The organism is Caulobacter sp. BE264, from assembly GCF_031457805.1.
Taxonomy (GTDB): domain Bacteria; phylum Pseudomonadota; class Alphaproteobacteria; order Caulobacterales; family Caulobacteraceae; genus Caulobacter.
On record NZ_JAVDXI010000008.1, the window covers coordinates 1 to 113,739 of the forward strand.

At 68.2% G+C, this 113,739-nt stretch carries 97 protein-coding genes, 1 tRNA gene and 6 pseudogenes (1 of these 104 only partly in view); 65 read left to right on the plus strand and 39 right to left on the minus strand.

Annotated elements, in window-relative coordinates; all coding sequences use genetic code 11:
- The first annotated feature begins 432 nt into the window (after positions 1–432).
- The 4 genes from J2X45_RS17440 (at position 433) to J2X45_RS17455 (ending at position 4,182) form a co-directional block, all read left to right on the plus strand.
- Entirely contained in the window at positions 433–1,509 is a 1,077-nt protein-coding gene (locus J2X45_RS17440; RefSeq protein ID WP_310217339.1) for an efflux RND transporter periplasmic adaptor subunit, read from the plus strand.
- A 4-nt stretch (positions 1,510–1,513) separates the two neighbouring features.
- Positions 1,514–2,719 carry an ABC transporter permease gene (locus J2X45_RS17445; RefSeq protein ID WP_310217341.1) on the plus strand — a complete coding sequence of 402 codons (1,206 nt, stop codon included), beginning with the start codon at positions 1,514–1,516 and terminating at the stop codon, positions 2,717–2,719.
- On the plus strand, positions 2,716–3,420 hold the full coding sequence (locus J2X45_RS17450; protein ID WP_310217343.1) for an ABC transporter ATP-binding protein: 705 nt from the start codon (positions 2,716–2,718) through the stop codon (positions 3,418–3,420). Before J2X45_RS17445 ends, J2X45_RS17450 begins: the two co-directional genes overlap by 4 nt.
- A 333-nt stretch (positions 3,421–3,753) precedes the next feature.
- Positions 3,754–4,182: a MucR family transcriptional regulator gene (locus J2X45_RS17455; RefSeq protein WP_310217346.1), complete on the plus strand. Its 429-nt coding sequence runs from the start codon at positions 3,754–3,756 to the stop codon at positions 4,180–4,182.
- Positions 4,183–4,309: 127 nt separating this feature from the next.
- Here the strand turns inward: J2X45_RS17455 and J2X45_RS17460 are convergent, their stop codons facing one another.
- From J2X45_RS17460 to J2X45_RS17470, 3 genes are all read right to left on the minus strand, one after another.
- Entirely contained in the window at positions 4,310–6,121 is a 1,812-nt protein-coding gene (locus J2X45_RS17460) for an ATP-binding protein (RefSeq protein WP_310217348.1), read from the minus strand.
- 73 nt (positions 6,122–6,194) lie between these two features.
- Positions 6,195–6,746, minus strand: a complete 552-nt coding sequence (locus J2X45_RS17465; protein ID WP_310217351.1) for an N-acetyltransferase family protein — start codon at positions 6,744–6,746, stop codon at positions 6,195–6,197.
- Positions 6,743–8,935 carry a S9 family peptidase gene (locus J2X45_RS17470; RefSeq protein ID WP_310217355.1) on the minus strand — a complete coding sequence of 731 codons (2,193 nt, stop codon included), beginning with the start codon at positions 8,933–8,935 and terminating at the stop codon, positions 6,743–6,745. The genes J2X45_RS17465 and J2X45_RS17470 overlap by 4 nt, the downstream gene beginning before the upstream one ends.
- A 20-nt stretch (positions 8,936–8,955) precedes the next feature.
- Here J2X45_RS17470 and J2X45_RS17475 point away from each other — a divergent pair.
- A pseudogene (locus J2X45_RS17475) lies at positions 8,956–9,912 on the plus strand (trypsin-like serine peptidase).
- Between the two features lie 49 nt (positions 9,913–9,961).
- Positions 9,962–10,173 (plus strand): annotated as a pseudogene (locus J2X45_RS17480) (CsbD family protein); the annotation flags it as partial.
- Positions 10,174–10,219: 46 nt separating this feature from the next.
- Here J2X45_RS17480 and J2X45_RS17485 read toward each other — a convergent pair.
- The gene (locus J2X45_RS17485) at positions 10,220–11,668 is read right to left on the minus strand and encodes an aminotransferase class V-fold PLP-dependent enzyme (protein ID WP_310217359.1); all 1,449 of its coding nucleotides are present in this window, start codon (positions 11,666–11,668) and stop codon (positions 10,220–10,222) included.
- Between the two features lie 89 nt (positions 11,669–11,757).
- Between J2X45_RS17485 and J2X45_RS17490 the strand changes: the two genes are divergently transcribed.
- A complete protein-coding gene (locus J2X45_RS17490) occupies positions 11,758–13,659 on the plus strand; it encodes a CocE/NonD family hydrolase (protein ID WP_310217361.1) in 1,902 nt (633 codons plus the stop codon).
- A 3-nt stretch (positions 13,660–13,662) separates the two neighbouring features.
- Here the strand turns inward: J2X45_RS17490 and J2X45_RS17495 are convergent, their stop codons facing one another.
- The 6 genes from J2X45_RS17495 to J2X45_RS17520 form a co-directional block, all read right to left on the minus strand.
- Positions 13,663–14,133: an OsmC family protein gene (locus tag J2X45_RS17495; RefSeq protein WP_310217363.1), complete on the minus strand. Its 471-nt coding sequence runs from the start codon at positions 14,131–14,133 to the stop codon at positions 13,663–13,665.
- Positions 14,134–14,451 (minus strand): DUF1272 domain-containing protein, encoded by a 318-nt coding sequence (locus tag J2X45_RS17500; protein ID WP_310217365.1) that lies wholly within the window; start codon positions 14,449–14,451, stop codon positions 14,134–14,136. It lies immediately after the preceding gene.
- 89 nt (positions 14,452–14,540) lie between these two features.
- Entirely contained in the window at positions 14,541–14,990 is a 450-nt protein-coding gene (locus J2X45_RS17505) for a MaoC family dehydratase (protein WP_310217368.1), read from the minus strand.
- Positions 14,991–15,054: 64 nt separating this feature from the next.
- Complete coding sequence (locus J2X45_RS17510) at positions 15,055–16,068, minus strand: GSU2403 family nucleotidyltransferase fold protein (RefSeq protein ID WP_310217371.1); 1,014 nt, start codon at positions 16,066–16,068, stop codon at positions 15,055–15,057.
- A gap of 71 nt (positions 16,069–16,139) precedes the next feature.
- Positions 16,140–17,678, minus strand: coding sequence for an acyl-CoA synthetase (locus J2X45_RS17515; protein WP_310217374.1), 1,539 nt, complete (start codon positions 17,676–17,678; stop codon positions 16,140–16,142).
- Positions 17,679–17,804: 126 nt separating this feature from the next.
- Complete coding sequence (locus J2X45_RS17520; RefSeq protein ID WP_310217375.1) at positions 17,805–19,472, minus strand: choline dehydrogenase; 1,668 nt, start codon at positions 19,470–19,472, stop codon at positions 17,805–17,807.
- 165 nt (positions 19,473–19,637) lie between these two features.
- Here J2X45_RS17520 and J2X45_RS17525 point away from each other — a divergent pair, with 165 nt between their 5' ends.
- The 5 genes from J2X45_RS17525 (at position 19,638) to mopJ (ending at position 24,776) form a co-directional block, all read left to right on the plus strand.
- Entirely contained in the window at positions 19,638–20,972 is a 1,335-nt protein-coding gene (locus J2X45_RS17525) for a cytochrome P450 (RefSeq protein WP_310217378.1), read from the plus strand.
- Positions 20,973–21,203: 231 nt separating this feature from the next.
- Positions 21,204–22,088: a crotonase/enoyl-CoA hydratase family protein gene (locus tag J2X45_RS17530; protein ID WP_310217380.1), complete on the plus strand. Its 885-nt coding sequence runs from the start codon at positions 21,204–21,206 to the stop codon at positions 22,086–22,088.
- A gap of 122 nt (positions 22,089–22,210) precedes the next feature.
- Positions 22,211–23,434, plus strand: coding sequence for a DUF2336 domain-containing protein (locus J2X45_RS17535; RefSeq protein ID WP_310217382.1), 1,224 nt, complete (start codon positions 22,211–22,213; stop codon positions 23,432–23,434).
- A gap of 227 nt (positions 23,435–23,661) precedes the next feature.
- Complete coding sequence (locus tag J2X45_RS17540; protein ID WP_310217386.1) at positions 23,662–24,081, plus strand: MucR family transcriptional regulator; 420 nt, start codon at positions 23,662–23,664, stop codon at positions 24,079–24,081.
- Between the two features lie 197 nt (positions 24,082–24,278).
- Positions 24,279–24,776 carry a motility/cell cycle regulatory protein MopJ gene (gene mopJ / locus J2X45_RS17545; RefSeq protein ID WP_310217729.1) on the plus strand — a complete coding sequence of 166 codons (498 nt, stop codon included), beginning with the start codon at positions 24,279–24,281 and terminating at the stop codon, positions 24,774–24,776.
- 269 nt (positions 24,777–25,045) lie between these two features.
- Here mopJ and J2X45_RS17550 read toward each other — a convergent pair whose 3' ends face one another.
- The 3 genes from J2X45_RS17550 to J2X45_RS17560 are packed head-to-tail and all read right to left on the minus strand — an operon-like array spanning position 25,046 to position 27,092.
- A complete protein-coding gene (locus J2X45_RS17550; protein ID WP_310217389.1) occupies positions 25,046–25,957 on the minus strand; it encodes a ribokinase in 912 nt (303 codons plus the stop codon).
- Between the two features lie 20 nt (positions 25,958–25,977).
- Complete coding sequence (gene fliP / locus J2X45_RS17555) at positions 25,978–26,778, minus strand: flagellar type III secretion system pore protein FliP (protein ID WP_310217391.1); 801 nt, start codon at positions 26,776–26,778, stop codon at positions 25,978–25,980.
- Positions 26,778–27,092: a flagellar biosynthetic protein FliO gene (locus J2X45_RS17560; protein ID WP_310217394.1), complete on the minus strand. Its 315-nt coding sequence runs from the start codon at positions 27,090–27,092 to the stop codon at positions 26,778–26,780. Before J2X45_RS17560 ends, fliP begins: the two co-directional genes overlap by 1 nt.
- A gap of 114 nt (positions 27,093–27,206) precedes the next feature.
- On the opposite strand from J2X45_RS17560, the gene flgB reads away from it, so the two are divergent.
- The 4 genes from flgB (at position 27,207) to J2X45_RS17580 (ending at position 30,282) form a co-directional block, all read left to right on the plus strand.
- On the plus strand, positions 27,207–27,650 hold the full coding sequence (flgB, locus tag J2X45_RS17565; RefSeq protein ID WP_310217397.1) for a flagellar basal body rod protein FlgB: 444 nt from the start codon (positions 27,207–27,209) through the stop codon (positions 27,648–27,650).
- A gap of 12 nt (positions 27,651–27,662) precedes the next feature.
- Positions 27,663–28,082: a flagellar basal body rod protein FlgC gene (gene flgC / locus J2X45_RS17570; protein ID WP_310217401.1), complete on the plus strand. Its 420-nt coding sequence runs from the start codon at positions 27,663–27,665 to the stop codon at positions 28,080–28,082.
- A 10-nt stretch (positions 28,083–28,092) separates the two neighbouring features.
- Positions 28,093–28,404 (plus strand): flagellar hook-basal body complex protein FliE, encoded by a 312-nt coding sequence (gene fliE / locus J2X45_RS17575; protein WP_010918839.1) that lies wholly within the window; start codon positions 28,093–28,095, stop codon positions 28,402–28,404.
- A 75-nt stretch (positions 28,405–28,479) separates the two neighbouring features.
- Complete coding sequence (locus tag J2X45_RS17580; RefSeq protein WP_310217404.1) at positions 28,480–30,282, plus strand: caspase family protein; 1,803 nt, start codon at positions 28,480–28,482, stop codon at positions 30,280–30,282.
- Between the two features lie 97 nt (positions 30,283–30,379).
- On the opposite strand, the gene J2X45_RS17585 is transcribed toward J2X45_RS17580, so the two are convergent.
- The 5 genes from J2X45_RS17585 to hutI form a co-directional block, all read right to left on the minus strand.
- A complete protein-coding gene (locus J2X45_RS17585; protein ID WP_310217406.1) occupies positions 30,380–30,547 on the minus strand; it encodes a hypothetical protein in 168 nt (55 codons plus the stop codon).
- 136 nt (positions 30,548–30,683) lie between these two features.
- Positions 30,684–32,348 (minus strand): urocanate hydratase, encoded by a 1,665-nt coding sequence (hutU, locus tag J2X45_RS17590; protein WP_310217409.1) that lies wholly within the window; start codon positions 32,346–32,348, stop codon positions 30,684–30,686.
- The gene (gene hutG / locus J2X45_RS17595) at positions 32,345–33,160 is read right to left on the minus strand and encodes an N-formylglutamate deformylase (RefSeq protein WP_310217412.1); all 816 of its coding nucleotides are present in this window, start codon (positions 33,158–33,160) and stop codon (positions 32,345–32,347) included. Before hutG ends, hutU begins: the two co-directional genes overlap by 4 nt.
- A 133-nt stretch (positions 33,161–33,293) precedes the next feature.
- Positions 33,294–34,832 (minus strand): histidine ammonia-lyase, encoded by a 1,539-nt coding sequence (hutH, locus tag J2X45_RS17600; RefSeq protein ID WP_310217413.1) that lies wholly within the window; start codon positions 34,830–34,832, stop codon positions 33,294–33,296.
- Entirely contained in the window at positions 34,817–36,022 is a 1,206-nt protein-coding gene (gene hutI, locus J2X45_RS17605; RefSeq protein WP_310217416.1) for an imidazolonepropionase, read from the minus strand. Before hutI ends, hutH begins: the two co-directional genes overlap by 16 nt.
- An 85-nt stretch (positions 36,023–36,107) precedes the next feature.
- On the opposite strand from hutI, the gene J2X45_RS17610 reads away from it, so the two are divergent.
- The 4 genes from J2X45_RS17610 (at position 36,108) to J2X45_RS17625 (ending at position 39,986) form a co-directional block, all read left to right on the plus strand.
- Positions 36,108–37,487, plus strand: coding sequence for a formimidoylglutamate deiminase (locus J2X45_RS17610; RefSeq protein WP_310217418.1), 1,380 nt, complete (start codon positions 36,108–36,110; stop codon positions 37,485–37,487).
- Complete coding sequence (gene hutC, locus J2X45_RS17615; protein WP_310217420.1) at positions 37,484–38,191, plus strand: histidine utilization repressor; 708 nt, start codon at positions 37,484–37,486, stop codon at positions 38,189–38,191. Before J2X45_RS17610 ends, hutC begins: the two co-directional genes overlap by 4 nt.
- Before the next feature lie 44 nt (positions 38,192–38,235).
- Complete coding sequence (locus J2X45_RS17620) at positions 38,236–38,766, plus strand: DUF1993 domain-containing protein (RefSeq protein WP_310217423.1); 531 nt, start codon at positions 38,236–38,238, stop codon at positions 38,764–38,766.
- 119 nt (positions 38,767–38,885) lie between these two features.
- Positions 38,886–39,986: a hypothetical protein gene (locus J2X45_RS17625; RefSeq protein ID WP_310217426.1), complete on the plus strand. Its 1,101-nt coding sequence runs from the start codon at positions 38,886–38,888 to the stop codon at positions 39,984–39,986.
- A gap of 94 nt (positions 39,987–40,080) precedes the next feature.
- Here J2X45_RS17625 and J2X45_RS17630 read toward each other — a convergent pair whose 3' ends face one another.
- The 3 genes from J2X45_RS17630 to ybaK form a co-directional block, all read right to left on the minus strand.
- A complete protein-coding gene (locus J2X45_RS17630; RefSeq protein ID WP_310217429.1) occupies positions 40,081–40,494 on the minus strand; it encodes a GFA family protein in 414 nt (137 codons plus the stop codon).
- Between the two features lie 890 nt (positions 40,495–41,384).
- Positions 41,385–41,461: transfer RNA gene (locus J2X45_RS17635), tRNA-Met, on the minus strand.
- Positions 41,462–41,516: 55 nt separating this feature from the next.
- Positions 41,517–41,993, minus strand: a complete 477-nt coding sequence (gene ybaK, locus J2X45_RS17640) for a Cys-tRNA(Pro) deacylase (RefSeq protein WP_310217432.1) — start codon at positions 41,991–41,993, stop codon at positions 41,517–41,519.
- Between the two features lie 48 nt (positions 41,994–42,041).
- Between ybaK and J2X45_RS17645 the strand changes: the two genes are divergently transcribed.
- The 4 genes and pseudogenes from J2X45_RS17645 to J2X45_RS20375 all read left to right on the plus strand — a co-directional run.
- A complete protein-coding gene (locus J2X45_RS17645) occupies positions 42,042–43,736 on the plus strand; it encodes a copper resistance system multicopper oxidase (RefSeq protein WP_310217434.1) in 1,695 nt (564 codons plus the stop codon).
- Positions 43,733–44,815 carry a copper resistance protein B gene (locus tag J2X45_RS17650; RefSeq protein ID WP_310217438.1) on the plus strand — a complete coding sequence of 361 codons (1,083 nt, stop codon included), beginning with the start codon at positions 43,733–43,735 and terminating at the stop codon, positions 44,813–44,815. Before J2X45_RS17645 ends, J2X45_RS17650 begins: the two co-directional genes overlap by 4 nt.
- 97 nt (positions 44,816–44,912) lie before the next feature.
- Positions 44,913–46,505 carry a fatty acid--CoA ligase gene (locus tag J2X45_RS17655; protein WP_310217442.1) on the plus strand — a complete coding sequence of 531 codons (1,593 nt, stop codon included), beginning with the start codon at positions 44,913–44,915 and terminating at the stop codon, positions 46,503–46,505.
- Positions 46,506–46,510: 5 nt separating this feature from the next.
- Positions 46,511–46,644, plus strand: a pseudogene (locus tag J2X45_RS20375) (hypothetical protein); the annotation flags it as partial.
- Here J2X45_RS20375 and J2X45_RS17665 read toward each other — a convergent pair.
- From J2X45_RS17665 to J2X45_RS17675, 3 genes are all read right to left on the minus strand, one after another.
- Positions 46,631–47,554 (minus strand): Gfo/Idh/MocA family oxidoreductase, encoded by a 924-nt coding sequence (locus J2X45_RS17665; RefSeq protein ID WP_310217445.1) that lies wholly within the window; start codon positions 47,552–47,554, stop codon positions 46,631–46,633. The pseudogene J2X45_RS20375 and the gene J2X45_RS17665 sit on opposite strands and share 14 nt — an antisense overlap.
- Positions 47,555–47,727: 173 nt before the next feature.
- Entirely contained in the window at positions 47,728–50,004 is a 2,277-nt protein-coding gene (locus tag J2X45_RS17670; RefSeq protein ID WP_310217447.1) for a beta-glucosidase, read from the minus strand.
- Positions 50,005–50,063: 59 nt separating this feature from the next.
- Positions 50,064–51,107, minus strand: coding sequence for a LacI family DNA-binding transcriptional regulator (locus J2X45_RS17675; protein WP_310217449.1), 1,044 nt, complete (start codon positions 51,105–51,107; stop codon positions 50,064–50,066).
- 648 nt (positions 51,108–51,755) lie between these two features.
- On the opposite strand from J2X45_RS17675, the gene J2X45_RS17680 reads away from it, so the two are divergent.
- From J2X45_RS17680 to J2X45_RS17695, 4 genes are all read left to right on the plus strand, one after another.
- Complete coding sequence (locus J2X45_RS17680) at positions 51,756–54,869, plus strand: TonB-dependent receptor (protein ID WP_310217450.1); 3,114 nt, start codon at positions 51,756–51,758, stop codon at positions 54,867–54,869.
- Positions 54,870–55,118: 249 nt separating this feature from the next.
- Entirely contained in the window at positions 55,119–56,651 is a 1,533-nt protein-coding gene (locus J2X45_RS17685; RefSeq protein WP_310217453.1) for a tryptophan 7-halogenase, read from the plus strand.
- 9 nt (positions 56,652–56,660) lie between these two features.
- The gene (locus tag J2X45_RS17690) at positions 56,661–58,211 is read left to right on the plus strand and encodes a tryptophan 7-halogenase (protein WP_310217456.1); all 1,551 of its coding nucleotides are present in this window, start codon (positions 56,661–56,663) and stop codon (positions 58,209–58,211) included.
- Positions 58,212–58,372: 161 nt separating this feature from the next.
- Positions 58,373–60,073 carry a hypothetical protein gene (locus tag J2X45_RS17695; protein ID WP_310217459.1) on the plus strand — a complete coding sequence of 567 codons (1,701 nt, stop codon included), beginning with the start codon at positions 58,373–58,375 and terminating at the stop codon, positions 60,071–60,073.
- Between the two features lie 147 nt (positions 60,074–60,220).
- Here the strand turns inward: J2X45_RS17695 and J2X45_RS17700 are convergent, their stop codons facing one another.
- The gene (locus tag J2X45_RS17700; protein ID WP_310217463.1) at positions 60,221–60,838 is read right to left on the minus strand and encodes a peptidylprolyl isomerase; all 618 of its coding nucleotides are present in this window, start codon (positions 60,836–60,838) and stop codon (positions 60,221–60,223) included.
- Between the two features lie 199 nt (positions 60,839–61,037).
- On the opposite strand from J2X45_RS17700, the gene J2X45_RS17705 reads away from it, so the two are divergent.
- The 3 genes from J2X45_RS17705 (at position 61,038) to J2X45_RS17715 (ending at position 64,344) form a co-directional block, all read left to right on the plus strand.
- Positions 61,038–62,690, plus strand: coding sequence for an MFS transporter (locus tag J2X45_RS17705; RefSeq protein WP_310217465.1), 1,653 nt, complete (start codon positions 61,038–61,040; stop codon positions 62,688–62,690).
- Positions 62,691–62,776: 86 nt separating this feature from the next.
- Positions 62,777–63,370, plus strand: coding sequence for an RNA polymerase sigma factor (locus J2X45_RS17710; RefSeq protein ID WP_310217467.1), 594 nt, complete (start codon positions 62,777–62,779; stop codon positions 63,368–63,370).
- Positions 63,334–64,344, plus strand: coding sequence for a FecR domain-containing protein (locus tag J2X45_RS17715; RefSeq protein ID WP_310217469.1), 1,011 nt, complete (start codon positions 63,334–63,336; stop codon positions 64,342–64,344). Before J2X45_RS17710 ends, J2X45_RS17715 begins: the two co-directional genes overlap by 37 nt.
- A gap of 98 nt (positions 64,345–64,442) precedes the next feature.
- Here the strand turns inward: J2X45_RS17715 and J2X45_RS17720 are convergent, their stop codons facing one another.
- The 4 genes from J2X45_RS17720 to J2X45_RS17735 form a co-directional block, all read right to left on the minus strand.
- Positions 64,443–65,954, minus strand: coding sequence for a tryptophan 7-halogenase (locus J2X45_RS17720; protein ID WP_310217472.1), 1,512 nt, complete (start codon positions 65,952–65,954; stop codon positions 64,443–64,445).
- The gene (locus J2X45_RS17725; RefSeq protein WP_310217476.1) at positions 65,951–67,480 is read right to left on the minus strand and encodes a tryptophan 7-halogenase; all 1,530 of its coding nucleotides are present in this window, start codon (positions 67,478–67,480) and stop codon (positions 65,951–65,953) included. Before J2X45_RS17725 ends, J2X45_RS17720 begins: the two co-directional genes overlap by 4 nt.
- Before the next feature lie 144 nt (positions 67,481–67,624).
- On the minus strand, positions 67,625–68,749 hold the full coding sequence (locus tag J2X45_RS17730) for a tryptophan 7-halogenase (protein ID WP_310217479.1): 1,125 nt from the start codon (positions 68,747–68,749) through the stop codon (positions 67,625–67,627).
- Positions 68,746–70,254: a tryptophan 7-halogenase gene (locus J2X45_RS17735; RefSeq protein WP_310217481.1), complete on the minus strand. Its 1,509-nt coding sequence runs from the start codon at positions 70,252–70,254 to the stop codon at positions 68,746–68,748. The genes J2X45_RS17730 and J2X45_RS17735 overlap by 4 nt, the downstream gene beginning before the upstream one ends.
- A 468-nt stretch (positions 70,255–70,722) precedes the next feature.
- Between J2X45_RS17735 and J2X45_RS17740 the strand changes: the two genes are divergently transcribed.
- The 3 genes from J2X45_RS17740 to J2X45_RS17750 all read left to right on the plus strand — a co-directional run bounded on the left by J2X45_RS17740 (position 70,723) and on the right by J2X45_RS17750 (position 77,078).
- Positions 70,723–73,947, plus strand: coding sequence for a TonB-dependent receptor (locus tag J2X45_RS17740; protein ID WP_310217482.1), 3,225 nt, complete (start codon positions 70,723–70,725; stop codon positions 73,945–73,947).
- A 145-nt stretch (positions 73,948–74,092) separates the two neighbouring features.
- Positions 74,093–75,250, plus strand: a complete 1,158-nt coding sequence (locus tag J2X45_RS17745) for an endo-1,4-beta-xylanase (protein WP_310217484.1) — start codon at positions 74,093–74,095, stop codon at positions 75,248–75,250.
- A 142-nt stretch (positions 75,251–75,392) separates the two neighbouring features.
- Entirely contained in the window at positions 75,393–77,078 is a 1,686-nt protein-coding gene (locus J2X45_RS17750) for a glycoside hydrolase family 43 protein (RefSeq protein ID WP_310217485.1), read from the plus strand.
- A gap of 7 nt (positions 77,079–77,085) precedes the next feature.
- Here the strand turns inward: J2X45_RS17750 and J2X45_RS17755 are convergent, their stop codons facing one another.
- Together J2X45_RS17755 and J2X45_RS17760 are read right to left on the minus strand one after the other, a co-directional pair.
- On the minus strand, positions 77,086–77,262 hold the full coding sequence (locus tag J2X45_RS17755) for a hypothetical protein (RefSeq protein WP_404980109.1): 177 nt from the start codon (positions 77,260–77,262) through the stop codon (positions 77,086–77,088).
- Positions 77,259–78,839: a DUF5597 domain-containing protein gene (locus J2X45_RS17760; protein WP_404980110.1), complete on the minus strand. Its 1,581-nt coding sequence runs from the start codon at positions 78,837–78,839 to the stop codon at positions 77,259–77,261. The genes J2X45_RS17755 and J2X45_RS17760 overlap by 4 nt, the downstream gene beginning before the upstream one ends.
- Positions 78,840–79,132: 293 nt before the next feature.
- Here J2X45_RS17760 and J2X45_RS17765 point away from each other — a divergent pair, with 293 nt between their 5' ends.
- Together J2X45_RS17765 and J2X45_RS17770 are read left to right on the plus strand one after the other, a co-directional pair.
- Complete coding sequence (locus J2X45_RS17765) at positions 79,133–81,292, plus strand: ATP-binding protein (protein ID WP_310217488.1); 2,160 nt, start codon at positions 79,133–79,135, stop codon at positions 81,290–81,292.
- Entirely contained in the window at positions 81,289–81,945 is a 657-nt protein-coding gene (locus J2X45_RS17770; RefSeq protein WP_310217490.1) for a response regulator transcription factor, read from the plus strand. Before J2X45_RS17765 ends, J2X45_RS17770 begins: the two co-directional genes overlap by 4 nt.
- Positions 81,946–81,952: 7 nt before the next feature.
- Here J2X45_RS17770 and J2X45_RS17775 read toward each other — a convergent pair.
- Positions 81,953–82,103: pseudogene (locus J2X45_RS17775) on the minus strand (hypothetical protein); the annotation flags it as partial.
- A 45-nt stretch (positions 82,104–82,148) separates the two neighbouring features.
- On the opposite strand from J2X45_RS17775, the gene J2X45_RS17780 reads away from it, so the two are divergent.
- The gene (locus tag J2X45_RS17780) at positions 82,149–82,652 is read left to right on the plus strand and encodes an FKBP-type peptidyl-prolyl cis-trans isomerase (RefSeq protein ID WP_310217493.1); all 504 of its coding nucleotides are present in this window, start codon (positions 82,149–82,151) and stop codon (positions 82,650–82,652) included.
- A 121-nt stretch (positions 82,653–82,773) separates the two neighbouring features.
- Here J2X45_RS17780 and rutA read toward each other — a convergent pair whose 3' ends face one another.
- The 4 genes from rutA to rutB all read right to left on the minus strand — a co-directional run bounded on the left by rutA (position 82,774) and on the right by rutB (position 86,047).
- On the minus strand, positions 82,774–83,835 hold the full coding sequence (rutA, locus tag J2X45_RS17785) for a pyrimidine utilization protein A (RefSeq protein WP_310217497.1): 1,062 nt from the start codon (positions 83,833–83,835) through the stop codon (positions 82,774–82,776).
- A 151-nt stretch (positions 83,836–83,986) separates the two neighbouring features.
- On the minus strand, positions 83,987–84,787 hold the full coding sequence (rutD, locus tag J2X45_RS17790) for a pyrimidine utilization protein D (RefSeq protein WP_310217499.1): 801 nt from the start codon (positions 84,785–84,787) through the stop codon (positions 83,987–83,989).
- Between the two features lie 5 nt (positions 84,788–84,792).
- Positions 84,793–85,182 carry a pyrimidine utilization protein C gene (gene rutC / locus J2X45_RS17795; RefSeq protein ID WP_310217501.1) on the minus strand — a complete coding sequence of 130 codons (390 nt, stop codon included), beginning with the start codon at positions 85,180–85,182 and terminating at the stop codon, positions 84,793–84,795.
- Positions 85,183–85,330: 148 nt separating this feature from the next.
- Complete coding sequence (rutB, locus tag J2X45_RS17800) at positions 85,331–86,047, minus strand: pyrimidine utilization protein B (protein WP_310217503.1); 717 nt, start codon at positions 86,045–86,047, stop codon at positions 85,331–85,333.
- A 109-nt stretch (positions 86,048–86,156) separates the two neighbouring features.
- On the opposite strand from rutB, the gene rutR reads away from it, so the two are divergent.
- The 4 genes from rutR to J2X45_RS17820 all read left to right on the plus strand — a co-directional run bounded on the left by rutR (position 86,157) and on the right by J2X45_RS17820 (position 90,832).
- Positions 86,157–86,921, plus strand: a complete 765-nt coding sequence (rutR, locus tag J2X45_RS17805; RefSeq protein ID WP_310217505.1) for an HTH-type transcriptional regulator RutR — start codon at positions 86,157–86,159, stop codon at positions 86,919–86,921.
- A gap of 64 nt (positions 86,922–86,985) precedes the next feature.
- Complete coding sequence (locus J2X45_RS17810; RefSeq protein ID WP_310217509.1) at positions 86,986–88,656, plus strand: ATP-binding protein; 1,671 nt, start codon at positions 86,986–86,988, stop codon at positions 88,654–88,656.
- Positions 88,657–88,790: 134 nt separating this feature from the next.
- Positions 88,791–90,416 carry a flavin monoamine oxidase family protein gene (locus J2X45_RS17815; protein ID WP_310217730.1) on the plus strand — a complete coding sequence of 542 codons (1,626 nt, stop codon included), beginning with the start codon at positions 88,791–88,793 and terminating at the stop codon, positions 90,414–90,416.
- Positions 90,417–90,430: 14 nt separating this feature from the next.
- Positions 90,431–90,832, plus strand: coding sequence for a cytochrome c (locus J2X45_RS17820; RefSeq protein ID WP_310217512.1), 402 nt, complete (start codon positions 90,431–90,433; stop codon positions 90,830–90,832).
- 137 nt (positions 90,833–90,969) lie between these two features.
- Here J2X45_RS17820 and J2X45_RS17825 read toward each other — a convergent pair whose 3' ends face one another.
- Complete coding sequence (locus J2X45_RS17825; protein WP_310217513.1) at positions 90,970–92,553, minus strand: aldehyde dehydrogenase (NADP(+)); 1,584 nt, start codon at positions 92,551–92,553, stop codon at positions 90,970–90,972.
- 150 nt (positions 92,554–92,703) lie between these two features.
- Here J2X45_RS17825 and J2X45_RS17835 point away from each other — a divergent pair, with 150 nt between their 5' ends.
- Entirely contained in the window at positions 92,704–94,407 is a 1,704-nt protein-coding gene (locus J2X45_RS17835; RefSeq protein ID WP_404980111.1) for a DNA-packaging protein, read from the plus strand.
- A gap of 12 nt (positions 94,408–94,419) precedes the next feature.
- On the opposite strand, the gene J2X45_RS17840 is transcribed toward J2X45_RS17835, so the two are convergent.
- Positions 94,420–94,821, minus strand: a complete 402-nt coding sequence (locus J2X45_RS17840; protein ID WP_310217520.1) for an endonuclease domain-containing protein — start codon at positions 94,819–94,821, stop codon at positions 94,420–94,422.
- On the opposite strand from J2X45_RS17840, the pseudogene J2X45_RS17845 reads away from it, so the two are divergent.
- From J2X45_RS17845 to J2X45_RS17895, 11 genes and pseudogenes are all read left to right on the plus strand, one after another.
- Positions 94,820–96,102 (plus strand): annotated as a pseudogene (locus J2X45_RS17845) (phage portal protein). The gene J2X45_RS17840 and the pseudogene J2X45_RS17845 sit on opposite strands and share 2 nt — an antisense overlap.
- A 67-nt stretch (positions 96,103–96,169) precedes the next feature.
- A pseudogene (locus J2X45_RS17850) lies at positions 96,170–96,262 on the plus strand (hypothetical protein); the annotation flags it as partial.
- A complete protein-coding gene (locus J2X45_RS17855) occupies positions 96,262–96,513 on the plus strand; it encodes a hypothetical protein (RefSeq protein WP_310217522.1) in 252 nt (83 codons plus the stop codon). The pseudogene J2X45_RS17850 and the gene J2X45_RS17855, both read left to right, overlap by 1 nt.
- The gene (locus tag J2X45_RS17860) at positions 96,503–96,922 is read left to right on the plus strand and encodes an HK97 family phage prohead protease (protein ID WP_310217525.1); all 420 of its coding nucleotides are present in this window, start codon (positions 96,503–96,505) and stop codon (positions 96,920–96,922) included. The genes J2X45_RS17855 and J2X45_RS17860 overlap by 11 nt, the downstream gene beginning before the upstream one ends.
- Before the next feature lie 143 nt (positions 96,923–97,065).
- Entirely contained in the window at positions 97,066–98,289 is a 1,224-nt protein-coding gene (locus J2X45_RS17865; RefSeq protein WP_310217527.1) for a phage major capsid protein, read from the plus strand.
- Positions 98,290–98,433: 144 nt separating this feature from the next.
- Positions 98,434–98,703 carry a head-tail connector protein gene (locus J2X45_RS17870; protein WP_310217528.1) on the plus strand — a complete coding sequence of 90 codons (270 nt, stop codon included), beginning with the start codon at positions 98,434–98,436 and terminating at the stop codon, positions 98,701–98,703.
- The gene (locus tag J2X45_RS17875; protein WP_310217529.1) at positions 98,700–99,098 is read left to right on the plus strand and encodes a DUF3168 domain-containing protein; all 399 of its coding nucleotides are present in this window, start codon (positions 98,700–98,702) and stop codon (positions 99,096–99,098) included. Before J2X45_RS17870 ends, J2X45_RS17875 begins: the two co-directional genes overlap by 4 nt.
- A 15-nt stretch (positions 99,099–99,113) precedes the next feature.
- Positions 99,114–99,530, plus strand: coding sequence for a phage major tail protein, TP901-1 family (locus J2X45_RS17880; protein WP_310217532.1), 417 nt, complete (start codon positions 99,114–99,116; stop codon positions 99,528–99,530).
- A gap of 145 nt (positions 99,531–99,675) precedes the next feature.
- Positions 99,676–99,960 carry a GTA-gp10 family protein gene (locus tag J2X45_RS17885; RefSeq protein ID WP_310217535.1) on the plus strand — a complete coding sequence of 95 codons (285 nt, stop codon included), beginning with the start codon at positions 99,676–99,678 and terminating at the stop codon, positions 99,958–99,960.
- Complete coding sequence (locus J2X45_RS17890) at positions 99,957–100,139, plus strand: phage tail assembly chaperone (RefSeq protein ID WP_310217538.1); 183 nt, start codon at positions 99,957–99,959, stop codon at positions 100,137–100,139. The genes J2X45_RS17885 and J2X45_RS17890 overlap by 4 nt, the downstream gene beginning before the upstream one ends.
- A complete protein-coding gene (locus J2X45_RS17895; protein WP_310217541.1) occupies positions 100,136–100,672 on the plus strand; it encodes a phage tail tape measure protein in 537 nt (178 codons plus the stop codon). Before J2X45_RS17890 ends, J2X45_RS17895 begins: the two co-directional genes overlap by 4 nt.
- A 132-nt stretch (positions 100,673–100,804) precedes the next feature.
- Here J2X45_RS17895 and J2X45_RS17900 read toward each other — a convergent pair whose 3' ends face one another.
- Positions 100,805–101,269: a DUF805 domain-containing protein gene (locus J2X45_RS17900; protein WP_310217544.1), complete on the minus strand. Its 465-nt coding sequence runs from the start codon at positions 101,267–101,269 to the stop codon at positions 100,805–100,807.
- A 147-nt stretch (positions 101,270–101,416) separates the two neighbouring features.
- Here J2X45_RS17900 and J2X45_RS17905 point away from each other — a divergent pair, with 147 nt between their 5' ends.
- The 12 genes from J2X45_RS17905 to ccmI form a co-directional block, all read left to right on the plus strand.
- Positions 101,417–102,052, plus strand: a complete 636-nt coding sequence (locus J2X45_RS17905) for a TIGR02217 family protein (protein WP_310217546.1) — start codon at positions 101,417–101,419, stop codon at positions 102,050–102,052.
- Positions 102,052–102,678 (plus strand): DUF2163 domain-containing protein, encoded by a 627-nt coding sequence (locus J2X45_RS17910; protein ID WP_310217548.1) that lies wholly within the window; start codon positions 102,052–102,054, stop codon positions 102,676–102,678. Before J2X45_RS17905 ends, J2X45_RS17910 begins: the two co-directional genes overlap by 1 nt.
- Positions 102,675–103,244 carry an NlpC/P60 family protein gene (locus J2X45_RS17915; protein WP_404980112.1) on the plus strand — a complete coding sequence of 190 codons (570 nt, stop codon included), beginning with the start codon at positions 102,675–102,677 and terminating at the stop codon, positions 103,242–103,244. The genes J2X45_RS17910 and J2X45_RS17915 overlap by 4 nt, the downstream gene beginning before the upstream one ends.
- Positions 103,232–106,942, plus strand: coding sequence for a glycoside hydrolase TIM-barrel-like domain-containing protein (locus J2X45_RS17920; protein WP_310217550.1), 3,711 nt, complete (start codon positions 103,232–103,234; stop codon positions 106,940–106,942). The genes J2X45_RS17915 and J2X45_RS17920 overlap by 13 nt, the downstream gene beginning before the upstream one ends.
- 87 nt (positions 106,943–107,029) lie before the next feature.
- Entirely contained in the window at positions 107,030–107,968 is a 939-nt protein-coding gene (locus J2X45_RS17925) for a J domain-containing protein (RefSeq protein WP_310217552.1), read from the plus strand.
- Between the two features lie 69 nt (positions 107,969–108,037).
- Positions 108,038–108,280 carry an AbrB/MazE/SpoVT family DNA-binding domain-containing protein gene (locus J2X45_RS17930; protein ID WP_310217554.1) on the plus strand — a complete coding sequence of 81 codons (243 nt, stop codon included), beginning with the start codon at positions 108,038–108,040 and terminating at the stop codon, positions 108,278–108,280.
- Entirely contained in the window at positions 108,277–108,612 is a 336-nt protein-coding gene (gene mazF, locus J2X45_RS17935; RefSeq protein WP_310217556.1) for an endoribonuclease MazF, read from the plus strand. The genes J2X45_RS17930 and mazF overlap by 4 nt, the downstream gene beginning before the upstream one ends.
- 97 nt (positions 108,613–108,709) lie before the next feature.
- Positions 108,710–109,027, plus strand: coding sequence for a PepSY domain-containing protein (locus tag J2X45_RS17940; protein ID WP_310217559.1), 318 nt, complete (start codon positions 108,710–108,712; stop codon positions 109,025–109,027).
- A gap of 18 nt (positions 109,028–109,045) precedes the next feature.
- The gene (locus J2X45_RS17945; RefSeq protein WP_268068421.1) at positions 109,046–109,723 is read left to right on the plus strand and encodes a response regulator transcription factor; all 678 of its coding nucleotides are present in this window, start codon (positions 109,046–109,048) and stop codon (positions 109,721–109,723) included.
- 118 nt (positions 109,724–109,841) lie between these two features.
- A complete protein-coding gene (locus J2X45_RS17950) occupies positions 109,842–111,239 on the plus strand; it encodes an ATP-binding protein (RefSeq protein ID WP_310217564.1) in 1,398 nt (465 codons plus the stop codon).
- Between the two features lie 158 nt (positions 111,240–111,397).
- On the plus strand, positions 111,398–112,768 hold the full coding sequence (locus J2X45_RS17955) for a hypothetical protein (RefSeq protein WP_310217566.1): 1,371 nt from the start codon (positions 111,398–111,400) through the stop codon (positions 112,766–112,768).
- 108 nt (positions 112,769–112,876) lie between these two features.
- Positions 112,877–113,739: the 5' portion of a c-type cytochrome biogenesis protein CcmI gene (ccmI, locus tag J2X45_RS17960; protein WP_310217567.1), read on the plus strand. Its footprint extends 250 nt past the window's final position; 863 of the gene's 1,113 nt are visible here — the first part of the coding sequence; the start codon lies at positions 112,877–112,879; its stop codon lies beyond the right edge, outside the window.

A 113,739-nucleotide genomic window follows, 5' to 3' on the forward strand; every position in this document is an offset into this window, starting at 1 on the left:
TGACCACTACGCGCCTCGCCGCCAGCCCGGGAACTCAAACCAGAGGGGTCAATTTTGGACGCCGATAGGGGGTCAACTTTCAACGCCGTTTGACACCCGAGACTGGCCGGGCGAGTCAGCAACGAATATCTGCTACGGATGGCCGCCTTTGGTCGATGAGGTATGCGCCATTTAACCTATTGATTTTATTGGATTAATTTTGGAATTCGGTACGAATGGGCGCTAAATCCTAGTTCCCCAGCCACTTCTGCTCATCGATTGTTCGGGGCGCCGCGGTCTTTACAGGCCAGGGCGTCTTGGCGCTTGCATCCAGCGCAACCAGAACTGCGTAGTAAGCTCCAAAGAGGCCGCCTGCAGGTTGCGAAGGCGGGGCGCGGGGTCGAGGGGATGCAGGCCCTCTGCGAGGCGCGGGGGCGATTGCGGTAAAGAGACATGATGCGAGCGACGTCGAGGCTTGTGGTTCTTCTCGCGGCGGTGGTCCTGGCGATCGCCGTCGGGGCGTGGGTGATGATGTCGCGGCGACCGCCCGAGGTCGCCGTGCTTGAGATCCGGCCCGCGACCATCGAGCAGGCGCTGTCTGTGGTCGGCCGTGTCCGGCCGCTCGAGCTGGTGCAGGTCGCCTCGCCCAATTCCGGGCAGATCGTGCGGCTGCTGCATGATGAAGGCGACCGCGTCGCCTCCGGCGCCCCGCTGGCCGTCGTGCTGGCCTCGGTGGAACAGGCGCAGACACAGGTCGACATCGCGCGTGAGCGGGCGGCCCGCGCCGCCGCCGCCGAGGCTCGTCTCAACTATCAGCGGGTCAAGACGCTCCATGATAGGGGCTTCGCCGCCCAGGCCGCGCTGGACGCCGCCCGAGCGAGTCTGGACACCGCCCAGGCCAATGTCGCGGCGGCCTCCGCCGGGGCGCGGGCCTCGGCTGAACGCGCCCAGGAGTTCGTGATCCGCGCCCCGATGGACGGCGTGGTGCTGTTCCGGCCGATCGACAACGGTCAGGTCGTTTCGGCGGGCCAGACGCTGTTTGAGCTGGGCTCGTCCACCGGGGTCGAGATCCGCGCCGAGGTGGAAGAGGTCTATGCCGACGCCCTGCGGCCGGGCCAGGTCGCGCGCGCGGCGCTGTCGGGTTCCTCGACGATCTTTCCCGCCCGCGTGACCGAGGTCTCGCCTCGTGTCGACTCCAGCACCGGCGGGCGTTCGGTGCGGTTGTCGGCGAATGGCGATCAGGCGCTTTCCCCCGGGCGTTCGGTCGACGTGACCATCGTCGTCAGGCAGCGGCCCGGCGCGATCGTGATCCCCCGCGCGGCCGTGCTGGACGCCACCGCTGCGCCCAAGGTCCATGTGGTCGACGCGGGCGACATCGTTCGGGCGCGATCGATCACCGTGGCGCGGTGGCCCTCGGTCAACGCCATTATCGAAGGCGGCCTGCGGGCCGGGGACAGGCTCGTTCTGGAGCCGGCGGCTGTGAAGCCGGGCGCCCAGGTCACCCCCGTCGCCGCCAAGCCGGACCGCTGATCCCGTGTTCGCGTTCAAGGTCGCCCGGCGCTACCTGTTGTCCAACCCCTCGCAGACCCTGCTGCTGATCGCGGGGGTCGCCCTGGGGGTGACGGTCTTCATCTTCATCACCGCCCTGATAGCGGGTCTGGCGGTGCGGCTGACCGATCAGGTGACCGGCAACAGCGCCCATGTCAGCCTGCAGCCGGCCACGCGCGTAGCGCGGGTGTTGCCGGGGCCTGATCTGCCCGTCGAGTCGGTGGCGCTGGTCTCGACCTTCCAGCGTCAGCAGATCCGGGACTGGCCGATGGTCATCGATCTGCTGCGCGCCAATCCCGAGGTGTCGGCGATCAGCCCGCAAATTTCCGGCAGCGCCTTCCTGGTCAAGAGCGAAGCCGTCGCGCCGGTGGCGGTGCTCGGCGTCGAACCTCAGGGCATCGACGCCATTTCCCGCATCACGCCCAACATCATCGAAGGGGATGGGGATCTCGGCGCGAACGGTCTTCTGATCGGTGTCCGCATGGCTGAGGAGTTGGGCCTCGGCGCGGGGCAATCGGTCCTGCTGCGCACCGAACGCGGCGTGGAGCGACAACTCACCGTCCGGGGCGTGTTCCGCACCGGGCTGCAAAGCCTGGACGAGCGCGTCGCCTTTCTGTCGCTGCAGACCGCAAGGCCGCTGTTCGACCTGCCCGAGGGCGTGACCAATATCGAGGTCAAGCTGAAGGACCCTCAGGACGCCCGCGCCACAGCCCGGTTTCTGGGCGAAGCGACCGGGCTGCGCGCCACGCCCTGGCAGGAAAAGAACGTCGGCCTTGAAGATGCTCTGAAGGCCCAGGGGCAGACGGGCACGATGATCCAGATCTTCTCGCTGATCTCGATCATTATAGGCATCGCCAGCGCGCTCGTCTTGTCGGCCTACCGGCGGCGAAGCGAGGTCGGCATCATGCGGGCGTTCGGTGTGCCCGGTGGCTTTATCCTGTGGGTTTTTCTGCTGCAGGGCCTGCTGATCGGCCTGGTCGGCGCCCTGATCGGCTGCGCCTCCGGCTATGGCCTCTGCACCTGGCTGGAAAGCATCACCCGGCCTGACGGCACGTCGATCCTGCCCATCGCGCCCCGCCAGGGCGGCTATGCGGCGGCGCTGGTGCTCACCACGCTGGGCGCGGTGATCGCCTCGATCCTGCCCGCGCGCTCGGCCTCGAAGATCGATCCGCTGGAGGCCATTCAGCAATGACCAATGTGATCGAGGCCCGGGGGATCGAGAAGGTCTTCCACAACGGCGATGAGGAAACGCGGGTCCTGAAGGGCATCGACCTGACGCTGGGCCAGGGCGAGCTGGTGGCCATGGTCGGGGCGTCCGGATCGGGCAAGTCCACCCTGTTGTCGATCATCGGTCTTCTGCTGCGTCCTACCGCCGGAACCCTGAGCATCAGCGGCGAGCGGGTCGATGACCTGTCCGAGCGAATGCGGGCGCGCTTCCGTAATCAGCGCCTGGGCTTTGTCTTCCAGTTCCACCATCTGCTGCCCGACTTCACGGCGATGGAGAACGTCGCTTTCCCGGCCGCCGCGCCGGGCGGGGGCATCTCGCGGGCGATGCGCACCCGGGCGCGCGATCTTCTGGCGCGCGTGGGTCTGGAAGACCGGATCGACTTTCCTGCCGCGCGGCTTTCGGGCGGGCAGAAGCAGCGCGTCGCGATCGCCCGGGCTCTCATGAACCGGCCCGACCTGATCATCGCCGATGAACCGACGGGCAACCTCGATCGGGAATCGGCCGATCGGGTGCTGAACCTGATGCGCGAGGTCAACCAGGAGGACGGCGCCACCTTCCTGATCTGCACGCACGATGACGGTGTCGCGGCGCGATGCGGTCGTCGCCTGACGCTCAGTGACGGCAAGCTGGCGTCGAATGTGCGCGATCCGGGCGTGTCTCTCTAGATCGCCACCCCATGGCGTTCGACATTGGATTTTATCGTCGCCAACGTCAGCGCGGCGTCGCCGCGACGTATTCATCGATTGGCGTTATGTCGGCGCAAGTGCAGTTCGCGATTGCGAGATAGAGGCGTGCCCGGCCGGGTTGAAGCTGCTGTAGCGCTCGTGATGGCCGGGTGTTCAGCGCTTAAATTGCCGGCAATTTCGCCATGACACTGGCGATAATTTCGCGAGAATTGTTACAGCAATTCACGAACGAAGTTTGATTTTAGTCTCAAACTACTTGTTTTTCTGATGGCGGCGTGTAATTCCGGGTGCAAGGGGAATGGAGTTGTGATCGTGGAAGATAAAGCTACCCTAATCGAGCTTACCGCTGAAATCGTCGCTAACTATGTGGCCAATAATTCTACGCCGGTGTCGGACCTTCCGGCGCTGATTCGGGCGACGCACGACGCGCTGGCCGGCATTGGCTCGCCGCCTGCGCCGACGGTTGAAGTGGTGACCAAGGCCACGCCGGCCCAGATCCGCAAGAGCATCACGCCCGAGGCGCTGATCAGCTTCGAGGACGGCAAGCCCTACAAGACGCTGAAGCGTCACCTGACCACCCACGGCATGACCGTGGCCGAGTACAAGGCCAAGTGGGGCCTGCCCAACGACTACCCCACGACCGCGCCCGCCTACAGCGAAGCGCGCTCGCAGATGGCCAAGGCCCTGGGCCTGGGCCAAGGCGGTCGCAAGGGCAAGACGACCCGCGGCCGCAAGGGCTGATCACGTAATCCCTTCCAAACGGAAGCGAACAAGACGGAAAAGGGGACGCGGCGGCGTCCCCTTTTTTGTGCTTGTCACGACGCACAAACCGTCTGCGGCTTCATAAGCGGGCGGGTTCGATAGGGCGTCAGGCCGCCCCGCGCGTGTCCAGCAGCGCGTCGTCCGAGCTCGAGAAAGCTTGGCTCAGGGCCTCGATCAGGGTCTGAATCTCCACCGGCTTGGGCACCACGTCATCCATGCCGGCTTGGGCGTAGCGTGAACGCTCGTGCGTCAGGACGCTGGCGGTGACGGCGATGATCGGGGTGCGTGACCGGCCCTGCGTAAGCTCGTTGCTCCGGATGATCTGACAGGCCTCCAGGCCGTCCATCTCGGGCATGTGGATGTCCATCAAGATCGCGTCCCAATGATCGCTTTGCCACATCGCCACCGCCTCGCGGCCGTCCACGGCGAATTGCGCGTGGACGCCCAGATGGCTCAACAGCGTCAGCAGGACCAGGCGGTTCGTCTGATTGTCGTCGGCCACCAGGATGCGCCGCGCGACGTCTGACGGCGTTTGAAGGGCCGGCGCCCCCAGTCCGGCGGGGACGGCCGACGGGGCCGTCACACGCGCCATCGGGACCGTAAGCGCAAAGCAGGCCCCGCCTTCGGCGGGCGCGGAGAACGTGACGTCTCCGTCCATCAATTCGGCCAGCGCCTTGCAGATCGAAAGTCCGAGACCCGATCCGCCCACACGGCGCGTGGTCGAACTGTCGAGTTGGGCGAACTTGACGAACAAGCGGTCGCGCAAAGCCTCTGGAATACCGACACCGGTGTCGACGACGCGCGCGACAATACGATGAGCGTCGCCGTCCACAGTAACGCGCACGGCGCCGGTGTCAGTGAACTTGATGGCGTTGGAGATCAGGTTCGACAGCACCTGCCGCAGGCGTTCCACATCGCCAAGCCGCCAGTTGCTGGCGCCGGGCATGACCTCGAGCGTGAAGTCGAGACCCTTGTCCCGAGCAAGGCCGCCATACAGTTGGCGAAGCGTGTCCATCTGCGCCGACAGGTCGAACGGCGCCGGGATGATCTCCATCTTTCCGTCTTCGATCCGCGAGACGTCCAGGATGGTGTTGATCAAGCTGAGAAGCGACCGGCCCGAGGCGCTGATCGTGTCCAGTCGTTGGCGTTGGTCCGCGGTCAGAGGACCCGAGCCCATGATCTGCGCCATGCCCAGCACGCCGTTCAGCGGCGTCCGGATCTCGTGGCTCATCGTCGCCAGGAATTCGCTTTTGGTTCGATTGGCCGTCTCAGCCGCCACCGCCAGAGACTGGGCTTCGGTCCGCAGGCGGCGGTTTTCGCTCAGCTCGCGCTCCAGATCGTCGTTAAGGGCCTGGCTGGCCAGGCGCGCGCGCACCTCGCGACTGACGGCGCCACGCATCAGGCTCGACATGCCGATCGCGGTGAAGGCCCCGGCCAAGCCCATGAAGAGGTACTGGTTGACGGCGTCGCCGGGGGCGCGGCTGGACATGATCGCCAGGCAGGCGAGCGCGGCGGCGACACTGATGTTGGCGACGCGTCGGCTCGGCGCCGAGGTGGCGAACGCCAGGGCCAGCAAGACGAAATAGACCAGCTTCTGCGGTTCCAGATGGAACAGGTGGTAGGCGGTGACATGGCTGAGAAACAGCCCGTTCATCACCAGCACCAGAAGCTCTAGCGCGACGCCAACCGTCTTGCCGCGTCGCACCACCAGCCAGGCGCAGAAGGCGTGAAGTGCTGTCGCCGCCGTCAGGCCTTCCAGCACCACCAGGGCTAGACCCGTTTCATAGAAGGGGTGTGCGATGGCGATCAGGAAATTGTAGACCGCCGCCGCGATGAGATAGCCGGCGGCGATGGGCCCATAGGCTTCCGTCAGCGCGGTCTTGAACTGCCGCGAGCCTTGCGTGCCGGAAGGCGCCAACCCCAAGCCCCAATCGTTCTGTTCGCGAACACTGTGCCAGCCGGAAAGTTAAGGGCTGATTTGACAGCGCTGGCTAGACGCCGCTCAAGCTCATCCCAGGGCTGTCAGGCGGCGTTGTTCCCCCGCTGTTCAGGGAGCGCTGCATCCAGACGAGGTCCACCCAGCGTCCGAACTTGTGACCCATATCGGGGAAAACGCCCTTCTTTTCAAAGCCTAGCGCGGCATGAAGGCCGATGGAGGCCGCATTGCCGCTGTCGCCGATGACTGCGCACATTTGTCGCAGGCCCAAAGCTTCACAATGGTCGATCAGGGCCGACAGCAGGGCCCTGCCGACGCCGGCGCCGACCGCCTCGGGCGAGACATAGACGCTGTCCTCGACCGTGTAGCGATAGGCGGCCCGCAGCCGGAACGGGCCGGCGTAGCAATAGCCCACCACCTTGCCGTCCAGTTCGGCGACCAGATAGGGCAGGCCGCGCTCGAGGAAGCCCTGTCGCCGCCGCGCCATTTCGGCGGCGTCGGGCGGGATTTCCTCGAACGTGCCCAGACCGTTCAGCACGTTCCAGCCGTAGATGGCCGTGATGGCCGGGATATCGGCGTCGGTCGACGCCCGGATCACGACGCTCACGCCTTGGTCCAACCCTTCTCAATGGCCCAGACGGCGAAGGCGTAGTCCAGGGCGATCTCCTTGAGGAAATCAAAGCGGCCCGAGGCGCCGCCGTGCCCGGCCTCCATATTGATCTTCAGCAGAACCGGATTGCCGCTGGTGGTCGCGGGGCGCAGCTTGGCGACCCACTTCTGCGGCTCCCAGTAGGTGACGCGCGGGTCCGACAGGCCGCCGGTGGCCAGGATCGCCGGATAGGGCTTGGGCCCGATATTGTCGTAAGGGCTGTAGCTGGCGATGTAGTCGTAGGCGTCCTTGTCCTCCAGCGGGTTGCCCCATTCGGGCCATTCCGGCGGAGTCAGGGGCAGGGTGGTGTCGCTCATGGTGTTGACCACGTCGACGAACGGCACCGCCGCGATGATGCCGGCGAAGAGGTCCGGGCGCATGTTGGTGATCGCGCCCATCAAGAGGCCGCCGGCCGAGCCGCCATAGGCGACGGTGTTGGCGGGCTTGCCATAGCCGGCCGCGTGCAGGTGCTCGGCGCAGGCGATGAAGTCGGTGAACGTGTTCTTCTTCTTGAACTTCTTGCCGTCCAGGAACCAGCTCCAGCCCTTCTCCGAGCCGCCGCGCGGGCAGGCCGTGGCCCAGATCCAGCCCCGGTCCACAAGGCTGAAGTTGCGGATCGAGAAGCTGGGCTCCATCGAGATGCCGTAGCTGCCATAGCCGTACAGCAGCAGCGGCGCTGTGCCGTCCAGCTTGGTTCCCTTCTTCATCAGGACGAAGATCGGCACCTCGGCGCCGTCGGCGGCCTTGGCGTTGAGGCGGCGGGTCTCGTAATTCGACGGATCGTGGCCCGAGGGGATCTCCTGGGTCTTGCGCAGCGTGCGCGTGCGCTTGGCCATGTCGTAGTCGAACCACTGACGCGGCGTGGTCATCGAGTTGTAGACGAAGCGCACCGTGTCGGTGTCGTACTCGTAGCCGCCTTCCAGCGACAGGGCGTAGGCGGCCTCGTCGAAGGCGATGGCGTGCTCGGCGCCGTCCTTGGCGGTGACCACCACGCGGTTCAGGGCGTCGACCTTCTCCAGGCGCACGAACCAGGTCTTGAAGGCCATGGTCCCGGTGATCAGGCGGCCGGGCTTGTGGGCCACCCAGTCCTTCCAGTGGGCCTTGCCGGTCGCCGACTCCGGCGTGGTGACCAGCTTCCAGTCGACGGCGCCGTCGGCGTTGGTGCGGACCACCCAGTGGTCGTTCCAGTGCTCGACCTCGTAGCGCAGCCCCACCTCGCGCGGGTGGAAGACGACCGGCTTGGCGGTCGGGTCGGCGGCCGGGATCAGCAGCGCTTCGCTGGTCTCCTGGTTTCCGCACGAGATGACGACGTACTTCTCGGAGCTGGTGACGCCGACGCCGATGAAGAAGCCCTCGTCCGGCTCGTCATAGATCAACACGTCGTCCTTGGCCGTTCCCTTGATCGGGCGGCGATAGATCTTGGCCGGGCGGCCGTTGTCGTCCCGGAACGTCCAGAACAGCCACTGGCCGTCGGGCGAGAAGCAGAAGTCGCCGGTCGTGCTGTCCACGGCCTCGCCCAGCAGGGCGCCGGTCGCCAGGTCCTTCACATGGATGCGGTAGACTTCCGAGCCCTGCTCGTCGACCGCCCAGGCGTAGAGCTTATGGTCGGGAGAATGGCTGGCCGCGCCGACCTGGTAGAAGGCCTTGCCCTTGGCTTCCTTCTCCTCGTCCAGCAGCACTTGCTCGGCGCCGCCGCCCACGGGCTTGCGCGCGTGGACCGGGTGCTGAGCGCCCTTGTCGTAGCGGGTGTAGTACTCGAACGAACCGTCCTTGGCGGGGACGCTGGCGTCGTCTTCCTTGATACGACCCTTCATCTCCTCGAACATCGCCGCCTGCAGGCCTTCCGTCGAGGCGAGCATGGCCTTGGTGTAGGCGTTCTCGGCGGTCAGGTGTTCCTTGACGTCCGCCTTGATCAGGCTGGGGTCGCGCAGGACCTTCTGCCAGTTGTCGTCCTTCATCCAGGCGTAGTCGTCGGTCCGCGTGCGGCCCAGCTGGGTGATGGTCTTCGGGATCTTCTTGGCCACCGGCGGCGTGGGACGGGCGGCGTTCTCGGCGGTCATGGGGGATCCGAAGGCTGTTCCAGACAAGAGTGTGGGGGACGACGTAAGCACCGCGGCGGCTCCCGTCATCATCTGACGTCGATCCATGAGCAAATTTCCCCGTAACCCTGCACAACGCGCCTCTGCGGCAGAACGACAACTTGCGGCGCGAAAAACCTGTGGTCAAACTCGCTCAAGCGTCGGGCTAGTGAGTAGTAGCGTATCGAGGGGGCGTCATGCCGGTGGACCTCTCCGTCGACCTGATCAAGGCGACGGTCCAGCTGGAGCAGCCGTTGGGCGATGGGTCGCGGACCGTCGGCACCGGCTTCCTGATCTCCGACCCCACGCCGGACGGCAAGCCGCGCACCATCCTCGTCACCGCCGCGCACGTGTTCGAAAAGATGCCGTCGATGACCGCGCGTATCGGTTACCGCGTGCAGGGCTCCGACAGCGTCTGGCGCTATGACCCCGAGGCGCTGAAGATCCGCGACGGCGATCACCCGCTGTGGGTGAAGCATCCCTCCCGCGACGTGGCGGCCATGGTGGTCGAGGCGCCGGAAGAGTTCGTGCGCGCGGCCATTCCGCTGAACTATCTGGCCAAGGACGACACCTTCAGCACGTTCAACCTGGGCCCGGGCGACGAGATGATGGCCCTGGGGTTTCCGCGCGGGCTGTCGGCCAATCCGGCCGGCTTCCCGATCCTGCGCTCTGGCCGGGTGGCGTCCTACCCGCTGGCTCCGGCGACCAACTTCCCGACCTTCCTGATGGATTTCGCGGTGTTCCCCGGCAACTCGGGCGGACCGGTGTTCATGGCCGAGGGCGCGCGTCGTCGCCCGGGCGCCAGCGAGCCGCAGGAGGTGCAGTTTATCGCCGGCCTTCTCACCCAGCAGGTCGAGCTCTCGGGCGAGCGCCTGGAGATCGGCATCGTCACCCACGCCAAATTCATCCGCGAGACTCTGGCCCTGCTCGACCAGCTGCTCGGCGCGCCCGTGGCCCAGGCGCGAGCGTCGAAGCCTGAAGCCCCGATGCCAGGTGCGATTGCGGCGGCCGCCGTTTCGGCCACGGCCATGGGGTCGACGCGCTGACGGAACCACCGGCGGCGAAAGCCCGTTTCTTCTGCGACGCATAATCGCAATGCAGAGGAGCGAAGCCATGAGCACCAATCGTATCGAAGGCGCTATCGACAAGGGCGTGGGCGCGGCCAAGGAAGCCGTGGGCAAGGCGACCGGCAACGAGAAGCTGGAAGCGGAAGGCGCCGTCCAGAAGGCCAAGGGCGACATCCAGAACAAGGTCGGCAAGGCGCAGGACAAGATCGGCGACGCGATCAAGCACTGAACGCCAGCCTACGACTGACGAGGCGGCCGCCGGAGCGATCCGGCGGCCGTCTTGCGTTCACAGCAGCATGGCGTGTTCGAGCCGCAAAGCCTTGGCCAGGGCGTCCACGTCTTCAGGTGTGCTGAAGAAGCCGGGTGTGACGCGGATCACCGGGCCGTTGCGGACGCCACCGCGCCAGATGGTGTGGATACGATAGGCTTCAAACAACCGCTTCTGCACCCGGCGTGCGGCCTCGTCCGTCGTCATGCCCTTCAGGCGGAAGCTGGTGATCGCGCAGTAGCGGGCAGGATCGTCCGGAACGCAGATCTCGACATTCGCCACGTCTTTCACCGCGTGGACCCAGCGATCGCGCAGGCCCCGCATGTGCCGCTCCTTGGCCGCGCCGCCGACCGCGAAGTGGAAATCCACAGCGGTCGGGATGGTCATGACGGCCGCGAAGTTGATGGTGCCCGACGGGATCCGCGCGTTGATGTCGTCCTCGGGAAAGCTCCGGTTCCCGAACGCGATGTCGATGTCGGCCATGCGGCTCTTGCGGACGTACATCGCCCCGGTCCCGAGCGGCGCGGAGGTCCATTTGTGCACCGACCAGCCGACGAAATCGGCGCCGAGATCGTCCAGCTGGAAGTCCAGGCACGCCACGCCGTGCGCGGCGTCAACGATGGTGTCCACGCCGCGCGCCCGGGCCATCGCCACGATCTCGCGAACAGGGGTGACGAGCCCGGTCTTGTTCGAGACCTGGGTGACCAGCAGCAGCTTGGCTTCAGGCGTCCGTTTCAGAACGTCCTCATAGGCGGCCAGGATATTGGCGGTGGTCGCCGGCTCGGGCATCGCGAACTCGACGACCTTGGCGCCCTTGTGGGTTCCCAGCCAGCGCATGGCGGCGATCATGGTGTCGTAGTCGAGATCGCAGCAGATCACGCCGTCGCCCGCCTTCAGCGGCTTGTAGTTGGTGATCAGCATCTGCAGGGCGTCGGCCCCGCTTCGGGCGATGGCGATCTCGTCGGCCCCGCAGCCGACCAGCCGGGCGATGGACGCCTGCGCCGCCCGGAACGCGCTGGTCCAGCCCTCGCCGCCCGGCAGCACGTTCCGCGCCCAGACGGCGTTGGCGCGGTTCACGAGGGCGGTATTGCGTTCGAAGGCCTCGGCCACCACCCGGGGCATCATGCTCCAGTAGCCGGCCTCGAGGTTGTGATAGCCGGGCTCCACGTCGAACTGCTTGTGAAGGTCGGCGACGGGGATGGTGTTCGGGGCCAGTGGGATCGTGGTTGCGCTCTTTGGCGCTTGGGCGTCCGCTCGCCCGGCGAGCAAGGCTGGCGCGGCGAGGCCGGCGACGGAAAGCAGGTGGCGGCGGCTGGGCGCGAGGGGCATCGAGATCCTCTGGTTGGCCGAGGTCGGCGGGGGAGCAGCCCATGAACCGACGCAGGACGCAAGATTGTCCGGCCCTAGCTGGGAGGGCGAGGCGCTGGGAGACGGGGTCTTGGGCAGCGATGGCGCGACGGCGTGCAATCGCCGGCGCTCATGCGCAATCACGAAAAGTGGCTTGAGCGTCAGTTGTCAGTTTGATTGGTGGGAGAGGGGTAGGAGAGGGAACAGAAATGCATAATTCGATGAAGGTTTGTGCGTCCGTCATGGTCTTGGCGATCGCATCGCCGAGCCTGGCTCAAGACTATTCACAGTTTTCGGACGCCGCGATCGAGCGTGAGCTGGCCCAGAAGGCCGACGTCACGATGTTCGAGATGGTGCCCATGCGCGACGGCGTGCGGCTGGCCACCAATGTCTATCGGCCCAAAGGCGCCAAGGGCCCCCTGCCGACCATCCTGATCAAGACGCCGTACAACGAGCTTTCCTACAAGGTGGGCAGCAGCCGCAGCGCGCTGGAGGCGATCAAGCGCGGCTATGCCCTGGTGCTGCAGAACGAGCGCGGCCGCTTCTACTCCGAGGGCGACTGGGAGATCCTGGGCAAGCCCCAGACCGACGGCTACGACACCCTGACCTGGATCGCCAAGCAGTCCTGGTCGAACGGCAAGGTCGGCACGCGCGGCTGCTCGTCCTCGGCCGAATGGCAGCTGGCTCTGGCCGCCCAGAACCACCCCGCCCACGCCGCCATGGTCCCGCAGGCGTCGGGCGCCGGGATCGGCAAGGTTGGCGAGTTCGAGGAGCAGGGCAACTGGTACACCGGCGGCGTGCCGCGCAACCTGTTCTTCGTCTGGCTGTACGGCGTCGACAACCCGCTGAACCCGCAGCCGCCCAAGGGGCTGGACCAGGCGACCATCGCGCGTCTGGCCAAGTACAACGACCTGGCGCCGAACAAGCCCGCCGTCGACTGGCCCAAGCAGATCCGTCACCTGCCGGTCGCCGACATGCTGAAGGACCTCGGCGAGCCGAGCGGCACGTTCGAAGAGCTGATTGGCCGCAAGGGCCCCGCCGATCCGGCCTGGCGTAAGGGCGGGCTCTATCACGACGACGCGGGCTGGGGCGTCCCGGCCCTGTGGTTCAATTCCTGGTATGACGTGTCGATCGGCCCGAACATGGCCCTGTTCAATCACGCGCGGACGGTGAACTCCGACAAGGAGGCCAGCGCCAACCAGTATGTGGTGGTGACGCCGTCGAACCACTGCGGCTTCAATTCGCGGGTGCTGAGCGGTCCGTACAAGTCGGGCGACCGCGCGCTGGGCTCGATCGACTTCGACGCCGAGAAGGAAGTCTACGCCTTCTTCGACCGCTGGCTGAAGGGCGACACGGCCGCGTTCTCGGCCTCGACCCCGCCGGTCCGTTATTATTCGATGGGCGCCAACGCCTGGCGTGAATCGGCCCAGTGGCCGCCGCAACAGGCCAAGACGGTGCGCTTCTATCTGCGCTCGGGCGGCCGCGCTAACAGCCTGAACGGCGACGGCAAGCTCTCGACCGCCGCCCCGGCTGCGGGCGAAAAGGCTGACCGTTACGTCTATGATCCGGCCAACCCGGTGCAGACCATCGGCGGTGGCGACTGCTGCAACGGCGGCCTGGTCATCGCCGGGGCCTTCGACCAGCGTCCGATCGAGGCGCGCGACGATGTCTTGGTCTACACCAGCGAGCCGCTGACCGAGGCCATGGAGGTCTCCGGCTTCGTGCGCCCGGTGCTGCACGTGTCGTCGGACGCCAAGGACACCGACTTCGCGGTCAAGCTGGTCGACGTGGCTCCGGACGGCACGGCCTACATCCTCGGCGACACCATCATGCGGGCCCGCTATCGCGACGGCTATGACAAGCCCAAGATGCTGACAGCCGGCGCGGTCAGCGTCGTGAAACCCACGCCGATCACGACCAGCAACACCTTCCTGCCGGGACACCGGATCCGGATCGAGATCACCTCGTCGAACTTCCCCAAGTTTGTCCGCAACCTGAACACGGGCGGCGACAACGAGAAGGAGACCAAGTTCGTCGTGGCCCGCAACGCGATCCATCACGCGGCGGGTCAGGAGTCCTACATCGAACTGCCGGTGGTCCCGGCGAAGTAGCCCTCAGGCCTCCTCGTAGGTCGCGGCATAGTCGACCGGGAAGTTCACCGACCGGGCGATGAAGCAGACCTTGTGGATTTCGTGGTGAATGGCGTCGGCCTTGGCGAGGTCGGCGCCGGCCTCCACCACGATGTGCGGCCGCAAGGTGGCGCGCAGGAAGCGCCCCGCGCCGTCGGGCGTGCTTTCGCCCACGCCCAGCGGGCTGTCGCGGTAGCCACGCACGACGATCCCGGCGCTCGAGGCCAGATGCAGGTACCAGAGCATGTGGCAGGCGCTCAGCGAGGACAGCAGCAGGTCTTCGGGATTGTGCAGGGTCGGGTCGCCGCCCAGTAGCGGGTCGTTGGAGCAATGCACCACCGGCTTGCCGGGCGTGGCGATGGACCAGGTGCGGTCATAGCCGCGATAGGTGTGCGTGCCCTGGCCCCGGTCGCCGGTCCATTCGATCAGGCTGGTGTAGTCGTGCTGCTTGGCCATCTAACGCTCGCTTGGCGGAACATCCTTTAGCCGCGCGGTCATGGCGGCGATCTCGTCGCGGCTCCAGCGCGAATGTTTGCGGGTTTCGCTGGCCGGATGGAAGCTGAGTCCGAGTGAAATGTCCGGCGCGCGATAGGCGGTTCGCGGGCGGATGGGGCGGGGTTGCAGGCCGCCGCCGCAGGTTGGGCAGACATTCCGCAGCACGCCTTCGGCGCAGTCGGCGCAATAGGTGCACTCGTAGCTGCAGATGCGTGCGTCGGTGGCCGCTGGCGGCAGGTCCGCGTCGCAAAGTTCGCAGTTGGGGCGGAGTTCGAGCATAAAAAATCCCCTGGCGGTGGGTCCATCCGCTATCGCGAAGGGCCGCCAGGGGAAATGACAGCAAGGCCTCGATTACCGCCAGGCGCGGCTTAGGCGCCGTAGATGATCGAGATGGTCTCGGCCACGCAGGCGGGACGCTCTTCGCCCTCGATCTCGATCGTGCACTCGTTCTTCATCTGCAGGCCGCCCGCCTTGGGCTCGACGCTGAGCAGCTTCTGGCGCATGCGCACCTTCTTGCCGACGCGGACCATGCCGGTGAAGCGGACCTTGTCGCAGCCATAGTTGATGCCGCGCGTCACGCCGGTCACCCGCAGGATGCCCGCGCCCAGCATCGGGATCAGCGACAGGGTCAGGTAGCCGTGGGCGATCGGGCCGCCGATCTCCTTGGTGGCGCGTTCGACATCGACGTGGATCCACTGGTGGTCGCCGGTGGCTTCCGCGAACTGGTTGACCCGCTCCTGGCTGATCTGGACCCAGTCCGAGACGCCCAGTTCCTGGCCCACCAAGCCGGCGATGTCGGCGTAGGCGACTTCTTTCATGTGAATTCTCCCTCGAACAGTTGTTTGGATTGGTCGCATGAGCCGCCCGGAAGGGCAAGCTGGCTCAAGCCTCCAGCGCGACGCGTGCGGGCTCGGGCAGCAGCGAGACGGCCTGGTCCAGAAGCTCACGCCAAGCCTCGCCCCGCTCGCGCGCCTCGGCATAGGCCTCGCGCAGGGCGAAGGGGTCTTCCTGGGCGAGGGCGTGGATCAATGTCTCGGCCTGTTCCAAGTCTTTGCGGCGCTTGGGGTTGGCTTGTCCGCGCTTGCGCGAGACGATCAGCTTGTGGACCGCGTAGCGCGCGGGCGCGGGCACGCGCACCAGCACCCCGTCTCCGTGGAGAACAGCGGCCTCCACCGTGTCGCGGAGTAGGAAATCGAGGAATCGAAGAGGCGTCGCGTCGGTGTTCAGGGCCTCCAGCCGCGAACTCACCTCGTCGCCAGCGTGACGGCTGGTCGTCAACACATCGACCGCATAGCCGTCAGGCGTGCGATAGGTCGTGCTCTTGCCGGGATCGAGCTTAGGCACGGCGCTGAAGGTGGGATCAGCGCCGCGCAAGATTTCGCGGAACGTCTGGTCCAGGCCGTCGTCCAGCGCCACGGAGATTCCGTAGTCTTGGGCGATGTCGAGGTCGCCGGTCCGGACGGCCGTGGAGGGCAGGGTGAATCCCAGCAGGCTCCCGTAGGTCTGGAACGCCACCGTTCCGACCACAGCGGCTCGGAGGCGGAAGGCTCCGGCTCCAGCCAGAACCTGCAGGACCCGTCCCGTGCGATTGTCGGGGGCGTGAAGGCCAGCAGCGCGAAGGGCGCGGACCAGCATCCTCCGCCCTTCCGAGGCGCTTTTCACCTGCTTGGCTTGTTCGATCGTCTGTAGAAGTTCGGGCGTTTCAAGCCCGAGATAGCGCTCTCGCCGTTCGCCCTGAGATTGCGGCGATCGGACGTACCAATAATAGCGCCCCTTGCGTTCACGGCGCAGGAAGCTCGCGCCGTCTCCGAACGCGGTGATTTGGGCGGCGCGAAGCTGGTCCAGCAGTTCGGCGACGTTCGTATGGATCGCCAGGGGAAGGCGTTGGGGAGCCATGTGAGTCTCGTTGCCACCACCTTATAGTTTGTGGTGGCAACTGCGAGAAAGATCAACGAGAAAGAAGCCCCCTAAACGATCCTGCTCTCGCCCTTGCCCCAGTACGCATCCCGGATCAGGCGCTTGTAGAGCTTGCCGGTCGGATGCCTCGGCAGTTCGGCCATGAAGTCGATGCGGCGCGGCGACTTCACGTGGCTGAGATTGGCGCGGGCGAAGGCCATCAGCTCCTCGGCCAGGGCGACCTGGTCGTCGCCCAGATCCATCGGCTGGATCACCGCCACGACCTGCTCGCCCATCTCCTCGTGCGGCGCGCCCACCACGGCGGCGTCGGCGACCTTGGGGTGGGTGATCAAGAGGTTCTCGATCTCTTGCGGATAGATGTTCACCCCGCCCGAGATGATCATGAAGCTCTTGCGGTCGGTGAGGTAGAGGAAGCCCTCCTCGTCGGCCCAGCCCACATCGCCCAGCGTCGTCCAGCCGTGCTTGTTGTAGCTCTCGGCCGTCTTTTCCGGGGCGTTGTGGTAGTTCACCGCCGGACCGTTGGCGAAATAGACCGTGCCTTCGGTGCGCGGTGGGACGGGATCGCCGTTCTCGTCGCAGATGCGCAGCTCGCCCAGCACAGCCTGGCCGACGCTGCCCTTGTGGGTCAGCCAGTTCTGCGAATTGATCCAGCAGAAGCCGTTGCCCTCGGTGCCGGCGTAGTACTCGAAGATCACCGGACCCCACCAGGCGATCATCTGTTCCTTGACCGGGATCGGGCAGGGGGCGGCGGCGTGCACCGCCGACTTCATCGATGAGACGTCGTATTTGGCGCGGACCTCTTCCGGCAGCTTCAGCATCCGCACGAAGTGGGTGGGGACGAACTGACCGCAGTTGACCTTGTGCTTCTCGATCAGAGCCAGGGCGACCTCGGGGTCGAACTTCTCCATCACGATCACCGTGCCGCCCAGCTTGTGCACCGTCATGCACCAGCGCAGCGGGGCGGCGTGATAGAGCGGCGCAGGCGAGAGGTAGATGCTGTCGCCGGAGAAGCCGAACAGGCCCTGGGCCATCATCTGCAGGGCGTTGGGCGCGTCGATGGGCCCGTCGCTGAGCGCGGGCTTCACGCCCTTGGGGCGCCCCGTGGTGCCCGATGAATAGAGCATGTCGGCGCCGGCGCTCTCGTCGGCGATCGGCGTGGTCGGCTGGCTGTCACGGGCCGCGACGAGGTCGGCGTAGGGGCCGTGGGCGCCGCCCACCGTGAACAGCGACAGGCCTGGAACCAGGGCGGCGATCTCGTCGATCACCGGGCCCATGGCGGTCGAGGTGATGAACACCTTGGCCCCGCAGTCCTGCAGGATGTACTCAGCCTCGGCGGCCGTCAGCTTGGTCGAGATGCAGACGAAATAGAGCCCCGAGCGCTGCGCCGCCCACGCCACCTCGAAGAAGCGGGCGTTGTTCTCCATCAGGATGGCGATGACGTCGCCGGGAACCAGGCCCAGCGACCGGAACAGGTGCGCGCCCTGGTTCGAGCGGGCGTCCAGCTGGGCGTAGGTGACGACCTCGCCGGAGCCGGACATGACATAGGCGGCCTTGTCGCCTTGCGACTGGGCGTGGAGGTAGGGATGCATGGCGATACCTCGTTTTGAGCTGTCATCCCGGACGGCCGAAGGTCGAGCCGGGATCGCTGGAAGCGCTGAGTTTGCTATGGTCCCGGATCGCCCCTGCGGGCCGTCCGGGATGACACGGGATTGCGGTTAAGCGGCCACGGGCTGTTTGGCGGCGGCCAGGATCATGTCCGCGCCCTTTTCCCCGATCATGATCGAGGGGGCGTTGGTGTTGCCGGAGATCAGGCGCGGCATGATCGAGGCGTCGACGACGCGCAGGCCCTCGACGCCGCGCACGCGCAGTTGCGCGTCGACCACGGCCATCGGCCCGTTCCCCATCTGGCAGCTGCCGACCGGGTGATAGAGCGTTGAACCGGTCTGGCGGGCGAACTCCAGCAGCTGCTCGTCGGTCTGGACCTCGAGACCGGGGTTCATCTCGCTTTCGACATACTGGGCGATGGCCGGCTGCTGGCCGATCTTCCGCGCCCATTTCAGGCCGGCGACGATGACTTCCTGGTCCAGCGGATCGGCCAGATAGTTGGCGAAGATCGACGGATAGACCGACGGATCGGCCGACTTGATCCGGATATGCCCACGGCTTTCGGGGCGCAGCTGGCAGGGCGCGATGGTCATGCCCGGCGCGCCTTCCAGCTCCATCTTCTGTTCATTGAACAGCTTTTCCAGGTCCATGGTCGCGGGCAGGATGTGGAACTGGATGTCCGGCCCTGCGAGGTCGGGACGCGACTTACAGAACGCCGCCACGTGCGCCGCCGACAGGGTCAGAAGGCCCTTGCGGAACAGCAGGTACTTCATCGCCTCGGCGGCCAGGCGCCCGCCTTTGCTCTGCTCGTTGACCGAGACGGTGCCCGACTTCAGCCGGTAGCGGGCGGCGACGATGTAGTGATCCTGCAGGTTCTCGCCGACGCCGGGCAGGTCATGGACCACCTCGATCCCATGCTCGCGCAGCAGGCCGCCGGCGCCGACGCCCGACAGCTGCAGCAGCTGGGGCGAGTTGATCGCGCCGCCGGCCAGGATCACCTCACCGCGCGCCATGGCGGCGCGTCGTTCGCCGTTCTGCATGAACTCGACGCCGACGGCGCGCTTGCCTTCAAACAGCACGCGACCAACCAGGGCGTTGGTCTCCACCCGCAGGTTCGGACGCTTCATGGCCGGATGGAGGTAAGCCACCGCCGACGAGCAGCGCGCGCCGTTCTTCTGGGTGACCTGATACCAGGTGACGCCTTCCTGGTCGGGGCCGTTCAGGTCGGGATAGCGCGGAATGCCGGCCTGGTCGCAGGCCTCGATCAGCGCCTCGGAGATCGGGTGGGCGTCGCGCATGTCGGCGACGTTCAGCGGGCCGCCGGTGGCGTGCAGGTCGCAGGCCCCGCGCTCCTGATTCTGGGCCTTGCGGAAGTAGGGCAGGACGTCGTCCCAGGCCCAGCCTTCGCAGCCCAGCTGCCGCCAGCCGTCATAGTCGGCGGCCTGGCCGCGCACGTAGAGCATGGCGTTGATCGAGGACGAGCCGCCCAGCACCTTGCCGCGCGGCCAGACATGGGCGCGGCCGCCGGTGCCGGGGTCCGGCTCGGTGGTGAACAGCCAGTTGACCTTGGGATCCTTCAGGGTCGACGAGTAGCCGACCGGGATGTGGATCATCATGTTCGAGGCGAACTGGGAGAGGTTCTTGGTCGGCCGGTCGTCGCCGCCCGCCTCCAGCAACACGACCTTGTAGCGGCCGTTCTCCGACAGGCGCGCGGCCAGTACGCAGCCGGCTGAGCCCGCGCCCACGATGACGTAGTCGGCCTCGATGATCCCGGTCATCGTCTCTCTCCCTTTGCCGTCAGCGTTCGCGTCGCTGATCGGTGTTTAGTTGAGAGGATGCGCCCAGGTTCGGCTCCTGCGCAAGTTGCCGTCGCGGCGCCGTTGGACGAACGTCGATCTTGGGTATCGTGACGCTAACGGAAACCTATTCCAGTGAGGCGTTACATGGACCTGATCAGTCAAACGGTGGTGGACGGCAAGGCGGGGCCCGGCGCGCCGCCGACCTATCCGACGCTCAAGGACGTCGATCTCGCCGACATCTTCCGCTTCACAAAGGGCCAGCCTTGGGCGGACTTCGCGCGGATGCGGCAGGAGGCGCCGGTCATGTGGCACCCCGAACCGATGGGCGGGCCGGGCTTCTGGGCCCTGACGCGCTATGAGGACGTTCACCGGGTCAATGGCGATCCGGAGACCTTCTCGTCCCAGCGGGGCGGCATCCTGATGTCGATGGGCGCGCCCGAGAAGCGCCATGCGCTGCTGTTCCGCGCGTCGATGGACACCATGATCAACATGGACGCGCCGCATCACCTGCAGCTGCGTCGCGAGCATATGCCTTATTTTACGCCGTCCTACCTGCGCGCGCTGACCGAGCGGGTGAAGGGTGAGGTGACGCGCCTGCTGGACAACATGGAGCCGCTGCTCGCGAACGGCGCCGAGATCGACATGGTCGAGCACTTCTCCAGCGTGCTGCCGCTGTTCACCCTGTGCGAGATCCTGGGCGTGCCGCCGGAGGACCGGCCCAAGTTCCTGACCTGGATGCACTATCTGGAACGCGCCCAGGACCTGGCGGTGAAGCAGGCCAATGCGCCGATGCAGCCGACCCTGGAGCTCATGCAGTTCGTCATGGACTTCAACAACAACGTCGAGGAGATGTTCGAGTACGGCCGCACGATGCTGCACAAGCGTCGCGAGGACCCGAAGGAAGACCTGATGACCGCGATCGCCCGCGCCCAGCTCGATGGCGCGGTGCTGCCCGACGAGTATCTCGACGGCTCCTGGCTGCTGATCGTGTTCGCCGGCAACGACACCACCCGCAACACCCTGTCGGGCGCCATGCGGCTGCTGACCGAGTTCCCGGACCAGAAGCAGAAGCTGATCGCCGATCCGTCCCTGCTGGGCGGGGCTGTCGACGAGTTCATCCGCATGGTCAGTCCGGTGGTCTACATGCGCCGCACCGCCACCCGCGACGTCGAGGTCAACGGCCAGCTGATCCGCGAGGGCGAGAAGGCGATCATGTACTACGGCGCGGCCAACCGCGATCCGGCCATGTTCGAGAACCCCGACCAGCTGGACGTCACGCGCGCCAACGCCGGCAAGCACATCGCCTTCGGTTACGGCCCGCACACCTGCATCGGCAAGCGCGTGGCCCAGATCCAGCTGGAGGAGGCCTATCGCCAGATCCTGGCCCGCTTCCCGGATCTCAACTGGACGGGCGACATCGAAATCGCGCCGAACAACTTCGTGCACGCGATCAGCAAACTGGGTGTGAAGCGGGGGTAGAAAAGGGCGCGCCGGCCGCGAGCATTGGGTCCCGCGCCGGCGCTGTAGGGCGTCCGGCTATGGGGGGTACCGGACGGGCTGAGAATGACTCAGCTTGGCCCGTTCGCGCGCCGCGACGCGCCGTCGCAGCAAACCCAAAACAGTAGAGCGCTGAACCCCCGGCGCACGGGCCTTGTCCTCGAAGCCGTTCAAGTCATACGATCGTTTGAAATAGAGGCCGAGGAGAGCGCCATGTCGAAACCGACCTTCGAGACCCTGCTGTACGATGTCGAGGATGGGATCGCGACGATCACCCTCAATCGCCCCGACCGCATGAACGCCTTCACCGCGCGGATGATGAAGGACCTGATCGAGGTGTTCGACGTCACCGACGCCGACGACGCGGTGAAGGCGGTGATCATCACAGGCGCGGGCCGGGCCTTCTGCGCGGGCGCGGACCTCGGCGGCGGCGGCGCCACCTTCGACCGTACCAGCCCCCAGGCGCTGGAGCGCGAAGAGGGCAAGGTCGGCGATATCTATCGTGACGGCGGTGGTCGCGTGACCCTGCGCATGTATGACAGCCTCAAGCCGATCATCGGCGCGATCAACGGCGCGGCCGTGGGCGTGGGCGTGACCATGCAGCTGCCGATGGACATTCGCATGGCCTCGACCGAGGCCAAGTTCGGCTTCGTCTTCGCCCGCCGGGGCATCACGCCCGAAGCCGCCTCCAGCTGGTTCCTGCCGCGTCTGGTCGGTCTGCAGACCGCGCTGGAGTGGTGTTACAGCGGCCGCGTGTTCCCGGCGTCCGAAGCGCTGGAGAAGGGCCTGGTGCGCTCGCTGCACGCGCCGGACGAGCTTCTGCCCGCCGCCCGCGCCCTGGCCCGCGAGATCGCCGACAACACCGCGCCTGTCTCGGTGGCCCTGACCCGCCAGCTCCTGTGGCGCATGGCCGGCGCGGATCATCCGATGGAGGCGCACAAGGCCGACAGCCGCGCGATCCAGTCGCGGGGCGCGTCCGGCGACGCCAAGGAGGGCGTCACCTCCTTCCTCGAAAAGCGCGCGCCTGTGTACCCGAACAAGGTCTCGACCGACGTGCCGGACATCTGGCCGGAATGGAAGGACCCGGAGTTCCGGTAAGAACACACGCCGACCTCCCCGGCATTCGCCGGGGATATCGGACTGGGGATGAGGCGGGCGCAGGCGCATTTGCCGCGCCCGCGCTCACCGGCCGTTAATCACGCTCTGCTCTGTTCGACGCCATGAGCGAAGCCGCGCTGACACCGTCTTTCGAAGAGCCCGAGGCCCCCAAGGCCGCGCCGCGCTCGCGGTCGACCCTGCTCAAGCGGCTGGCCGACGTGGTCTGCCTGCCCAGCAGCCGGATCAACGCCTTCGAACGCTCGATGACCGCCGATCTGCTGGTGGAGATGCTGCGCGACGCCAACGTCGCCGAGCGCGAGAAGGTGGCCCGCCGCCTGGCCATGCTCAACGAGATGCCCGGCGTGCTGGTCCGCTTGCTGCTGCGTGACGAACTGCCGGTGGCGCGCGCCTTGCTGGTCGACTCCGAGAAGTTGTCGGACGCCGATCTGATCAGCTGCCTCTATCAAGCCACGACCGAGCATCGTCGCCTGATCGCCCAGCGCCGCGGCGTCAGCGAGGTGGTCGCCGACGCGCTGATCGACATGGGCGAGTCCGCCGTGATCGAAACTCTGCTGCGCAACGAGCTGGTCAAGCTCAGCCACCAGGGCGTCGAGAACATCGTGGCCGCCACGCGCGATGCGCCGCACCTGATCCCCTTGCTGCTGCGCCGGGCGGAACTGCGCCCGAGCCACGCCTATGTGATGTTCTGGTGGGCCGATTCCGAGGCCCGGCGCACGATCCTCCAGCGCTTCGCGGTCTCGCGAGAGATCCTGCAGGACGCGGTGGGCGACGTCTTCGCCCTGGCCTCGGCCGAGGGCTGGCAGGACCCGCTATCGCGCAAGGCGCTGCAGTTCATCGAACGTCGCCAGCGCAACCGCGCCGCCATCGCCAAGAGCCCGTACAACAGTCTCGACGAAGCCGTCGCCGCCGGGGAGGGGGGCTTCACCCGCGAGATCGCCGAAGAGATCTCGTACCTGTCAGGCCTCAAGCCGATGACGGGCGCCAAGATCTTCACCGATCCGGGCGGCGAGCCGCTGGCGATCCTGTGCAAGGCTACGGGCCTGCCGCGCGGCTGCATACGCCAGCTTTGGCGTGGTCTGCGTCGGCAGGAAGTGGACCGCACCGGCGCGGCCGACCCTGCGCTTGAACGGGTGCTGACGGTCTATGACGCTATCGCCGTGGATCGCGCCCAGACGGTCCTGCGCTACTGGAACTGGTCGCTGACCTCGGCCCTGACGCCGGCGCTTCTGAAGGCGATCCGCGACGGCGACGAGGGGGCTGTCGACGAATACTCCGCCCCGCAGCGCGCGGCGATGCTGGCGCTCTCGCGCGACTTTGGTCGATAAGGCCTGGATATCGCCGATATCGAATAGCTGCGGCGACCGATACTCAAAAAATCAGCCGAGCGATCACACCAGTTCGAGTAGCCGCAGGGTCAACTGAACATTAGATCATTACAAATGATCTCTTGGGGGGCTCCGTGTTGCTCGTTGTGGGCAATCTGGGTATGCACCTCTCAACTGATCTAGGAATCAGCCGCACCAACAAAAAGTTTTGGCGACGGGCGAGGCATATGGAAGATCAATCGGACCTGATCGAGATGACTGCGGGCATCGTTTCGGCCTATGTCGGCAACAACGTCGTTTCGACCGCCGACCTGCCCGCCCTGATCCAGCAGGTGCACGCTGCGCTGGCCAATGTCGGCGTCCCGGCCGCCGAGCCGGCGCCCACGCCCAAGGAGCCGGCGGTTCCGGTCAAGAAGTCCATCACGCCCGACTATCTGGTCTGTCTGGAGGACGGCCGGAAGTTCAAGTCGCTCAAGCGTCACCTGCGCACCAAGTACGACCTGACGCCCGAAGACTACCGCGCCAAGTGGGGTCTGCCCAAGGATTACCCAATGGTGGCGCCGAACTACGCCGAGGCGCGTTCGAACCTCGCCAAGCAGATGGGCCTGGGCCAAGGCGGCCGCAAACCTGCGCGCAAGGCGAAATAGCCGAGTCGGAACAAAAGCTTGGCTGTTCGCGGCCAGCGCTCGAAACAACGCCCGTCGTCCGCTCCCGGACGGCGGGCGTTGTCGTTGGCGGTTGACTCAATCCGGGAATCTTGTCGCGCGACATGTTTTTCACTTGCCGCCGATTCGTTCCTTAAGCGATAGTGAATCGAAGTGATTCCAATAGCTTGTTAAGGACTCTGAAGATGTCCGCGCAATTGAGCGCATCGGCCACGGCGGCCCGCGCTCACCAGGAGATGTTCGCCTACTGGGCGTCCCTCCGTCGGGGGGCGAACCTCCCCGCGCGCGTCGACGTGCATCCTGCGAGCATGAAGCGGCTGCTGCCGACCGTCAGCCTGATCGACGTCGTCGGCGGCTCGCCGCGCGACTATCGCCTGCGCCTGGCGGGCACCGGCCTCTACGGGGTTTATGGCCGCGAGATCACCGGCCGCATGATCGGCGACGTCTACAACACCGCCGCCGTAGACTACTGGCGCAAGGAACTGGACAAGGTCGTGGACGAGCGTCGTCCCGGCGTGGGCGTCCACAGCCTGGCCTGGCGCGGCGCGCCGCACATGTCGATCCTGTGGCTGCGCCTGCCGCTGGCCAGCAACGGCAAGGACGTCGACATGATCCTCGGCTACGACGCCGTGGTCGGCGCAGCCGTCGAGAGCGGCTCGGGCATCCGCGCGGCCTGAGGGCCGGGCCTCGCGGCTCGCGGATGCGGGCGGATCTGAAGTCTGAAATGGGTGGGGAGCGGGCGTTAGATGCTCCCCCGCGATGCGGGGGAGCTGTCGCGGAGCGACTGAGGGGGCAAGCTGGGCAAGCCCCGCACTAGCCCCCTCCGGCCCTCTGGGCCACCTCCCCCGCATGCGGGGGAGGATATGTCCTCTAAGGGTCGGGAGCGGTCCCCAGTCTCCCGGCAGAATCGCGACCTCACCGGCTAGGCGACGGCCGGCCGTCCGCCTCACCCCTCCAGAAACGCCTCGACCTCGCGACGGCTGGGCATGGACGGTGCGGCGCCGGCCTTCTGCACTGACAGGGCGGCGGCGGCGTTGGCCATATCGACGGCCTCGGCCAGATCCAGGCCCTGGGCCAGGGTGGCGGCCAGGGCGCCGCAGAAGCAGTCGCCGGCGCCGACCGTGTCGACCGCCTTGACCTTCTTGCCCTCGACCAGGAACGCCTCGTCGCGCCGCACGACGGCCGCGCCCGCCGCCCCCAGGGTGACGATGATCGTCTGGTCGGGGCGGCTCATCAGCTTGCGCGCGGCCAGCGAGACCTCTTCCAGCTTGACCGGCTCGCGGTCGAGCTTGGCGTAGGAGGCCAGCTCGGTCTGGTTGACGATCAGGATGTCGGTCAGTGGGAACAGGGCCGCGCCCTGGGGCAGGGCGGGGGCGGCGTTGAGGATCCGCAAGGCTCCCTTGGCCGAGCCGGTCCGGAACAGGGCCTCGATCGCGGTGGGCGGGGTTTCCAGCTGGCAGAGCAGGACGCGCTGGCCCTCGATCGGTGTAGCCGCGACTTGCTGGGGTGTGACCATGGCGTTGGCGCCGGCGGTCACGACGATCATGTTCTCGGCGCTGTTGGCGACCCAGACATGGGCCTGGCCCGTCGGCACGCCCGCCAGTTCGGCGACGTCGGCGACCTGCACGCCGTAGCCCGCCAGCTTGGCCTTGAGGCCCGCGCCGCTATCGTCGCCGCCGACGGCGCCCATCAGACGGGTCGCCGCGCCCATGCGGGCGGCGGCGACGGCCTGGTTCGCGCCCTTGCCGCCCAGGAACAGTTCGAGCGACAGGCCTGCGACGGTCTCGCCCGGGCGGGGCAGGTCATCGACCCGCGCCACAGCGTCCAGATTGATCGAGCCGAGAACGAAAACAGTCATGGTCTTGGTCTTCTAAAGGTTTATCCGGCGCCGCCGCGCTGGAAGCTTTCGACAAGGCTGCCGGCCACCAGTCTCCATCCGTCGACAAGGACGAAGAAGATCAGCTTGAACGGCAAACTGATCGAGGCCGGCGGCAGCATCATCATACCCATGCTCATCAGCACGCTGGCGACGACCAGGTCGATGACCAGGAACGGAATGAACAGCAGAAACCCGATCTCGAAGGCGCGCTTCAGCTCGGAGATCATGAAGGCCGGGGTCACCACCTTGAGCGGCGTTTCCTCGGCCGTTTTCGGCTGGGGGATCTTGGACAGGCGCACGAACAGCGCCAGGTCTTCGCGGTCCACCTGGCTCAGCATGAACTGCTTCACCGGCCCGCCCGCCGCCTCGAACGCCTCGGGCAGCTCCATCTGCTGGTCCAGCAGCGGCTTGATGCCGGCGTCGTAGGAGCGCTCGAAGGTCGGGCCCATGACGATGGCGGTCAGAAACAGCGCCAGGCTTATGATCACCGGGTTGGGCGGGCTTTGCTGCACGCCGATGGCGGTGCGCAGGAGGCCCAGAACCACCACGATCCGGATGAACGAGGTGGTCATGATCACGATCGACGGGGCCAGCGACAGCACCGTCATGAGGCCGACCAGCTGGACGACGCGCTCGGTCAGGCCAGCGCCGGTGCCCAGGTTGATGTTCACCGCCGACTGGGCCATGGCGGCCGCTGGCATGATCGCGCAGGCGATGGCCGCCAGCACCGAGATGATCGCCGCCCGGCGCAGGTCTTCGGGCTTGGCGCCGGTCACGGATTTGATGAGGTCGCGGATCATCAGGCCACGGGCTCCGGTTCGGCGACGGGGGAGGGGGCGGACGCCGGCGCCGGGCCCCTGGGCGTCCAGTCCAGAAGCTTGCCTTCGCCCAGCAGCACCAGCCGCTCCTCGCCGTCCAGGCTGACCACCACAAGGCGGCGGGTCGGATCCAGCGCCAGGCTCTCGACCACCTTCAGGCGCCGGTCCTGGCGCGTGGCGATGGCGCGGCCGATGGCGTCGGGGCCGTACTTGCGCAGCGCCCAGGCCGCCATGCCGATCAGGCCGAGCGTAAACGCCAGGGCCGCCAGGGCGCGGATGAATTCGATGACGTCCATGGGCTCGGGGCCGTTCTCGGCGAGACAACTTGGCGCAGGGAAACGCCCCTACGGACCCTTGTGTGCCTGACGCTTCTTAATGCCGGATTAACCCTGTTTCTTCACCATGTTCGCATGGGTCCGGACGACATCCCCCTCTTTGGCATGCTCAAGAGCCGCCTCGGTTATCTGACCGAGCGCCAGAAGCTTGTCGCCCAGAACGTGGCCAACTCCGACACCCCCGGCTATCGGCCCAGCGACCTGAAGCCGTTCAGCTTCCAGGCCTCGCTGATGAACAACACGGCCGGCCCGGTCTATCGCGGCGGCCGGGCGGCGCCGACCTCCGGCGTCACCATGATCGCCACCACGCCCTCGCACCAAGCGCGGCCGAACGCCCCCAGCGCCTGGCGGGCTACGGCGGGCGCGGACTCCGAGACCACGCTCGACGGCAACGCGGTCTCGCTCGAAGACCAGATGCTGAAGATGACCGACGCGCGGATGAACTACGACGCGGCGATCAGCTTCTACCAGAAATCCATGACCATGCTCCGCATGGCCGCTCGCAAGCCTTCCGGCTGAGGACTCTAGGCGATGCCCGAGATCAAGTCCCAATCCCTCGCGACCATGGCCGTGGCCTCGTCGGCCCTGCGCGCCCAGCAAGGCCGCATGCGGGTCATCGCCGAGAACATCGCCAACGCCAACTCGACCTCGCGCACGGCGGGCGGCGACCCTTACCGGCGTCAGGTGCCGGTGTTCAAGCCGACCAAGGTGCAAGGCGCCGAGGGCGTGCAGATGCTGCGCGTCGATCCCGACCAGAGCGACTTCAAGACCGAATACGACCCCGGCAACCCGGCCGCCGACGCCAAGGGCTACGTCAAGCTGCCCAACGTCAACACCATGGTCGAGGCGCTGGACATGAAGGAGGCGCAGCGCGCCTACGAAGCCAACCTCAACGTCATCGAGACCGCGCGCGCCATGGAGTCGCGCACCCTCGACATCCTCAAGAAGTAGGGGCTAGGCCATGATCACCGCGCTCGCCGCCGCCAAGGCCTACGCCAATTCCGGCGCCATGTCGGTCGGTTCTATCGGCTCGATCGGCGGCTCGCAGGACAAGGGCGTCGACTTCGGCGACCTCTTGAAGTCGGCCATGGACGGCGCGACCAAGGCCTCGAAGGTCGCCGAGCACAAGATCGCCGCCCAAGTCGCCGGCAAGGCCGAACTGGTCGACGTGGTCACCGCCATCAGCTCGGCGGAAGCCAGCCTGGAGACGGTGATGTCGATCCGCGACCAGGTGATTTCGGCCTATCAGGAAATCATGCGGATGCCGATCTGACGGCCTCCCGCGTGAGTCGCATGGGTTTTAAATACAGCTTGTGATAACGTCGTTCTCCCAAAGGGGAGGGCGACCATGAAGACGCTCAAGGTGCTCAGCGTCCACGGCCTGGGCGATCAACGGCAATCCACCTGGAAGGAGGATTGGCCCAAGGCCATCCAGGCGGTGTTTCCCGCCGTGGCGGGTCTGGAGCTCGAGTTCGAGTTCATCGAATACGACGACATCTTCGAGGGCGTGAACCTGTCGGCGTGGGAGGTGGCGGGCGCCGTCGCCAAGCTGGCCGCCAGCGGCGTGACCTCGATCTTCAAGCGCGAGAAGGGCGTGCTGGGCGACGCGCCCCACACCGTTCGCTGGACGGCCGGCTATGTGGTGGCCTGGGTCAATGACGACCGCTTCAAGAAAAAGAGCCGCGCTAGGGTGTTCGAGCGGATCAAGGCGTTCCAGCCCGACCTGATCCTGGCGCACAGCCTCGGCTCTCTGGTCACCTACAACGCCTTCACGCACAAGGACGCGGCTTCGCCAGACGTGGCCCCGCTGCTGGCCAAGGCGACCTATGTGACGTTCGGCTCGCAGATCAACAATCCGTTCGTCGTCGGCAACCTGACCAACGGCCGGGTGCAGGAACTGCCCGTCGCGTTCTGGCATCATCTCTACAATCGCGACGACGACGTCTTCACCGCGCCGATCAAGAACTGGGCGGCGCCGAACTTCCGCCAGACCGACACGCCGTTCGACCTGCCCGGTGTCGGCGACCATGCGGCCGAAGGCTATTTCCAGCACGTCAACACGATCGAGAACGTCTGGCGTCCTATCGGCGCCCTGGCGGTGGGGGCGCGTGAGTTCGTCGGTCTGTCCGAACAGCTCTCTGCGCCGACGCCGACCAAGAGCGGCGCGAAGTCGAAGGTCGCCACGTCTGGGGGGCGGGCTCCGAGGCGAAAGGCCCTGCTGGTCGGGATCAACGACTATCCAAACGCCGCCGATCGTCTGGAAGGCTGCGTCAACGACGTCTTCACGATGAGCTCGGTGCTGCAGGAATGCGGCTTTCCAGCGGACTCGATCCGCGTGTGCCTTGACGCCCGCGCCACCGCCGAGGGGATCCTCCAACGGCTGGAATGGCTGATGGACGGGGCTCGCGAAGAGGATGAGCTCGTCTTCTACTACAGCGGCCACGGGGCCCAGGTGCCCGAGTACGGCGAGAATTTCGAGCCCGACCGCAATGTTGAGGTGCTGGTGCCGTGGGACTTCGACTGGACGCCTGAACGCGCGATCTCCGACGACCAAATTCACTGTCTCTATGCGCAACTGCCCTATGAGACGCGGCTGGCGATGATCTTCGACTGCTGCCATGCGGGCGGGATCCATCGCAACGGCGGCGCCCGTGCGCGGGGCCTGACCCCGCCCGACGACATCCGTCACCGCGAGCTACGCTGGGACCTGAAGACCCGGATGTGGGTCCCTCGCGACTTCCGCCGCCAGGGTAAGGGCTTCACGGAAGACGAGGCGCTGGAGACCCGCTATTTCGGCAAGGACGGCGCGACCGAACGGCTGGGGCGTGCGGCCATGCGGCGGACGCTGTCGACCAAGGCGTATGAGGGCCGCAAGGCGGGCGATCAGCCGGAGATTCCCGCAGGACCTTATCTGCCGCTCATCATCGAGGCGTGCGGCGAGGGCGAGCTCAGCTACGAGTACCGCCACGGCGCGGTCAGCCACGGCGCCTTCACCTACAGCCTGGCCGCGATCCTGCGCGAGAAGAAGAAGATCACCTTCCAGGCCCTGGTCGAGCAGACCAGCGCCCGGCTAAGCGATCTTGGCTACGCGCAGAAGCCTCAGATCCTGGGTCCCTCGGCCCAGGTCGGCGCCCTGACGCCCTGGCGATAGCCAATCCCCCCGGGCGACAAACCGGCGAAAAAATGGGCCGCGTCCTTGCGGATGCGGCCCAAGTCGTCTTCGGGGGAGAAATACGAAACGCTTACGCTTACAAACTCAGGAAAACCTTCGCGGCGGCGAACAGACCGCCCCAGACCACCGCGTTCAGCACCGACGCCACCAGAACGGCGACGCCGAGCGGCCACTGGCGGTGTTCGCGGCGCCGGGCGCGCTGCGGGCGGGGATCGAACGAACGGGTCTGCGAGGCGACGGTCATGTAACGCTCCTTAACCATGTCCCCATGGTCGAGATTGACTCGGCCTTTGCGAACAGGACGACCTGTCGCGCGCCGCCTTGTCGCACCTTGACCATGGGATCAACGCACCGGGGCGCGTTTGGTTGAGCGTTCGCGTTCAGAGAATCCCCGGTAGGTCGAGCCCCTTCTCCCGCGCGCAGTCGAGTGCGATGTCGTAGCCCGCGTCGGCGTGGCGCATGACGCCGGTGGCCGGATCGTTCCATAGGACGCGCGCCACGCGCTTGGCGGCGGCCTCGGTGCCGTCGCAGACGATGACCATGCCGGCGTGCTGCGAGAAGCCCATGCCGACCCCGCCGCCGTGGTGCAGCGACACCCAGGTGGCGCCCGAGGCGGTGTTCAGCAGGGCGTTCAGCAGCGGCCAGTCCGACACGGCGTCCGAGCCGTCGCGCATGGCCTCGGTCTCGCGGTTGGGCGAGGCGACCGAGCCGGAATCGAGGTGATCGCGGCCGATGACGATCGGGGCCTTCAACTCACCCTTGGCGACCATCTCGTTGAAGGCCAGGCCCAGGCGGTGGCGATCCCCCAGACCGACCCAGCAGATGCGCGCCGGCAGGCCCTGGAACTTGATCTTCCGGCCAGCCATGTCGAGCCAGTTGTGCAGGTGCGGATTGTCCGGGATCAGCTCTTTGACCTTGGCGTCGGTCTTGGCGATGTCTTCGGGATCGCCCGACAGCGCCGCCCAGCGGAACGGCCCGATCCCCCGGCAGAACAGCGGGCGGATATAGGCGGGCACGAAGCCGGGGAAGTCGAAGGCGTTGGTCACGCCTTCCTCCAGCGCCATCTGGCGGATGTTGTTGCCGTAGTCGACGGTCGGCACGCCGGCGGCCTGGAAGTCGAGCATGGCCTTCACATGCGCCGCCATCGAGGCCTTGGCGGCCTCCGCCACCTGGGGCGGGTCCTGGTCGCGCATCGCACGCCAACGCTCCAGGCTCCAGCCGGCGGGCAGGTAGCCGTTGATCGGGTCGTGGGCGCTGGTCTGGTCGGTCAGCAGGTCGGGCCGCACGCCGCGCTTGAAGAGCTCGGGCAGCAGTTCGGCCGCGTTGCCCAGCAGGCCCACCGAGATCGGCGTCTTGGCCGCGCAGGACTCGGCGATCCAGGCCAGGGCCTCGTCGACGTTGTCGGTCGAGCGGTCCAGATAGCCGGTGCGCAGGCGCATCTCGATCGACGAGGGCTGGCACTCGATGGCGAGGCATGAGGCGCCGGCCATCACCGCCGCCAGCGGCTGGGCGCCGCCCATGCCGCCCAGGCCCGCCGTCAGCAGCCAGCGCCCCGAGAGGTCGCCGCCATAGTGCTGGCGGCCCATCTCGACGAAGGTCTCATAGGTGCCCTGTACGATGCCCTGGGCGCCGATATAGATCCACGAGCCGGCGGTCATCTGGCCGTACATGGCCAGGCCTTTGCGATCCAGTTCGTTGAAGTGCTCCCAGCTGGCCCAGCGCGGGACGAGGTTGGAGTTGGCGATCAGCACGCGCGGGGCGTCGGCGTGGGTGCGGAACACGCCGACCGGCTTGCCGGATTGAACCAGGAGCGTCTGGTCGTCTTCCAGACGACGCAGGGTCTCGACGATCTTGTCGAAGCTCTCCCAGTCGCGGGCCGCGCGGCCGATGCCGCCATAGACCACCAGCTCTTCCGGACGCTCGGCGACGTCGGGGTGCAGGTTGTTCATCAGCATCCGCAGGGCGGCTTCGGTCAGCCAGGACTTGGCGGTGCGTTCAGAGCCCGTGGCGGGGCGGATGACGCGGGTGGTGTCGCGGCGGGTCATGCTTGGGCTCTCGCAAACTGGAGGCAGGCGGTGAGAACATCCTCCAGCACCGCGCGCAGCGGCGCGGCGCGGTCGGCGTGGAAGGGCGTGGGCCAGGTGTCAGGCGTCGGCGGCTCGGTCGGATCGTCCATGTAGCCCCGGCAGGCCAGCTCCATCTGGATCGCATGGACGCCGGTCGCGGGCTGGCCGTAGTGGCGCGTGGTCCAGCCGCCCTTGAAGCGACCGTTGGTGACGCGGCTGCGGCCGGATGCGTCGCAGGCGGCCTCGACGGCGGCGGTGAGAGCGTCGGCGCAGCTTTGGCCGCTGTTGGTCCCAAGGTTGAACTGCGGCAGCTCACCCTCGAACAGGCGCGGCACGCGCGAGCGGATCGAGTGGGCCTCGTACAGCACCACGGTTGGATGGACCGCGCGCAGGCGCTCGATCTCGGCGCGCAGGGCGGCGTGATAGGGCTCGAACCAGGTGGCCCGGCGGTGGTCGATCTCGGCCGCGTCCGGTCCGCCGTCACGATAGAGCGGCTCGCCGTCGAAGGTGGTGGTGGGGCAAAGCTCGGTGGTGGCCTGACCCGGATAGAGCGAGGCGCCGGACGGGTCGCGATTGACGTCGATGACCGTGCGCGAGATCGCGGTGCGGATGATCGTCGCGCCCATCCCCTCGGCGAAGGCGTACAGCCGGTCGACCCACCAGTCGGCGTCCTTGCGCGCCAGCCATGGCGAGACGAGGCGCGCTTCGATGTCGGCGGGGATGTCCGTGCCGGTGTGGGGGAGGCTGATGATGAGGGGGGCGGCGCCGCGGGAGACTTGGAGCCAGCTCATCCTCGCGCTCCAAGCCCTGTCATCCCGGCCAAGCGCGAAGCGCGCCGAGCCGGGACCGCCGGAAGCGCAGGCGCCTGTTGCGGTCCCGGGTCTTCGCTTCGCTGCGCCTGGGATGACAAATTGAGGAGCGCCATCACATCACCCCCGGCAGCTCACCGGCAGCCGCGATCACCGCGCCGCTCCGCACCAGGGCGTTGGCCGCCTCCATGTCGGGGTGGAAGTGACGGTCGTCCGACAGGTGCGGAACCTGGCTGCGCGTTAGCGCCCGCACGGCCTCCAGCGCGGCGCTGGAGCGTAGCGGGGCGTGGAAGTCGCAGCCTTGGGCGGCGGCCAGCAGCTCGATGCCCAAGACCGCGTCGGCGTTCTCGACCATGGCCAGGAGGCGCCGGGCTCCGTGGGCGGCCATCGAGACGTGGTCTTCCTGGTTGGCCGAGGTGGGGATGGAGTCGACGCTGGCGGGATAGGCGCGCTGCTTGTTCTCCGACACCAGGGCGGCGGCCGTGACCTGCGGGATCATGAAGCCGGAATTCAGCCCCGGCTTCGGCGTCAGGAAGGCGGGCAGGCCCGACAGCGCCGGGTCGACCAGCATGGCGATGCGGCGCTCGGCGATCGAGCCGATCTCGCAGACCGCCAGGGCGATCATGTCGGCGGCGAAGGCCACCGGCTCGGCGTGGAAGTTGCCGCCCGACAGCGCCTCATCAGCTTCCGGGAAGATCAGCGGATTGTCCGAGACGCCGTTGGCCTCGGTCTCCAGAGTCGTGGCGGCCTGGCGCAGCACGTCCAGCGCCGCGCCCATCACCTGGGGCTGGCAGCGCAGGCAGTAGGGGTCCTGGACCCGCTCGTCCTCCTTCAGGTGCGAGGCGCGGATCTCCGAGGCGCTCATCAGGGCGCGAAGCGCGGCGGCGGTCTCGATCTGGCCGGCGTGGCGGCGCAGGGTGTGGATGCGCGGGTCGAACGGCGTGTCCGAACCCTTGGCCGCCTCGGTCGACAGGGCGCCGGTGACCAGGGCCGACTGGAACAGGCGCTCGGCCTCGAACAGGCCCGCCAGGGCGTTGGCGGTCGAGAACTGGGTGCCGTTCAGCAGGGCCAGACCCTCCTTGGGGCCCAGGGTCAGGGGCGCGAGACCCGCTTGCGCCAGGGCCTGGGCCGCCGGCAGGCGCTGGCCGCCGACGAAGATCTCGCCGACCCCGATCATGGTCGCGGCCATGTGTGACAGCGGCGCCAGATCGCCCGAGGCGCCGACCGAGCCCTGGCAGGGCACCACTGGCGTCAGGCCCTCGACCAGCATCTCCTCGAGCATCCGCACCGTCTCGACGCGCACGCCCGAGGCGCCCTGCGCCAGGCTGGCCAGCTTCAGGGCCATCATCAGCCGGATCACCGGAACCGGCGAGGGCTCGCCGACGCCCGCCGCGTGCGACAGGACGATGTTGCGCTGCAGGGTCTCAAGGTCGGCGTCGCCGATGCGAACGCTGGCCAGTTTCCCAAAGCCGGTGTTGATCCCGTAGACCGGCTCGCCCTTGGCCAGGATGCGCTGCACGGCCGCAGCGCTTTCCGCGATCACGGGCCAGGCCGTCTCCGCCAGCCGCGCCGACGCGCCGCGATAGATCGCCTTCCACTCGGCCAGCGACACCACGCCAGGGTTCAGAACAAGCTCGGTCACAGGCCTCTCCACACGCGCGCATGGAGCGGATTGAAGCCCATGCGATAGACAAGTTCGGCGGGACGCTCGACGTCCCAGATGGCGAGATCGCAGGCCTTGCCGGCCTCCAGCGTGCCGCGATCACTCAAGAGGCCCAGCGCCCGCGCCGCCTCGCGCGTGACGCCGGCCAGGCACTCCTCGACGGTCATCCGGAACAGGGTGGCGGCCATGTTCATGACCAAGAGCGGCGAGGTCAGGGGCGAGGTGCCCGGGTTGCAGTCGGTGGCCAGCGCCATCGGCACGCCCGCCCCGCGCAGGGCCGCGATCGGCGGGGCCTTTTGCTCGCGGGTGAAGTAGTAGGCGCCGGGCAGCAGGGTCGCGACCGTGCCTGAGGCGGCCATGGCGGCGATCCCGGCTTCGTCCAGGTGTTCGAGATGATCGGCCGACAGGGCGTTGTACTCGGCCGCCAGCGCGGCGCCCGAAAGGTTCGACAACTGCTCGGCGTGCAGCTTGACCGGCAGGCCGTGGGCCTTGGCCGCGTCGAACACCCGGCGGATCTGTTCGGGCGAGAAGCCGATGCCTTCGCAGAAGCCGTCCACCGCGTCGGCCAGGCCGCGCGCGGCGACGGCGGGGATCATGGTCTGGCAGACCAGATCGACATAGCCGTCCTTGTCGTCGCGATATTCGGGCGGCAGGGCGTGGGCCCCGAGGAAGGTGGTGGTGACGCCCACCCGGCGGATGTCGGCCAGCGCCCGAGCGGCGCGCAGGCTCTTGAGTTCGTCGTCCAGCGACAGGCCATAGCCGGACTTGATCTCGACCGTGGTGACGCCCTCGGCCAGCAGGGCGTCGAGGCGTGGCAGGGCGGCCTGGATGAGCTGGCTTTCAGAGGCCGCGCGGGTGGCGCGCATGGTCGAGACGATGCCGCCGCCGGCGCGGGCGATCTCTTCGTAGGAGGCGCCGGCCAGGCGCAGCTCGAATTCGTGGGCGCGGTCGCCGGCGAAGACGAGGTGGGTGTGCGGATCGATCAGGCCGGGGGTGATCCAGCGGCCGTCGACATCGATCGTTTCGGCCGCCTCTAAGGTCGGCGCGTCGGCGGCGGGACCGGCGTAGGCGATGCGGCCCTCCAGGCTGGCGACGACGCCGTCCTCGACGACGCCCAGCCCTTCGCGGCCCGGCGCCAGGGTGGCGAGACGGGCGTTGATCCACACCCGATCACAGCGCATGAGCTCGCCTCCCAGCTGGTGAGCGCGGCCCTTGCGGCGCGCTTCAATATGTATAGACATATTTGCGAACGATGAGGCTTGTCCAGTGACCGACGCGCAAATTCCCGAGTCCGTTTCGACCGTGGTCTGGTGCGAGAGCGCGCTGTTGGCGGACGGCTGGGCCCGGGGCGTGAAGTTCACGATCACCGATGGCCGCATCGCCCGGATCGACACCGACGCTCCTGCCGGCGACGCCTTGAGCCTGGGTCCGGCCCTGCCGGGCCTGGGCAATGTCCACAGCCACGCCTTCCAGCGCGCCATGGCGGGCCTGGCCGAGACGCGCGGCGAGACCGGCGACAACTTCTGGACCTGGCGCGAGGTGATGTACCGCTTCCTGGAACGGCTCGACCCCGACATGGCCCAGGCCATCGCCGCCATGGGCCAGGTCGAGATGCTGGAGGGCGGCTTCACCCGCGTGGGCGAGTTCCACTATCTGCACCACGCTCCCGATGGCGGTTTCTACGACAATCCGGCCGAGATGGCGGCAAGGATGGCGGCGGCGGCCGAAGAGACCGGCATTGGTCTCACCTTGCTGCCGGTGTTCTACGCCCACAGCAATTTCGGCGGCCTGCCGCCGACCGACGGCCAGAAGCGCTTCATCCACGACGTCGACGGCTTTGCGCGGCTGGTCGAGGCCTGCCGAGGGCTCGTCGCGGGCCTGCCCGAGGCGGTGGTCGGGATCGCGCCGCACAGCCTGCGCGCGGTGACCGGCGAGGAGCTGGACGCGATCCTGCCGCTGGCCGCCGGCGGCCCGGTCCACATGCACGTGGCCGAGCAGACGAAAGAGGTCGACGACTGCCTGGCCGCCACCGGCCAGCGCCCGGTGCGCTGGCTGATGAACCACACCGAGGTCGACCAGCGCTGGTGCCTGATCCACGCCACCCACATCAACGCCACCGAGACCGAGCGCCTGGCCAAGAGCGGCGCGGTGGCGGGCCTTTGCCCGGTGACGGAGGCCAATCTGGGCGATGGGATCTTCCCGACCCCGGACTATCTGGCTGCTGGCGGAAGCTTCGGAATCGGCACCGACTCCAACATCGTGATCGACGCCGCCCAGGAGCTTCGGACCTTGGAATACGCCCAGCGCCTGACCCGCCGGGCCCGCAACGTGCTGGCGGGCGGCCCGCGCCGTTCCACCGGCGGCGACCTCTGGCGCGCGGCGGCTCTGGGCGGGGCCCGGGCTCTGGGCGCAGGACGGGGCGAGCTGCGACGCGGCGCGCCGGCCGACTTCGTCACGCTCGATCCGAACCACCGCAACCTTGTCGGCCGCGCGGGCGACACCCTGATCGACAGCCTGGTCTTCGCCGGCGGCGGGATCGACACCGTCTGGCGTCATGGCCGGCAGCTGGTCTCGGGGGGCCGCCACCACGCCCGCGAGGCGATCACCACGCGCTATGTCGAGACCCTGAAGGCCCTGCTGGCGTGACCGGACCGCTGCACCAGCGCATCCGCGCCGACATCGAGGCCCGCATCCGCTCCGGCGAATGGGCGCCGGGTCACCGCGCCCCGACCGAGGCCGAGCTGATGGAGGCCTATGGCTGCTCGCGGATGACCGTGAACAAGGCGATGATCGCCCTGGTCGAGGCCGGACTGATCGTGCGCCGCAAGCGGGCCGGCTCGTTCGTGGCGCGGCCCAAGGTCCATGCGCCGGTCCTCAACATCCCCGACATCCAGTCCGAGATCGTGGCGCGCGGGGAGAGCTACGCCTTTCGACTGTTGTCGCGCGTGGTCCGGTCCCCGGACCGCGACAGCCCCGAGGAAGTCGCGCTGGCGGCGGGCGGCAAGCTGCTTGCCCTGGACGGGGTGCATGACGCGGGCGGGCGGCCGTTCGCCCTGGAGCGCCGCCTCGTCTCGCTGAAGGCGGTTCCGGAGATGGCCGACGCCGATTTTGAGACCCATCCGCCCGGCGCCTGGCTCCTGGAACACGTCGCCTGGACCGAGGCCGAGAGCCGCATAAGCGCCGTCAACGCCGAGCCTGACGAGGCCCGGCTTCTGGCCCTGGATGAAGGAACCGCCTGCCTCGTCGTCGACCGCCGCACCTGGCGCGAGGGCCAGCACGTGACGCGTGTCCGCCAGGTTTTCCCCGGCGAGGCCTACGACCTGGTGGCGCGGTTCGGGCCGGGGACCTAAGTGCGTGGGGCGAGCGCATCAGCGCCGCCGCGAAGGAGACGCCCGTGGACCTGTATGTGCTGACCATCCCGACCTACGTCCAGATGCTGAAGGGCTTGTCGGCCCAGCTGACCAAGGCCGAGGCCCATGCCGCCGAGCACGGCGGCGACCTGATCAGCGCGCGCCTGGCGCCCGACATGTTCCCGCTGTCGACCCAGGTGCGCTTCGTCTGCACCCAGGCCAGCGAACTGCTGCGCTACCTGACCGGCGCGGACGCCTTCGCTCCCGCTGAAGACGCTGCCGACTTCACCGGCCTGCGCGCCCAGCTGGCAGACGCCTTGGCGCGGATCGAGTCTGTAAAGCCCAACGCCTTTGACGGCGCCGCCAGCAGGGCGATCGCGATGACCTTGCCCAACGGCATGGTGTTCGACCTGACCGGCGAACAGTTCGTCCGCGACTGGGCGCTTCCCCAGGTCTATTTCCACCTGATGGCCGCCTACGCGATCCTGCGCAGCCAGGGCGTGCCTCTGGGCAAGCCCGACTGGGTCGCGCACATGTTCGCCTACATCCGTCCTGGAACCATGACTGGAGGTTGAGCGCCCCTGACCATCCCCTGTTCCGGGGATGTCGGTTCCAGCGGTTCAAATCCTAGAACGACGGTCAGGGACCGGGCGTGGCGCGTGGTGCGGCGGGAGGGTCCTGGAGGGATATCCAGATGGCCGAACCGACACTTCGCGACTTCCAGTTCCTGATCCAGTTGGTGGACAGCGGCATCATCCAGGCCAGCTTCAAGTTCAGCGAGTTGCGGGTGCTCTTCAAGACGCTGGGTATTTTGACGCCGGAGGTCGATGCGGCGCTTGCGATCGTCGAGGCCAATCCGGTCCTGGTCGATATCGGCATCCAGACCTTCAAGGAGGCTCTGGCCAAGTACCCGCTGGACACGCCGCTGAGCGTCGTCTTCGGCGGCGGCTCGAGCGGCGGCTCCGGCGGGACGGGGACCGTGGGCACGCCGCTCGTCCTGACCAAGGAGAAGATCGAGGAGATCTACCAGGCGCTGTCCGGCGTCTCTGCGACCTCGTCCAAGGCGTTGTCGGAGTACCTGACGGGTCCCAACGGCGAGAAGGTGCTCAACACCCTCTACAGCGAGATGAAGCTGCTGGCGCAGCTGCAGGCGGACGTTGCGGCTGGCAAGATCACCCAGGCGGTGTTTCTGGACAAGTTGATCAGCTTCTCGGCCGACACCTCGGCCCTGGCCCTGCAGGCGGTGAACTTCTTCACCGGCCGCACGCCGACCCAGGCGGCGCTGAACGAGCTGATCGACAGCGCGACCAACACCACCGACCTGACCGACTTCGCCTATGCGATCTACAACACCGAGAACAAGTACATCGAGTTCGCGGTGAACCAGGCGATGAGCGGGACGGGCGCGGCGACCTTCAAGGCCGCCTACGATGCGCTCGGTTTCCGCGAGGCGGTGAGCAAGATGTACGAGGCCATCATCGGCACGACGAAGGCGCAGGCGGCCGGGGTGAATGTGACGGCGGCGATCGACTACATCGTCGGTCAGCAGAAGTACTTCGAGGCCTACGGCCACGACGCGCTGGGCGCCAAGGCCGCGGTGGCCGGTTTCCTGATGTCCAAGGGGCTCGAGGCGGGGGTCGGCGTCTATGCCGACGCGGTGAAGGCCTTCTTCGGCAAGGCTTATGGCGGCACGGCGGTCTATGGCGCCGAGCTGGTGGGCCCGGCCAAATCGCCGATGGAGGTGGCCCTGATCGGTCAGGCCCCGGACCACTACGACCCGGGGATGCCATTCTAGCATCTTCCGACGAAGTGGAGCCGGTTCGTCGTCAGACAATGCGTCGATACAAGGGGGAGAGCATTTCTCCGATCCAGGCAGATCGGAAAATGCTCTAGCCCGGCATCGTCTCGCAGCGCTCGACGCCGTCGGGCGGGATCACCCAGTCGGGCCGGTCCCGCTCGAACAACAGCATCGCTGGCTTGAAGAGGCTCGGGTCGTCCAGGCTGCCGGCGTAGATCGTGTGACTGTCGTCCAGTCCATGCTCGCCGCCGAACACCAGGCCGCCGCAGGCCGGACAGGAATTGCGCGTGGCCTCGCCTCCACGCAACGCCGGGCTGCGATACTGTCGCGTCGGCCCGGTGATGGTCAGGGCGGCGGCGGGGAACCCCATGAACGGGATAAAGCCCGATCCCGACGCCTTGCGGCAGTCGGCGCAGCAGCAGACACCCATATAGTCCGGCGCGCGGTCGGCTTGCCAGCGCAAGGCGCCGCAGAGGCATCCGCCTTTGAAGATCTGAGTGGTCATGGGCGGAGTAGGGACCGGCGTCGAACGCGGGTCAATTCCTGGTGGCGGGGGCGGTGTGTAAATCGGAACCCACTTCCGTTCTGGGTCTGGTCCGCTTGGCTGTTTAGGCGCGCAAACCCTTGGGGCGTCTGGGTTTGCGACCCCTCGCTGCTAGAACAATCCCCTTTGTGGGATCGTGGGCAATTGATCGGGAATAGGGCCGAGCCCGGACCCTTCCGTCCGAGTTATCCACAGTCGCTCACAACAAATAGTAGGTGCCGCGACGTTGGCGCCACTAGATGAAGCAGGCGGCTTTGGTAGAGTCTGATCTCGCGTGCGGCACGACGCTCCTCGTCGATTCTGCCCCACCCGGAGAAAGGAGTAACCATGACCAACCGCGCTAATCACACCTTGATCAGCTTGACCCTGCTCTTGATGGCCGCAACCCAGTTGATCGCGACCATCAAGGCTTAGGGCTTTCCAGAGGCTACCCCTGGCGGTTCGATTGGACCCGGCCGCCAGGGACTAGATAAGACCGACAAAGCGGCTAAGTCGAGACCTCTATACGTCGCAGCTGCATTTGGACGGTGGATTGTTTGGCCCGTCGGCTTCGCGCTGGCGGGCCATTTCCTTCCGCGCAGGCTACGCCTGTCATTAGAACAATCCCCTCTGAGGCTCGGCCAGGCCGAGCGGGTCGCCCTTGCCGATCAGCAGCTCGGCCGTGGGCGCTGTGCGTTCGCCGCCGGCGATCTCCGGAATATCGAGCTTGTCCGAGGCCTCTTCGAGCGCATCGAGATCCGCCCGGTCGACCAGCAGCGCGGCTCACCGGTCGAGCTCACGCTCGTCGGCCGCCTCGCAGACTTCATGAAACCGTCATGGGAAGAAAATCGGAACGAAAGTGGGTTCCGTCCTGGTGGCGGGGGGCGGGATCGAACCGCCGACCTGTGGGTTATGAATCCACCGCTCTAACCATCTGAGCTACCCAGCCAGACCAGGAGGCGCGGCTTATAGGCGAAGAGCGGGCCGGATTTCAAGCGTCAGCGCTATTCCGCGACAATCGCGGCCGTAACAGCCCCCAGAGCCTTCACCGCATCCTGCGGCGCCAGCTTCACCTGTAAGCCCCGCTGGCCGCCGTTGATGAACACATAGGGCTCGGCCAGGGCGGCTATTTCCATCACCGTGGGCAGGCGCTTCTTCTGGCCGAAGGGGCTGACGCCGCCGACCTTGTAGCCGGTGATACGCTCGGCGTCGGGGACGGGGGCCATGGCGGCCGACTTGCCCTTCAGGGCGGCGGCCAGCTTCTTCATGCTGACCTCCTGGTCCGAGGGCAGAATGGCGCAGGCGGGCTTGCCGTCCAGCATCACGATCAGGGTCTTGAGCACCCGGCAGGGGTCTTCGCCAAGGGCCTCGGCGGCCTGGAGACCCACGCGCTCTGATCCAGGATCGTAGTCGTACGTATAGAGATCGAAGGCGACTCCGGCCTTGGTCAGTGCGATCGTGGCGGGGGTGCTCTTGGACATGACCTGCCTGATACCCAAGTGGTTAGGGTGTTGGAATACGGATCGGCGATGACGGCTTTTGATCGACGCAGTTTGCTGCAAGGCGCCCTGTCCTTGGGCGCGGCGGGGTTGCTTCCGGGCTGGGCCATGGCCGCCGCGGGGGAGCGCTCGCCGCCCGCCTTGTCGGGTGCGGAGATCAAGCTGACGGTCGGCCACACGATGGCGAAGATCGACGGCAAGGCCGGCCACGCCGTGACCGTCAACGGCGCCATTCCGGGGCCGCTGATCCGGCTGAAGGAAGGCACGAGCGTTCGCCTGTCGGTGACCAACACCCTGGACGAGGACACCTCGATCCACTGGCATGGCCTTTTGGTGCCGTTCCAGATGGACGGCGTGCCGGGCGTCAGCTTCCCCGGCATCAAGCCCGGCGAGACCTTCACCTACGAGTTCCCCGTCCGCCAGTCGGGCACCTACTGGTGGCACAGCCATTCGGGGCTGCAGGAGCAGATGGGCCACTATGGTCCGATGATCATCGACCCGGCGGGCGAGGACCCCGTCGCCTATGACCGCGAGCACGTGGTCGTGCTGTCGGACTGGAGCTTCCTGCATCCGCACGAGCTGTTCCGGAAGCTGAAGGTCAGCCCTGGCCACTTCAACATGCAAAAGCAGACCGTGGGCGGACTGCTCAAGGGCCAGGACCAGTCGCTGAAGGACCGGCTGGAGTGGGGCAAGATGCGGATGGACCCCACCGACATCGCCGACGTGACGGGCTCGGTCTACACCTACCTGATGAACGGCCACGGGCCGGGGGACAACTGGACCGGGCTGTTCGCCCCCGGCGAGCGGGTGCGGCTGCGCTTCATCAACGCCGGGGCCATGACCATCTTCAATGTCCGCATCCCGGGCCTGTCGCTGGAGGTGGTGGGAACCGACGGACAGCTGGTGTCGCCGGTGACCGTGGACGAGTTCCAGATCGCCCCCGCCGAGACCTTCGACGTCATTGTGCGGCCCACCGAAGACAAGGCCTTCACCCTGGTGGCCGAGGCCTCGGACCGCTCGGGCATGGCCCGCGGAACCTTGGCGCCGCGCCTGGGCATGACCGCCGTCGTCCCGCCGCTGCGCCAGCGTCCGTTGGCCAACATGAAGGACATGGGCATGGGCGACATGCACCATGGGATGGACATGCCGGGCATGGACATGTCGATGCGGGCCCAGTCCAATGCGCCGAACGTGCCGCTGACGCCGGGCGTGCAGACCATCTCGCCGATGCCGATGGACCGGATGGCCGAGCCGCCCCAGGGCCTGGAGGACGCGGGTCACCGCGTGCTGACCTATGCGGACTTGGCCAGCCTCTATCCGCCCAAGGATCCCAGGCCGCCGGGCCGGACGATCGAGATCCACCTGACCGGCAACATGGAACGCTTCATGTGGGCGTTCGACGGCGAGGCGTTCGGACCGATCAAGAAGCCCATCGCCTTCCAGCGCGACGAGCGGGCTCGCGTGGTGCTGATCAACGACACCATGATGGCGCACCCGATCCACCTGCACGGCCACTTCTTCGAGCTGGTCAACGGCCAGGAACGCCAGCCGCTGAAGCACACGGTCAATGTCGCGCCGGGCGGCAAGGTCGCCTTCGATCTGACGGCCGACGAGCCCGGCGACTGGGCGTTCCACTGCCACATGCTGCTGCACATGCATGCGGGGATGTTCAACGTCGTCACCGTGCGGCCCCTCGATGGGGAAGAGCATGGAGCCGCCTCGTGATCGTCGACCTGCAGCACGAGCATCATCACCCCGCACCGGCCGCGGCCGTCAGCGCTCCCGCGCCCAAGGCGGCGGATCCTCACGCGGGCCATCGAAAGCCCGCCGCTCAGCCGGCGGCGGACCCCCATGCGGGCCACCACATGCACGGTTCGGCCCCCCAGGCGGCGCCGGCGGCCGCTCCCCACGCGGGCCATCGAACGCCCGCCGCTCAGCCGGCGCCGGATCCCCATGCGGGCCATCACATGCACGGTTCGGCCCCCCAGGCGGCGCCGGCGGCGGATCCCCATGCGGCCCATAAGTCGCCTGGACCTGAACAGGCCGCCCCGAAGGCCGATCCGCACGCCGGCCATCACATGCACCACACAACGCCGGCGTCCTCAGCGGCAACGGCCGCGCCGCCGCCAATCCCGACCGACCACGCCGCCGAGCGCTTCTACAGCCCGGCCGTGATGGCCGCCGCCCGCGCCCAGCTGATGAAGGAGCACGGCGGCGGGAGCGCCTGGATCGTCCGCGCTGACATCGCCGAGCAGCGGTTCCGGAAGGGCGACGACGCCCAGGCCTTCGAGAGCGAGGCCTGGTGGGGCAATGACGCCGGAAAGTGGGTGGTCAAGGCGCGCGGCGAGCGTGTTGATCGGCACGGCTGGGAGAAGGCCGAGCTGGAGGGCCTGAAGGCCTGGCCGATCGGTCCGTATTTCGATCTGCAGGCCGGGGTGCGCTACGATCTTGCGCCCAAGGGCCGCAGCTACGCGACCGTCGGCTTCGAGGGGCTCGCGCCCTATTGGTTCGAGCTGCAGGGCGCGGCCTATGTCTCGGATCGCGGCGATGTGTCGGCCACGGCCGAGGCGTCGTATGACCTGCGTCTGACCCAGAAGCTGATCCTGCAACCGCGACTGGAGGCCGATCTGGCCGAAGCGGGGGCGGGGCGGCTCGAGGGCGGCTTGCGCCTGCGCTACGAGATCAAGCGCGAGTTCGCGCCCTATGTCGGCGTTGTCCGCGAGCGGGCGTTCGGCCCCGCCCGCGAGGCAGGCGAGCGCGCGGGCGCCACGGCGGTGGTGATCGGCGTCAGCGCCTGGCGCTAGGCGCGCTTCCCGTAACGGATAGCTTGCCGCGAGGGTAAACCTGTCCCAACATCTGTTTGACCGGACGCAGAGCCGGCGAACGAGGGAGACAGGCTGGATGTCCGACGCGATCGACTTCGACCGCATGAACACCCTGGGCGACGTGCCGCGCTATCACGCCGAGGCGCGACCCGAGGCGGTGGCTTTCAGCTTCGAGGGGCGCGAGACGACCTTCGCGCAGCTGGATCGGCACGCCAATCAGGTGGCCAACGCGCTTCTGGCGGCGGGCCTGTCGACCGGCGACCGCATCGCCTATGTCGGCAAGAACAGCGACCACTATTTCGAGCTCCTGCTCGGCGCGGCCAAGGCTGGGGTGGTGACGACGCCGATCGGCTGGCGCCTGGCCGCGCCGGAGATCGCCTATATCGTCGCCGACAGCGAGGCCAAGCTGGTCTTTGTCGGTCGCGAGCTGATCGGCCATGTCGACGCGGTCGCCGCCGAGTTGACCCATCGTCCGGTGGTGATCGCCATGGAGCCCGAGGACGCCGGCGACTATCCGACCTTCGAGGCCTGGCGCGACGCGGCCAGCGATGTCGACCCGCACAAGCCGATCCAGACCTCGGACATCGCCATCCAGCTCTACACCTCGGGCACGACGGGGCGGCCCAAGGGCGCGATGCTGACCCATCACAACCTTCTGGGCATGCGGCGCGAGGCGGCCAAGAATCCGTTGGAATGGAACCAGTGGGGGCCCAGCGACGTCAGCCTGGTGGCCATGCCGGTGGCCCATATTGGCGGCACCGGCTGGGGCCTGGTGGGCCTGATCAACGGCGCCAAGGGCGTGGTCTCCCGCGAGTTCGACCCGACCAAGGTCCTGGACTTCATCGAGAAGGACAAAATCTCGAAGATGTTCATGGTGCCCGCCGCGCTGCAGATCGTGGTGCGGCTGCCAAGGGCGCGCGAGGTCGATTATTCGCGCCTGACTCACATCCTCTATGGCGCGGCGCCCATTCCGCTGGATCTGCTGCGCGAGTGCATGGAGGTGTTCGGCTGCGGCTTCGTCCAGCAGTACGGCATGACCGAGACGACGGGCACGGTGGTCTATCTGCCGCCCGAGGACCACGATCCGGCTGGCAACAAGCGCATGCGCGCCGCCGGCCTGCCCATGCCGGGCGTGGAGCTGAAGATCATCGATGAGGCCGGCAAGAGCCTGCCGCCCAATACGGTGGGCGAGGTCGCCGTGCGGTCCAGCGCCAACATGGCCGGCTACTGGAAGCTGGACGAGGCCACGGCCAAGACCATGGACGCCGACGGCTGGCTGCGCACCGGCGACGCGGGCTATCTCGACGAGGACGGCTATCTCTTCATCCACGACCGGGTGAAGGACATGATCATCTCGGGCGGCGAGAACATCTATCCGGCCGAGGTCGAAAGCGCGGTCTATGGCCACCCGCACGTGGCCGAGGTGGCGGTGATCGGCGTGCCCGACGACAAGTGGGGCGAGGCGGTCAAGGCGGTGGTCGCGCCCAAGCCCGGCGTCACGCCCGACGCCGACGATATCATCGCCTTCGCCCGCACCCGCATCGCCCATTTCAAGGCCCCCAAGAGCGTGGACTTCATCCCGGCCCTGCCGCGCAACGCGTCGGGCAAGATCCTGCGGCGGGAGCTGCGGGCGCCGTACTGGGAGGGGCGTGAGCGGCAGGTGAATTAGACTAAATCCTCCCCCTAGTGGGGGAGGTGGCGCGAAGCGCCGGAGGGGGAAGTTGTTTGGCCCGGCCTCTTCCCCCTCCGTCGTCCCTGCGGGCCGACACCTCCCCCGCTGGGGGGAGGATCATTTCACTCTACAAACGCCTCGACGCGCTCCCGGTCCCCCACCAGGAACGCATCCGCCACCAGTGACAGCGGCCGCACGTCCACCTCCGAACGCCCGTCGGCGATCAGGGTCGCGAAGCGGTCGTAGAGGCCGGGATATTCACGATTTTCGCCGACCTCGACGGGCTGGCCGTCGATCGTCAGCTCGGCCCCGCCCAGCGACAGCTTCAGCACGCCGTCATCAGTCCAGGCGGTGATGTCCCAGGTCTGCGGACCGGTCTGCAGGAAGTCGAGATCGGCGGTGATCGGCGCACCATCGAGCGTGGTCATGTCGACATGGCCGGCGATCGGCGCCTGGACGTTCTCGGGAACCTGCAGGCGCGCGCCGGTGACAAACACCTCGGCGGGCATGATCTCGGTCAGGATCGACAGGGCGTTGATGGCCGGATCGAAGACGCCCATGCCGCCGGCCTGCCAGATCCAGGCCTGGCCCGGATGCCAGCGTCGGACGTCCTCGCGCCATTCGATGGACAGCTTCTGGAGCTTGCGTTCCGCCAGCCAGGCCTTGGCTGCGGGCACGCCGGCGGCGAAGCGCGAGTGCCAGCTGGTGAACAGGACGACGCCCTGGTCGCGCGCGACGGCGGCTAGTTCCTGCACCTCGCCGACGGTGACGCCGGGCGGCTTTTCGAGGAACACGTGCTTGCCGGCGCGCAGGGCCGTCAGCGCCGTCTCGCGGCGGACCTGGGGCGGCGTGCACAGCGCCACGGCGTCGATCGCCGGGCCCCGGGCCAGAAGCTCATCGATGTCGTGAAAGACGGGCAGGTCGCCGTGCGCCGGGCGTCCGTGGCTGGCGGCCGCGACCAGGGAAAAGCGCGGGTCCCCGGCGATCGCGGGAAGGTGCTGGTCATGGGCGATCTTGCCCAGACCCACGAGGCCGATCCGGATCACGCTGCTTGTCTCCCCTTCGCCGCGACAGGGCGTCAGCCCTAATTATGCGATCAATGGCGCGAGGCAAACCGACGGACAAAAAAAGGGGAGCGTCGCGGGTGGCGACGCTCCCGAAGACGGGAAGAGGCTGCAGGGAACGGCGGGAAGCAGACAGGCTGGCTCCCGCCAGCTCACTACTTCGCCGCCGGGGAAACCGGCAGGCTCCGAGCCGCCAGGGTGACCTGGGCGGTGGAGGAGATGGCCCGGGACGAAGCGCCCAGGGCGATGTCGTATTGGCCGGCTGCGATCGACCAGCCATGCGCCTTGCTGTCCCAGACGGCCAGCAGGCGCGGATCGACCGTGACGGTCACGCGCTGGCTGGCGCCGGGGGCCAGGGAGACCTTCTGGAAACCGGCCAGGCGCTTGGGCGCTTCCCACCCGCCGGCCTTGGGACCGACATAGACCTGCGGCACGTCCTTGCCGGGACGCTGGCCCACGTTCTTGACGTCGAAGCTGACCGTGACCTTGTCGCCTGAGGCGCTGGCCGTGAGGTTCGAATAGGCGAACTTCGTGTAGGACAGGCCGTGGCCGAAGGCGAACAACGGCTCGATCTTCTTCAGGTCGTACCACTTGTAGCCGACGGCGGCGCCTTCCAGCGTGTAGTCGACGTCGAACATCTCGCCGTCCGGCTTGCCCAGGCCGTCCAGCTTGGGACGCGGCAGTTCGGCGACGCTCTTGGGGAAGGTCACCGGCAGACGCCCCGAGGCGTCGACCTCGCCGGCCAGCACGCGGGCGATGGCCTCGCCGCCGGCGGTGCCGGGGAACCAGGCCTCGACCACGGCCCCGACCTTGTCGAGCCACGGCATGGCGACCGGACCGCCGGTCAGCAGCACCACAACGGTCTTCTTGTTGGCCAAGGCCACCGCGTCGATCGTGGCGTCCTGGTTCTTGGGCAGGCTCAGGGTCTCGACGTCGACCGACTCGGTGGTCCACTGGTCGGCGAAGACCAGGGCCAGGTCGCTGGACGCGGCCAGCTTGGCGGCGCGGGCCGGATCGGTCCCGTCGTCATAGACGACCTTGGCGCCGGGATAGCGGGCGGCGATCGCCTTCAGCGGCGACGAGGGATAGTAGATCACCGGACCCGGCCAGGTCTTGGGCTCCAGGCCCTGCACGGCGCGGCCGCCCACGGGATAGACCTGCGAGGAGCCGCCGCCCGACAGCACGCCGACATCGGCATAGGCGCCGATCACGGCGATGGTCTTGGCGGTCTTGGCCAGCGGCAGGAGGTCGCCGTCGTTCTTCAGGAGGACGATGCCTTCCTCGGCGTCGGCCTGGGTGATCTTGGCGTGGGCGGCCAGGGTTTCGGCCGGCAGGGCCATCGGGGCGCCTTGCAGCGGATGATCGACCACGCCGCTGGCGAACATCGCGCGCAGCACGCGACGGGCCATGTCGTCGATGCGGGCCTGGCTGACCGCGCCTGAGGCCAGATCCGCCTTGAGCGGCGCGGCGAAGAAGGGCTGCTTGTCGAAGGCCTCGCCCGCCGACTCCTGGTCGAGACCGGCGTTGGCGGCCTTGGCCGACGAGTGGGCCGCGCCCCAGTCGGACATGACATAGCCCTTGTAGCCCCAGTCCTTCTTCAGGACCGTGTTGAGCAGCCAGTCGCTCTCGCAGGCATAGACCGAATTGACGCGGTTGTAGGCGCACATCACCGAGTGCGGGTCGGACTGCTCGATGGCGAACTGGAACGCCAGCAGGTCGGACATCCGCGCGGCGGCGTCGTCGATGTTCGAGCTGACCACGAAGCGCCCGGTCTCCTGGGCGTTCAGCGCATAGTGCTTGATGGTCGAGATGATGTTGTTGGACTGGATGCCGCGGATCTGGGCGGCGACCATGACGCCGGCCAGCAGGGGGTCTTCGCCGCCGTACTCGAAGTTACGACCGTTGCGCGGCTCGCGGACCAGGTTCACGCCCCCGGCCAGCTGGACGTTGAAGCCGGAGTCGCGGGCTTCCTTACCGATCATCGCACCGCCCTTGAAGGCCAGCTCCGGGTTCCAGGTGGCGGTGGTGGCCATGCCCGAGGGCAGGGCGGTGCGCTCGCGGAACTCCTTGGCGCTGCCCTGGGTGGCGACGCCGACGCCGGCGTCGGTCTGGAACTGGGCCGGAATGCCCAGGCGCGGCACGCCGGCGACATAGCCTGCCGAGCCCGGCAGGGAGTCGGGGATGCGGGTGTACTTCGGCTTCATGTCGGCGCCGAAATAGCCAAAGATCAGCGTGAACTTCTCATCGTTGGTCATGGCCTTGAGCACGAGGTCCGCGCGCTTGTCGGCGTCCAGGCTCTTGTCCATCCACGGATGCGCAGGGGCGGCGGCCGGCTTTGCGGCGTCCGCCAGGGCGGGGGCGACCGTCAGCGCCGAAGCCGAGGCGCCGATCAGCAGGGCGAGGGAGAGGCCCCGCAAAGTCGTCCAGGTCATGTTTCCTCCGTGGTGTTCTACTTGGGCCCCGCGCGGCCTCGGGCCGTGGCGGGGCGGGTTCAGGTCTTGAGGCCGCCGGGCGTGTCGCTCCGGACGGGACCGGTGGACTCGCGCACCACAAGGCTGTGCTGCGCGAGGAAGGGGGTGTTGGTCTTGCCCGCGCCCTCGTTGGCGTTCCACGCCGCAAAGGTCTGCATCGCGCGCAGGGCCATCTGGTCGAACGGCTGGCGGATGGTGGTGAGGCTGGGCCAGATCACGCCGGCGATCGGGGCGTCGTCGAAGCCCACCACGGACAGGTCGTCGGGAATGCGAAGGCCGCGCCGCTGGGCTTCCATGCAGGTGGCGGCGGCCATGTCGTCATTGGCCGCAAAGATCGCCGTCGGCGGGTTGTCGATGTCCAGCAGCGCCTTGGCCGCCTCGATACCCGTCTTGAAGGTGAACTCGCCCTGCACGATCAGCTCGGGCGCGGGCCGGGGCAGGCCGCGGGCCGCGTAGGCCTCGAAGAAGCCGTTGCGGCGGTGGGTGCTGGCGGCGTGGTCCGGGTGGCCGGCGATGTGGCCGATCCGGGTGTGCCCCAGGGAAAACAGATGCTCGACGACCTCGCGCGCGGCGGCGCGGTCGTCCATGCCGATGGCGGGAAACTGCGGATCGGGCGTGGTGGGCGTGATGAGCACGCAGCGCACGTCCAGCTCGCGCATCAGCTCCTTCATCGGGCCGAAATCGCATTCCGGCGGCAGCAGGATCATTTCGCGGATACCGCCGTCGCGGACGAAGGCCCGGACGCGATCCTGCCAGCCGGGGATGGGTCCTTCCGACAGGTCGACCGACAGGTGACGACCGGTCTCGACGCACGCCAGCAGCAGGGCGTGGTGGACGCGGGTGTGATAGCCGCCTGACGGGTCGCCCATCAGCACGCCGACGGATCCGGAGCCCTGCGAGCGCAGGCTGCGCGCCACCGCGCTGGGCTGATAGCCGAGGTCCTGCATGGCTGCGCGGACGCGATCGCGCGTCTTGGCGCTGACGCTCTCATGATCGTTGAGAACGCGGGAGACGGTCTTGGGCGAGACGCCCGCCCGCTCGGCCACGTCGTTGATCGTCGTCATTGGTCCCCGTACCCGCTCACCGCCCGCATCAAGACGCGCACCCCACCAGCGAACGGCGGCGCCCGCAAGACGGCGACGGCTTCAAGCCATAGTTCATGTTGTCTGATCTGTCATGTCATCAGGACAAAAATAGGTCAAAAATGACTATGAGTGGGACAAATTGCAGGACATTTATGGGGGCGCCAAGGGCGCTGGGTTGGCTCGGCAGAGCGTCGCGGGCGCAGTTGGACGGGGTGCGCTGATCCGTCGTTTCCGGCCATTTTGCGTCTACTAGCGTCATATAAAAAGTTCAATAAAAACAGCGTTTAATCTGGGCCACCCTCTATTAGTGGTAGCGTTATCATCGCTTGCAGGGAAGGTCGTTGTGGATCGATAGCGCGTCAGAAGGTGTCGCTGCCGCAAAATGACAACGTTGACATTCTTGTTGACTTGGTAGGGACATTTCCAGATTGTGACGGTGTTCGGTGAAGGCGCGGGGCTGGAATCGGACGTCCGGGCGCCGGGGCCGCCGAGGGACTTGGACAGTCGCGAGACACGCGCCTGGGCAAGCCAGCAAAGCCTCGCCGGGTCTCGTCAGCCGCCAACAGAGCGGCGGCCCGAGGCGCGGTCGAGCGGCCAACAAGAACGAACACTTTGGGGAGCGAGCAATTGTCACAGGAAGCAAGGAAATCCGTGCTCAAGCGCGGACTGACGCTGGCGCTGGTCGCCGGCGCGTCGCAACTGGCCCTGACCAGCGGGGCCTTCGCCCAGCAGGCGGCCGGCGACACGCAAGTCGAGGAGATCGTCGTCACCGGCGTCCGCGGCTCGCAACTGAAATCGGTTGATCTGAAGCGCAAGGAAGCCGCGATCGTCGATGCGATCTCGGCCGAAGACATCGGCAAGCTGCCGGACGTCACCATCGCCGACTCGCTGCAGCGCATCTCGGGCGTGCAGATCCAGCGCAACGCGGGTGAAGGCGCCACCGTCAACATCCGCGGTCTGGCCCAGGTCATCACCCTGCTGAACGGCGAACAGTATCTCAGCGCCGGCAACATGGGCTCGGCCCAGCCGAACCTGCTGGACGTGCCCTCGCAGCTGATGAACCAGGTGCTGGTCTACAAGTCGACCAACCCGCGCAACGCCCTGTCGGGCATCTCGGGCACGCTCGATCTGAAGACCCGTCGTCCGTTCGACTTCAAGAACGGCTTCACGGTCACCGGCGCTGCGGAAGCCCAGCGCGGCGAGCGCACCAAGGAAGACGATTACCTGCTGAACGGCGTCCTGAACTGGCGCAATGACCGCGTCGGCCTGATGCTGTCGGCCGCCGCCAGCAAGGCCAACCTGGGCAACAACTCGTCGGGCGTCGTCGGCCTGTCGGGCAACAACGACTGGGGTGGTTCGGCCGCGACGAACTTCGTCTCGCCGCACGGTTTCGAGAGCTTCAACCGCGTGGTCGAGCGCGAGCGTCTGGGCGTCAACGCGTCGTTCCAGGCTGACCTGGGCGAGGGCTTCACCCTGATCGCCGAAGGCTTCTACGCCAAGCTCGACGAGTACAACCGCGGCGCGGGCATCAACATCTCCAACCGCTGGGACGGCGGCGCGTTCGGCAACTGGACCAAGCCGACGGTCTCGCAGGCCACGGGCGTCAACAGCCCGGCCAACGGCCGTCCGTGGGTCGCCGTCGACGAGTATGACATCGACGCCTGGTGGGTGAACTCGTTCTCGGTCAACCGCACCACCAAGTCGGAATCCAAGAACTACAACCTCGAACTGAAGTACGACAACGGCGGTCCGTTCACCTCGGAAGTCCGCGCCATCCGCGCCAGCGGCGATCGTCTCAGCATGAACGGCCAGGCCCAGGGCGACCTGTCGAACTGGCAGTATGGGCCGAACCGCTTCACGCTGTTCCGTGACGCCAACGACCGCACGCGCGGCCCGTTCTATCCGAAGGCGATCTGCGACCAGTATCCGTCGGCCCAGCGCAGCAACGCCGTCGTCGGCAGCGCCGGCGGCTGCTACCTGAACCCGAACCCGCAGGGCTACGGCCAGAACCCGCAGCTGCACTACAACATCAGCGGCGATCACCCGGTGTGGAGCGGCTTCGACCGTCCGATCACCGGCGGTCTGGGCGCGGGCAAGTCGCTCAAGGACTACATGGCCAACAAGGACAGCTACGCGATCGGCGCGTTCTCGTCCGAAGGCAATAACGAAGTCAGCTCGGACATGAACGTGTTCCGCGCCGAGGGGCACTACCGTTTCGACGACAAGTTCCTGGGCTTCATCACCAAGATCGACGCCGGCGTTCGCCAGAGCGACCGTTCGGTCAGCGTCGAGCAGTTCCACCTGTTCTCGGGCTTCTACGGCGGCGTCCCCGGCGCCGTGCAGGCCAACGGTACGGCCGTTCCGGCCGGCGGCTGCGAGGCCCAGTGGAAGGCCATCGACGTCGTCATGAGCCAGAACCAGTGCCAGGCCGGCGAGTTCGTGCCCGATCCGATCACCGGCCAGCCGGTGTTCCAGGGCTACACGGTCAACCGTCCGACCAAGCTCTCGACCTACAACAACGTGCTGTGGGTTGACGATCTGGGCGGCGTGACCTCGGGCATCCCGGGCTTCTGGGCCATCGATCCGCATGACTTCGACGACGCGGAAGCCTTCCACAAGAAGGTCTTCGGCGGCGCCATCCGCGTCACCGTCCCGGGCCAGACCTACGACGTGACGATGAAGGAGCAGAGCGCCTACGGCGCGGCCAACTTCGAGATCGGCAACCTGCACGGCGACTTTGGCCTGCGCGTGATCCAGACCGAACTGAACGTGAAGCAGAACCTCACGGGCGACACCCGCAACTACGGCGACACCAACGCCGACGCGGGCGACTCGGTCAGCAAGCGCAAGTACACCGACTGGCTGCCGTCGCTGAACGCGGTCTACGACTTCAACGACAACTGGAAGTTCCGCTTCGCCTACGCCAAGACCATGCAACCGCTGGATCTGGGCAACTATGGCGGCGGTCTGTCGATCTTCACGGCCGACTGCGGCGCGGCCCTGCCGAACGTCCGCTGCGTCACCGGCGCCAGCGCCTCGGGCAACCCGAACCTGGATCCGTGGCGGGCCTCGAACTTCGACGGCGCCATCGAGTACTACTTCGGTCGCGCCTCGATGCTGAACGTCTCGGCCTTCCAGCTGAAGATCGACAGCTTCGTGACCGGCGGCACCACCACGGGCCGCTTCCCCGACCAGGACGGCGTCATCCGTCGCACCGTCAATGTCAGCCTGCCCGTCCAGGGCGACGGCGGCTCGGTGAAGGGTCTGGAAGTCGGCGCCAAGGTCGCCTTCAGCGACATCCTGCCCGACATGGGCGTGATCTCGAACTTCGGTGTGGACACCAACTACACCTACTCGCCCAGCCACGAGAGCCGTCTGGACCTCGCCGGCGACGAGATCCCGTTCTTCGACAACTCCAAGCACCAGTTCAACCTGGTGGGCTGGTACCAGGACGACAAGCTGCAGGCCCGCGTGGCCTACAACTACCGCACCGACCGTCTGTCGGGCACGATGGGCGGCGGCGGCAACGCGGTCATCCCGGTCATGCAGAAGGCCACCGGCTATGTCGACGTGAACGTCAGCTACAACGTTCGCGACAACGTCACCGTCTACTTCAACGGGTCGAACGTCACCGGCGAGATCGAGGACTACTACCTCCGCTTCGCCAAGGGCCAGACCCAGTACGCCAACCAGAACGAGTTCGAGCCCCGCTACACGCTGGGCGTCCGGGCGCGCTGGTAAAGCATCCCTCTCACCTCCTGCGGCCGCCGTGGTTCTCCACGGCGGCCAATTTTTTAGGGAGACGGCGCCTGTCCGGTGCGGGCGGCAACCGTTAGAGCCTCGCGCGTCAAAACGGAACCGTTTCGACGCGATAACGAGGCTCTAAATCAAACACTTAGAGCGTGACTTGCGCCGAAACCGGTTCCCACTTTCGGCGTCACGCTCTAGCCTGAAGACAAGCCGGACACAGAGCCGGAACCGGGAGCGACCATGCAGGACCATCGTATCCGCAAGCTGGTGATCGTCGGCGGGGGCACGGCCGGCTGGATGGCGGCTGCGGCCCTGCGGCGGCATTTCCACGGCGGTCCGCTGGAGATCGCGCTGGTCGAGTCCGAGGAGATCGGCACGGTCGGCGTCGGCGAGGCGACCATCCCCACCATTCGCGGCTTCTACCAGCAGTTGGGCCTGTCCGACATCGAGGTGATGCGGGCCACGCAAGCGACCTGCAAGCTGGGCATCCGTTTCAACGGCTGGCTGCGCGAGGGCCAGTCCTTCATCCACCCCTTCGGACACTTCGGCCAGGACCTGCGGGGCGTTCCGTTCCACCACTATTGGCGCAAGCTCGCCCAGGCGGGCGAGCCCACCGACATCGCCGACTATTCGCTGGGCGCGTCCCTAGCCGCCGCCGGCAAGTTCATGGCCCCGCCGCGCAACCCGACCTCGACCCTGTCGATCTTTGACTGGGCGCTGCATTTCGACGCCGGTCTCTTCGCCCAGCTGATGCGTCGGGTGGCTGAGGACAACGGCGTTCGCCGGATCGAGGGCAAGATCACCAAGGTCAACCTCCGCCCCGAGGACGGCTTCGTCGCCTCGCTGGACCTGGAGAGCGGCGAGAGCGTCGAGGGCGACCTCTTCATCGACTGCTCAGGGTTCCGGGGCCTCTTGATCGAGGAAGCCCTGCACACCGGCTACGAGTCGTGGAGCGACCTTTTGTTCTGTGACCGCGCCTGGGCCGTCCAGAGCGAGGGCCTCGACAACCCGCCTCCCTATACCGAGGTCACCGCCCACAGCGCCGGCTGGCGCTGGCGTATCCCGCTGCAGCACCGCTACGGCAACGGCTATGTCTTCTCCTCGCGCCATATCGGCGACGAGGACGCCCTGGCCGAGCTGAAGGCCGCCGTGCCCGATCCGTTGCTGCATGAGCCCCGCCTGATCCGCTTCAACCCCGGTCGTCGCAAGCAGGTCTGGAACAGGAACGTCATCGCGCTGGGCCTGGCGTCCGGCTTCCTCGAGCCGCTGGAGAGCACCTCGATCGCCCTGATCGAGACGGGCATCGAGAAGATCAAGGCGCTGTTCCCCGACCGCGACGTCGCGCCCGAGCTGGCGGACGAGTTCAACGACTGGTCCCGCCGCGAGATGGAGCGCGTGCGCGACTTCGTCATCCTGCACTACTGGGCCAACAAAAGAGGCGACACCGCCTTCTGGCGCGACTGCAACGCCGTGACCTTGCCCGACACGCTCCAGCGCAAGATCGACCTCTTTTTGGGGCGCGGCCATTTTGTGCGCTATCGCTGGGAGATGTTCGCCCCGCCCAGCTGGATGGCGATCTATGCGGGCTTTGAGATGCTGCCGCAGGGCGTTGATCCCAGCCTGGACGGCGTCGATGCCAAGGCGCTGAGCGCCCCCTTGTCGGAAATGCGCAAGGCCGTGCGCGAGGTCGTCGCCTCGGCCCCGCCGCATCAGGCGTTCCTGGATCAGTATTGTCGGCCCGCGCCGGCCTCGGCCCCCAGCGCGGCGGAGTAGGACACCCCCATGACCACCACCCACCCCAACGCGCTTCGCAAGATCGTCATCGTCGGCGGCGGCTCGGCCGGCTGGATCTCGGCGGCGATGCTCAGCCACTACTTCCAGAACGGCGGCTGCGCGGTCGAGCTGGTCGAGTCCGAGGAGATCGGCACGATCGGGGTCGGGGAGTCGACCATCCCGCCGTTCCTGCAGCTGCTGGCCAGCCTGGGCGTCGACGAGCGCGAGTTCATCCAGGCCACCCAGGCCAGCTTCAAGCTGGGCATCCGCTTCGAGGACTGGAAGCAGAAGGGCCAGCGCTACTACCACCCCTTCGGCGCCATCGGCGGCCCGATCGGCCCGCACGAGTTCTATCAGTGCTGGCTGCGCGCCAAGGCCAACGGCCACCCCTCCAACCTGCAGGACTTCGCGCCCGGCACGGTGATGGCCGACCAGTGGAAGTTCATCCCGCCCATCAAGGCTCAGCGCACCCTGATCGCCGGGGCCAGCTACGCCCTGCACGTCGACGCGCGCCTGGTGGCCAGGTTCCTGCGCGACTACGCCGAGGCGCGGGGCGTCAAGCGCACCGAGGGCATCGTCACCGACGTGGTCACCCACCCCGACGGCTCGGTCGCCAAGGTGGTCATGAAGGACGGCCGCGAGGTCGAGGGCGATCTCTTCATCGACTGCACCGGCTTCCGGTCGCTGCTGATCGGCAAGACCCTGGACACGCCGTTCAACGACTGGTCGGACATGCTGCTGTGCGACCGCGCCGTGGTCGTGCAGACCGAAAATGTCGGCGCGCCGCACCCCTACACCGTCTCCAAGGCCGAGGACGCCGGCTGGCGCTGGCGTATCCCGCTGCAGCACCGGGCCGGCAACGGCTATGTGTTCAGCTCCCGCCACCTGAGCGACGACGAGGCCCGCGCCACCCTCGTGAAGAACGTCGAGGGCCAGATGCTGATGAACCCCATGTTCATCGCCTTCAAGACGGGCATGCGCCAGCGCCTGTGGGACAAGAACGTCGTCGCCGTGGGCCTGGCCGGCGGCTTCATCGAGCCACTGGAATCGACGGCGCTGCACCTCATTTATCGCGGCATGGACTTCCTGCTGCGGTTCATGCCCGACCGCGACTTCGACCCGGCCCTGGCGGGCGAGTACAACCGCCGCATGACCGCCGACTACGAGGAGATCCGCGACTTCATCGTGCTGCACTACTGCACGACCCAGCGCGACGACACCCCGTTCTGGCGCGACGTCCGCAACGCCCCGATCCCTGACAGCCTGAAAGAGCGCATGGCCCTGTTCCAGGCCCAGGGCGTGCTGCGCGAGGGCGTCGACGACATGTTCCGCAACCCGTCCTGGCAGTCGGTGATGGAAGGCATGGGCGTGCGCCCGCGCCGCTACCAGCAACTGGTCGACACCGTGCCCTACGCGGTCATCACCCAGACCCTGGACCAGTCCGCCCCGATCCTGGCGGCCCAGGTCGCGGGGCTGCCGAGCCACGGCGAGTTCCTGGAAAAGCACTGCCCGGCGCCGAAGCCGCAGGCGGTGGTCGCGCCGTTTGGGGCGGTGGCGTAGGTAGGGGGCGGCGCGCGTTGATGACGTTGACGCCTGCGGCCAACTGTCGCCGGTCGATGGCCGTTAAGTGTTGACCAACTTGGGCTGGTCTATCTGTCAACCGCTTCGTTCGGTCGTATCTGGCCGGTGCAGGAGGCCCAGGTTGTGCAACGGCCACGCGTATGAGTCAGGCCCATTACGAGTTGTTCGTCCGGCGAAGGGCTGGCGCCCAGTGGACGCTTGAGATTGCTACGGAAAATCGTTTGCAGGCCATCCAGGCGGCCGAGGACGCCTTGGAGCAAGGCCGTGCGGTCGCCGTTCGCGTCAGCAAGGAAACGCATGACGCCGAGTCGGGCGAGTATCGGTCTGTCGCGATCTTCACCAAGGGGGACGCCGATGGAGGCAAGTCTCCTAAGGAGCCTTCCGACCGTGCGCCGCTCTGCGTCGAGCCTGCGGATCTCTACAACGTCCACGCCCGCGATCGCATCGGTCGCCTCCTTGAGGGGTGGCTGACGAGACACAAGGCGACGCCTTTCGAATTGCTGCATCGCCCCGACCTCGTGGAGAAGCTGGACGCTTCGGGGAATGATCTGCAACACGCCTTGCAGAAGATCGCCGTTCCGGAGGCTCAGGCCCGTGGTCAGAGCGTTCACGAGGTCATCCGCCATTTCCAGGGCCTGGTCGAGCGAACCATTGCAGACCTGATGAGGGCGTTTCGGAAGGGTGTCCTGCCCGATCTCGATAAGGAAGGGTTCAGTAACGCCGCCAAGCGCCTGGTCGACGATCCTGACCGCGCGTTCCTGCTTGGCGCGGGTGTGGCCGCCTCGATCGCGCCGGCCAAAAGCTGGTCCGACAAGATCGTCCGCCTGCTCGACCTCGCCGCCGCAGCGCCGCAGGAGCCTACCGCTCGCGCCATCGCGCTAGAGGCGATCGAGCTGCCGCTGGCCGAGATCATTGGCTCAAAGGCCGGCATGGCCGATCTGCTGAACGCTGCGGACGCGGACCTGGGCGACAGGCTGGCGATGATGATCCGACTGACCGGCGGTGTCGCCGTGCAGACCCTGATTCAACACGAGGCCAGCGTCCGCGCCTGCATGCCGGAGCTGCCAGACGCCGCGCGTCGATTGAGCGAATGGCTGACGGTCGGCGAGTTCACGACCGTTCGCAAGGCGATCGCGACGCTTGTCTTGACCGAGCTCAATGGCGTGCGCCGGCTCAAGCCGGCGGATGCTGAAGCCGAGATCGAGTTCTTACGCGCTCTGGCCATGAGTCTGATGGTGGCCGCCGGCGGCGTCCTGCAGGCCGAGGATATCCAGATCGCCTTCTCCACCCGTTCCAAGTCCTTGCTCAGCGGTGGCTTCATCGATGCGCTGCTGGGTCACGACCGATCGGCCTATGACGAGATCAGGATGCTGATCCGGTTGGCCGAGAATGTCATAGGCGCGTCCAGCAAGCGCCAGGCGGCAAAATGGATCATCGCCAACATCGGCAGCCGGCGCCTTGAGGATGAGCTGCGTAAAGGGCCGGGTTCTCCCATGGCCAAGCTCAGTCAACTTGCGGGGCTACAGCGGTCGCTCGGGCGCTCTGGCCTCGCACGCGAGGATCTCGAACCATTGTGCGCCAAGCTTGGGGAAATTGGCGACCAGATCGAAACCGAAACGCGCTTCCTGACCATGGTGTCGCGGGCTCCAGCGCCGTTGGGGGACCGCCTGAGTTTGCTCGTCAAGCTCGCGATGGGTGAAACGGGTCCGACGGGGGCGGTGGCCGACAAGGCTCGCTCTGAGGCGCTGAAGCTGATCAGAGATCCCAGTGCGCAGGCGCAACTGGCCAAGTCCCCCCAGACGCTCGATTTGATGAAGGCGCTGATCCAACGCGCGGCCTAGAGCATTTTTCGAGCGAAGTGGTTCCGGTTCGCGTGAAGAAAAATGGGCCAAACAAAAGATTAGAGCTCACGGCCTGACGCAGTCAGGTCATGAAATGCTCTAGCGCCGATTAGCTTTGGACGGCGTCGTCCCCCGCGGCCCGCCCCCTCACACCCGCTTCATGCTGATGATCTTCACCGGCGGGTTCAGGATCTGGCCCTTCATCGACGGCACGTTGGTCGGCCCGTCCGTGCGGCCGCTGAGGATCTTCTTCACGACGTCCATGCCTTCGACGACATAGCCGAAGACGGCGTAGCCCTGGGCGGCGTCGCTCTTGCCGGGCTTGGCGTCGAGATAGGGCTGGGGGCTGGCGCAGATGAAGAAGTCGGCGGTGGCGCTGCCGGGGGCGTCGCGGCCCATCGAGATGGCGCCGGCCTTGTGCTTGAGGCCGGTCTTCAGCGTGCTCTCGTGGGCGATCGGCGGGGCGCGGCGCGAATAGGGCTTGGGCTGGCCCTGGATCGAACCCTGGCCCGGCGCGCCCTTGGCCCGGTTGGCGCGGAAGAACTGGCCGCCGTCGAAGCGGCGCTTGTCGACATAGCGCAGGAAGTTTTCCGAGGTGATCGGGGCCTTCTTGTCCTCCAGCTCGACGACGATGGTCCCCTTGTCAGTCTGGATCGCCACGCGCGGCTTGCCGGCGGCGAGGGCGGGGGAGGCGGCCCCCAGCAAAAGCGGGGCGGCGGCCAGGGCGCCGATCAGGGCGCGGCGGACGATCTTCGAAGCGGTCATGACGGCTCCCTTGGTGTCGACGGGTGATCGCACGAGGGACGAAATTTGTCTCGCTCCCCATCACGGGGGAAGGGCGGCGCAGAAAAAAGTGACCGCTACCATAATTCCCCATCGCAAGACTCCCGTTCGCTGAGCTAGGGTCGCGGCGTTGGGGACGACCGCAGACGACATGCGGCGTTTAAGAGGGAAGGGAAGGCGTATGGGGGCTGAAAGCCAGGCCGCTCCGGCCAAGGGGCGCGACACCATGGTGGTGGGGGCGTCGTCGCTCGGCACGGTGTTCGAGTGGTACGACTTCTATCTCTACGGCTCGCTGGCGCCGATCATCACCAGCCACTTCTTCTCGGGCGTCAACGAGACGACCGGCTTCATCCTGGCCCTGCTGGCCTTCGCCGCCGGCTTCGCAATCCGACCGCTGGGGGCGCTGATCTTCGGGCGTCTGGGCGACCTGTGGGGCCGCAAGAACACCTTCCTGATCACCATGCTGTTGATGGGGGTCTCGACCTTCGTCGTGGGCCTTCTGCCGTCCTACGCCCAGATCGGCGTGGCCGCGCCGATCGCCCTGGTGCTGATGCGCCTGGTGCAGGGCCTGGCGCTGGGCGGCGAGTACGGCGGCGCGGCGACCTATGTGGCCGAGCACGCCCCGCCCGGGAAGCGCGGCTTCTATACGAGCTGGATCCAGACGACGGCGACCATTGGCCTGTTCCTGTCGCTGGCCGTGATCCTGGCCGCCCGCATCCAGCTGGGAGAGGAGGCGTTCAAGGCCTGGGGCTGGCGCATTCCGTTCCTGGTCTCGCTGCTGCTGCTGGGCGTATCGCTGTGGATCCGCCTGAAGCTGCATGAGAGCCCGACCTTCGAGCGCATGATCGCCGAGGGCAAGGGCAGCAAAAAGCCGCTGGCCGAGGCGTTCGGCAACTGGCCCAACCTCAAGATCGTGCTGCTGGCGCTGGTGGGCCTGACCATGGGCCAGGCGGTGGTCTGGTACACCGGCCAGTTCTACGCCCTGTTCTTCCTGGAAAAGACGCTGAAGCTGGACGGGGCGCTGGCCAACACCCTGGTGGCCGTGGCGCTCTTGATCGGCACGCCGTTCTTCGTGATCTGCGGCTGGCTGTCGGACAAGATCGGCCGCAAGCCGATCATCATCCTCGGCTGCCTGCTGGCGGCGCTGACCTATTTTCCGATCTTCAAGGCGATCACCACCTACGCCAACCCCGTGCTGGCCAGGGCCGAGGCGTCCGCGCCGGTGGTGGTGACCGCCGACACCGCCACCTGCGCCTTCCAGTTCGACCTGATCGGCAAGGCCATGTTCAACACCCCCTGCGATGTGGCCAAGGCCTATCTGGCCAAGGCGGGCGTCAGCTACAGCGTCCAGGCCGCGCCGGCGGGAACGCCCACCACGGTGCAGGTCGGCGGCGTCACGCTGAACGGCCTCGACGCCCAAGGCGTCACGGGCAAGGCCTTCGCCGACGCCCGCAAGGCCTGGGAGGCGGATCTTGGCGACCAGCTGAAGGCCGCCGGCTATCCGGCCAAGGCTGATCCGGCCCTGGTCAACAAGCCCGTCGTGATCGGCCTTCTGGCGCTGCTCGTGATCTACGTGACCATGGTCTATGGGCCCATCGCGGCGATGCTGGTCGAGCTGTTCCCGACCCGCATCCGCTACACGGCGATGTCGCTGCCCTATCACATCGGCAACGGCTGGTTCGGCGGCTTCCTGCCGACCACGGCCTTCGCCATCGTGGCGGCGACGGGGGATATCTATTCGGGCCTCTGGTACCCGGTGATCATCGCCGGGATCACGGCGGTGGTCGGCGGTCTGTTGCTCAAGGACACCCGCCACAACCGGCTCGAGGATTAGGCGAAACAACGACGCAACTCGGCGATGGGCTGTCGCCGGGTTGCGTTCGGGCCCCCTTTCGGCTTCGGTGAAGCTTGAGGGGAGCGTTGATGGCTCAAGAGGACGAAGACCGGCGCGCCTGGTTCCGGCGCGAAATCCTGCCGTTGGAGGCGGACCTGCTGGCCTATGCGCGGCGGTTCTGTCGCGACGGTCAGACCGATCCGGAAGACCTGGTGCACGAGGCCTTCGCCCGCGCGATCGCCTGCAAGACCTGGCGCGAGATCGGCAATCCAGGCGCGTTCGCCACCCGCATCCTGCGCAACTGCGCGCTGGACGCGCTGCGTCGCCGCAAGGTGCTGACCATCACCGCGGTGGCCGACTTCGACCGCATCGAACCGCTGGACGAGGCGCCCAGCGCTCAGGCCGTCATCGAATCACGCGAGGAGCTGCGCCTGCTGGCCGACGCGATCGCCGAGCTGCCGACACAATGCCGCCGCGTCTTCACGTTGAGAAAAGTTTACAGTCTCTCGCCGGACGAGATAGCGGTTCGGCTGGGTCTGTCCGTCTCTACTGTCGAGAAGCATTTGGTGAAGGGTCTCCGGTACTGTTCCGACAAGTTGGGACGACGTATCGGGCGTAAGAGTAAGGTCGACGAAGGACGCTCATGGAGCGCGAGACGGGATCACGACGCGAAGCGGTGAGGCAGGCCGCCGCCCTCTGGGTGGTCCGGCTTGACGACGCTGCGTGTTCCGCCGCCGACCGCGCCGCCTTCGAGGCCTGGCGCGCCGATAGCCATGAACACGAAGCCGCCTTTGAACGCGAAGCCGCCGCCTGGGCGCGGCTTGCGCGCCTGCGCGCCATGCGGCCCTCGGCCGAGCGGCCCGACCGCGACCTGCTGGCGCCCGAGCGGCGCCCGGTCCTGTCGCGTCTGGTCCTGTCGCGTCTGGGCCAATCGACCTGGGCGCGGGGCATGGCCGCTGCGGCGGTGCTGGCCCTGTCGGTCGCCGGCGTGACGACCTTCGGCGGCGGCACGGCCTACGCCACCGCGATCGGCGAGCGCCGCGTCGTGGTGCTCAGTGACAACAGCCGGATCGAGCTGAACACCGACAGCAAGGTGGTGGTCCGCTATCGGCGCGGCGTGCGCGAGGTGCGCCTGGTGCGCGGCGAGGCGGTGTTCGAGGCGGCCAGCGACGCGCGGCCCTTCGTGGTGCGCGCCAACGACGCGGTCCTGCAGGCTGATGGCGTCTCCGAGCTGGCCGTGCGGCTGCGCGGCGATGGGGCCAGCGTGACGGTCAAGAAGGGCGCAGTGGCGCTCGATCCCGAACCCGCCGAGCCCAAGGACGAGCTGCGTCTCAAGGCCGGCGTCGCGGCGGTCTACAATTCCACCGGGAGCCGGTCTCGCGCCATTTCGGACGGCGAGATCGACCGGGTTCTCGCGTGGCGCCAGGGCGCCATTGCGCTGAACGGCCAGTCGCTGGAGCAGGCCGCAGCCGAGTTCAATCGCTACAACCGGCGCCAGGTGCGGATCGTGGACCCCTCGATCGCAAACCTGCGTCTGGCCGGCTATTTCCAGACCACCGAGCCCCACAGCTTCGTCGACGCCGTCACCAGCGCCTTCCCGGTCAAGGCCGCCGAGGACGCAGACGGCGACATCCGGTTGTCTCGGAAGGGATAGATCTCTTCCGCACCACCGGGAGTCATCCCGGGAGCCTTGCGCAGGCCATCTGAAAGCGCGGGATTGCAGAGCGCGATGCGCGCCGGCCTTCCCGCCGCTCACGTCGCCGCCGCGCAGTTCTCCCGGATGAAGTCCATATGTCCTGGCATCACCTCGGCGGAGCGGGCGATGACCGACTTGATCTCGGCCATGCGGGCCTTGAACAGGCTCTCATCCATGCAGTCGGCCATCGGGTCGTAGCCCTCGGGATAGATCCCCTGGCCGATGAAAACCGCAAACCACGAGGTGTCGTTGAACAGCTCGTCGTTCTCGCGGAACACCCGGCCCGAGCCTTTGAAGAGGTCGATCTTGTCGGCCAGATAGTCTGGGATCGGCATCTCGCGCAGATAGTCCCAGTAGGGCGTGTCGCTGCGCGCCGTGGCCTTGAAGTGCAGGATGATGAAGTCGCGGATCTTCTCGTACTCGAACGTCATGGTCCGGTTGTAGCGGTCGATGTCGGCCTGCCGGAAATGGCGGTCGGGGAAGTGGGCTAGCAGGCGCGAGATGCCGACCTGGATCAGGTAGATCGACTGGCTTTCCAGCGGCTCCATGAAGCCAGCCGACAGGCCGATGGCCACGACGTTGCCGTTCCAGCTCTTCTTACGGCGGCCGGGGGTGAAGCGGATGAGGTTCGGGTCGGCCAGCGGCTCGCCGTCGAGCTGGCCCAGGAGGTCGGCCAGGGCCTCGTCGTCGCTGACATGCTGGCTGGAATAGGCGTAGCCGTTGCCCAGGCGATGCTGCAGCGGGATGCGCCACTGCCAGCCGTGCGGCCGCGCGGTGGCCCGCGTCACCGGCGACATCGAGCCGCCCAGCGTGCAGGGCATGGCCACGGCGCGGTCATTCAGCAGCCACTGCGACCAGTCCTCATAGCCGGTCTTCAGGGTCTGTTCGATCAGCAGGCCCCTGAACCCCGAGCAGTCGATGAAGAGGTCGCCTTCGATGACCTGGCCGCTTTCCAGGGTGACCGAGGTGACGTGACCGCTCTGGCCGTCCTGTTGGACGGAGGCGATCTTGCCCTCCTGGCGGGTGACGCCGCGGGCCTCTGAGTATTCCCGCAGGAACTTGGCGTAGAGCCCGGCGTCGAACTGGAAGGCGTAGGCGATCTGGCCCAGCGGCGAGTTGGCCTGGCCGTTGGGCCGCATGAACTTGCTCTGCCGCGCGCCCACCGTCTGCAGGCTGTAGGCGCCGAGGTCGTCGTCCAGGCCCATGGCCCGCAACTTCAGCCAGTAGGCGTGGAACGACACGCCCTCCATGTCGACGCCGTAGGGGCCGAACGGGTGGTGATAGCTGTGGCCGATCTCTTTCCAGTCGACGAAGTCGATGCCCAGCTTGAAGGTCGCCTTGGTCTTCTTGACGAACTCGTTTTCGTCCAGGCCCAGCATCCGGTTGAAGATATTGATCTGGGGGATCGTCGACTCGCCGACCCCGACCGTGCCGATGGCCTCGGACTCGACCAGCGTCACCTTGGTGTAGCCGTCCTTGAGGAAGCGGCCCAGGGCGGCGGCGGTCATCCAGCCAGAGGTGCCGCCGCCGACGATGACGATGCGGCGCAGGCGGTGGTCGTTGGTCATGCTTTGAACTCGGGGCGAGACGCGTGAGGGGCGGCGCAATAGCGGGCGATGAACTGCTCGTGGGTCGGCAGGGCCTGCGCCGTCTGGCGGATCAGCCCGGCCAACCGCGACAGCTGGGCCTTGAGGAAGGCCTCGTCGAAGGCGTCGACCAGCGGATCGTGGCGACGCGGCGTGACCCCCTGGCCCAGCAGCACGGCGATCCAGCTGGGCTCGGCGAAGAGATCGAGATCCGACGGGAACAGGCGGCCCGAGGCGGCGAAGAGGTCGATCTTGCGCTGCAGGCTATCGGGGATGTCCATCTCGCGAGCGCGCACCCAGTAGGGTTCGCTGCGGGCGTTGGCCTTGAAGTGCAGGATGATGAAGTCGCGGATCAGCTCGACCTGCAGGGCGGTCAGGCGGTTGTATTCGGCGATCTCGATGGGATCGAAGCCGCGATCGGGGAACAGGGCCAGAAGCTTGGTGATCCCCGCCTGGATCAGGTGGATCGAGGTGCTTTCCAGGGGTTCGAGGAAGCCCGACGACAGGCCGATGGCGACGACGTTCTTGACCCAGGCGGCCTTGCGGCGCCCGGCCTGGAACCTCAGGAAATTCGGCTCGGCCAAGGGCTCGCCGTCCAGGGTGGCGCGCAGGCGGGCCAGCGCGTTCTCGTCGCTGATGTCGCGGCTGGAATAGACATAGCCGTTGCCGGTGCGGTGCTGTAGCGGGATGCGCCAGCGCCAGCCGGCCGCATCGGCCGTGGCGCGGGTGTAGGGGGTGAGGCCATCGCCACCGGTCACGCACGGCATGGCCACGGCCCGGTCGTTGGGCAGCCAGTGGCTCCAGTCGTCATAGCCGGCCTTGAGCGTCTGCTCGATCAGGAGGCCCCGGAACCCCGAGCAGTCGACGAAGAGATCGGCCTCCAGCACCCGGCCGTCGTCCAGGGTGACGCCGGTGACGAAACCCGTCTCGCCGTGCTGCTGGACGCTGGCGATCTTGCCTTCGACGCGCGTGACGCCGCGCGGCTCGGCGTAGTCGCGCAGGAACTTGGCGTAGAGGCCCGCGTCGAAGTGGAAGGCGTACTTCAGGCTCGACAGCACCTGCCCCGGATCCTTCGACGGCGGGGCGAAGCGGTTCAGATGCGCGGCCTGGGCCGACAGGTTGAAGGCGTCGATCGGCGGCGCCCAGCCCTCGTGATGGGCGCGCAGCCAGACCTGGTGGAACTTCACCGCCTCGACATCCAGGCCAAAGCCGCCGAACGGGTGCAGGTAGCGGTGGCCCGGGCCCATCCAGTCGACGAACTCGATGGCCAGCTTGAAGCTGGCCTTGGTGGCCCGCATGAACGCGGCCTCATCCAGGCCCAGGATCTGGTTGAAGGTGTTGATCGGCGGGATCGTCGCCTCGCCGACGCCCACTGTGCCGATCTGCTCGGACTCGACCAGGGTGACGGCGATGGTCTTGGGCAGCGCCTTGGCCAAGGCGGCCGCCGTCATCCAGCCGGCCGTGCCGCCGCCGACGATCAGGACGTTGCGGATGGGGGAGGGGGTCATGCGCGGACTCCCCGCCCTGCGCGTGCCCCCACCTGACCTGCTCCGCAGGTCGTCCGCCCCCAGAGGGGGCAGAAGGAAAACCCTCCTCCCCCTTTGGGGGAGGGGGACCGCCGAATGGCGGTGGAGGGGGCTTGGGGGAAGGCTTCACACACGCGCCATCGTCTCCGCCGTCTGCTCCAGCATGGCCTTCATCCGGCTCAGCATCTCGCGGATCCGTTCGGGCGGGACGCGGTCGGCCAGCGGGTCCCAGCGCCTGGGGACGATCCCGCGGGCCAGGAAGGCGTGGATCCAGGCGCTCTCGGGCCAGGTCTCGTCGTCATAGGTGACCACGCGGCCGCGGCTCTCGAACTGCTCGATCTTGCGGGCCAGGGGCTCCGGCGGTTTCGACAGGTCGCCCCAGCGCAGGATGGCCATGTCGCGGGCCCGCTCCAGGGCCGACTCGGCCAGGCGGTTGTACTCGGCCACGGCGGCCGGGCCGGTGGGGAACAGGGCGATCAGGCGCGAGACGTCGCCTTGCAGCAGGTGCAGGTCGCCGCCGTCGCCGGCGCCGATCACGCCATAGGCGGTCCCGATCGCGACGGTGTCGCCGGTCATGGCCTGGGCGATGCGGCCGGTCTTGGCCGGCGCGGGCGCGAAGGTCGCGAGGAGGCTGTCCTCGGCGAGATCGACGCCGTTCGGCAGCCAGGCGCTCCAGTCGCTCCAGGGTTCGTGGGCGACCAGCAGGCCTTCGCCGGCCGAGGCGTCGACCTTGAGATCAGCGTCGGGGCGGCCGTCCGTGACCACGGCGCCCGCCTTCAGCGCGACCTGCCTGAGAAGGTCCGCATAGCCGGCGGCGTCCAGGCTTAGCCCGTAACTCAGGGTCGACAGCGGCGAGCGCGGGTCGGGGCTGGGCGGGGCGAAGCGGCCGCGCGCGGCGGCCTGGGCGGCCAGACTCCAGTCGCTGAGCGGGCCCGGACGACCGGCGGCCAGCCAGTAGTGATGGAAGGCCACGCCGTCGATGGCGACGCCGGTCTCGCCAAAGGGCTCGATGCCGTCGCTGTAGCGGGCGGCCAGGCGCGGCTTGGCGTTTGTCGCCCTAACCAGACCCTCATCGCTGATCCCCAGGCGTGCGTGCAGGCCCTGCAGCGAGGGCAGGGCGGCGATCCGTCCGGACGGCGCCGGAGCCGTTTCGGCCACGACCACCTCGGCCAGCCCCCGGGTCGCGGTGGCGAGGCCGGCGGCCGCCATCCAGGCGTCGACGCCAGCGCCGACGATGAGCACGCGCTTCATGCGGTCGCCCTCGCTTGGGCCATCGCGCGCAGGAACGACTCGTGGGTCGGCATGGCGTCGACGGTGCGCGTCACGGCGGCGGCGAGGTCGGACATGATCTGTGTCGTCCGGGCCGGATCGCTGGCCGCGACCAGTGGGTCATGGCCGTCGGGCAGGATGTTCTGGCCGAAATAGACGGCCAGCCACGAGGGCTCGAGGAAGAAGCCGTCCTTGTAGCCGACGACCGCGCCGCGCTCGCGGAACAGGGCCATCTTGTAGGCCAGGCTGTCGGGGATCGGCCCCTCGCGGCGCTCGATCCAGAACGGGGAATCGTCACGCTGGTTGGCGTGGTAGTGCAGCACCAGGAAGTCGCGGATCCGCTCGAACTCCAGGTCCATCACCCGATTGTACTCGTCCTCGTCGGCCGGGTCGAAACCGCGATGTGGGAAGAGCTCCAAGAGGGTGGTGACCGCCACCTGGATCAGGTGGATCGAGGTGCTTTCCAGCGGCTCCAGGAAGCCCGACGACAGGCCTACGGCGACGACGTTCTTGAACCACTGCTTCTTGCGGCGGCCGGTGACGAACCGCAGGAAGCGCGGGTCCTGCTGCAACTTGCCGTCCAGATTGTCGACAAGGGCGCGGGCGGCCTCGTCGTCGCTGACATAGCTGGAGCAATAGACGTGGCCGTTGCCCACGCGGTGCTGCAGCGGAATACGCCAGCGCCAGCCGAACTTGTCGGCCGTGGCGCGAGTGTAGGGCGTGGGCGGCTCGACCGCCTCGCACGGCGCGGCGACGGCGCGGTCGCACGGCAGCCACTGCGTCCAGTCTTCGTAGCCGGCCTTGAGAGCGCCTTCGATCAACAGGCCCCGGAAGCCCGAGCAGTCGATGAAGAGGTCGCCCTCGATGACCCGGCCGTCCTCCAGGGTGACGCTGGTCACGAAGCCATCCAGCGGGCGCTGCTGGACGCTGGTGATCTTGCCCTCGGTGCGGGTCACGCCCCGCGCCTCTGAGTAGGCCCGCAGGTACTGGGCGTAGAGACTGGCGTCGAACTGGTAGGCGTAGTTGAAGGTCGAGCCCAGCGAGCGCGGATCGGATGACGGCGGGGCGAACTTGCCGGCGCGGCTGGCGATGACCGGCAGGCTGTAGGCCTCGATCGGTCCTGCTTCGCCGCGCGCGCGGGCCGCCAGCCAATGCTGGTGGAAGGGCAGGCCGTCGATCGCGTGGCCATAGGCGCCGAAGGGGTGGATGTAGCCCTCGCCCAGGCGGCCCCAGTTCCGGAACTCAATGCCCAGCTTGATGGTCGCCTGGGTCTTGCGCATGAAGTCGGCCTCGTCGAGGCCGAGCCGGGCGTTGAAGTAGCGGATGTGCGGGACCGTGGCCTCGCCGACGCCGACCGTGCCGATCTCGACCGACTCGACCAGCTCGATCGCGATCGGCAGGCCCTTGAGCACCGCCGCCAGGCCTGAGGCGCTAATCCAGCCGGCGGTGCCGCCGCCGACGATGACGATCTTGCGGATGGGGTCCATGACGCGACCTTAGGGGCGTGCGGCGGGGGACGAAAAGGGCAAGGGTCCACCTGGCGCGCACGCCGCCCCTTGTCTGACCGCTTGGGTCCTCATTCCGCCTCCCCAGGCGTTGATCCCTCATTCTGACGGCCAACGCTCAATCCAGAAATTGACAACGCTGTCTTTCGTTGTCATCGTTCTTATCACCGGACAATCAGAATCCGGACATTGCGTGGTCAAACCCTGGACGGGTCGGGCCACGAATGGGGAGGTGACCAGGACCTGAGGATTTCGCGGCCGCGCCCGTGTGGCGACAGTGCTGCTACCTCAAATGGTAACGTTCCCATTCCTTATGGCTAAACGACTTGGGCGTTTGTGACAACGCTTGACGACACGTGGTCGGTCGTGTGATCTGGCGACAATGGTCACGGTAACATGATCAATGGTAGCGCTACCTTGCTACCAACAACAAAAGGGGAGGTGGACTAAATGGGCACGGCCAACAGGCTGTCCGCCGGGTGCGGACAAAATTCCTTTACGACGCGACTGAAGTACGGAGCCTCGGTGCTGGCGCTTGGCGCGCTGGTGTTCGGCGCGCCGGCCATGGCGCAGACCGCTGCGAAGACCGACAACCAGACGGTCGACGAAGTCATCGTCACCAGCATCAAGCAGAGCCTCAAGAGCAGCCAGCAGCTGAAGCAGTCGTCCGAGATCATCGGCGACTCGATCACCGCCGAAGACATCGGCGCCCTGCCGGACCGCTCGGTCACCGAAGCGCTGCAGCGCGTTCCGGGCGTGGCCATCAACCGTTTCGCCGCCAGCGTCGACCCTGACCACTTCTCGGTCGAAGGCTCGGGCGTCGTGGTGCGCGGTCTGAACTTCATCCGTTCGGAGCTGAACGGGCGCGACACCTTCACGGCCAACAACGGCCGTATCCTCAGCTTCGCCGACGTTCCGGCCGAACTGATGGGCGGCGTCGACGTGTTCAAGAGCCCCTCGGCCGACATGATCGAAGGCGGCATCTCGGGGACGGTGAACCTGCGCACCCGCCTGCCGTTCGACAGCAACAAGCGCATCCTTTCGCTGTCGGCGGAAGCCAGCTACGGCGACCTCGTCAAGAAGTGGAATCCGACCTACTCGTTCCTCTACAGCGACCGCTTCGACACCAGCGTCGGCGAGGTCGGCGTTCTGGCCAGCTTCGTGAATTCCGAGCTGTCCAGCCGCAACGACGCCATCCAGATCTCGAACTTCGGTTGCCGCACCAACTTGGGCCAAGCCGTCTCGAACTGCGGCAATGGCACGAAGGGCGTGTGGTTCCCGCGCGGCGCGGCGATGCGCTCGACCGAGAACGACCGCAAGCGTGAAGGCCAGGCGATCGCCCTGCAGTGGAAGAACAACGACGGCACGATGCAGGCCGCGTTCCAGTATCTGAACTCCAAGTCGCGGACCAAGTGGACCGAACGCGCCATCGAAATCGCCACCGACAACGTCGCCGGCAACGGTGACTCGCGTCCGGCGGCCGGCACGACGTTCAGCTTCGACGAAGACGGCGTGTTCACCAACGGCGTCATCACCGGCACGACCGGCTGGCGGTCGGACCAGAACGGCGCCGATCCGCGCACGCCGATCGACGGTCTGCAGTCGAACAACATCCGTCGCGACGAGAACAACACCAACCGGACGACCGACTACGGCTTCAACTTCAAGTGGACGCCGAACGAGCACTGGGGTGTCCAGTTCGACGCGCAGCACGTCGACTCCAAGGTCGACGCGATCAGCATGGGCATCTGGGGCTCCAGCTTCCAGAACGCCGCGATCACGCTGAACGGCAGCAAGCTGCCGACCGTCAACTTCACGACGCCGGGCAACGGCGTGACGGCGTCGAACTGCGCGCCGTTCGACAACACCTGCCCGTCCTATGCGCGTGGGGCCAACGCCAACCTCGCCGCCGCCTACAACAGCTTCTGGCGCTCGGCGATGGACCACTTCGAGCAGTCGGACGGCACCGAAGACGCCGCCAAGATCGACGTCGAATACAAGTTCCACAACGACACCTGGCTCGACTCGGTGAAGGCCGGCGTCCGCTGGTCCGAGCGCGACCAGACGACCCGCTTCTCGGCCTATAACTGGGGCGTGCTCAGCGAAATCTGGGGTGAGGGCGGCCCGGTCTGGTTCGACGATCCGATCAACGGCAACCCGACGACGGCCGGCGGCGCGACCAGCGTGGGTCAGGTCGAGCTCTACGGCTTCGACAACTTCATGCGCGGCAAGATCGCCTCGCCGGTTGGCGACGGACGCCTGTTCTACACCCAGAACACCGTCGACAACTACGATGCGGTCTCCAAGTTCGCCCTGTCGGTCGGCGACGAGTGGCGCGCCCGCCTCTCCGGCGGCTGCCCGCAGAACTGGGTGCCTTCGGCGCAGCGTTGCGGCGTGATCGCCGGCACGCCGTTCCGCCCGCAGGAAATCAACCCCGTCAACGAGGTGACCAAGTCGGCCTACCTCATGAGCCGGTTCAAGGGCGAAAGCGGCGATCTGCAGATCAGCGGCAACTTCGGCCTGCGCTACACCAAGACCACCCGCCAGTCGGACGGCTTCCTGGCCTTCCCGACCGCCACGGGCCTGTCCACGGACCAAGCGTGCGCCGACGCCTTCACCGAATGGCAGGCTCGTCCCGAGCCGAAGGACCCGTTCACGCCGTCGTCGTTCTGCGGTCTGACGCCGCAAGTCCGCGCCGCCGCGCGGGCCTGGCAGAACGGCGCCACGGTGCCGAGCTCGGTCAAGACCTCGTTTGAGTACTGGCTGCCCAGCTTCAACCTGAGGGTCATGGCGCCCAACGGTCTGCAGTATCGCCTGGGCCTGTCCAAGACGATGACTCCGCCCGACATCGGCCTGACGCGCAACTACTACAACCTTGCGCTGAACACGAACAACGACGGCATCATCAACGGCCAGCCCAGCGGCAACGTCACGGTCGGCAACCCCTACCTGAAGCCGACGACGGCCAAGAACGTCGACGCCTCGGTCGAATGGTACTTCGCGCCGGTTGGCTCGCTGACGCTGGCGCTGTTCTACAAGGAGCTGAACGACGTCGCGGCCAACACCACCGTGCGCCTGCCGTTCACCAACAACGGCGCCACGTTCAGCGCCCTGGTGACGACGCCCGGCAACTCGGATCAGACGGGCAAGATCAAGGGCTTCGAAGTCGGCTACCAGCAGTTCTACGACTTCCTGCCAGCGCCCTTCGACGGCCTCGGCGTCAACGCCAACTTCAGCTACATCGACAGCAAGGGCGTGCCGCAGAACACCCTGTCGGCGACCGACCCCGACGTCGGCGCGGGCCGCGTGACCACGGTCGACACCAGCAAGCTGCCGCTGCAGGGCCTGTCGAAGTACAACGCCAACCTCGCGGTCATCTACGAGAAGAGCAAGATCTCGGCGCGTCTGGCCTACAGCTGGCGCTCGGACTTCCTGCTCACCGTCCGCGACGTGATCGTGCCGTACGCGCCGATCATGAACGAGGCGACCGGCCAGCTGGACGGCTCGTTCTTCTACACGGTCAACGACAAGATGAAGGTCGGTGTCCAGGGCGTGAACCTGCTGAACGAAACCACGCGCGCCACCCAGGTCCTCAACAGCGAACTGCTGAAGACCGGCCGCTCGTGGTTCATGAACGATCGGCGCTACACGTTCGTCGTGCGCGCCAGCTTCTAAGTTCCGCTGAAACCCTGCCCGGGGCGCTTGCCTCGGGCAGGGGATCACGGAGGGGTTTCGTCGACGCCTTCCTTCCGTTTCGGAGGTCTGCGACGGGGCTCGGTTACTCCTGCCAACTCTTTCACGCGCATCGTCCCTCATAACGGTGCGCGTTTTTCTTGGAGCGCGTGTCATGACCCTCTCCCGTCGAGACCTCCTCGCCGCCGGCGCCGCCAGCGCCCTGGCCGGTCCCGCCTTCGCCGCTCAGGGGCCCTCCCTGCGCGAGCTGGCGCAGGCCAAGGGGATCCTGTTCGGCAGCGCCGTTCCGGCCGGCCCGCGCGGCGCTACGACGGGTCCGTTCGAGGACGCCAAACACCGTGAGATCCTGGCCCGCGAGTGCGGCGTCCTGGTGCCCGAGAACGAGCTGAAATGGTACGTGGTGCGCGCCCGGGGGCCGCAATACTTCGACTTCGAGCGCGCCGACCGCATCGCCGAATTCGCCAAGGCCAACAACCAGGCCCTGCGCGGCCACACCCTGATCTGGCACCACCCGCAATGGTTCCCGGGCTGGGTGAAGGGCTACGACTTCGGGCCCAAGCCGGCCGAGGCGGCCGCCAAGATGGTCACCGAGCACATCCAGGCCCTGTGCCAGCGCTATCCGCAGATGGTTTCGTGGGACGTGATCAACGAGACGGTCGATCCGGCCGACGGCTCGATCCGCTCGACCTTCCTGTCCGACGCCATGGGCAAGGAAGCGGTGCTGGACCTGTCGTTCCACGTCGCCCGCGAGGCCGCGCCCAAGGCTCGTCTGGTCTACAATGACTATATGAGCCAGGAGGTCGGCAACGAGAAGCACCGCTACGGCGTGCTCAAGCTGCTGGAGGGCTTCAAGAAGCGCGGCACGCCGGTCGACGCGCTGGGGATCCAGAGCCACATCGGCGCCGAGAACGCCGACAGCTTCACCGGCTTTGGCAAGCCGCAGGAGAAGGAATGGACCGCCTTCCTGAACGACGTCACCGGCATGGGCTATGACCTGCTGATCACCGAGTTCGACGTCCACGACAAGGGCCTGCCCTACGACTTCGGCCCCCGCGACGCGGCGGTGGCGGCCTACGCCAAGGCCTTCCTCGACCAGATGCTCAGCTACCGCCAGACCAAGGAGGTCCTGGCCTGGGGCATGATCGACAAGTACTCGTGGCTGCAAGGCCAGTGGCTGCGCGAAGACAAGAAGCCCAAGCGCCCGACCCTCTACGACGACAACTACCAGCCCAAGCCACTGCGCGAAGCGATGGCGGCGGCGCTGAGGGCCGCGCCGGCGCGGTAGGGTTTTTGCGCCATCAAGAACCCGATCTCCCCGGCGAATGCCGGGGCCCAGATCGTAAAGCTCACGCAGTTCAAGGACGGCCTACACCCGGGATGCATCTGGGTCCCGGCATTCGCCGGGAAGGTCGGGAGGAGTAAAGCAGATGATCCGAACGGCAATGATCTTGACCCTGCTGGCCACCCCCGCGCTGGCGCCGCTCACAGCCCAGGCCGCGCCGCGAACCGCCCAGTTCAGCAACTTCGTCTATGAGGGCTCCGACCCGTCGGATGTCGTGAAGGCCGGCCCCGGCCAGTACCGCAACCCGGTCGTCCAGGGCTTCTATCCCGATCCCAGCGTGACGCGGGCGGGCAAGGACTTCTATCTGGTCAACTCGACCTTCGCCTGGTTCCCGGGGCTGCCGATCTTCCACTCCACTGACCTTGTCCATTGGGAGCAGATCGGCAACGCCATCGACCGTCCCGGCATGCTGGACTTCAAGCGCCTGGGCCTGTCGCGCGCGGTGTTCGCTCCGGCGATCCAGGAGCATCAGGGCACGTTCTACATCCTCAACACCTGCGTCGACTGCGGCGGCAACTACCTGATCACCGCCAAGGATCCGAAGGGGCCGTGGTCGGATCCGGTCTGGCTGCCCGACGTCGGCGGCATCGACTCGTCGATCTTCTTCGACGATGACGGCCGCGCCTGGATCCTCAACAATGACGAGCCGCCCGGTCCGGCCGAGTATTCGGGCCACCGCGCCATCTGGATCCGCGAGTATGACCAAAAGACCCAGAAGACCATCGGCCCGGCCAAGGTGCTGCTGGACAAGGGCGTGAACCCCGCCGCCAAGCCGATCTGGCCCGAGGGGCCGCACATCCTGAAGAAGGACGGCTGGTACTATCTGACCGCCGCCGAGGGCGGCACGGCGGAGGGCCACAGCCAGGTGGTGCTGCGGTCAAAGTCGGTCACTGGGCCTTATGTTCCGTATGCGGATAATCCGATCCTGACCCAGCGCGACCTGCCGCGCGACCGGGCGCTGCCGATCACCTCGGCGGGCCACGCCGACATCGTCGACACGCCCGACGGCAAGTGGTGGGCCACCTTCCTGGCCGTGCGCCCCTATGGCGATGACCTCTACAACACCGGCCGCGAGACCTTCCTGCTGCCGGTCGAGTGGAAGGACGGCTGGCCTGTGATCCTGGTGAACGGCAAGACCATCCCCTATGTCGCCGACGCGCCCAAGCTGCCGGCGCTGAAGACGACCCCGACCGCGGGCCCGTTCAGGGCGGCCGAGACGTTCTCTGGTCCCGAACTGCCCAAGAACTGGATGACCATGCGCATCCCCACCTCGCGCTGGTGGAGCGTCAAGGACGGGGCGCTGAGCCTGGAAGCCCGCAAGGACAGGCTGGGCGGCCACGAGCAGCCGTCGATCTGGGCCCGCCGCCAGCAGCACATGAACGCCAGCGCCAGCACCACCGTCCGCTTCGACCCCAAGGCCGACGGCGACAAAGCGGGTCTGGTGGCCGTGCAGAGCGACGATTTCTACTGGTTCGTGGGCCTGGCCCGCGCCGGCGGCCAGACCGTCGTCCGCGTCGAGAAGCGCACGGGCAAGGACGATCCGGTCGATGGCGTCGTGGTGGCGCAGGCGCCGGTGACCTTAAAGCCGGGCCAGGGCCTGGACCTGAAGATCGCCGTGCGCGGCGGGACCATGGACTTCGCCTACGCCGCCAAGCCGGGCCAGTGGGAGACGCTGAAGGCGGGCGCTGACGCGACGACCCTCAGCACCAAGGTGGCCGGCGGTTTCGTGGGGACCATGCTGGGCGTCTACGCCCACGGGGTGGAGGAGTAAGGGGGGGCTATAGGTTCCCTCTCCCAAAGGGAGAGGCCGGGGCCCGCCGCGAAGCGGTGGGAGGGAGAGGGGTTATGAGGTTTGACGGCGTGCCGGCGCTCCGTCTGGCGCGGTAACCCCTCTCCCCAACCCTCTCCCTGTGGGAGAGGGAGCCGGTTTCGCCTGCGAAACTTCTCGCCCTCACCGATATCGATAGAGCTTCACCCGCTGCGCCCCGAACTCGGTGGGCGGCAGGCGGATGTGCCGGCCCTGGTGGGTCTGGTCGCCGTTCAGCCAGCGGCCGTCGACCCACTGGCCGTTCTCGAAGCGCAGCTCGCGCACCGTCTCCAGGCCCACCGAGCCGTCCTTGGTGGCGACGGTCAGGGTGATGCCCCGGCCGGCGACGATGAATTCGTCCGGACCCGTATGGATAACCAAACCGCCATGGCTGGCATAGTCCTGGCTGTCCTTGGGCGTCCAGGGATCGACCACGGTCACCGTGAAGTCCCAGGGGCCGAAGCTGGCCCTGCGCGGCGTCAGGTCCACCGTCCCGTCATAGGCCACAGGCGCGCGAAAGCCGCGCATGGTCTTGCCGCCGTCGTGGGTGGTGATCAGGGGCGTCAGCTGCTCCAGCAGGCGATAGGCCGCGCCCAGAGTCTTCACGCCCTCGGGCGGCAGGTTCTCGATCGAGAAGGGCGAGAAGCCGATCGCGTCATGCTCGCCGATGGCCCAGAAGGCGTTGGCCGGAGCGGGCGGCTTGCCGGCCTGGTCGGCCTCGGGGATGAACAGCGGCTGGTCGGGCCGGTCGTACGGCGGCATCCACGCGGTGAAGTTGGGGTAGTAGATGTCCGGCGACAGCATGTCCAAGGACGGCGCGGCCGCGCGCCACAGGTCGATCAGGTGGGGCAGGGGACCAGCGCTGGGATAGCCGCCCGGAACCGCGCCCGGACGCGGCAGGGCCGCGTTGACGTACATCGGCAGGTCGTAGGCCTTCTTGCCGGCCGCCGTCAGCGCCTCGACAAAACGGCCGAAGGTCCAGGCCTGCCACAGCTCGTCGGTCGCGGCCGAGGCGCCGAACACCTCTTCCCAGGTCCCGGTCTTTTGGACGCCCAGCGCCTTGAGGGCGGCGGCCGGCACGGGCTTGTTAAAGTCCGCGTCGGCGGCCTTGGTGCGGTCGCGCGCCTCCGGCAGCATGCCGATCTCGTTCTCGACCTGGACCATCAGGACGGTGCGCTGCTGGCCGTCCACCGCCTTCAGGTGCGCCATCATCGCGGCGAAGGCCTTGGCGTCGGCGTCGCGGGTGGCCGGATAGGAGGCGCTGAGGATCTCCACCGCCTTGCCCTCTCCCGTGCGGGCGTAGGGGAAGCGGGCCGGATCGCGCTTCACCCAGGCCGGGGCGTAGGTCGACATGCTGTTCTTCCAGGCCCCGAACCACAGCAGAACCAGCCGCATGTCGTGGGCGCGGGCCTGCTGGATCATGCCGTCCAGCACCGTGAAGTCGAACTGGCCCTCGACCGGCTCGATCTGTTCCCAGGCGACCGGGGCCAGCACGGTGTTGAGGTTGGCGGCCTTCATCACCGCCCAGTGGCCCGACAGGTCCTTCAGGTCCGAGCTCGAGGAATTGCCCAGCTCGCCGCCCAGGATCAGGTAGGGCTTGTTGTTGACCAGCAGGCGATGGACGCCGTCGATCTTGGCGATCCGGGGGGCGGGCTCGGCGTGAGCGGACGCGGCGGCGGCGAGGCCCAGAAGCAGGGCGGCGAGGGGGGAGGCGAGGCAACGCATGACAAGGTCAGATGAGGGCTGCGCACTTGTAAGATCAATCCGGAAAATGGTGGGTCGGCGAAAAATGGTAGCGGTATCGGTGCGCCCCTTGCGTCCTTCGAGGCGCGCTCAGGTGCGCGCACCTCAGGATGAGGGGTTCAGCGACCGAGTTTCCTCATCCTGAAGTGCGAGCCGCAGGCGAGCCTCGAAGGACGCAGCGCGCCCCGCGCAACCCCCAATCCTGGGGGGTGTGCGGCTAACGGCGTTCCATGAGAGTTGCCGCAAAGCTTGTCCTGCCCCAAGCTTTGGATCGTATGCGCGTCTCGTCTCCCACCACCCTGTTGCTTGGCGTCGTGCTGCTGTGCGTGGCGACGGCGCTGGCCGGCGTGTGGATGGCGATCAGTCCGCCCTGGCTGGGCGCGAGTTTCCAGGCGCGGCCGGACGGCGCGGTCGTCATCGCCGAGCTTGTCCCGGATGGTCCGCTGGCGCGGGCCGGGGCCAGGGTTGGCGACCGGCTGGCGGGCGTCGGGGCCGACCTGACGGCGCCGCCGCTGCGGGCCGGCGACACGGGCGCCTTCGAACAGGCCCCGACCGAGCGCGCTCACCGGGATATGACCCGTCGGCAGGCCGCCTTCGCCGAGACCCTCTCGACGCGGCCGCTGACGCTGCGCCTGGCGGGCGCCGACGGGGTTCAGCGCGCGGTGACCCTGGACGACCGCGTGCGGCCGCTCAGCCGCCTGGGCGCGGAGTTCTGGGCCAACCTTGCCTTTGGCCTGATCGCCACCCTGATCGTCGGATGGGTGTGGGCGCTGCGGCCGCGGGACCTGGCCACTCAGCTCTTCGCCCTGACCGGTCTGTCGATGCTGGCCTTCACCTTCGGCTGGGCGGTCAACGCCAGCGTAGAGCTGGTCGCCGACGGGGCGATGGCGACGGGCGCGCACTGGCTGAACATGACCGGTGCGGTGGCCTATGGCGGGGCGATGATCGCTTTCTTCCTGGTCTATCCGACGAGGGTCACGCGACTTCCCGTGGCCTGGCTGGTCCCGCTTTGCGTCCTAACCTGGGCTGCAACGCCGCTCCTGCCCGGCAACCCCCCGCTGGAGAGCACGGGCCAGTCAGCGACCACGATCGAGATGGCCCTGATCATCGTCGCCATCGGCGTCCAGGCCTTGGCCAGCCGCAAGAACCCCGCCGCCATGGCCGCCGCCCGATGGCTTGGCCTGTCGGTGATCCTGGGGGCCGGCGCCTTCATCGGCAATGTGGCCCTGCCGATCGCCCTGGGGCGCGAGCCGTTCCTGGACAGCCGCTTTTCGCTGGGCTTCTTCGTCGTCATCTATGTCGGCATGGCCGTGGGCCTGCGTCGCTACCGGCTGTTCGAGCTGGACCAGTGGGCGTTCCGGATCCTGTTCTACATCAGCGCCGGCGCGGCCCTGCTGGCGCTGGACGGCCTGCTGATCACGGCCCTCGGCGCGGCGCCCAGCACGGCGCTGGGCCTGTCGCTGCTGGTCGTGGCCTTCGCCTATCTGCCGTTCCGCGACCTGCTGTGGCGGCTGACCATCGGCCGGCGGACGCTGAAGGAGCACGAGATGTTTGCCGCCGTCGCCCAGGTCGCCCTTGTCCATGACGTCGAGGCCCGGGCCAGGGCCTGGCGCGACCTGTTGGCCAAGGTCTATGAGCCGCTCGAGATCGCGCCCGGCCCGGCGGTGCGGGCGCGGGCCGAGATCCTGGAGGAAGGCGTGGGCCTCGGCTTGCCCGCCGCGGCCGGATCGAGCGCGCTGGACCTGCGCTTTCCTTTCCGGGGGCGGGGCCTGTTCGGCACGGCCCAGGCGCAGCTGGCGGATCAGCTGGTGGGTTTGCTGGCCCAGATTGAGCAGGGCCGCGACGCCTACGCCCGCGGCGTGGTCGAGGAGCGCCTGCGCATCGCTCGCGACCTGCACGACGACGTCGGCGCGCGGTTGCTGTCTGGCCTGCACCGCCATGACCTTTCCCAGACCCGCGAGGCCATGCGCGGCGCCATCGGCGACCTGCGCTCGATCGTCTCGGGCCTGTCGGGGCGCGACCTGCCGCTGGAGGCGGTGCTGGCCGACCTGCGCCACGAGACCGCCGAGCGCCTGGAGGCGGCGGGCATCGCCCTGGACTGGCCGCCGGTGGAGCTGGCCGACCCCGATCGCACCGCGCCCTACCGCGTCTACAAGAACCTGACCTCGGCCGTGCGCGAGGTGATCTCCAACGCCATCCGCCACGCCGGCGCGGCGAGGATCAGCGTCGAGGTGCAGGAGCGCGACGGGCGCCTGTCCGTCACGATCGCCGACGACGGCGTGGGTCTGCCAGACACGCCCGGCGGCCGCCGCAGCGGTCTTGCCAACCTGGAGCGTCGCCTGGGCGAGATCGGTGGCGAGGTCGAGATCCCGCCGGTCGACCAGGGCCTGACCATCCGTCTTTCCGCCCCGCTTGAGGTGAGCGCCGTCGCATGAGTTCTCCTGAAACCGCGCTTGTCCTGGAAGACCAGGCCGAGACCCGCGAGCACCTGCTGGCGGCCCTCTCTGAGGCCTTTCCGGGCGTGGTCGCGAGGGGCGCGGGGGATCTGGCCGAGGCGCGCTCGTTCCTCGACGGCGGCGGCCCGCCGGACCTGGCCCTGGTGGACCTGGCGCTGCCGGACGGGCGCGGCGTCGACTTCCTGCGCGATCTCGCCGAACGCTCGGGCGGCGCGACCCGCTCGGTGGTGGTGACGATCTACGCCGACGACGCCCACCTGTTCGACGCCATCGCGGCGGGGGCGGGCGGCTATCTCCTGAAGGACATGGGCCGCGAGGATCTCGTGCGTTATCTGCGCCGACTGGAGGCGGGCGAGACGCCGCTGTCGCCGGCCGTGGCGCGCCGCATGCTCGACTATTTCCGCGCCCGCCCCGCGCCCGTCGCCGAGGTCGAACCCGAGGCGGCCCTGACCCCGCGCGAAACCGAGGTGTTGCGGCTGATCGGCCGGGGCCTGCGCTCGGGCGAGGCGGCCAAGGTGATGGGCGTCACCGAGCTGACGGTGGCCGGCTATGTGAAGGCCATCTACCGCAAGCTCAACATCTGCTCGCGCGCCGAAGCGGCCCTGGAGGCGCAGCGGCGGGGGTTGGTCTGAAAATCCTCCCCCAGCGGGGGAGGTGTCGGACCGCAGGGACGACGGAGGGGGAAGAGGCGGGCTCAGTAAGCACCTCCCCCTCCGGCCTTCGGCCACCTCCCCCGCTGGGGGGAGGATTGAGCAGGGCGCGCAAATTTTCGCCGCGAAGTTCGGGTCAAGGATCGCTACGGTGCCGACACCGGAATCGAACCTCGAAAGACCCCATGCGCCTTCTTGCTTCCCTGGCCCTTACGGCCGCCCTCGCCGCCGGCGCCGCCCATGCGCAGGTCAAGCCGTCCGCCCCGCCGCAGCTGAACGCCGGCCCCTCGGCCGCCGCGACCGCCGGCAAGGCGTTCCTGGCCAACAACGCCAAGGCGCCGGGCGTCGTGACCCTGCCGTCGGGCCTGCAGTACAAGGTGATCGCCTCGGGCCCCAAGGACGGTCCCTCGCCGAAGCTGGGCGACATCATCAAGGTCAATTACGAGGGCAAGCTGCTGAACGGGCAGGTGTTCGACTCAAGCTTTGCGCGCGGAAAGGCCGCGATCATGCCCGCCGACGGCCTGATCCAGGGCTGGCTGGAGGCCCTGCCGCTGATGAAGGTCGGCGACGAGTGGACGCTCTTCATCCCGCCGGAACTGGGCTATGGCTCGCGCGATCTGGGCGAAATCCCGCCCGACAGCACGCTGATTTTCCGGCTGAAGCTGGAGGGGATGCTGTCGGTGGATTGATCTCAAATCCTCCCCCCAGCGGGGGAGGCGGCCGAAGGCCGGAGGGGGAAGCGACAAGGCCTCAGGACTTCCCCCTCCGTCGGCTTCGCCGACACCTCCCCCGCTAGGGGGAGGATTTTCTCTAAGCCTTCCGGCTCTTCATCAGCGGCTGGATCTTGGTCCCGAAGTCCTCGACCCCTTGCACGAAGTCGTCGAAGGTCAGCAGCACGCCGGCCGTGCCGGGGACCTCGGCGATCTCGTCCATCATGCGGGCGATGCTCTCATAGCTGCCCACCAGCGTGCCCATGTTAAGGTTCACCGCCGACTCCGGGGCGGCCAGCTGCTGGGTGTTGGTGGTCGCGCCGGCCTTGGCGTTGGGGGCGGCCTGCTGCGTCAGCCAGGCCAGAGCCTCCTGGTCCGCGCCGTCGCGGTACTTCTGCCACTTGGCCATCGCCTTCTCGTCGGTCTCGTCGGCGATGATCATGAAGAGAATGAAGGACTTGACGTCGCGGCCGGTCTTGGCGGCGGCGGCCTCCAGGCGGTGGTTCACCGAGGCGAAGGCGGTCGGGGTGTTGGTGCCCTTGCCCAGGGCGAAGCTGTAATCAGCGTACTGCGCCGTAAAGGCCAGGCCCTCGTCGGACGAGCCGGCGCAGATCAGCTTGGTCTCCTTCGGGTGCGGGCTGACCCGGCAGTCGTCCATCGTGAAGTACTTGCCCTTGAAGTCCGAGACGCCGGTCTCGAGCAGGTCCTTCAGCACGGTCGTGTATTCGGCCAGGTAGTTGTAGCGGTCGGTGTAGTGCGCCTCGCCGGGCCACAGGCCCATCTGCGAATACTCGGCCTTCTGCCAGCCGGTGACCAGGTTCACGCCAAAGCGGCCCGGCGCGATCGAGTCGATGGTCGAGGCCATGCGCGCCACGATCGCCGGCGGGATGGTCAGGGTGGCGACGGTGGCGAAGATCTTGATCTTGCTGGTCACTGCGGCCAGGCCCGCCATCAGGGTGAAGCTCTCCAGATTGTGCTCCCAGAACTGGGTCTTGCCGCCGAACCCGCGCAGCTTGATCATCGAGAGCGCGAAGTCGAAGCCGTACGTCTCGGCCTTCTGGGTGATCTCCTTGTTGAGCTCGAAGCTGGGCATGTACTGCGGCGAGGTCTCGGAGATGAGCCAGCCGTTGTTGCCGATGGGAATGAAGACGCCGACCTGCATGGAGTGTTGACCTTCTAGGAAATTGAGTTGCTCCCCCGTGTCACGGGGGAGCTGTCGCGGAGCGACTGAGGGGGCGTTCTGGACGTTCGCCGCGCTGGCCCCCTCCGGCCCTTTGGGCCACCTCCCCCGCATCGCGGGGGAGGAACGGAAATCACGTCCCCTCCAGGAACGTCACCAGACCCTCGTTGAAGGTCTCGGGATCGGTGACGGTGAAGCCGTGCCCGCCCCAGGCGACCTGCTGGAAGTCGGCGTTGGGCAGGCGGCCGGCCAGGCGCTGGGAGCAGAGCATCGGCACCAGCATGTCGTCGGCGCTGGCGCTGATCAGCACTCGATGGGTGATCTCGTCCAGCCGCTCGTCGATGTCGAAGGCTAGGAGGGCGTTGATCCGCGCCAGCATCACCTCGCGCGGCGGGAAACCAGCCACATGGTGGGCCTCCTCGGCCATCAGCCGGGTGTGGTTCCGCGAGATCCAGTCGGCCGGATAGAGGAAGATCGGCTGGGCGTGGACGTAGGCCTCCGGGCCCGTGTCGTTCAGCAGATGGATGCGGGTGTCGAAGCAGCGCTTGATGTGCGGATCGGGCCGGCTCCAGCCGTTGACCACCACCAGCTTGGCGAGGCGGTCGGGATGGTCCAGCGCCAGTTGCAGCCCGGCGTTGCCGCCGGCCGCGTGGCCGACCACGTGGGCCTTGGCCAGGCCCAGGGCGTCCATGACCTTGACCATGTCCTCGGCCATGTGGGCGAGCGTGTAGTGCGGCGGCAGTTCGCGGACGCTACGCCCCGTGCCGCGATGGTCGTAGGTGACCACCGGCCAGCGTGCGGTGAGGGCCTGCATCTGCGGCGCCCAGAACGCCCCCGAGCCGCCCAGGCCTGACGACAGCAGCACGACCTCGCGGCCGGCGATTGGTCCGCCGTGGAGCTCGTAGTGCAGGCCGTCGACCGTTCCGCTGGTCATGCGGGCTACTTCTTGCCGATGTGCGCCACGGACGCGATCTCGACCACGAAGCCGGGCTTCACCAGGCCGCACTGGATGCAGTAGCGGGCCGGTTTGTCGCCGGGGAAGTACTCGGCGTAGACCTTGTTCATCGGCGCGTAGTGGACCCAGTCGGTCAGGAAGATGTGGTTCATGGTCACGTCCTCCATCGTGCCGCCGGCGGTCTCGATCACCGACTTGATGGTCTCCAGCACCTGGCGGGTCTGGGCCTCGGCGTCGCCGGGGAAGGCGACGTTGTTGTCCTTGTCGAAGGCCAGGGTGCCGCTGACATAGACGACCCCGTCGGCCATCGTGCCGGGCGAGAAGGGGGCGATGGGCGTCTGGGTCCCGGGCGGGGTGATGACGGTCTTGGGCATGGGGGCTTCCCTTTCTGGTTTAGGCCCTGCGTCCTTCGAGGCCCGCTCAGGAGCGGGCGCCTCAGGATGAGGTGTTCAGTACGGCTTGCTCATGCTTCCTCATCCTGAGGTGCGAGCCGAAGGCGAGCCTCGAAGGACGCACGGAGGCTCATGGCGGCGCCAGCTGGCCGAACGTCCCCTTGAAGTCCGCCGTCGTCGACACCCAGCCGAAGAAGGTCTCGATGTTGAACATGGCGGCCTTCTGGACGAAGTCGGGGCCCGCCTGGTGGGTGGCGTCCTCCAGCACGGTTCCGAAATATTCCAGCATGAAGCCGTCGCGCAGGGTCGACTCCACGCAGACGTTGGTGGCGATGCCGGTGAAGACCAGATGCCGGATCCCGCGCGCCCGCAGCACGCTGTCCAGCTGGCTGTTGAAGAAGCCCGAATAGCGGGTCTTGTGCAGGCGGATGTCGCCCGGCTGGGGCGTCAGCTCATCGACCAGCTCATAGTCCCACTGGCCCCGCGCCAAGAGCTTGCCCTGCAGCTCGGGCCGGGCGCGCATGGTCTTGAGGGCGTTCGATTTCCACCAGTTGGGCGAGCCGGGGCCGCCGGCTTCCACATACTGGTCGTCCCAGCCGTTCTGGAAGTAGATCACCGTCATCCCGGCGCTGCGGGCCACCTCCAGCACGCCCTTGATCTCGTGGATCACCTTGGCCGCGCCCGAGATGTCGAAGCCGGCCAGGTCCAGATAGCCGCCGGGCGAGGCGTAGGCGTTCTGCATGTCGATGACGATCACCGCGGTGGTCTTCGGGTCCACCGGCAGGGGCTCGGGCCGCGCCGGCAGCATGACGGCGTTGGGCGACAGCGGGGTGATCGGAGAACTCATCGTCACGGCGCCTTGTGATTTCTAAGAGGCATGGAATACCATCTCGCGTAACGTTGCAATCCGAACCGTTCGGTCCAAGTTTGACCAAATGGTCCAGATTTGAGGGCTCATGGCCGACCCGATCGCCAAGACCGTCAAGCCGCTGCGCGGGGGCGCCGCGCGTCCGGCCGCCAAGCGGGGCACGGGCGCCCGCAAGCTGGTCAAGGCCGCCCAAAGCGTGGGCGAAGCCGGGGATGCGGCAGCGGCCGAAGGCGCCCGTCCGCCGGGGCGGCGAGAACGGGCCGGCGAGGCGCGCCGCGCCGCGATCCTCAAGGCCGCTCTGGCCGTCTTCGCGCGCCTCGGACCCGACGGCGCCAGCGTCGAGGCCATCGCCCAGGCGGCGGGGGTCTCCAAGCCCAACCTGCTGTACTACTACCCGTCCAAGGACGCCCTCTACCTGGCGGTGCTGGAGCAGGGGCTGGCGCTGTGGCTCTCGCCGCTGGGCCGCTTCACCGAGGCCGACGATCCGGCCGAGGCCATCGGCGCGTTGATCGCCGCCAAGCTGGAGATGAGCCGCGACCATCCCGAGGTCTCGCGCCTGTTCGCCCTGGAGATGCTGCGGGGCGCGCCCCTGCTCAAGCCGGTGCTGGCCGGACCCCTGAAGGCTGTGTTCGACGCCAAGTGCGCGGTGGTCGGCGCCTGGGTCGCGGCGGGCAAGCTGGCGGCGGTCGATCCGCCGCATCTGATCTTTGCGGTCTGGGCCCTGACCCAGCACTACGCCGACTTCGCCGTGCAGGTCCGGGCTCTGACCGGCAAGACCCTGACCGATCGGGCCTTCATGGAAGAGACCCGAGACGCCGTCACCGCGCTGGTGCTGCGCGGCGCCCTGCCGTGACGATGCGCGCCTGCGTCCACGCGTCACGTGTCGGCGCGCGCTCAAAGAGCGCAGGGTGAAACCCATGGGGCGGGGACTTCTAACGACGGCGCTGGAGGCGCGGCCGAACCGGCTGATCTTTGGGATCGTCAGCGCGGCCGCCGTGCTCGTGCTGGTCTCGGTGCTGGGCGCCCTGGCCCTGATGCTGCAGGCCGCGCGGCAGGTCGACCGCACCGACGCCGCCGACGACGCAGCCCTGGCCAGCCGCACCATCTCGCGCACCCTGGACCGGATGGAGCGCGAGCTGACCTCGGCCACCGTCTGGGACGCGGCCTATGAGGCCATGGGCGCGACCATCGACGCCGAATGGGCCGACACCAACTTCGGCAGCTACTACCACGACCAGTTTGGACACGACCTGACCTTCGTGATGCGCGAAACGCAGGTCGTGTACGCGGCGAAGAACGGCGTGCGGTCCGATCCCGGCGCGCTCAACGGATTTCCCGACGCCGTCGCCCGCTATGTGGCCGACATCACGGGCAAGGCGCGCTGGGCCCGGCGCGCAGGCCGGCTGAGCACGGCGGGCGAAGTGACGCGCACGGGCCTGCTTCGCATCGATGGCGCGACCTACCTCGTGGCCCTGGCGTCGGTGACCCCCGAAACCGCCGGGGTTGCGGCCCGTTACGCCGGAACGCCCGTCGTCGTCGTCTCCGCGCGCCAATTGAACGCCGCGTTCATCCAACAACTGGCGGCGGACTTGGGACTCAAGGGTTTGGCGCTGCTGGACCAGCCCCCCAAGCGTGGCCCCAGCACGCGCCTGATGGACATGCAGGGCGCGTCGATCGGCGCCCTGGCCTGGTCGCCGCAAAACCCGGGCCTGTCGCTGATCCGCAGCATCGCGCCCTGGATCATCATCGGCTTTATCGTGCTGGCTGTCGCCGGGGCCGTGCTGATGCAGCGGGTCGCCGAGGCGCTGGCCAAGATGGAGGCCGCGCGTCTGGCCCTGATCGCCGCCAAGGAGGCCGCCGAGGCCGCCGACGCCGCCAAGACGCGCTTCCTGGCCAATATGAGCCACGAGGTCCGCACGCCCCTGAACGGCGTGCTGGGCATGGCCCAGGTGATGGCCGCCGACACCCTTTCCGAGCCGCAGGCCAAGCGTCTGCGGATCCTCGAGGAATCCGGCCGGGCGCTGCTGGCCCTGCTGAACGACATCCTCGACATCGCGCGGCTGGAGCACGGCGGCGTGCGCCTGAGGTCGGAGATGTTCGACCTCGCCGCGCTGGTCGACGCGTCCTGCGCTGCGTTCTCGGGCGCAGCCGCCGCCAAGGGGCTGCAGCTGACGGTCGATCTCGATCCGGCGCTACGCGGGCGCTGGACGGGCGATCCGGTGCGGCTGCGCCAGGTGCTGGGCAATCTGGTGGCCAATGCGGTCAAGTTCACCGAGGAGGGTTCGGTCACCGTCCGGGTGCGGCGCGCCGGCAAGGGCGGTCTGCGGTTCGAGGTTGAGGACACCGGCGTCGGCATCGCCCCCGAGCACTTGCCGAACCTCTTCAAGACCTTCTCCCAGGTCGACTCCTCGCTGACCCGTTCGCATGAGGGGGCCGGCCTGGGCCTGGCCATCTGTCGGGAGCTGGTCGAGCTGATGAGCGGGACGATCGGCGTGCATTCGACGCTTGGAGAGGGCTCGTGCTTCTGCTTCACCGTCCCCCTGAATCAGGCCGCCGGGGACAAGCCCGCCCTGCGTGTCGTGGGCTAGGCCGGCGCCTGCTTCGCGCGCAACCGGACGCTCCGGGCGCCGATAATTCGGCGCGTTGTCGCAAAGCTCCGCCATAGCGCCGCGCCGGGACTCGCGCCCGTCGGCCCGCCCATGCGCCCCTGAGTCCGCACCGCCTGTACGGCGGTTCGTGGGGATCAAGTTTCATGCAATCGGGCGCTCGCACGCCGACCCGGCGTCAGCTTCTTTCCGCCATCGCCAAGGGCGGCGGCACGGCGGCCCTCTATCAGGCCATGACCTCTCTGGGCCACGCGGCCGAGACGCGTTTTCCCGGCCCGCCCAACCTGCAGGGCGCGCGGCCGGGCGCCAGCGTCATCGTGCTGGGCGCGGGCCTGGCGGGCCTGCTGGCGGCCTATGAACTGCGCAAGGCCGGCTACAAGGTCACCATCCTGGAGTTCCAGAACCGGGCCGGCGGCCGCAACTGGTCCCTCCGTGGCGGCGACACCTACACCGAGCTGGGCGGCGCGACCCAGAAGGTTGGCTACGCCGCCGGCAACTACTTCAATCCCGGTCCCTGGCGTATTCCCCACCACCACCGGACCCTGCTGCACTACTGCAAGCAGTTCGGCGTGGCCCTGGAGCCGTTCATCCAGTTCAATCATTCGGGCTGGGTCCACTCGTCGCAGGCGTTCGGCGGCAAGCCGGTGCGCTTCAACGCCGCCGCCGCCGACTTCGAGGGCAATATCGCCGAGCTGCTGGCCAAGTCGGTCAACGCCAAGGCTCTGGACGACGCGGTCACCCCGGAAGACCGCGACCGCCTGCTCGAAGCCCTCAAGGGCTGGGGCATGCTGGACAAGGACTACAAGTACCTCGCCTCGCTGCGGGCCTCCTCGCACCGGGGCTTCAAGCGGCCCGGCGGCGGCGGGGTGGACGGCGCGCCGATCCCGTCGGACGACCTCTACAGCCTGCACGACGTGCTGGACCCGCAGGTCTGGACCTCGATGGGCTTCTTCATGAACCACGAGATGCAGACCACCATGTTCCAGCCGGTGGGCGGCATGGACATGATCGGCAAGGCCTTCGCCCAGCAGGTTGAGGGCCTGATCACCTACAACGCCAAGGTCAGCAAGATCGCCCAGGACGACAAGGGCGTGGTCGTCACCTACGCCGACACCGTCACGGGCAAGGTCACAGAGGCCAAGGGCGACTGGTGCGTCTGTACGATTCCGCTCGGGATCCTCGGTCAGATGGACCTGGCTGTGACCGACGAGATGATGGCCGCCATCAAGGCCGTGCCCTATTCGGGCCAGGTCAAGATGGGCCTGGAGATGAACCGCCGCTTCTGGGAGGAGGACGACTTCATCTACGGCGGTCACAGCTTCACCGACCAAGAGATCGGCCTGATCTCCTATCCCAACAACAACATGTTCCAGGACGGTCCGGCCGTGCTGCTGGGGGCCTTCGCCCGCGACCTCGGCGCCTTCCGCCTGGCCGGCATGACGCCCGAGCAGCGGATCGAGGTGGCCCTGGCGCAGGGCTCGGTGATCCATCCTGCGAGCTACCGCAAGGAGTTCCGCACCGGCGCCTCTGTGGCCTGGAGCCGCGTGCCCTGGACGCTGGGCTGCTGCGCCCGCTGGAACGAGGAGACGCGCAAAGAGCACTACCAGACCCTGGTGGCCATGGACCGCCGGATCGTCCTGGCCGGCGAGCACGCGTCCTACGTCGGCTGCTGGATGGAAGGGGCGCTGCTGTCGTCCCTGGACGCCATCACCCGCCTGCACAAACGCGCCCTGAGCGCCTGATCGGGAGCCCTGACATGCGTAAGCTTCTTCTGCTGACGGCGACCCTGATGGCCGCCCCTGCCTTCGCACAAGATTCGGCCGGCGGCGTGGTGCGGGTCGAAAAGCCGGTCACCGGCGAGCAGGTCTATGGCGCGGTCTGCCAGGCCTGCCACATGGCCGACGCCAAGGGCGCGGTCGGGGCGGGGACCATTCCGGGCCTCGCCTCAAACCCCAAGCTGGCCGGGGCGGCCTATCCGATCATGGTCGTGGCGCGCGGGCAGGGGGCCATGCCCGGCTTCGCCGGCACGCTCAGCAACGCCCAGATGGCCGAGGCGGTGACCTATGTCCGCACCCACTTCGGCAACAACTACGCCAAGCCGGTGACGGAGGCGGATGTGGCCAAGTTCGCCAAGCCGCCGAGCGCTGGGGGGCACTGAGGGGGGCTGAAACAAATCCTCCCCCTAGCGGGGGAGGTGGTCGCGCAGCGACCGGAGGGGGAAGTGCTGCTGAGCTTGCCGCTTCCCCCTCCGTCGCCCCTTCGGGTCGACACCTCCCCCGCTGGGGGGAGGATTTCCTAAACCTTCACCACCCCATCGACCCGCCGCACCACGCCCAGCGGGTTCTCGGTCTTCAGCTCCGCCGGTAGCAGGGCTTCGGGCAGGTTCTGGTAGCTGACCGGACGCAGGAACCGCGCAATCGCCAGCGTGCCCACCGAGGTCGTGCGGCCGTCGCTGGTCGAGGGGAACGGGCCGCCGTGGACCATGGCGTGGGCCACCTCGACGCCGGTGCCGAAACCGTTGACCAGGATGCGGCCGGCCTTCAGCTCCAGCGCGGGCAAGAGGGCGGCGGCGATCCCATGGTCGGCCTCGTCCAGGTGGATGGCGATGGTCAGCTGGCCCTCCAGCGCGGCGATGACCGCCTCAAGCTCGGCCTGGTCCGCGCAGCCCACCACCAGCGAGGCCGCGCCGAACACTTCCTCGTGCAGGTGCGGATTGGCCAGGAAGTCGCCGGCCTTGACGCTGAACAGCGCCGCCTGCCCGGTGTGGCTGTGCTCGGGGCCGGTCTGGCCGCGCGCGACGGTGGTCACTTCCTTGGCGTCGGTCAGGGCCGCGACCCCGTGGGCGAAGGCCTGGCAGATGCCGGGCGTCAGCATGACCGAGGCCGGAGCCGCCTCGACCGCCTTCCCGGCGGCCGCGACGAAGGCGTCCAGCTCGGGGCCGTCGATGGCCAGGATCAGGCCGGGATTGGTGCAGAACTGGCCAGCCCCCAGGGTCAGGGCGGCCACGAAGTCCGGCGCGATCTTGTCGGCCCGGGCCTTCAGGGCGGCGGGCAGCAGGATCACCGGATTGATGCTGCTCATCTCGGCGTAGAACGGGATCGGCTCGGGGCGGCCCTGGGCGATGGCCAGCAAAGCGAGGCCCCCGCGGCGCGAGCCGGTGAAGCCGGCGGCCTTGATCCTCGCGTCGGCGACCAGGGCCTGGCTGACCTCATAGCCGCTGTCGTGCATCATCGAGAACACGCCCGGGTGCAAGCCGCAGGCGGCGACGGCGGCCTGGATGGCGCGGCCGACCAGCTCCGAGGCGCCGGGATGGGCGGGGTGGGCCTTGACGATCACCGGGCAGCCGGCCGCCAGGGCCGAGGCCGTGTCGCCCCCGGCCACCGAGAAGGCCAGCGGGAAGTTCGACGCCCCGAACACCGCCACCGGGCCCAGCGGCACGTTGCGCAGGCGAAGGTCAGGGCGCGGCAGGGGCTTGCGCTCGGGCAGGGCGGGATCGATCCGCGCTTCGAGGAAGCCGCCGTCGCGCAGCACGCTGGCGAACAGGCGCAGCTGGCCGACGGTGCGGCCCCGCTCGCCCTCCAGGCGCGGACGCGGCAGGCCGGTCTCGGCCATGGTGCGGACGATCAGCTCGTCGCCGATGGCCTCGATGTGCTCGGCGATCGACTCCAGGAACCGGGCGCGGGTCTCGTAGGGCAGGGACCGGTAGGGTCCGAACGCCTGCGCGGCCAGGGCGCAGGCGGCCTCGACATCGGCCTTGGTCGCGCCGCCGAACGCCGGCTCCAGGGTCTCGCCGGTAGCCGGATTGACGCCCTTGATCTCGCCGTGGGTTCCGAAGCGACGCTCGCCGCCGATCAGAAGCTCGCCCGTCAAATGCGCCATGGTCGTCCTGCTGGTTAGGGTGTGGAGCCGCTATATGGGAGCGCTAACATGACATGTCCATGCGCGCAGGGGCCAGGATAGCCAATCGATGACCCCCGCAGGGCGGGTTTTTGTGGTGAGCCGACGCCGTCGGCGGCCCCCGCACGGGGATTGGCGCGTCTGAATGCTCTGAATAGCCGAGACGAAAGCGCGCAAATTCAGGGACTTGTCACTTTTACGCGCCCGCCAATCATCCGCGCCCGCTGGCGCCGTATCTTTGTGTCATGGCCGGAAGAAGCGACGAGGTCCGGGACTGGAGCGCGACGCTGCAGACCCGCCTCCAGGCGAAGATGGACTCGCTCATCGCCGCCTTCGAAATCTCCACCGACCCCGCCGAACGCGCCCAGATCGAGAAGGACGCCCGCGCCTGCGGCGTCTTCGCGCGATCGACCAAGGCGGTGGCCACGATGGTCCCTGAGTCCAAAGCCAAACCCGGCGCCGACGAGGCGGCCGATGACGACGAGGCTTCCATGCATGACGGCATACCCGACGACCCCGAAGAACTTCAGGCCGCTCTTGTCGCCCGCTTTACTCGCTTTGCTGAGCTGCTCGAACTCAAACGCAGAGATGATGAGGGCGCTGGCGACGGTGGTGGCGACCTTGGAGAAGGAGGATCAACAGCGCCTCCTTAGCGCGGCCCTGGCGGAGGCGCTCAGGCACCAGGTCGCCCCGCCCTTCCAGCCCTGGTCCACTTGGCTGATGCTGGGCGGGCGAGGCGCGGGCAAGACCTTCGCCGGGGCGCGCTGGATCACTTGGAACGCCATGGCCTATCCGAGCCAGGCGCTGATCGGTCCCACTCTGCACGACGTCCGCGAAGTGATGATCGAGGGCGTGTCTGGCCTCAAGGCCATGGGCGGACCCGTGTTCCGCCCCCGCTGGGAAGCCTCGCGCCGGCGCCTGGTCTGGCCCAACGGCGCGGTCGCCTACGCCTTCTCGGCCGAGGATCCGGAGTCCCTGCGCGGGCCGCAGTTCCACGCCGCCTGGGCCGATGAGTTCTGCGCCTGGCCCAAGCCCGGCGAAACCCTGGCCATGCTGCGCTTTGGCCTGCGGCTGGGCGAGGATCCGCGTCTGGTGGTGACCACCACGCCCAAGCCGCATCGGGCGCTCAAGACCCTGATGGCCGAGCCCGGCGTCGCCCTGACCCGCGCCGGAACCCACGCCAACGCCGGCAACCTGGCGCCCACCTTCCTGCGGACGCTGGAGAGCCTCTACGGCGGCACCCGGCTGGCGGCCCAGGAGCTGGACGGCGTCGTGGTCGAGACCGACGGCGGCCTCTTCCGCGCCGAGGACCTGGCGCGATGCCGGGCCGCGCGCCCGGCGCGCCTGGACCGCGTGGTCGTGGCCGTCGACCCGCCCGCCACCGCCACGGGCGACGCCTGCGGCATCGTGGTCGTGGGCCGCCGCGACGACCGCGCCTTCGTGCTGGCCGACGAGACCGCGCGGGGCCTCTCGCCCGCCGGCTGGGCGGGGAGGGCGGTGAAGGCCGCCCGCACCTGGACCGCCGACGCCCTCGTGGCCGAGGCCAACCAGGGCGGCGACATGGTCCGCTCGGTCCTGGCCCAGGCCGACCCGCCCTGCCGGGTGAAACTGGTGCGGGCCTCGGTGGGCAAACGCGCGCGGGCCGAGCCGGTGGCGGCCCTGTACGAACAGGGCCGCGTCCTGCACTGCGGGGCGTTCGCGGCGTTGGAGGAGGAGCTGATGGCGCTTGGCTCCGGCGACCTGGAACACAGCCCCGACCGCGCCGATGCGCTGGTCTGGGCGGTGAGTGAGCTGATGCTGGGGGCGGAGCGGCGGCCGAGGCTTAGGACGCTGTGAGGGCGGCGATCATCAAGATCCTCCCCCGCGATGCGGGGGAGGTGGCCCAGAGGGCCGGAGGGGGCGAGCGCTGACGATCTCCAGTATGCGCTCGATTGCGGACTTGGGGGAGGCGAGGATGTCGCGTGCTGGAATGCGGAGGGTGGAGATCCCGCGATCTTCCAGCCACGCGTCACGCTCTGCGTCCCTGCGTGGGCGATCATCAAAGCAATGCGCCTCGCCATCGACCTCGAAAGCGAGGCGCAGTTCTTCGCAGTAAAAATCAAGAATGTAAGGTCCAACGGGATGCTGTCGGCGGAAGTGTAGGCCCGCGAGTTTGCGGCCCTTCAGCTCTCGCCAAAGCAAGCCTTCGGGAAGCGTCAATTCTCTCCGGAAGCGCTGCGCAGTCAGACGCTGCGCAAGGGGAGGTCTCATTGGCTTTTCCTGTGCTCGCCCCCTCCGTCGCTCCGCGACACCTCCCCCGCGACGCGGGGGAGGATCTTTCAAAGCGCCTCCATCCACCACCCTACATTGTTCCCTATTCGTTCTCAACTCCACCTCCCGGAGCGCACCGCCATGCTCTTCTCCAAACCGCGCCCGCCTGAGCGCAAGGATTCCCGCGCCGCGCGGCTGATCGCGCTGACCACCGGCGGGCGGCCGCAGTGGACGCCGCGTGACTACGGCGCTCTCGCGTCCGAGGGGTTCGCCAAGAACCCGGTGGCTTATCGCTGCGTGCGGATGATCGCTGAGGCCGCGGCCGCGACGCCGCTCGCGGTGTTCGTCGAGGGGCGCCGCGCCGACGATCATCCGCTCAAACGCCTGCTCGACCGGCCCAATCCCGAGCAGGGCGGGCCGGACCTCATGGAGGCGTTCTTCGGCAACCTGCAGGTGGCCGGCAACGCCTATCTGGAGGCGGCCGGCGACGCAAAGCCCAGTGAGCTCTACGCCCTGCGCCCCGACCGGATGACGCTGGTTCCGGGGCCCCGCGGCTGGCCGCTGGCCTATGACTACCAGGCCGCCGGGCGCACGGTGCGGATCGGGCGCGACGGCGACGGCTGGCTGCCGGTGCTGCACCTGAAGCTGTTCAACCCGACGCACGATCACTACGGCTTCTCGCCGCTCGAGGCGGCGGCGTTCGCGATCGACGTGCACAACGCCTCCAGCGCCTGGAACAAGGCGCTGTTGGACAATTCGGCGAGGCCCTCTGGGGCGCTGGTCTATTCGAGCAAGGACGCCGGCGACCGTCTGACCGACGAGCAGTTCGACCGGCTCAAGACCGAGTTGGCCAGCGTCCACTCAGGGACCGCCAATGCCGGCCGGCCGCTGCTCCTGGAAGGCGGCCTCGACTGGCGGGCCATGTCGCTGTCACCCGCCGAGATGGACTTCACCGAGGGCAAGCACGCCGCCGCCCGCGAGATCGCCCTGGCGTTCGGGGTGCCGCCGCAGCTCTTGGGCATTCCCGGCGACAACACCTACGCCAACTATCGCGAGGCCAACGCCGCCTTCTGGCGCGGCACGGTGGTTCCCCTGGCCCAGCGGGCGGCGCGGGCGCTCACCGGCTGGCTGGCGGCGAAGTTCCCGGGCGCGACCATCGTCCCCGACCTCGACGCGGTTCCCGCCCTGGCGGCCGAGCGCGACGCCCTGTGGAGCCGCCTGCAGGCGGCGAGCTTCCTCACCGACGCCGAGCGGCGGCGGCTGGCTGGGTTGGAGCAGTAAAATCCTCCCCCCGTGGGGGAGGCGGCCCCACGGGTCGCGCGGCGCGCGCGCCCGAGGGTGAACTCCGGCCGGAGGGGGGAGTGCGGGATGTCCGGCTTCTTCCCCCTCCGTCCGCTTCGCGGACACCTCCCCCGCTGGGGGGAGGATTTGGAGAACCCCATGACCCAACCCACCCGCTGGCGGCTGGACCGCCAGGTGTCGGCCGCCGTGCTGGTCACCGTGTTCCTGCAGGCGGCCGCGGCGCTGCTCTGGGCCGGCAAGGCCGCCGCGCGGATCGACGAGATGCAGCGCCGGCTCGAGGCCCAGGCCCCGGTCGCCGAGCGCCTGGCGCGCCTGGAGACCCAGGCCGAGGCCGCCCGCCAGAGCCTCGTTCGCATCGAGGCCCGTCTGGAGCGCGGCCATGAGCGATGACCTCAAGATCGAAGGCTACGCGTCCCTGTTCTGGACCCGCGACCTCAATGACGACGTCACCGCCGCCGGCGCCTTCGCGCAGAGCCTGACGGCCGGAAGCCCCGTGAAGATGCTGCACCAGCACGACGAGGCCGAGCCGATCGGCGTCTGGGACCAGGTGTTCGAGGACGCCAAGGGGCTGTTCGTGCGGGGGCGCATCCTGCGGACCACCCCGCGAGGCCAGTTGGTCGCCGCCCTGGTCGAGGCCGGGGCGCTGGACGGCCTGTCCATCGGCTTTCGCCAGGTGAAGGCGCGCACGCAGGGCCCCCTGCGCGTGCTCAGCCGCGTGGAGCTGTGGGAGGTGTCGATCGTGACGTTCCCGATGCTGCCCCAAGCCCGCCTGAGTTGGGCGCGGCTGAGGGTGGCGTGAAGATCCTCCCCCGCACTGCGGGGGAGGTGGCCCAGAGGGCCGGAGGGGGCGAGCCCCGCCAATGTCCAGTTCGCCCCCTCAGTCGCTCCGCGACAGCTCCCCCGCATCGCGGGGGAGCATCTGTTCCCAACCCGGAGAACCCCATGAAGGAAACCAAACACGCGGCCTCGCCCGAGGCCCGCGCGGCGCTGGCTGACGTCCTGACCGCGTTCGAGAGCTTCAAGGCCGCCAATGACGCGCGGCTGGCGGCGATCGAGACCAAGCGGGCCGATGTGCTGCTGGAAGAGAAGGTCGGCCGCATCGACGAGGCCGTCTCCCGCGCCCAGGAGCGCCTGGACCGCATCATGGCCGACCTGCGAAGGCCCGCCCTGGGCGGCGAGGCGCCGGTCGCCGGCGTCGATGAGCGCAAGGCCGCCTTCGATCGCTATGTGAAGACCGGCGAGACGCCCGCCGCCCTGCTCGAGGCCAAGGGCCTGTCCGAAGGGGTGGCCACCGCCGGCGGCTATGTCGCCCCGCCGGAGCTGGAGCGGCTGATCCTGCGTCGCCTGGCGGCCACCTCGCCGATGCGCGAGATCTGCCAGGTCCGCACCATCGGCGCGGGGACCTTCCGCAAGCCAGTCTCTCCCACGGGCCTGGCCGCCGCCTGGGTGGCCGAGACCGCCGCGCGGCCCGAGACCACGGCGCCGACCCTGGACGTCATCGACTTCCCGGCCGGCGAGCTCTACGCCAGTCCGGCCGCCACCCAGGCCCTGCTGGACGACGCCTATGTCAGCATCGACGAGTGGCTGGCCGAGGAGGTGCAGGACGCCTTCGCCGCCCAGGAGACCACGGCCTTCGTGACCGGCGACGGGGTCAACAAGCCCAAGGGCCTCCTGGCCTACACCGCCGCGCCGGACGCCAGCTACACCTGGGGCCAGGTCGGCTATCTGGCCACCGGCGTGGCGGGCGGCTGGCCGGCCTCCAATCCGACCGACAAGCTGATCGACCTGATCTATGCGGCCCGGACGCAGTACCGCCAGAACGGCCGCTTCGTGATGAACCGCCGCACGGTCAGCGCGGTGCGCAAGTTCAAGGACGCGCAGGGCAACTACATCTGGAACGCGGCCCTGCAGCCGGGCCAGTCGGCGTCCCTGCTAGGCTTCCCGGTCACCGAGATCGAGGCCATGCCCGACGTGGCGGCCAACGCCATGGCCGTGGCGTTCGGCGACTTCGAGAAGGGCTATCTGATCGTCGACCGCGCCGGTGTCCGCGTGCTGCGCGACCCGTACTCGGCCAAGCCGCACGTGCTGTTCTACACCACCAAGCGCGTCGGCGGCGGCGTGCAGAACTTCGATGCGGTGAAGCTGCTGAAGTTCGCGGCGAGCTAGGGTTTCCCTTCTCCCCTTGCGGGAGAAGGTGGCCGCGAAGCGGACGGATGAGGGGGTTCTCCTGATCCGTCCGCGTGACCCCTCATCCGTCGTCTAACGACGACACCTTCTCCCGCAAGGGGAGAAGGAAAGCGGACATCCCCCATGCCCCAAGCCCTCACCCTGGCCGAGGCCAGGGCGTTCCTGCGCGTGTCCGACGCTTCGGAAGACGCGCTGCTGACCCTGCTGATCGACGCGGCCGAGGCGCGGGTGGCCAGCGCCGCCGGCGTCGCCCTTACGGCCGCCAGCCCAGCCCCGCTGCGCCTGTCGGTGCTGATCCTGGCCGCCCACGCCTACGAGCATCGCGACGCCGGAGAGCCGGCACTGGCCCTCGTCGAGCCGTGGCTGACGCCTTACCGAAAGGCCCGGCTGTGACCGACAAGCCCCTGATCGACGCCCTGGTCGCGACGCTGAAGGCCGCGCCCGCCGTCACCGCCATCGCCGGCCAGCGGATCTATGGGGCCAGCCCCCGCCTGCCGACCTACCCTTGCATCGTCGTCACCCGCGCCGAGGGGCGGGCGGTCGGCGGCGTCGGCGGGGAGGGGATCGAGCATCTCTTGACCCTGACCTGCGCCAGCCGCTTCGGCGGTCCCGAAGAGGCCCGCGCCCTGGTCGCCGCCGTCCGTGCGGTCCTGCATGACGCCCGGCCGACCTTGAGCGGCCGGCGGCTTGTGAACCTGCGCGTGCCCTATGCCGACGTCTTCGCCGGCGCTGATCGCGAAACCACCCTCGGGATCGTCCGCGTGCGGGCGGTGACCGAGGCCCTCTAGCCCAAGGAGCCTCCCATGGCCGCTCAAGCCGGCAAGGACATGCTGCTGAAGATCAGCGACGGCGCGCCGACGCCCACCTTCCACACCGTCGCGGGCCTGCGGACCCGCACGCTCAGCCTCAACGCCAGGACCCTGGACATCACCGACAGCGACAGCGCCGGCCGCTGGCGCGAGCTCCTGGCCGGGGCGGGGGTCAAGTCGGTGGCCGTCTCGGGCTCGGGCGTGTTCCGCGACGCGGCCTCCGACGCCCAGGTGCGCACCAGCTTCTTCGACCAGTCGGCCCGCGTCTGGCGGCTGATCATCCCGGATTTCGGCCAGCTGGAAGGCGCCTTCATCGTCGCGGCCCTGGAATACGCCGGCGAGCACGACGGCGAGGCCGTCTTCGCCCTCAGCCTGGCCAGCGCCGGGGCGGTCAGCTTTACGGCGATCTGATCAATAAGCGCCCAAGCAAAATCTCGTGTCATCCCGGACGGCCGCAGGCCGATCCGGGACCGCCACGCACGCTGAGTTTGCGACGGTCCCGGCTCTCCGCTGCGCTGCGGCCGGGATGACAGGCTGTAATGGAGGCTCAACCCCCATGCTCACCCCCAACCCCGCCCGCGGCGAGGTCGTCGTGACCCTGGCCGGCGCGCCCCGTCGGCTGTGTCTGACGCTGGGCGCCCTCGCCCGCATCGAGGCCGCGCTGAATCTCGCCGACTGGTCGCAGCTGCCCGACCGCATCGCCACGCTCACCGCCGCCGAGCTGTCGGCGATCCTGGCCGCGCTGCTGGACGGCGGCGGCGAGGCGCCGGAGATCGCCGCCCGCGCCACTGTGCCGGAAGCCGCCGGCGCCCTGGCCGCCGCCTTGGCCGCCTGCGCATGAGCGCCTGGGCCGCGCCGCTGCGCCTGGCGCTGTCGCTGGGCCTGCCGCCCGAGGCCTTCTGGCGCCTGTCGCTGACGGAGTGGCGGGCGCTCACCGAGGCGCCGCCCGCGCCGTCCCTGAACCGGGCGACCCTGCAGGACCTGATCGCCCGCTACCCTGACGAGGAGACCCCGCCATGAGCCTTGACCAAGACAGCCTTGCCAAGAACGATTTGGCGGCCGTCCCCGCCCGCGCCGCCGAGGCGGCCGCTGCGCTCGAAAGCCTGAAAGCCCCCGCCGAGCGCGCGGCGCGCTCGATCGACGAAGCCTTCGCCCGCGCCGGCGCGTCGCTGGTCCGCTCCCTGGCCCGCGCGGCCTCGGACGGGCAGGTCTCGTTGTCAGAGCTGGCCCGCGCGGTGCTGGGCGCGGCCGGGGCGGCGCTGAAGGGCGGGGGTCTCGGCGAGGCCCTGACCAAGACCTTCGCGGGCGCCCATTTCTCGGGAACAAGGGCCGACGGCGGACCTGTGCTGCCCGGCGGCGCCTATCTGGTCGGCGAGCGGGGGCCGGAACTGTTCCGTCCCGCTGCGGCCGGAAGCATCGAGCCCGTCGGAAACGGCGGCGTCTCGGTGACGGTCAATGTTCAGGGCGGCGAGGCGTCGGGCTTGATCCGCTCAGACGCCCAGATCGCCCAGGCGCTGGCCCGGGCGGTGAGCTTGGGGGCGAGGGGATTGTAGAAAACCCTCCCCCTTTGATGGGGGAGGGTAGGGTGGGGGTGTCTTCGGCGGGTGACGTCGCGCGGGTGGCTGGCCGGAGTGATCACCCCCATCCCCAGCCCTTCCCCCATCAAGGGGGAAGGGAGCCGTCCCCTAAACCGTCACGGCGTTCGGGTTGATCGGCGGCGGCCCGTACTGGTTCTCGCGCGGCTGGCCCACGCTGCAGCCGACCCACAGGGTGAAGGCCAGCCACACGGCGAAGGCGATGAAAATCGACACAAACAGGCCGACCAGGGCGGTGAGGGCCGACACTTCGGGCTCGCCGTTGGTGAGGGCGGCGATGGCCGGCATCACGCCCACCGAGACGCCGGCGCCGAACACCAGCACCGGTCCCAGAACCCAGGGCAGAACCTGCCACCAGCCGGTCTGCCCCATGTCGTGCAGACGCTTGGAGTGGATGCAGACGCTGGCGTAGATCGTGGCCAGAGACAGGGCCCATCCGATGATCGGCAGCCAGCCGGCCACGACGTTGACGCCCAGCAGGACGAGCCAGCCGATCCAGAACGACTGCCGGCCGATGCGGCCCTCAGGCGACAGGAACAGGGTCTTCCAATCCATCTCGTGGTCTCCAATCTCGATCCCTAACCTAGGGACCGACCGCCCGCGCATGAAGTGAAAAGCGGGTCATGACGTCATCTTAATGCCGGCGGCGGCGCGGGACCTTGTTTTTCCGCAAACCTTTTCACGACTTTCCAGAAGGATCGCTTGATGAGCGAGTTCCATGAGGCGCGCCTGCCTGCGCGTCTGGCGTTCGGCTGCACCGGCGGCGTCGAGCGGCGCACCGACGTGGTGACCCTGGCCTCGGGCTACGAGCGGCGCACCAGTCCCTGGACCCACAGCCGCCGCCGCTATCTGATCGCCACCGCGCCGCGGCCGCTGGATGAGATCGCCGAGCTGGTCGCCTTCTTCGAGGCGCGACGTGGGCGTCTGCACGGCTTCCGCTTCCGAGACCCGGCCGACTTCAAGTCCTGCGCCCCCTCGGCCCAGCCGGCGGCGGGCGACCAGGCGCTGGGAACCGGCGACGGCGCGCGCAAGATCTTCCAGCTCCGCAAGACCTATGGCGCGGGGACGGAGGCGGTGGTCCGGACCATAGCCAAGCCGGTCGCCGGCACGGTGACGGTGGCTGTGGCGGGCGTGGCCCTGGCGCCCGGCGCCTTCGCCGTCGACGTCGCGACGGGTCTGGTCACCCTGACCACCGCGCCGGCCGCCGGGGCGGCGGTGACCGCCGGCTTCGCGTTTGACACGCCGGTACGTTTCGACCTCGACCGCCTGGACGTGACGCTGGAGGGCTTCGCCGCCGCCCGCGTCGCCGCCTGTTCGCTGGTCGAGGTGCTGGTCTGATGCGCGCCTTGCCCGAAGGCCTGGACGAGGCCCGCCTTTGCCACGCCTGGATCCTGACCCGCGCCGACGAAACCCGGCTGGGCTTCACCGATCATGACCGCGACCTCGTCGTCGACGGCGTGACCTGCCGGGCCGGCGGCGGTTGGAGCCCCGGCGCGGCCGAAAGCGGCGTCGGCTATGCGCCGGGCCAGAGCGCGGTGCTGGGCGTCCTGGACGATACGGGGATCACGCCGGCCGACCTCGCCGCGGATCTCTATGACGGCGCGCGGGTCGAGGCGCTGCGCGTGGACTGGAGCGCGCCGTCGCGCCGCGTCTCGCTGTGGACCGCCACCATCGCCTCGGTGACCCGCCAGGGCGAGGCCTTCACCGCCACCCTGGCCGGACCTTTGGCGGCGCTCGAGCGGGTGGCGGGGCGCACCTTCACCCGGCTGTGCGACGCGCGCCTGGGCGATGTCCGCTGCGGGATCACGCCCGCGCCGGGCGCGACCTGCGACAAGCGCTGGGTCACCTGTGTTGGGACGTTCAGTAATGGCGTGAACTTCCGGGGCTTCCCCACCGCGCCCGGCGAGGACTTCCTGACGCTGTACCCCGTCGAGGGCGAGCGCAACGACGGCGGGCGGCGGTGAGGGGGGAAGATAGATGCTCCCCCGCGACGCGGGGGAGCTGTCGCGAAGCGACTGAGGGGGCGAGCTGGACCTATGCCGCTTTAGCCCCCTCCGGCCCTCCGGCCCACCTCCCCCGCATCGCGGGGGAGGATCTTGTCATTCGGCAAACCCGCCGCTGGCTCGGCACCCCCTATCGCCACCAGGCCTCGACGCTCGGCGCCGGCTGCGATTGCCTCGGCCTGATCCGCGGCGTCTGGCGGGGCCTGTACGGCGAGGAGCCCGAAGCGCCGCCGCCCTATCGTCCCGACTGGGCCGAGATCGGCGTCGGCGAGCCGCTTCTGGAAGCGTTCGGCCGGTGGCTGGTCGCCATTCCCTTGTCCCAGGCCAGGCGCGGCGACGTCCTCGTCTTCCGCATGGCGCCCCGCGCAGCCGCCAAGCACTGCGCCATCCAGTCCGCGCCCGACCGCATCATCCACGCCTATTGGGGCCGAGCCTGTGTCGAGAGCGCCCTGGGGCGCTGGTGGCGCGAGCGCTGCGTGGCGGCGTTCAGGTTCCCTTCTGAGCAGGAGGCCGCATGGCCCAGGTGATCCTCTCCAGCGTCGGCTCGGCCCTCGGCGGTCCAATCGGGGCCGTGGCCGGCGCGGTGGTCGGCGGCATGGTCGACCAGGCGGCGCTGTCGGCCCTGTCGCCCGCGCGCCAGGTCGGGCCGCGCATTCCCGAACTGCGCCTGACCGGCGCCGCCGAGGGCGCGGCGCTGCCGTGCGTGTTCGGTCGCGCCCGCGTCGGCGGCCAAGTGATCTGGGCGGCGCGCTTTCGCGAGCGGCGGGTCGAGGGCCGGGTCGGCGGCTCCAAGGGCCAGAAGACGACCGCCTACGCCTACAGCCTGTCGTTCGCCGTCGCCGTGGCAGAGGGACCGATCGACGGGATCGGCCGGGTCTGGGCCGACGGGCGGGTCATGGACCTCTCCGGCGTGACCATGCGCGTCCATCTGGGAACCGAGGACCAGGCCCCCGATCCGCTGATCGCCGCCATCGAGGGGCAGGCGCCGGCCTATCGCGGCGTGGCCTATGTGGTGTTCGAGGACCTGCCGCTGGAGCCGTTCGGCAACCGCCCGCCGCAGCTGTCGTTCGAGGTCTTCCGCCGCCCGCGCGCGCCGGGGACGGTGGGGCTAGAGGAGCGGCTGAAGGGCGTGTGCCTGATCCCTGGGGCGGGCGAGTTCGTCTATGCGACGGAAGCTGTGCTGCGCCGCGAAGGCCTGACCCGCACCGCCAGCGAGAGCGTGCACAACGCCGAGGGCCGCCCCGACCTGATGGTGGCGCTGGACCAGCTGCAGGCGCAGCTGCCCAATGTCGATCACGTCACGCTGGTCGTGGCCTGGTTCGGGACCGATCTCCGCTGCGGCCAGTGCCAGATCAAGCCGGGCGTCGAGGGCGCGGCCAAGGACACCTTGCCGCTCACCTGGAGCGTCGCGGGCGTCGATCGCACGGGCGCTCACCTGATTTCGCTGAAGGACGGCGCCCCGGCCTATGGCGGCACGCCCGCCGACGCGGTGGTGCTGCAGGCGATCGCCGAGCTGAAGCGGCGCGGCCTGAAAGTGACGCTCTATCCATTCATCCTGATGGATGCGCCGCCCGGCCAGCCGGCCTATCCGTGGCGCGGCCGCATCGCCTGCGATCCGCCCTCGGCCGACGGGACGGCGGCGGCGAGCGCGCAGGTCAGCGCCTTCTTCGACGGCGAATGGGGCCTGCGCCGCATGGTGCTGCATCAGGCGGCTTTGGCGGTCCAGGCGGGCGGGGTGGACGGCTTCATCATCGGCTCGGAGCTGCGCGCCCTGACCACGACGCGGGGTCCGGGCGGGACCTATCCGGCCGTCGCCAAGCTGAAGACCCTGGCCGCCGATGTCCGCAGCGTACTGGGACCGGCGACCAAGCTCGGCTACGCCGCCGACTGGAGCGAATACTTCGGCCACCAGCCGCGCGACGGCTCGGGCCATGCGGTGTTTCACCTGGATCCCCTGTGGGCCGATCCCAACATCGATTTCGTCGGTATCGACTGGTACCCGCCGGTGACCGACTGGCGCGCGGGCGAGGATCACCTGGACGCGGTGGCGGGCTTTGAGGGGGCGCACGACCCGGCCTATCTGCGCGCCGGCCTGACCGGTGGTGCGGACTTCGAGTGGTATTACGCCAGCGCCGCCGATCGCGACGCCCAGGTCCGCACCCCGATCACCGACGGCGCCCATGGTGAGGCCTGGATGTTTCGGGCCAAAGACCTGCTCTCCTGGTGGAGCCGCCCGCACCATGACCGGCCCGGCGGCGTGCGCTCGGCGACGCCCACGGCCTGGGTTCCGAGGTCCAAGCCCTTCCGCCTGATCGAGTTCGGCTGCCCGGCGGTGGACAAGGGCGCCAATTCGCCGAACCTTTTCATCGATCCCAAGAGCTCGGAGAGCTTCCTGCCGCCGTATTCGAGCGGCGAGCGCGACGACTTTGGCCAGCGGCGGTTTCTGGAGGCGGTGCTGGCCTGGCTGGATGAGCCGGCCGCCAATCCGGTCTCGCCGCTGTATGGCGGGCCGATGATCGAGGCGGCCAGCGCCTGGTGCTGGGATGCCCGGCCGTTTCCCGATTTCCCCGCCCGGTCGGACGTGTGGAGCGACGGCGGCAACTGGCTCTTGGGTCACTGGTTGACCGGGCGGGCCGGGATCGCGCCGCTGCCCGAGCTGATCCAGGCCCTGGGGGCGCGAGCCGGGGTGGCGATTGACCCCGGCGAGGCGGGCGGGGCGGTGGGCGGCTATGTCGTCGACCGGCCCATGCGCCTGCGCGACGCGCTCTCGCCCCTGACCGAGGCCTTCGCCCTGGATCCGGTCGAGCGCGGCGACCATGTGCGGATGATGTCGCGCACAGGTCGGGCGGTGGCGGCGCTGACGGCCGACGATCTTGTCCTGCCCGACGACGGCGCGGCCGAGCGCGAGACCCGGAGCCTCGACCCCGCGGCGGAGGCCCTGCGCCTGCGGTTCCTGGACGCCGCCCGCGACTATCAGGTCGGCGCGCTGATCGTCCGCCGCGAGGCGGGCGAGGGGACCCGCGACGCCGATGCGCCGATCGTACTTTCGCCGGCCGAGGCCGGCGCGGTGGCCCGCCGGATGCTGGAGAGCGACGCGACCGCGCGGCGCTCGCGCATCGTGCGGCTGGCGCCTTCGGCCGCCCTGCGGTTCGAGGCGGGCGACCGGGTGGCGCTGGACGGCCAGACCTGGCGGGTCCAGCGGCTGGATCTCGACGAGCGCCCGCGCGCCACGCTGGTCCCCGTCATGGCGGCCGGCGGGGTGGAGGCGGTGATCGACTGGACGCCCGCGCCGCCGCGCGATCCGGCCTCGCCGCCGGTGCTGCACGTCCTGGACCTGCCGCCGGACGGGGCGCTCGCCGACGACGCCCGGCCGCTGGTCGCCGCCGCCGCCGAGCCGTGGCGGCCGCTGGACGTCCATGCGGGCGCCGGCGTCGAGACCTTGACGGTCCGGGCGCGTCTGGCCGCCCCGGCTACGCTGGGCGTCACCCTGACCGATCTGGCGCCTTCGTCGCCGCATCGGCTGGATCGCGCCGCACGCCTGGAGGTGCGGGTGGAGGGGACCAGCCTGACGTCGGCGCCGCTGGCGGCCGTGCTGGCGGGAGCGAACACCCTGGCCGTCCGCGCGCCGTCCGGCGACTGGGAGGTGATCGCCTTCCAGACCGCCGATCTGATCGCGCCGGACGTCTGGCGGCTGTCGGGCCTGTTGCGCGGCCAGCGCGACGGGGCGGCCAGCCCAGTCGTGATAACCGCCGGCGCGGCGGTGGTGCTGCTGGACGAGGCGCTGGTCCCGATGAGCGTCGCGGCCTTCGAGCGCGGGACGAGCCTGACGGTGCGCGCCGCCCCGGCGGGCGGTCCGCCGTCGGGGGCGGGGATGACGCAGGTGGGCACGGTCTGGACCGGCCGGGCCTTACGCCCGCTGGCGCCCGCGCATCTTCGCAAGCGGATGATCGGCGGCGACCTGTCGCTGTCCTGGATCCGCCGCGCGCGGGTCGGCGGCGATGTGTGGGAGGGCGAGGTTCCGCTCGCCGAAGGCGTCGAGCGCTACCGGGTGCGGGTGCTGGACGGGCCTGCTGTGCTGCGCGAAGTCGAGGTGGCGACGCCCAGCTTCGTCTACGCCGCCGCCCTGCGCGCAGCCGACGCGCCGTCGTCCGGTGCGCGGCTGGAGGTGGCCCAGGGCTCGTCGCTCTATGGGTGGGGTGCGGTCGCGACCACAAGTCTGTGGTAAATTTACCACATACGCCCTTGCGCGCGGCGCTGGACGTTCTAGATGGAGGGGGCTACCCAACCACCGACTTAACTCAGAGGACCTTCCTTGGCGCGCGACCCGTATCAGGAACTCGGCGTTTCCCGCACCGCCAGCGCGGACGAGATCCGCAAGGCGTTCCGCAAGCTCGCCAAGCAGTTCCACCCGGACACCAACCCGGGCGACAAGAAGGCCGAGGAGCGCTTCAAGCAGGTCAGCGCCGCGTTCGACATCGTCGGCGACCCCGAAAAGCGCAAGAAGTTCGACCTCGGCCAGATCGACGCCGACGGCCGCGAGACCATGCGCGGCTTCGGTGGCCAGCCCGGCAACGGACCGTTCAACGCCGGCGGCTTCGGCCAGGGCGGTTTCCATCGCACGAACGAGGGCCCGGAGATCGACCTGTCGGACCTGTTCGGCGGCATGTTCGGTGGCGGCGGCGCGGGGCGCGGACCGTTCGGCGGCGGCGCGGGGGGCGGCGGATTTTCCAGCAAGGGCGCTGACGTCAAGGCGCGCCTCGACATTGACCTGGAAGACGCCATCAAGGGCGGCAAGAAGCGCGTGGCCTTCTCGGACGGCCGCACGATCGACGTCACCATCCCGATGGGCGCTCAAGAAGGCCAGACCCTGCGCTTGAAGGGCCAGGGCGCGCCGGGACGCGGCGGTCAGGGCGACGCGCTCATCGAGCTGGCCATCAAGCCGCACCCAATCTATCGCCGCGAGGGCGAGGCCCTGGTCATGGACCTGCCGGTCTCGATCCCCGATGCCGTGCTGGGCGGCAAGGTCGAGGCCCCGACGCCCGACGGCAATGTCATGCTGGCCGTGCCCAAGGGCAGCAACAGCGGCCAGACCCTGCGGCTGAAGGGCCGGGGCATGCCCGACGGCAAGGGCAAGCGCGGCGACCTCCTGGCCCGCCTCGTGGTCACCCTGCCCGAGACCGTGGACCAGGACCTCGAAAAGTTCGCCGAAGCCTGGCGCGCCCAGAAGCCCTATACGCCGAAGCGGAAGTAGGCGGGTTTCGTATCGACATTTGTTGACACTGTGCGGTGGTGCGGCGCAAGCTTCAAGCTGGAGGTCGCCATGCACGTCGTCGTCAAGAAGTGGGGCAATAGCGCGTCGGTGCGGATCCCCGCCCGCGTTATGGCGGCGGCTGATCTCCACATCGATCAGGCGGTGGACGTGCGCGAGGAAGGCGGGCGGATCATCATCGAGCCGATCCGGGCGCCAGAATACGACCTCAATGCGATGCTGGCCGAGATGGAGCCCGAAACCTTCCACGAAGACGTCGACTTCGGCGCGCCCATCGGCAAGGAGGTCTGGTGACAGCGCGCTATGTGCCCGACGCCGGAGACATCGTCTGGCTTCAGTTCGATCCTCAGGCCGGGCACGAGCAGGCGGGGCGCCGTCCGGCGCTGGTGCTGTCGCCCGCAGCCTATAACGGCAAGCGCGGCATGATGGTGTGCTGCCCGATGACGAGCCGGATCAAGGGCTATGTCTTCGAGGTCGTTGTGCCCGGCGCGGAGCCCAGCGCGGTCCTGGCGGATCAGGTGAAGAGCCTGGACTGGGTGGCGCGCCGCGCAACGCGCAAGGCCGTGGCGCCGCCAGCGGTTCTTGCGGAGGTGCGGGCGAAGTTGAAGGCGTTGCTCGATGTCTGAGCGGGATCAACGCGCCAACCCGTGACAGAACGTCGCGCGCCGTTCATAACCCGGACGTTCAGCCTCCATTCAGCCGAGGGCCTGTAGACCAAGCAGCATGAAACCGATCCGCGCCCTCATCGTCGCCGCCGCGCTGGCCGCCGTCCTTCCGGACGCCGCGTTCGCGCAACGCCGTCCGGACTCGTTGGGCGCCGACTGGCGCCAGCAGCAGGACCAGGCGCGGGGTGGCGTGCAGTCGGGGCGCCTGGTGCCGCTGTCGCGGGTGATCGAGATGATCAGTCGCCGGGTGCCCGGCCGGGTGCTGGACGCCGGCCTCGAAGGCGGCAACTACCGGGTTCGCTGGGCTGCGGCCGATGGCCGTCGCATCGACTTCATCGTCGACGCCCAGACCGGCCAGATCCTCAGCGGCGGCTAACAGGCTTCAGGAGTTTCCATGCGCATCCTGCTCGTCGAGGACGATCCCGACCTGACGCGCCAGCTGAAGCTGGCCCTGGCCGACGCCGGTTACGCGGTCGACCACGCCCCCGATGGCGAGGAAGCCCAGTATCTGGGCGAGAACGAGCCCTATGACGCGGTCATCCTCGACCTTGGCCTGCCCAAGGTGGACGGCGTTTCGGTGCTGGAGCGCTGGCGGCGCGGCAATGTCACGACGCCCGTCCTGATCCTGACCGCGCGCGGCGCCTGGAGCGACAAGGTCGCCGGCTTCGACGCGGGCGCCGACGACTATCTGGCCAAGCCGTTCCACACCGAGGAGCTGCTGGCTCGCCTTCGCGCCCTGCTGCGCCGCTCGGCCGGCCACGCCGCGCCGTCGCTGTCGTGCGGGGCCCTGCGCCTGGACCCGCGCGCCGCCCGCGCCAGCGTCAATGGCGAGCCGCTGCGCCTGACCTCGCTGGAATACCGCCTGCTGCACTACATGATGATGCACCAGGGCCGGGTGATCGGTCGCACCGAGCTGGTCGAGCACCTGTACGACCAGGACTTTGACCGCGACAGCAACACCATCGAGGTGTTCATCGGCCGACTGCGCAAGAAGCTGGGCGCTGACCGGATCGAGACCGTGCGGGGCCTGGGCTATCGCCTCGCGGCGCTGCCGGGCGAAGACGCGGCGTGATGACCTGCGGGCCCATCCTCGCCCTTCGACAGGCTCAGGGTGCGGATGACTGTGGCGCTGAGCTTGAAACCCTGACCCTGAGCTTGTCGAAGGGCGAGGGTTTTAGCATCACGACCTCATGAAGTTCCTGGACCTGCGCCGCCGTTCGCTGGTCCGCCGCCTGGTCCTGATCGCCGGGATCTGGACCCTGCTGGTCGTCTTGATTGCAGGCGTATTCCTGACCGCCCAGTTCCGCGACGCGGCCATCCGGCGTTTCGACCAGTCGCTGGCGGTGCTGACCGACGACCTCTACGCCGGCTCCAGCGTCGACAATGGCCAGTTGCGCGCGCCGTTTCTGACCGACATCCGCGCCACCCGGGTCTATTCGGGCCGCTACTGGGTGATCCTGGACAAGAAGCCTGATGGGGCGATGAAGCCGATCGAGCGTTCGCGCTCGCTGTTCGACAGCGACCTGATGCTGTCGTCGGCCCAGATCGACCAGCTGGAGGCCGCACCGGGCAAGACCCAGTACTTCGATCTGCGCGGTCCGCAGGACAAGCCGCTGCGCGCAGCGGCGGTGCAGGCGCGCCTTCCAGGCTACCCCGATCCGGTGGTGTTCCTGGCCGCTGAGGACCGCTCCCCCATCGACGCCGACGCCGATCGCTTCGCCCGCATCACCGCCTTCGCCCTGTTGATCCTCGGCGGCGGCCTCATCCTGGCTGTTGTGGTGCAGGTGCGGTTCGGCTTGCAGCCGCTGTTTAGGCTGCGGCGCGAGGTGGCTCAGGTCCGCCGCGGCAAGGCTGAGCGGGTCGAGGGATCCTATCCCGAGGAACTGTCGCCGCTGGCCGGCGAGCTCAACGCGCTGCTGGCTCACAACCAGGAGGTCGTCGAGCGTCAGCGCACCCACGTCGGCAATCTGGCGCATGCGCTCAAGACCCCGCTGTCGGTCATGCTGACCGAGGCCAGCCAGCAGCCGGGCCAGCTGGCCGAAGTCGTGACCCGCCAGGCCCAGACCATGCGCGAGCAGGTGGACCACCACCTGCGCCGCGCCCGCGCCGCCGCCCGCTCACAGACCAGCGGCGAGCGCACGCCCGTCGAGCCGATCCTGGACGAGCTGGCCGTGACCTTGGAGCGCATCTTCCAGGACAAGGCCGATGGGCGAGGCGTCGAGATCGACTGGCGTTGCCCCGACGACCTCTGTTTCCAGGGCGAAAAGCAGGACCTGATGGAGCTGGCCGGCAACGTCATGGAGAACGCCGGCAAGTGGTGCCGGGGCAGGATCCGCGTCGACGCCGTCCCGGTGGGCGAGGCGCGCATGACCCTGACCGTCGACGATGATGGTCCAGGCCTGCCACCTGAGGAGCGCGGCCAGGCGCTGAAGCGCGGCCAGCGTCTTGACGAGAACGCGCCGGGCTCGGGCCTGGGCCTGTCGATCGTGGACGAACTGGCCAGAGCCTATGGCGGTTCGGTCCAGCTTGGTGAATCACCGCTGGGCGGATTGCGCGTCACGCTCGAGCTGCCCCGCGCGGTGTCCTGACGCCCGGATGCGACAAACCGTCATGGGGTACGGTTCGCATATCGTGTTACGCGATCGCTAAACCTCCGGTCGATAAAGCTTTTCCGGCTACGGCTCGCGCGCGGCGACGCAGGATTTTTGTTTCGTTTCGGAAATCCTTAACCTCGTTCCGAACATGGTTGACGCTTGTCGGAAGTCTCGATCCGGCACGGGGGATCATGGCCGCCATCGCCGCGCATAAACTGCAGATTATCCGGACGCTGGTGGAAACCGCGCCGGATGCGGCTCTGCGCAGCCTTGAGCTGGCCCTGTCGAGCACGGGCGGGCAGGGCGCGCTGGGCACGGTGCGTGATCTGGTCGAGGACGAGACCGCCAATCGTTTCGTGCGCAACAACGTCCTGGCTCCGATCGTGCCGCTGTGCGCGACGCGCGCCGCTGGGCAGGTGTCCTTCCCGGCCCCGGTCCTGTCGCGTCTCTGGCGCGCCTTGAAGTCCGTCGCAGGAGCCCGGGTCGAAGACGCCGCCGCGCGCTGCAACCCCTGGGATCTGGAGCAGGGCTCGCCCGAAGTGTTCGACGAGCTGTGCAAGCTGGCCGCCGCCGGTCTTCGAGATCCGGAGAACGCCGCCTTCGACAGCGTCCGATCGCTGTGCGATCCCGAGCAACTGGCGCTGTGCCTCCAGCTATCGACCCTGACGCGCGGTTGCCTGCCCAAGCTTTCGGAATGGGTCAGCCGCATGTCGGACGAGCGCGCCGCTGCGGCGCGCCTGGCCTATCGTGACGCCTGTCGCATCAGCGAGGACGCGGGTCCGTTGCTGCTGGACATCCTGTCGGCGCATCTGCCCGATGACTGGCGGATCATGCGCGTGATCTCGGCGGTCATGGACCGGCCGACCGATCGTTATCTCGCTTCGTCCGAAGTGGCGCAGTTTGGCGAGCGCATCCTGGGCGAGATCGATGAGTCGATCGCCCTGATCGAATGCTTCAGCTTCGCCGACGGCGAGAAGGCCGGCCGCCAGGCCGCCCAGGCCGCCCAGAAGGTGCAGCTGATGATGGTCGAGATCCAGCAGTCAGTCGATATCGCCAAGGACGGCCCCTGGGGCAAGCGCCTGGCGCGGCAGAAGCAGGCGATGGCCAAGGCCTGCGAGCTGCGCATGGATCAGGCCGAGAAGGAGCTGGAAAAGGCTCTGCCGACCCGTCCCATCTCGATGCTGGCCAAGAAGGGCGCGCGCGGCGTCGCCAAGCTGGTCGAGGAGCCGAACGCCGACATGATCGGGCGCGCCCAGTCGGCGCTGGCGTTCGTGGCCGAACTGCGCGCCTGCGCCGACAAGGCCGGCTATGGCAGCTCGCGCACGAAGATCCTGGAAAAACTGAACGCGCGCCTCGACCCTTACATCGAGGACGTGCTGCACGTGGCGCGGACGGGCGAGGGCGGTGATTCCGCCGTGGCCGTCCAGTATCTCGACGTCGCCGCCGGCTTCATCGCCTACACCCGCGACGAGAAGACCGCCGAAATCGTCCGCCGACGCGCGGCCGCTGCGATCGCGGCTTAGTTAGGCCTGCGAACCTCCGTTGGCGGGCGCCCCAGAATGACGGGGCCAAGGCGTCCTTAAGCGCTTTTTCCTCTAACGGCGACGGCCGGAACAAGCTAACACGCGGCCATGATCGCTTTCTGGATCGCTGCGGCGGGGCTGTCGGTCGTGACGGCCGGGCTGGTGCTGCGCGGGGCCGCGCGCGCCCGACCCGTCGACGACGCCGAAACCCGGCTGGAGCCGCATCGCCGCCGTCTGGCCGAGGTCGAGCGCCTGGCCATCGACGGGCTGCTGGCTGCGGACGAGTTGAAGGCCGCGCGCGCCGAAGCGGGCCGTGGCCTGCTGGCCGCCGCCGACCAGACCGAGAGCTGGAGCCGCGATGGCTCGGGACCGCGCAAGGCGGCCGTGGCGACGGTGGGTCTGGCCTGCGCCTCGGCCGTGGGGCTCTATCTCTTCGTGGGTCAGCCGCAGCTGCCCGACCAGCCCTTCGCCAAGCGCGTGGCCGCATGGCGCGCCGCCGATCCGGCGACCCTGGAGCCGGCCAAGATCGCCGCCGTGCTGGAAGGCGTCGCCGCCGAGCGCCCGAACGATCCCGAGCCGCTGGTGTTCATGGCCAAAGCCCATGCGGCCGCCGGCGACATGGCCAGCGCCGAGCAGTCTCTGCGCAAGGCTGTCCGGATCGCGCCCAAGCGCGCAGATATCTGGAGCCTGCTGGGCGAAACCTTCGTCATCCAGTCCGAGGGTCAGATCGGTCCCGACGCCAAGCTCGCCTTCGGCCAGGCGCTGAAAGCCGATCCCGCCGACGTCCGCGCCCGCTATTATCTGGGCCGCGCCCGTATCGCCGAGGGCGATCTCGCTGGAGGTCTTTCGGACTGGCGTAACCTCTTGGCGGCTCTCGCGCCGAAGGCGCCGGGACGCGACTCGCTCGCCGCCGAGATCGCCCAGGTCGAAGCCTCCGGCAAGCTGCTCGGCGCGCAACCCGAAGCCGCCAG

Excerpts from the sequence above, each read along its gene's own strand:
- J2X45_RS17440 (WP_310217339.1), top strand. The coding sequence starts at position 433 with ATGATGCGAGCGACGTCGAGGCTTGTGGTTCTTCTCGCGGCGGTGGTC.
- J2X45_RS17450 (WP_310217343.1), top strand. The coding sequence starts at position 2,716 with ATGACCAATGTGATCGAGGCCCGGGGGATCGAGAAGGTCTTCCACAAC.
- J2X45_RS17470 (WP_310217355.1), bottom strand. The coding sequence starts at position 8,935 with ATGGATCGACGTCAGATGATGACGGGAGCCGCCGCGGTGCTTACGTCG.
- J2X45_RS17490 (WP_310217361.1), top strand. The coding sequence starts at position 11,758 with ATGCATAATTCGATGAAGGTTTGTGCGTCCGTCATGGTCTTGGCGATC.
- J2X45_RS17495 (WP_310217363.1), bottom strand. The coding sequence starts at position 14,133 with ATGGCCAAGCAGCACGACTACACCAGCCTGATCGAATGGACCGGCGAC.
- J2X45_RS17500 (WP_310217365.1), bottom strand. The coding sequence starts at position 14,451 with ATGCTCGAACTCCGCCCCAACTGCGAACTTTGCGACGCGGACCTGCCG.
- J2X45_RS17505 (WP_310217368.1), bottom strand. The coding sequence starts at position 14,990 with ATGAAAGAAGTCGCCTACGCCGACATCGCCGGCTTGGTGGGCCAGGAA.
- J2X45_RS17510 (WP_310217371.1), bottom strand. The coding sequence starts at position 16,068 with ATGGCTCCCCAACGCCTTCCCCTGGCGATCCATACGAACGTCGCCGAA.
- J2X45_RS17515 (WP_310217374.1), bottom strand. The coding sequence starts at position 17,678 with ATGCATCCCTACCTCCACGCCCAGTCGCAAGGCGACAAGGCCGCCTAT.
- J2X45_RS17520 (WP_310217375.1), bottom strand. The coding sequence starts at position 19,472 with ATGACCGGGATCATCGAGGCCGACTACGTCATCGTGGGCGCGGGCTCA.
- J2X45_RS17525 (WP_310217378.1), top strand. The coding sequence starts at position 19,638 with ATGGACCTGATCAGTCAAACGGTGGTGGACGGCAAGGCGGGGCCCGGC.
- J2X45_RS17530 (WP_310217380.1), top strand. The coding sequence starts at position 21,204 with ATGTCGAAACCGACCTTCGAGACCCTGCTGTACGATGTCGAGGATGGG.
- J2X45_RS17535 (WP_310217382.1), top strand. The coding sequence starts at position 22,211 with ATGAGCGAAGCCGCGCTGACACCGTCTTTCGAAGAGCCCGAGGCCCCC.
- J2X45_RS17540 (WP_310217386.1), top strand. The coding sequence starts at position 23,662 with ATGGAAGATCAATCGGACCTGATCGAGATGACTGCGGGCATCGTTTCG.
- J2X45_RS17550 (WP_310217389.1), bottom strand. The coding sequence starts at position 25,957 with ATGACTGTTTTCGTTCTCGGCTCGATCAATCTGGACGCTGTGGCGCGG.
- fliP (WP_310217391.1), bottom strand. The coding sequence starts at position 26,778 with ATGATCCGCGACCTCATCAAATCCGTGACCGGCGCCAAGCCCGAAGAC.
- J2X45_RS17560 (WP_310217394.1), bottom strand. The coding sequence starts at position 27,092 with ATGGACGTCATCGAATTCATCCGCGCCCTGGCGGCCCTGGCGTTTACG.
- flgB (WP_310217397.1), top strand. The coding sequence starts at position 27,207 with ATGGGTCCGGACGACATCCCCCTCTTTGGCATGCTCAAGAGCCGCCTC.
- flgC (WP_310217401.1), top strand. The coding sequence starts at position 27,663 with ATGCCCGAGATCAAGTCCCAATCCCTCGCGACCATGGCCGTGGCCTCG.
- fliE (WP_010918839.1), top strand. The coding sequence starts at position 28,093 with ATGATCACCGCGCTCGCCGCCGCCAAGGCCTACGCCAATTCCGGCGCC.
- J2X45_RS17580 (WP_310217404.1), top strand. The coding sequence starts at position 28,480 with ATGAAGACGCTCAAGGTGCTCAGCGTCCACGGCCTGGGCGATCAACGG.
- J2X45_RS17585 (WP_310217406.1), bottom strand. The coding sequence starts at position 30,547 with ATGACCGTCGCCTCGCAGACCCGTTCGTTCGATCCCCGCCCGCAGCGC.
- hutU (WP_310217409.1), bottom strand. The coding sequence starts at position 32,348 with ATGACCCGCCGCGACACCACCCGCGTCATCCGCCCCGCCACGGGCTCT.
- hutG (WP_310217412.1), bottom strand. The coding sequence starts at position 33,160 with ATGAGCTGGCTCCAAGTCTCCCGCGGCGCCGCCCCCCTCATCATCAGC.
- hutI (WP_310217416.1), bottom strand. The coding sequence starts at position 36,022 with ATGCGCTGTGATCGGGTGTGGATCAACGCCCGTCTCGCCACCCTGGCG.
- J2X45_RS17625 (WP_310217426.1), top strand. The coding sequence starts at position 38,886 with ATGGCCGAACCGACACTTCGCGACTTCCAGTTCCTGATCCAGTTGGTG.
- J2X45_RS17630 (WP_310217429.1), bottom strand. The coding sequence starts at position 40,494 with ATGACCACTCAGATCTTCAAAGGCGGATGCCTCTGCGGCGCCTTGCGC.
- ybaK (WP_310217432.1), bottom strand. The coding sequence starts at position 41,993 with ATGTCCAAGAGCACCCCCGCCACGATCGCACTGACCAAGGCCGGAGTC.
- J2X45_RS17645 (WP_310217434.1), top strand. The coding sequence starts at position 42,042 with ATGACGGCTTTTGATCGACGCAGTTTGCTGCAAGGCGCCCTGTCCTTG.
- J2X45_RS17655 (WP_310217442.1), top strand. The coding sequence starts at position 44,913 with ATGTCCGACGCGATCGACTTCGACCGCATGAACACCCTGGGCGACGTG.
- J2X45_RS17670 (WP_310217447.1), bottom strand. The coding sequence starts at position 50,004 with ATGACCTGGACGACTTTGCGGGGCCTCTCCCTCGCCCTGCTGATCGGC.
- J2X45_RS17675 (WP_310217449.1), bottom strand. The coding sequence starts at position 51,107 with ATGACGACGATCAACGACGTGGCCGAGCGGGCGGGCGTCTCGCCCAAG.
- J2X45_RS17685 (WP_310217453.1), top strand. The coding sequence starts at position 55,119 with ATGCAGGACCATCGTATCCGCAAGCTGGTGATCGTCGGCGGGGGCACG.
- J2X45_RS17690 (WP_310217456.1), top strand. The coding sequence starts at position 56,661 with ATGACCACCACCCACCCCAACGCGCTTCGCAAGATCGTCATCGTCGGC.
- J2X45_RS17695 (WP_310217459.1), top strand. The coding sequence starts at position 58,373 with ATGAGTCAGGCCCATTACGAGTTGTTCGTCCGGCGAAGGGCTGGCGCC.
- J2X45_RS17700 (WP_310217463.1), bottom strand. The coding sequence starts at position 60,838 with ATGACCGCTTCGAAGATCGTCCGCCGCGCCCTGATCGGCGCCCTGGCC.
- J2X45_RS17705 (WP_310217465.1), top strand. The coding sequence starts at position 61,038 with ATGGGGGCTGAAAGCCAGGCCGCTCCGGCCAAGGGGCGCGACACCATG.
- J2X45_RS17715 (WP_310217469.1), top strand. The coding sequence starts at position 63,334 with ATGGAGCGCGAGACGGGATCACGACGCGAAGCGGTGAGGCAGGCCGCC.
- J2X45_RS17720 (WP_310217472.1), bottom strand. The coding sequence starts at position 65,954 with ATGACCAACGACCACCGCCTGCGCCGCATCGTCATCGTCGGCGGCGGC.
- J2X45_RS17725 (WP_310217476.1), bottom strand. The coding sequence starts at position 67,480 with ATGACCCCCTCCCCCATCCGCAACGTCCTGATCGTCGGCGGCGGCACG.
- J2X45_RS17730 (WP_310217479.1), bottom strand. The coding sequence starts at position 68,749 with ATGAAGCGCGTGCTCATCGTCGGCGCTGGCGTCGACGCCTGGATGGCG.
- J2X45_RS17735 (WP_310217481.1), bottom strand. The coding sequence starts at position 70,254 with ATGGACCCCATCCGCAAGATCGTCATCGTCGGCGGCGGCACCGCCGGC.
- J2X45_RS17740 (WP_310217482.1), top strand. The coding sequence starts at position 70,723 with ATGGGCACGGCCAACAGGCTGTCCGCCGGGTGCGGACAAAATTCCTTT.
- J2X45_RS17750 (WP_310217485.1), top strand. The coding sequence starts at position 75,393 with ATGATCCGAACGGCAATGATCTTGACCCTGCTGGCCACCCCCGCGCTG.
- J2X45_RS17760 (WP_404980110.1), bottom strand. The coding sequence starts at position 78,839 with ATGCGTTGCCTCGCCTCCCCCCTCGCCGCCCTGCTTCTGGGCCTCGCC.
- J2X45_RS17765 (WP_310217488.1), top strand. The coding sequence starts at position 79,133 with ATGCGCGTCTCGTCTCCCACCACCCTGTTGCTTGGCGTCGTGCTGCTG.
- J2X45_RS17770 (WP_310217490.1), top strand. The coding sequence starts at position 81,289 with ATGAGTTCTCCTGAAACCGCGCTTGTCCTGGAAGACCAGGCCGAGACC.
- J2X45_RS17780 (WP_310217493.1), top strand. The coding sequence starts at position 82,149 with ATGCGCCTTCTTGCTTCCCTGGCCCTTACGGCCGCCCTCGCCGCCGGC.
- rutA (WP_310217497.1), bottom strand. The coding sequence starts at position 83,835 with ATGCAGGTCGGCGTCTTCATTCCCATCGGCAACAACGGCTGGCTCATC.
- rutD (WP_310217499.1), bottom strand. The coding sequence starts at position 84,787 with ATGACCAGCGGAACGGTCGACGGCCTGCACTACGAGCTCCACGGCGGA.
- rutC (WP_310217501.1), bottom strand. The coding sequence starts at position 85,182 with ATGCCCAAGACCGTCATCACCCCGCCCGGGACCCAGACGCCCATCGCC.
- rutB (WP_310217503.1), bottom strand. The coding sequence starts at position 86,047 with ATGAGTTCTCCGATCACCCCGCTGTCGCCCAACGCCGTCATGCTGCCG.
- rutR (WP_310217505.1), top strand. The coding sequence starts at position 86,157 with ATGGCCGACCCGATCGCCAAGACCGTCAAGCCGCTGCGCGGGGGCGCC.
- J2X45_RS17810 (WP_310217509.1), top strand. The coding sequence starts at position 86,986 with ATGGGGCGGGGACTTCTAACGACGGCGCTGGAGGCGCGGCCGAACCGG.
- J2X45_RS17820 (WP_310217512.1), top strand. The coding sequence starts at position 90,431 with ATGCGTAAGCTTCTTCTGCTGACGGCGACCCTGATGGCCGCCCCTGCC.
- J2X45_RS17825 (WP_310217513.1), bottom strand. The coding sequence starts at position 92,553 with ATGGCGCATTTGACGGGCGAGCTTCTGATCGGCGGCGAGCGTCGCTTC.
- J2X45_RS17840 (WP_310217520.1), bottom strand. The coding sequence starts at position 94,821 with ATGAGACCTCCCCTTGCGCAGCGTCTGACTGCGCAGCGCTTCCGGAGA.
- J2X45_RS17855 (WP_310217522.1), top strand. The coding sequence starts at position 96,262 with ATGACCCAACCCACCCGCTGGCGGCTGGACCGCCAGGTGTCGGCCGCC.
- J2X45_RS17860 (WP_310217525.1), top strand. The coding sequence starts at position 96,503 with ATGAGCGATGACCTCAAGATCGAAGGCTACGCGTCCCTGTTCTGGACC.
- J2X45_RS17865 (WP_310217527.1), top strand. The coding sequence starts at position 97,066 with ATGAAGGAAACCAAACACGCGGCCTCGCCCGAGGCCCGCGCGGCGCTG.
- J2X45_RS17870 (WP_310217528.1), top strand. The coding sequence starts at position 98,434 with ATGCCCCAAGCCCTCACCCTGGCCGAGGCCAGGGCGTTCCTGCGCGTG.
- J2X45_RS17880 (WP_310217532.1), top strand. The coding sequence starts at position 99,114 with ATGGCCGCTCAAGCCGGCAAGGACATGCTGCTGAAGATCAGCGACGGC.
- J2X45_RS17885 (WP_310217535.1), top strand. The coding sequence starts at position 99,676 with ATGCTCACCCCCAACCCCGCCCGCGGCGAGGTCGTCGTGACCCTGGCC.
- J2X45_RS17890 (WP_310217538.1), top strand. The coding sequence starts at position 99,957 with ATGAGCGCCTGGGCCGCGCCGCTGCGCCTGGCGCTGTCGCTGGGCCTG.
- J2X45_RS17895 (WP_310217541.1), top strand. The coding sequence starts at position 100,136 with ATGAGCCTTGACCAAGACAGCCTTGCCAAGAACGATTTGGCGGCCGTC.
- J2X45_RS17900 (WP_310217544.1), bottom strand. The coding sequence starts at position 101,269 with ATGGATTGGAAGACCCTGTTCCTGTCGCCTGAGGGCCGCATCGGCCGG.
- J2X45_RS17910 (WP_310217548.1), top strand. The coding sequence starts at position 102,052 with ATGCGCGCCTTGCCCGAAGGCCTGGACGAGGCCCGCCTTTGCCACGCC.
- J2X45_RS17920 (WP_310217550.1), top strand. The coding sequence starts at position 103,232 with ATGGCCCAGGTGATCCTCTCCAGCGTCGGCTCGGCCCTCGGCGGTCCA.
- J2X45_RS17930 (WP_310217554.1), top strand. The coding sequence starts at position 108,038 with ATGCACGTCGTCGTCAAGAAGTGGGGCAATAGCGCGTCGGTGCGGATC.
- J2X45_RS17940 (WP_310217559.1), top strand. The coding sequence starts at position 108,710 with ATGAAACCGATCCGCGCCCTCATCGTCGCCGCCGCGCTGGCCGCCGTC.
- J2X45_RS17945 (WP_268068421.1), top strand. The coding sequence starts at position 109,046 with ATGCGCATCCTGCTCGTCGAGGACGATCCCGACCTGACGCGCCAGCTG.
- J2X45_RS17950 (WP_310217564.1), top strand. The coding sequence starts at position 109,842 with ATGAAGTTCCTGGACCTGCGCCGCCGTTCGCTGGTCCGCCGCCTGGTC.